General features: G+C 51.2%; 102 protein-coding genes, 1 tRNA gene, 1 other RNA gene, 1 pseudogene and 1 riboswitch (2 of these 106 running past the window's edge). Of the genes and pseudogenes, 45 read left to right on the forward strand and 60 right to left on the reverse strand.

What is annotated here, in order from left to right; genetic code table 11:
* The 3 genes in view from rbbA to OGX98_RS02255 are tightly spaced (at most 59 nt apart) and all read right to left on the reverse strand, a layout consistent with a single transcriptional unit that may run on beyond the window.
* Positions 1–312, reverse strand: partial view of a ribosome-associated ATPase/putative transporter RbbA gene (gene rbbA, locus OGX98_RS02245; protein WP_048222982.1) — the start only. The gene continues 2,436 nt to the left of window position 1, outside the view; the window shows 312 of its 2,748 coding nt (coding positions 1–312); it begins with the start codon at positions 310–312; its stop codon lies off the left edge, out of view.
* Positions 309–1,376 (reverse strand): HlyD family secretion protein, encoded by a 1,068-nt coding sequence (locus tag OGX98_RS02250; protein ID WP_048222983.1) that lies wholly within the window; start codon positions 1,374–1,376, stop codon positions 309–311. Before OGX98_RS02250 ends, rbbA begins: the two co-directional genes overlap by 4 nt.
* A gap of 59 nt (positions 1,377–1,435) precedes the next feature.
* The gene (locus OGX98_RS02255; protein ID WP_286594765.1) at positions 1,436–1,576 is read right to left on the reverse strand and encodes a hypothetical protein; all 141 of its coding nucleotides are present in this window, start codon (positions 1,574–1,576) and stop codon (positions 1,436–1,438) included.
* 211 nt (positions 1,577–1,787) lie between these two features.
* Positions 1,788–1,971: riboswitch (M-box (ykoK) riboswitch) on the forward strand.
* Between the two features lie 55 nt (positions 1,972–2,026).
* Here OGX98_RS02255 and OGX98_RS02260 point away from each other — a divergent pair.
* Entirely contained in the window at positions 2,027–3,040 is a 1,014-nt protein-coding gene (locus OGX98_RS02260; RefSeq protein ID WP_286594766.1) for a magnesium transporter, read from the forward strand.
* A 37-nt stretch (positions 3,041–3,077) separates the two neighbouring features.
* Here OGX98_RS02260 and OGX98_RS02265 read toward each other — a convergent pair whose 3' ends face one another.
* The gene (locus tag OGX98_RS02265; RefSeq protein WP_045448603.1) at positions 3,078–4,271 is read right to left on the reverse strand and encodes a BaiN/RdsA family NAD(P)/FAD-dependent oxidoreductase; all 1,194 of its coding nucleotides are present in this window, start codon (positions 4,269–4,271) and stop codon (positions 3,078–3,080) included.
* Positions 4,272–4,500: 229 nt separating this feature from the next.
* Here OGX98_RS02265 and pitA point away from each other — a divergent pair, with 229 nt between their 5' ends.
* Complete coding sequence (pitA, locus tag OGX98_RS02270) at positions 4,501–6,000, forward strand: inorganic phosphate transporter PitA (RefSeq protein ID WP_045448605.1); 1,500 nt, start codon at positions 4,501–4,503, stop codon at positions 5,998–6,000.
* A 72-nt stretch (positions 6,001–6,072) separates the two neighbouring features.
* Here the strand turns inward: pitA and uspB are convergent, their stop codons facing one another.
* Positions 6,073–6,408 (reverse strand): universal stress protein UspB, encoded by a 336-nt coding sequence (uspB, locus tag OGX98_RS02275; RefSeq protein ID WP_003023371.1) that lies wholly within the window; start codon positions 6,406–6,408, stop codon positions 6,073–6,075.
* A 393-nt stretch (positions 6,409–6,801) separates the two neighbouring features.
* Between uspB and uspA the strand changes: the two genes are divergently transcribed.
* Positions 6,802–7,239 carry a universal stress protein UspA gene (gene uspA, locus OGX98_RS02280; protein ID WP_003023368.1) on the forward strand — a complete coding sequence of 146 codons (438 nt, stop codon included), beginning with the start codon at positions 6,802–6,804 and terminating at the stop codon, positions 7,237–7,239.
* A 282-nt stretch (positions 7,240–7,521) separates the two neighbouring features.
* On the forward strand, positions 7,522–8,994 hold the full coding sequence (gene dtpB, locus OGX98_RS02285; RefSeq protein WP_286594767.1) for a dipeptide/tripeptide permease DtpB: 1,473 nt from the start codon (positions 7,522–7,524) through the stop codon (positions 8,992–8,994).
* Positions 8,995–9,081: 87 nt separating this feature from the next.
* Here dtpB and OGX98_RS02290 read toward each other — a convergent pair whose 3' ends face one another.
* Positions 9,082–9,585 (reverse strand): RrF2 family transcriptional regulator, encoded by a 504-nt coding sequence (locus tag OGX98_RS02290; RefSeq protein ID WP_048222991.1) that lies wholly within the window; start codon positions 9,583–9,585, stop codon positions 9,082–9,084.
* A 230-nt stretch (positions 9,586–9,815) separates the two neighbouring features.
* On the opposite strand from OGX98_RS02290, the gene OGX98_RS02295 reads away from it, so the two are divergent.
* Positions 9,816–11,015, forward strand: a complete 1,200-nt coding sequence (locus OGX98_RS02295; RefSeq protein ID WP_286594770.1) for an NAD(P)/FAD-dependent oxidoreductase — start codon at positions 9,816–9,818, stop codon at positions 11,013–11,015.
* Between the two features lie 50 nt (positions 11,016–11,065).
* Here OGX98_RS02295 and rsmJ read toward each other — a convergent pair whose 3' ends face one another.
* Positions 11,066–11,827, reverse strand: coding sequence for a 16S rRNA (guanine(1516)-N(2))-methyltransferase RsmJ (gene rsmJ, locus OGX98_RS02300; RefSeq protein WP_048222997.1), 762 nt, complete (start codon positions 11,825–11,827; stop codon positions 11,066–11,068).
* A complete protein-coding gene (gene prlC / locus OGX98_RS02305) occupies positions 11,828–13,870 on the reverse strand; it encodes an oligopeptidase A (RefSeq protein WP_286594771.1) in 2,043 nt (680 codons plus the stop codon).
* Between the two features lie 295 nt (positions 13,871–14,165).
* Here prlC and OGX98_RS02310 point away from each other — a divergent pair, with 295 nt between their 5' ends.
* Positions 14,166–15,008 carry a 23S rRNA (adenine(2030)-N(6))-methyltransferase RlmJ gene (locus tag OGX98_RS02310; RefSeq protein WP_045448618.1) on the forward strand — a complete coding sequence of 281 codons (843 nt, stop codon included), beginning with the start codon at positions 14,166–14,168 and terminating at the stop codon, positions 15,006–15,008.
* 104 nt (positions 15,009–15,112) lie between these two features.
* Entirely contained in the window at positions 15,113–16,465 is a 1,353-nt protein-coding gene (gorA, locus tag OGX98_RS02315) for a glutathione-disulfide reductase (protein WP_200011338.1), read from the forward strand.
* 139 nt (positions 16,466–16,604) lie between these two features.
* Here gorA and OGX98_RS02320 read toward each other — a convergent pair whose 3' ends face one another.
* Together OGX98_RS02320 and OGX98_RS02325 are read right to left on the reverse strand one after the other, a co-directional pair.
* Positions 16,605–17,162 carry a hypothetical protein gene (locus OGX98_RS02320; protein WP_136345375.1) on the reverse strand — a complete coding sequence of 186 codons (558 nt, stop codon included), beginning with the start codon at positions 17,160–17,162 and terminating at the stop codon, positions 16,605–16,607.
* Between the two features lie 510 nt (positions 17,163–17,672).
* Positions 17,673–19,067 carry a cytochrome-c peroxidase gene (locus tag OGX98_RS02325; protein ID WP_045448622.1) on the reverse strand — a complete coding sequence of 465 codons (1,395 nt, stop codon included), beginning with the start codon at positions 19,065–19,067 and terminating at the stop codon, positions 17,673–17,675.
* A gap of 425 nt (positions 19,068–19,492) precedes the next feature.
* On the opposite strand from OGX98_RS02325, the gene OGX98_RS02330 reads away from it, so the two are divergent.
* A complete protein-coding gene (locus tag OGX98_RS02330; protein ID WP_045448623.1) occupies positions 19,493–21,142 on the forward strand; it encodes an alpha,alpha-trehalase in 1,650 nt (549 codons plus the stop codon).
* A gap of 38 nt (positions 21,143–21,180) precedes the next feature.
* On the opposite strand, the gene OGX98_RS02335 is transcribed toward OGX98_RS02330, so the two are convergent.
* Positions 21,181–22,770, reverse strand: a complete 1,590-nt coding sequence (locus tag OGX98_RS02335) for an STY4199 family HEPN domain-containing protein (protein WP_286594772.1) — start codon at positions 22,768–22,770, stop codon at positions 21,181–21,183.
* 176 nt (positions 22,771–22,946) lie between these two features.
* Between OGX98_RS02335 and OGX98_RS02340 the strand changes: the two genes are divergently transcribed.
* Positions 22,947–23,486: a GNAT family N-acetyltransferase gene (locus OGX98_RS02340; RefSeq protein WP_286594773.1), complete on the forward strand. Its 540-nt coding sequence runs from the start codon at positions 22,947–22,949 to the stop codon at positions 23,484–23,486.
* Positions 23,487–23,576: 90 nt separating this feature from the next.
* On the forward strand, positions 23,577–23,948 hold the full coding sequence (locus tag OGX98_RS02345; RefSeq protein WP_048223012.1) for a glycoside hydrolase family protein: 372 nt from the start codon (positions 23,577–23,579) through the stop codon (positions 23,946–23,948).
* Here the strand turns inward: OGX98_RS02345 and OGX98_RS02350 are convergent.
* Both OGX98_RS02350 and OGX98_RS02355 read right to left on the reverse strand, forming a co-directional pair.
* Positions 23,945–24,547 (reverse strand): helix-turn-helix transcriptional regulator, encoded by a 603-nt coding sequence (locus OGX98_RS02350; protein ID WP_045448631.1) that lies wholly within the window; start codon positions 24,545–24,547, stop codon positions 23,945–23,947. The genes OGX98_RS02345 and OGX98_RS02350 overlap by 4 nt on opposite strands.
* Positions 24,548–24,916: 369 nt before the next feature.
* The gene (locus tag OGX98_RS02355; protein ID WP_045448633.1) at positions 24,917–25,675 is read right to left on the reverse strand and encodes an SDR family NAD(P)-dependent oxidoreductase; all 759 of its coding nucleotides are present in this window, start codon (positions 25,673–25,675) and stop codon (positions 24,917–24,919) included.
* 119 nt (positions 25,676–25,794) lie between these two features.
* On the opposite strand from OGX98_RS02355, the gene OGX98_RS02360 reads away from it, so the two are divergent.
* The 3 genes from OGX98_RS02360 (at position 25,795) to OGX98_RS02370 (ending at position 29,419) form a co-directional block, all read left to right on the forward strand.
* Positions 25,795–26,694, forward strand: a complete 900-nt coding sequence (locus OGX98_RS02360) for a LysR family transcriptional regulator (protein WP_045448635.1) — start codon at positions 25,795–25,797, stop codon at positions 26,692–26,694.
* 79 nt (positions 26,695–26,773) lie between these two features.
* Positions 26,774–27,775: an inner membrane protein YhjD gene (gene yhjD / locus OGX98_RS02365; protein WP_045448637.1), complete on the forward strand. Its 1,002-nt coding sequence runs from the start codon at positions 26,774–26,776 to the stop codon at positions 27,773–27,775.
* A gap of 321 nt (positions 27,776–28,096) precedes the next feature.
* Entirely contained in the window at positions 28,097–29,419 is a 1,323-nt protein-coding gene (locus OGX98_RS02370) for an MFS transporter (RefSeq protein WP_045448639.1), read from the forward strand.
* Between the two features lie 45 nt (positions 29,420–29,464).
* Here OGX98_RS02370 and OGX98_RS02375 read toward each other — a convergent pair whose 3' ends face one another.
* Complete coding sequence (locus OGX98_RS02375) at positions 29,465–31,525, reverse strand: AsmA family protein (protein WP_286594774.1); 2,061 nt, start codon at positions 31,523–31,525, stop codon at positions 29,465–29,467.
* A gap of 77 nt (positions 31,526–31,602) precedes the next feature.
* Positions 31,603–32,370 (reverse strand): cyclic-guanylate-specific phosphodiesterase, encoded by a 768-nt coding sequence (pdeH, locus tag OGX98_RS02380; RefSeq protein ID WP_286493061.1) that lies wholly within the window; start codon positions 32,368–32,370, stop codon positions 31,603–31,605.
* 230 nt (positions 32,371–32,600) lie between these two features.
* Between pdeH and kdgK the strand changes: the two genes are divergently transcribed.
* A complete protein-coding gene (gene kdgK, locus OGX98_RS02385; protein WP_045448645.1) occupies positions 32,601–33,530 on the forward strand; it encodes a 2-dehydro-3-deoxygluconokinase in 930 nt (309 codons plus the stop codon).
* A 54-nt stretch (positions 33,531–33,584) separates the two neighbouring features.
* Here kdgK and OGX98_RS02390 read toward each other — a convergent pair whose 3' ends face one another.
* The 4 genes from OGX98_RS02390 to OGX98_RS02405 all read right to left on the reverse strand — a co-directional run bounded on the left by OGX98_RS02390 (position 33,585) and on the right by OGX98_RS02405 (position 39,063).
* On the reverse strand, positions 33,585–35,078 hold the full coding sequence (locus OGX98_RS02390; RefSeq protein ID WP_045448650.1) for a M16 family metallopeptidase: 1,494 nt from the start codon (positions 35,076–35,078) through the stop codon (positions 33,585–33,587).
* A gap of 221 nt (positions 35,079–35,299) precedes the next feature.
* A complete protein-coding gene (dctA, locus tag OGX98_RS02395) occupies positions 35,300–36,586 on the reverse strand; it encodes a C4-dicarboxylate transporter DctC (RefSeq protein WP_045448651.1) in 1,287 nt (428 codons plus the stop codon).
* Positions 36,587–36,743: 157 nt separating this feature from the next.
* Positions 36,744–38,750, reverse strand: coding sequence for a biofilm formation regulator HmsP (gene hmsP / locus OGX98_RS02400; RefSeq protein WP_071829050.1), 2,007 nt, complete (start codon positions 38,748–38,750; stop codon positions 36,744–36,746).
* Between the two features lie 226 nt (positions 38,751–38,976).
* Positions 38,977–39,063, reverse strand: a complete 87-nt coding sequence (locus OGX98_RS02405) for a type I toxin-antitoxin system toxin Ldr family protein (protein ID WP_286594836.1) — start codon at positions 39,061–39,063, stop codon at positions 38,977–38,979.
* Between the two features lie 450 nt (positions 39,064–39,513).
* Between OGX98_RS02405 and megL the strand changes: the two genes are divergently transcribed.
* Positions 39,514–40,710 (forward strand): methionine gamma-lyase, encoded by a 1,197-nt coding sequence (megL, locus tag OGX98_RS02410; RefSeq protein WP_045448656.1) that lies wholly within the window; start codon positions 39,514–39,516, stop codon positions 40,708–40,710.
* A gap of 117 nt (positions 40,711–40,827) precedes the next feature.
* Positions 40,828–42,126, forward strand: coding sequence for an SLC5/6 family protein (locus tag OGX98_RS02415; RefSeq protein ID WP_045448658.1), 1,299 nt, complete (start codon positions 40,828–40,830; stop codon positions 42,124–42,126).
* A 33-nt stretch (positions 42,127–42,159) separates the two neighbouring features.
* On the opposite strand, the gene OGX98_RS02420 is transcribed toward OGX98_RS02415, so the two are convergent.
* The 12 genes from OGX98_RS02420 to OGX98_RS02475 form a co-directional block, all read right to left on the reverse strand.
* On the reverse strand, positions 42,160–43,362 hold the full coding sequence (locus OGX98_RS02420; RefSeq protein WP_045448660.1) for a sigma-54 interaction domain-containing protein: 1,203 nt from the start codon (positions 43,360–43,362) through the stop codon (positions 42,160–42,162).
* 176 nt (positions 43,363–43,538) lie between these two features.
* On the reverse strand, positions 43,539–44,543 hold the full coding sequence (dppF, locus tag OGX98_RS02425) for a dipeptide ABC transporter ATP-binding subunit DppF (RefSeq protein ID WP_045448662.1): 1,005 nt from the start codon (positions 44,541–44,543) through the stop codon (positions 43,539–43,541).
* The gene (gene dppD / locus OGX98_RS02430; protein ID WP_286594775.1) at positions 44,540–45,523 is read right to left on the reverse strand and encodes a dipeptide ABC transporter ATP-binding protein; all 984 of its coding nucleotides are present in this window, start codon (positions 45,521–45,523) and stop codon (positions 44,540–44,542) included. The genes dppF and dppD overlap by 4 nt, the downstream gene beginning before the upstream one ends.
* 10 nt (positions 45,524–45,533) lie before the next feature.
* Complete coding sequence (gene dppC, locus OGX98_RS02435) at positions 45,534–46,436, reverse strand: dipeptide ABC transporter permease DppC (protein ID WP_045448666.1); 903 nt, start codon at positions 46,434–46,436, stop codon at positions 45,534–45,536.
* Between the two features lie 9 nt (positions 46,437–46,445).
* The gene (dppB, locus tag OGX98_RS02440; RefSeq protein ID WP_045448668.1) at positions 46,446–47,465 is read right to left on the reverse strand and encodes a dipeptide ABC transporter permease DppB; all 1,020 of its coding nucleotides are present in this window, start codon (positions 47,463–47,465) and stop codon (positions 46,446–46,448) included.
* A 162-nt stretch (positions 47,466–47,627) separates the two neighbouring features.
* Positions 47,628–49,235, reverse strand: coding sequence for a dipeptide ABC transporter periplasmic-binding protein DppA (gene dppA / locus OGX98_RS02445; protein WP_045448670.1), 1,608 nt, complete (start codon positions 49,233–49,235; stop codon positions 47,628–47,630).
* The gene (locus OGX98_RS02450) at positions 49,150–49,386 is read right to left on the reverse strand and encodes a hypothetical protein (protein ID WP_162604169.1); all 237 of its coding nucleotides are present in this window, start codon (positions 49,384–49,386) and stop codon (positions 49,150–49,152) included. The genes dppA and OGX98_RS02450 overlap by 86 nt, the downstream gene beginning before the upstream one ends.
* 420 nt (positions 49,387–49,806) lie before the next feature.
* Positions 49,807–49,939, reverse strand: a non-coding RNA gene (locus OGX98_RS02455) — RtT sRNA.
* 32 nt (positions 49,940–49,971) lie between these two features.
* Positions 49,972–50,048, reverse strand: a tRNA-Pro gene (locus OGX98_RS02460).
* A 91-nt stretch (positions 50,049–50,139) separates the two neighbouring features.
* Positions 50,140–51,831 (reverse strand): kdo(2)-lipid A phosphoethanolamine 7''-transferase, encoded by a 1,692-nt coding sequence (eptB, locus tag OGX98_RS02465; RefSeq protein WP_286594776.1) that lies wholly within the window; start codon positions 51,829–51,831, stop codon positions 50,140–50,142.
* Positions 51,832–52,043: 212 nt separating this feature from the next.
* On the reverse strand, positions 52,044–53,246 hold the full coding sequence (locus OGX98_RS02470; RefSeq protein ID WP_286594777.1) for an L-lactate MFS transporter: 1,203 nt from the start codon (positions 53,244–53,246) through the stop codon (positions 52,044–52,046).
* Between the two features lie 250 nt (positions 53,247–53,496).
* A complete protein-coding gene (locus tag OGX98_RS02475) occupies positions 53,497–54,201 on the reverse strand; it encodes an autotransporter outer membrane beta-barrel domain-containing protein (protein WP_045448676.1) in 705 nt (234 codons plus the stop codon).
* 159 nt (positions 54,202–54,360) lie between these two features.
* On the opposite strand from OGX98_RS02475, the gene tag reads away from it, so the two are divergent.
* Together tag and OGX98_RS02485 are read left to right on the forward strand one after the other, a co-directional pair.
* The gene (gene tag / locus OGX98_RS02480; RefSeq protein WP_045448677.1) at positions 54,361–54,924 is read left to right on the forward strand and encodes a DNA-3-methyladenine glycosylase I; all 564 of its coding nucleotides are present in this window, start codon (positions 54,361–54,363) and stop codon (positions 54,922–54,924) included.
* Positions 54,921–55,361: an N-acetyltransferase gene (locus OGX98_RS02485; protein ID WP_045448678.1), complete on the forward strand. Its 441-nt coding sequence runs from the start codon at positions 54,921–54,923 to the stop codon at positions 55,359–55,361. Before tag ends, OGX98_RS02485 begins: the two co-directional genes overlap by 4 nt.
* On the opposite strand, the gene OGX98_RS02490 is transcribed toward OGX98_RS02485, so the two are convergent.
* Positions 55,330–57,663 (reverse strand): molybdopterin guanine dinucleotide-containing S/N-oxide reductase, encoded by a 2,334-nt coding sequence (locus OGX98_RS02490; protein ID WP_286594778.1) that lies wholly within the window; start codon positions 57,661–57,663, stop codon positions 55,330–55,332. The two genes, OGX98_RS02485 and OGX98_RS02490, sit on opposite strands and share 32 nt — an antisense overlap.
* A gap of 161 nt (positions 57,664–57,824) precedes the next feature.
* On the opposite strand from OGX98_RS02490, the gene OGX98_RS02495 reads away from it, so the two are divergent.
* From OGX98_RS02495 to ghrB, 6 genes are all read left to right on the forward strand, one after another.
* On the forward strand, positions 57,825–58,487 hold the full coding sequence (locus OGX98_RS02495; RefSeq protein ID WP_045448680.1) for an OmpA family lipoprotein: 663 nt from the start codon (positions 57,825–57,827) through the stop codon (positions 58,485–58,487).
* A 112-nt stretch (positions 58,488–58,599) separates the two neighbouring features.
* Positions 58,600–59,616 carry a LacI family DNA-binding transcriptional regulator gene (locus OGX98_RS02500; RefSeq protein WP_048223036.1) on the forward strand — a complete coding sequence of 339 codons (1,017 nt, stop codon included), beginning with the start codon at positions 58,600–58,602 and terminating at the stop codon, positions 59,614–59,616.
* A 100-nt stretch (positions 59,617–59,716) separates the two neighbouring features.
* A complete protein-coding gene (locus tag OGX98_RS02505; protein ID WP_284097061.1) occupies positions 59,717–60,466 on the forward strand; it encodes a sugar phosphate isomerase/epimerase family protein in 750 nt (249 codons plus the stop codon).
* A gap of 3 nt (positions 60,467–60,469) precedes the next feature.
* The gene (locus OGX98_RS02510) at positions 60,470–61,408 is read left to right on the forward strand and encodes a sugar kinase (protein WP_286594779.1); all 939 of its coding nucleotides are present in this window, start codon (positions 60,470–60,472) and stop codon (positions 61,406–61,408) included.
* A 64-nt stretch (positions 61,409–61,472) separates the two neighbouring features.
* Positions 61,473–62,759, forward strand: a complete 1,287-nt coding sequence (locus OGX98_RS02515; protein ID WP_048223045.1) for an MFS transporter — start codon at positions 61,473–61,475, stop codon at positions 62,757–62,759.
* A 22-nt stretch (positions 62,760–62,781) separates the two neighbouring features.
* Complete coding sequence (ghrB, locus tag OGX98_RS02520) at positions 62,782–63,756, forward strand: glyoxylate/hydroxypyruvate reductase GhrB (protein WP_286594780.1); 975 nt, start codon at positions 62,782–62,784, stop codon at positions 63,754–63,756.
* Positions 63,757–63,844: 88 nt separating this feature from the next.
* On the opposite strand, the gene OGX98_RS02525 is transcribed toward ghrB, so the two are convergent.
* Complete coding sequence (locus tag OGX98_RS02525) at positions 63,845–64,555, reverse strand: DUF3053 domain-containing protein (protein ID WP_045448690.1); 711 nt, start codon at positions 64,553–64,555, stop codon at positions 63,845–63,847.
* A 378-nt stretch (positions 64,556–64,933) separates the two neighbouring features.
* Between OGX98_RS02525 and OGX98_RS02530 the strand changes: the two genes are divergently transcribed.
* The 3 genes from OGX98_RS02530 (at position 64,934) to cueP (ending at position 66,444) form a co-directional block, all read left to right on the forward strand.
* A complete protein-coding gene (locus OGX98_RS02530; RefSeq protein WP_045448692.1) occupies positions 64,934–65,224 on the forward strand; it encodes an HTH-type transcriptional regulator in 291 nt (96 codons plus the stop codon).
* A 281-nt stretch (positions 65,225–65,505) separates the two neighbouring features.
* Positions 65,506–65,718 carry a transcription antiterminator/RNA stability regulator CspE gene (cspE, locus tag OGX98_RS02535; RefSeq protein ID WP_000014594.1) on the forward strand — a complete coding sequence of 71 codons (213 nt, stop codon included), beginning with the start codon at positions 65,506–65,508 and terminating at the stop codon, positions 65,716–65,718.
* 186 nt (positions 65,719–65,904) lie between these two features.
* Positions 65,905–66,444 (forward strand): copper-binding periplasmic metallochaperone CueP, encoded by a 540-nt coding sequence (gene cueP / locus OGX98_RS02540; RefSeq protein ID WP_286594781.1) that lies wholly within the window; start codon positions 65,905–65,907, stop codon positions 66,442–66,444.
* 66 nt (positions 66,445–66,510) lie between these two features.
* On the opposite strand, the gene glyS is transcribed toward cueP, so the two are convergent.
* From glyS to OGX98_RS02555, 3 genes are all read right to left on the reverse strand, one after another.
* Entirely contained in the window at positions 66,511–68,580 is a 2,070-nt protein-coding gene (gene glyS, locus OGX98_RS02545) for a glycine--tRNA ligase subunit beta (protein WP_045448701.1), read from the reverse strand.
* A gap of 9 nt (positions 68,581–68,589) precedes the next feature.
* Positions 68,590–69,501: a glycine--tRNA ligase subunit alpha gene (gene glyQ / locus OGX98_RS02550; protein ID WP_001168551.1), complete on the reverse strand. Its 912-nt coding sequence runs from the start codon at positions 69,499–69,501 to the stop codon at positions 68,590–68,592.
* 95 nt (positions 69,502–69,596) lie between these two features.
* The gene (locus OGX98_RS02555; protein WP_045448705.1) at positions 69,597–69,908 is read right to left on the reverse strand and encodes a YsaB family lipoprotein; all 312 of its coding nucleotides are present in this window, start codon (positions 69,906–69,908) and stop codon (positions 69,597–69,599) included.
* A gap of 177 nt (positions 69,909–70,085) precedes the next feature.
* Between OGX98_RS02555 and OGX98_RS02560 the strand changes: the two genes are divergently transcribed.
* Positions 70,086–71,081, forward strand: coding sequence for an acyltransferase (locus OGX98_RS02560; protein ID WP_045449826.1), 996 nt, complete (start codon positions 70,086–70,088; stop codon positions 71,079–71,081).
* Here the strand turns inward: OGX98_RS02560 and yiaB are convergent.
* The 3 genes from yiaB to xylA form a co-directional block, all read right to left on the reverse strand.
* Positions 71,078–71,443 (reverse strand): inner membrane protein YiaB, encoded by a 366-nt coding sequence (gene yiaB, locus OGX98_RS02565; protein WP_045448707.1) that lies wholly within the window; start codon positions 71,441–71,443, stop codon positions 71,078–71,080. The two genes, OGX98_RS02560 and yiaB, sit on opposite strands and share 4 nt — an antisense overlap.
* 168 nt (positions 71,444–71,611) lie before the next feature.
* Positions 71,612–73,066, reverse strand: coding sequence for a xylulokinase (xylB, locus tag OGX98_RS02570; protein WP_286594782.1), 1,455 nt, complete (start codon positions 73,064–73,066; stop codon positions 71,612–71,614).
* 72 nt (positions 73,067–73,138) lie between these two features.
* Positions 73,139–74,461 (reverse strand): xylose isomerase, encoded by a 1,323-nt coding sequence (gene xylA / locus OGX98_RS02575; protein ID WP_045448712.1) that lies wholly within the window; start codon positions 74,459–74,461, stop codon positions 73,139–73,141.
* A 364-nt stretch (positions 74,462–74,825) separates the two neighbouring features.
* Between xylA and xylF the strand changes: the two genes are divergently transcribed.
* From xylF to xylR, 4 genes are all read left to right on the forward strand, one after another.
* Positions 74,826–75,818, forward strand: a complete 993-nt coding sequence (gene xylF, locus OGX98_RS02580) for a D-xylose ABC transporter substrate-binding protein (protein ID WP_045448714.1) — start codon at positions 74,826–74,828, stop codon at positions 75,816–75,818.
* Between the two features lie 109 nt (positions 75,819–75,927).
* Positions 75,928–77,469: a xylose ABC transporter ATP-binding protein gene (locus tag OGX98_RS02585; protein WP_048223063.1), complete on the forward strand. Its 1,542-nt coding sequence runs from the start codon at positions 75,928–75,930 to the stop codon at positions 77,467–77,469.
* A complete protein-coding gene (gene xylH / locus OGX98_RS02590) occupies positions 77,447–78,628 on the forward strand; it encodes a xylose ABC transporter permease XylH (RefSeq protein WP_284097067.1) in 1,182 nt (393 codons plus the stop codon). The genes OGX98_RS02585 and xylH overlap by 23 nt, the downstream gene beginning before the upstream one ends.
* A gap of 80 nt (positions 78,629–78,708) precedes the next feature.
* Positions 78,709–79,887 (forward strand): D-xylose utilization transcriptional activator XylR, encoded by a 1,179-nt coding sequence (gene xylR, locus OGX98_RS02595; RefSeq protein ID WP_045448719.1) that lies wholly within the window; start codon positions 78,709–78,711, stop codon positions 79,885–79,887.
* Positions 79,888–79,956: 69 nt separating this feature from the next.
* Here the strand turns inward: xylR and OGX98_RS02600 are convergent, their stop codons facing one another.
* Positions 79,957–80,781 carry a protein bax gene (locus OGX98_RS02600; protein ID WP_045448721.1) on the reverse strand — a complete coding sequence of 275 codons (825 nt, stop codon included), beginning with the start codon at positions 80,779–80,781 and terminating at the stop codon, positions 79,957–79,959.
* Positions 80,782–81,097: 316 nt separating this feature from the next.
* Between OGX98_RS02600 and malS the strand changes: the two genes are divergently transcribed.
* Entirely contained in the window at positions 81,098–83,128 is a 2,031-nt protein-coding gene (malS, locus tag OGX98_RS02605; RefSeq protein ID WP_286594783.1) for an alpha-amylase, read from the forward strand.
* Between the two features lie 176 nt (positions 83,129–83,304).
* Positions 83,305–84,555 (forward strand): valine--pyruvate transaminase, encoded by a 1,251-nt coding sequence (avtA, locus tag OGX98_RS02610; protein ID WP_353622274.1) that lies wholly within the window; start codon positions 83,305–83,307, stop codon positions 84,553–84,555.
* A gap of 36 nt (positions 84,556–84,591) precedes the next feature.
* Here avtA and OGX98_RS02615 read toward each other — a convergent pair whose 3' ends face one another.
* Positions 84,592–85,065 carry a 4Fe-4S binding protein gene (locus OGX98_RS02615; protein ID WP_286594785.1) on the reverse strand — a complete coding sequence of 158 codons (474 nt, stop codon included), beginning with the start codon at positions 85,063–85,065 and terminating at the stop codon, positions 84,592–84,594.
* Between the two features lie 208 nt (positions 85,066–85,273).
* Here OGX98_RS02615 and OGX98_RS02620 point away from each other — a divergent pair.
* A pseudogene (locus OGX98_RS02620) lies at positions 85,274–85,348 on the forward strand (class II aldolase/adducin family protein); the annotation flags it as partial.
* Between the two features lie 114 nt (positions 85,349–85,462).
* Here OGX98_RS02620 and OGX98_RS02625 read toward each other — a convergent pair.
* Positions 85,463–86,203, reverse strand: a complete 741-nt coding sequence (locus OGX98_RS02625; RefSeq protein ID WP_045448744.1) for a MipA/OmpV family protein — start codon at positions 86,201–86,203, stop codon at positions 85,463–85,465.
* A 121-nt stretch (positions 86,204–86,324) separates the two neighbouring features.
* Here OGX98_RS02625 and OGX98_RS02630 point away from each other — a divergent pair, with 121 nt between their 5' ends.
* The gene (locus OGX98_RS02630) at positions 86,325–87,278 is read left to right on the forward strand and encodes a LysR family transcriptional regulator (protein WP_045448746.1); all 954 of its coding nucleotides are present in this window, start codon (positions 86,325–86,327) and stop codon (positions 87,276–87,278) included.
* Positions 87,279–87,307: 29 nt separating this feature from the next.
* Here OGX98_RS02630 and OGX98_RS02635 read toward each other — a convergent pair whose 3' ends face one another.
* The 12 genes from OGX98_RS02635 to OGX98_RS02690 form a co-directional block, all read right to left on the reverse strand.
* On the reverse strand, positions 87,308–88,444 hold the full coding sequence (locus OGX98_RS02635; protein WP_045448747.1) for an HlyD family secretion protein: 1,137 nt from the start codon (positions 88,442–88,444) through the stop codon (positions 87,308–87,310).
* Positions 88,445–88,449: 5 nt separating this feature from the next.
* Positions 88,450–88,773 (reverse strand): DUF3302 domain-containing protein, encoded by a 324-nt coding sequence (locus OGX98_RS02640; RefSeq protein ID WP_045448749.1) that lies wholly within the window; start codon positions 88,771–88,773, stop codon positions 88,450–88,452.
* Positions 88,774–88,993: 220 nt separating this feature from the next.
* Positions 88,994–90,532 carry an aldehyde dehydrogenase AldB gene (aldB, locus tag OGX98_RS02645; protein WP_045448751.1) on the reverse strand — a complete coding sequence of 513 codons (1,539 nt, stop codon included), beginning with the start codon at positions 90,530–90,532 and terminating at the stop codon, positions 88,994–88,996.
* 102 nt (positions 90,533–90,634) lie between these two features.
* Positions 90,635–92,482 (reverse strand): selenocysteine-specific translation elongation factor, encoded by a 1,848-nt coding sequence (selB, locus tag OGX98_RS02650; protein WP_286594786.1) that lies wholly within the window; start codon positions 92,480–92,482, stop codon positions 90,635–90,637.
* Positions 92,479–93,870 carry an L-seryl-tRNA(Sec) selenium transferase gene (gene selA, locus OGX98_RS02655; protein WP_284097070.1) on the reverse strand — a complete coding sequence of 464 codons (1,392 nt, stop codon included), beginning with the start codon at positions 93,868–93,870 and terminating at the stop codon, positions 92,479–92,481. Before selA ends, selB begins: the two co-directional genes overlap by 4 nt.
* A 201-nt stretch (positions 93,871–94,071) precedes the next feature.
* The gene (locus tag OGX98_RS02660) at positions 94,072–94,680 is read right to left on the reverse strand and encodes a glutathione S-transferase (RefSeq protein WP_045448754.1); all 609 of its coding nucleotides are present in this window, start codon (positions 94,678–94,680) and stop codon (positions 94,072–94,074) included.
* A gap of 84 nt (positions 94,681–94,764) precedes the next feature.
* The gene (locus OGX98_RS02665) at positions 94,765–95,052 is read right to left on the reverse strand and encodes a DUF202 domain-containing protein (protein ID WP_052369295.1); all 288 of its coding nucleotides are present in this window, start codon (positions 95,050–95,052) and stop codon (positions 94,765–94,767) included.
* Positions 95,043–95,423 (reverse strand): YidH family protein, encoded by a 381-nt coding sequence (locus tag OGX98_RS02670; RefSeq protein WP_045448756.1) that lies wholly within the window; start codon positions 95,421–95,423, stop codon positions 95,043–95,045. Before OGX98_RS02670 ends, OGX98_RS02665 begins: the two co-directional genes overlap by 10 nt.
* A complete protein-coding gene (locus OGX98_RS02675) occupies positions 95,407–96,288 on the reverse strand; it encodes a MurR/RpiR family transcriptional regulator (protein WP_045448758.1) in 882 nt (293 codons plus the stop codon). The genes OGX98_RS02670 and OGX98_RS02675 overlap by 17 nt, the downstream gene beginning before the upstream one ends.
* Before the next feature lie 45 nt (positions 96,289–96,333).
* Complete coding sequence (locus tag OGX98_RS02680; RefSeq protein WP_075261818.1) at positions 96,334–97,197, reverse strand: aldose epimerase family protein; 864 nt, start codon at positions 97,195–97,197, stop codon at positions 96,334–96,336.
* A gap of 10 nt (positions 97,198–97,207) precedes the next feature.
* On the reverse strand, positions 97,208–98,935 hold the full coding sequence (locus tag OGX98_RS02685) for a sulfatase (protein WP_045448762.1): 1,728 nt from the start codon (positions 98,933–98,935) through the stop codon (positions 97,208–97,210).
* Positions 98,936–98,948: 13 nt separating this feature from the next.
* Complete coding sequence (locus OGX98_RS02690) at positions 98,949–100,487, reverse strand: PTS transporter subunit EIIC (protein WP_045448763.1); 1,539 nt, start codon at positions 100,485–100,487, stop codon at positions 98,949–98,951.
* 156 nt (positions 100,488–100,643) lie between these two features.
* Here OGX98_RS02690 and OGX98_RS02695 point away from each other — a divergent pair, with 156 nt between their 5' ends.
* Positions 100,644–101,861: an anaerobic sulfatase maturase gene (locus OGX98_RS02695; RefSeq protein ID WP_286493039.1), complete on the forward strand. Its 1,218-nt coding sequence runs from the start codon at positions 100,644–100,646 to the stop codon at positions 101,859–101,861.
* Positions 101,862–101,865: 4 nt separating this feature from the next.
* Here OGX98_RS02695 and OGX98_RS02700 read toward each other — a convergent pair whose 3' ends face one another.
* Both OGX98_RS02700 and OGX98_RS02705 read right to left on the reverse strand, forming a co-directional pair.
* Positions 101,866–103,002 (reverse strand): HlyD family secretion protein, encoded by a 1,137-nt coding sequence (locus tag OGX98_RS02700; protein ID WP_045448766.1) that lies wholly within the window; start codon positions 103,000–103,002, stop codon positions 101,866–101,868.
* A 2-nt stretch (positions 103,003–103,004) separates the two neighbouring features.
* The gene (locus OGX98_RS02705; RefSeq protein ID WP_045448768.1) at positions 103,005–103,367 is read right to left on the reverse strand and encodes a DUF3302 domain-containing protein; all 363 of its coding nucleotides are present in this window, start codon (positions 103,365–103,367) and stop codon (positions 103,005–103,007) included.
* Between the two features lie 531 nt (positions 103,368–103,898).
* Between OGX98_RS02705 and mtlA the strand changes: the two genes are divergently transcribed.
* The 3 genes from mtlA to mtlR all read left to right on the forward strand — a co-directional run bounded on the left by mtlA (position 103,899) and on the right by mtlR (position 107,691).
* Positions 103,899–105,812 (forward strand): PTS mannitol transporter subunit IICBA, encoded by a 1,914-nt coding sequence (gene mtlA / locus OGX98_RS02710; RefSeq protein ID WP_048223087.1) that lies wholly within the window; start codon positions 103,899–103,901, stop codon positions 105,810–105,812.
* A 143-nt stretch (positions 105,813–105,955) separates the two neighbouring features.
* Complete coding sequence (gene mtlD, locus OGX98_RS02715; RefSeq protein WP_045448771.1) at positions 105,956–107,104, forward strand: mannitol-1-phosphate 5-dehydrogenase; 1,149 nt, start codon at positions 105,956–105,958, stop codon at positions 107,102–107,104.
* Entirely contained in the window at positions 107,101–107,691 is a 591-nt protein-coding gene (mtlR, locus tag OGX98_RS02720; RefSeq protein ID WP_045448772.1) for a mannitol operon repressor MtlR, read from the forward strand. Before mtlD ends, mtlR begins: the two co-directional genes overlap by 4 nt.
* 11 nt (positions 107,692–107,702) lie before the next feature.
* Here mtlR and OGX98_RS02725 read toward each other — a convergent pair whose 3' ends face one another.
* Positions 107,703–107,909, reverse strand: a complete 207-nt coding sequence (locus tag OGX98_RS02725; RefSeq protein ID WP_045448774.1) for a hypothetical protein — start codon at positions 107,907–107,909, stop codon at positions 107,703–107,705.
* A 291-nt stretch (positions 107,910–108,200) separates the two neighbouring features.
* On the opposite strand from OGX98_RS02725, the gene OGX98_RS02730 reads away from it, so the two are divergent.
* The 5 genes from OGX98_RS02730 to trmL all read left to right on the forward strand — a co-directional run bounded on the left by OGX98_RS02730 (position 108,201) and on the right by trmL (position 112,948).
* Entirely contained in the window at positions 108,201–108,563 is a 363-nt protein-coding gene (locus OGX98_RS02730) for a YibL family ribosome-associated protein (RefSeq protein ID WP_048223092.1), read from the forward strand.
* A 259-nt stretch (positions 108,564–108,822) separates the two neighbouring features.
* Complete coding sequence (gene lldP, locus OGX98_RS02735; RefSeq protein WP_045448778.1) at positions 108,823–110,478, forward strand: L-lactate permease; 1,656 nt, start codon at positions 108,823–108,825, stop codon at positions 110,476–110,478.
* Complete coding sequence (lldR, locus tag OGX98_RS02740; RefSeq protein WP_045448779.1) at positions 110,475–111,251, forward strand: transcriptional regulator LldR; 777 nt, start codon at positions 110,475–110,477, stop codon at positions 111,249–111,251. Before lldP ends, lldR begins: the two co-directional genes overlap by 4 nt.
* A complete protein-coding gene (gene lldD, locus OGX98_RS02745) occupies positions 111,248–112,435 on the forward strand; it encodes an FMN-dependent L-lactate dehydrogenase LldD (RefSeq protein ID WP_045448781.1) in 1,188 nt (395 codons plus the stop codon). The genes lldR and lldD overlap by 4 nt, the downstream gene beginning before the upstream one ends.
* 39 nt (positions 112,436–112,474) lie before the next feature.
* On the forward strand, positions 112,475–112,948 hold the full coding sequence (gene trmL / locus OGX98_RS02750; RefSeq protein WP_045448782.1) for a tRNA (uridine(34)/cytosine(34)/5-carboxymethylaminomethyluridine(34)-2'-O)-methyltransferase TrmL: 474 nt from the start codon (positions 112,475–112,477) through the stop codon (positions 112,946–112,948).
* A gap of 170 nt (positions 112,949–113,118) precedes the next feature.
* On the opposite strand, the gene cysE is transcribed toward trmL, so the two are convergent.
* The 3 genes from cysE to secB all read right to left on the reverse strand — a co-directional run.
* Positions 113,119–113,940, reverse strand: a complete 822-nt coding sequence (cysE, locus tag OGX98_RS02755; RefSeq protein WP_045448784.1) for a serine O-acetyltransferase — start codon at positions 113,938–113,940, stop codon at positions 113,119–113,121.
* 78 nt (positions 113,941–114,018) lie between these two features.
* Entirely contained in the window at positions 114,019–115,038 is a 1,020-nt protein-coding gene (gpsA, locus tag OGX98_RS02760) for an NAD(P)H-dependent glycerol-3-phosphate dehydrogenase (RefSeq protein ID WP_045448786.1), read from the reverse strand.
* A protein-coding gene (gene secB, locus OGX98_RS02765; RefSeq protein ID WP_003024155.1) for a protein-export chaperone SecB crosses the window boundary here: on the reverse strand, positions 115,038–115,343 show its 3' portion. 162 nt of this gene lie beyond the right edge of the window; only the last 306 of its 468 coding nucleotides appear in the window; its start codon lies off the right edge, out of view — the gene reads right to left on this strand; its stop codon occupies positions 115,038–115,040. Before secB ends, gpsA begins: the two co-directional genes overlap by 1 nt.

A 115,343-nucleotide genomic window follows, 5' to 3' on the forward strand; every position in this document is an offset into this window, starting at 1 on the left:
CAGCGTGTGGTACAAGTTTTTCCCCAACCCCTGAGGCATCCAGGCTATGCGCGGGCAGACATCGCGGCGGTGCTTCGGGTCACGCATGTCGCCGCCCAGCACCATCACGTTGCCGCGCTCAATAACCCGAGCGCCGGAGATGAGGGACAGTAAGCTCGACTTACCCACACCGTCCGGGCCAATCAACCCCACCATGCAGCGGGCGGGGATATCCAGCGTGATATTGTTCAGCGCTACCGTTGCCCCGTAATGCTGACTCACGCCGTCAAGGTGCGCCACGGGAGGAACGGGAACCAGCGCCAGTTGCGTCATTGCGGTAACCTCACCACCAGATCATCCGGCCAGGCACGACTTTCATCAAGACGTACCCAGGCCATGCCCGGCAGCCCGGTTTTGACGTATTCCAGATGCTGCTGTAACAGCTCCGGTGGGATGCGGGCTTTTACACGAAACATGAGTTTCAGCCGTTCATCGCTGGTTTCGACCGTTTTTGGCGTAAATTGCGCCACGCTGGCAACAAAGCTGATGGTTGCCGGAATACGCAGATCGGGCGCGGCATCCAGTACCAGACGCGCTTCACCACCAATTTTTAGCAGACCAGCCTGTTCAGTAGGCAGGAAAAACGTCATGTAAACATCGCTGAGATCGACCATATTCAGCACCCGCCCACCGGCTGAAAGCACTTCACCCGGTTCAGCTACGCGGTACTGCACGCGACCATCGCGCGGAGCCTTAAGCTCGCTATCATCGATATCTGCCGCAATCCGTCGTTCGGTTGCCTGCGCAGCTTCAACACGAGTTTGCGCCTGAATAATGCTGGTGCGGGCTGCTTCAATAGCCGCTTTCGCCGCAGAGACCTGTGCCTTTGATGATTCCAGCGCAGCCCGCGCGCTTTCGGCAGCGGCACGATCGTCATCCAGTTGTTGCTCAGATACCGCTCCACGTTGTGACAGCGAACGGGAACGAATATGACGTTTAGAGACCGACTGCAGTTCCGCCTCGCGCTGCTTTACTACCGACTGCGCGGCGCGCATTTCACTTTGCCGCTGTTCCAGCAACGCGCGCGCCGCCGCAACGGCACTTTCTGCCTCTTTGATTTGCGCGACCGCTTCCAGCCGCTGCTCGTGTAGCACGCGGGTATCCATTTTCGCCAGCACCTCGCCCTGGCGAACGAACTGCCCTTCCGACACGAGGATCGTGTCAATACGCCCGGCAATCTTAGTGGCTATATCTACTTCGGTAGCTTCAATTCTGCCATTACTGGCAGCAAATCCTTCCGGTACTCCCGCCGGACGTAGCATCCACCATACTATCGCGGCGGCCACCACCAGGAGGCCTGCCCCCCACCACACCAGATGACGCTTAATTTTATCCATATTCGACCCGCTATAATCCCTGTTACCAAACGATGCGTGTCACAAAGACCACTGAACAGCTATTCAGCGGGAGATTCCATCCGGGATGAGAAGGAATGAAAAGTAAAGGCCAGACGGTGGACAGGCGTCACGACAACGCTCACCGCAAAGGAAGTGAATGACGAAGATGCTGTGAAATCGGGTAGTAATGTTGTCATCATCAGCGTTCCTGGCCGGAAATGAAACACGCATACTCATAACTGCTATCTATTGAATACTAACACCTGGATTCGATATGTCTATTCGGTTGTAGTTTCCAGTTATGCCCTACCGCGCTCCGACTCAGAAATTATTCCGTATATCAACGATTGATAAACAAACGTAACTATAAACATAATCAATAATTAGACATCCCTATAATAGCGGCTCATTTACCGATCTCGTTATGGCGAGGCTCCTGCACAAATATAAGTTACCGCCCTGCTGGTATCGAGAGAGACCACTCAGGGAAATACAGGCATCCATCGAATCAAGGTGTTGCCAAGGTAACTTCTGACGATCTCACCATCGGACAGATACGTTGTTCAGTGCTAAAACCAGGACGTAGGGATCTGCCTGTGCTAATCCTGTCTTGTTCGCCCCTATGAGAGCTTTTTATAGGGAATTACACCATGTCATCTATGCAACTCTGCGCCGCCCATCTTCCTGAGCCGGATTTTAATGGCGATGCCATCGCGCAATATATGCGTACCGATTTTATTACCCTGCCGGATCATCTCAGCGTGAACGGTGCCCGCGAATACTTTGTCTCACAGCTCACGACGGATGATATTCCTGGTCAGGTTTTTGTGGTTGCAGGGAAAGCGCTACGCGGGGTGTTATCCGTCAAGCGCCTGCTGCAGGAAAAAGATACGTCGCTGAACATCAACCATATTATGGACAGCTGTCTGTTCCATGTTAAGCCTGATGATGAACGGGCAATGGTCGTTGCCGAGCTAGCCGAGCGTGAACTCGATCTGGTTGCTGTAGTTGAGAAAGGCGATCTGGTCGGCTGTCTGATGGAAAAAGAGATAGCCCATCTACAGGAGGATGATGTTACCGAAGACGTACAGCTTCAGGGAGCGACACTGCCGCTGGAGAAACCCTATCTGGAAATTAGTCCGTGGACATTGTGGAAAAAACGTTCGGTCTGGCTCCTGCTGCTGTTTGTCGCGGAAGCCTACACAAGTAGTGTAATTCAGCACTTCGAAGAGGCGCTGGAATCAGCGATCGCGCTGGCCTTTTTTATTCCGTTGCTAATTGGTACCGGCGGAAACAGCGGTACACAGATCACTTCGACGCTGGTACGTTCAATGGCGCTGGGAGAAGTGCGGCTACGGGATATGGGCCGGGTGATCCGCAAAGAGGTTTCAACTTCCTTGCTGATCGCCCTGACACTAGGTCTGGCAGGCTGCGTACGCGCCTGGATGATGGGCATCGGCATGGAAATCACACTGATCGTCAGCCTGACACTGGTCTGCATTACGCTGTGGAGCGCCGTGGTGTCATCAGTGATCCCAATGTTGCTCAAGCGTATTGGCATTGACCCGGCCGTCGTATCCGCGCCGTTTATCGCCACGCTTATCGACGGTACCGGGTTGATTATCTACTTTAAAATTGCCCAGTATTTTCTTGGCCTGAACTAATATAGCGCCCGGTAACTCAGGTTATCGGGCATCACATTCACGCAGACGCCAAATCCTGCGCACACGCCCAGGCGCTCGACCATGCCCACTGGAAGTTATACCCGCCCAGCCAACCAGTGACGTCCATCACTTCACCGATAAAATAGAGACCTGGTACTTTACGCGCTTCCATCGTACGTGATGACAGCTCATTGGTATCCACGCCGCCCAGCGTGACTTCCGCCGTACGATACCCTTCTGTGCCGTTTGGCTGCACGCGCCATTCGGTCAGGGTTTCCACCAGTGCCTGCTGATCGCGCACGTTAAGCTGTTTCAGCGTCACATCCGGAAGTTGCCCTAACTGCTGCAAACACTCGACCAGACGTTTGGGCAACTGCATCGCCAGTGTGTTCTTCAGGCTCTGATTAGGGTGTGCGCTACGCTGTTCGTCGAGGAAAGCCTCAAGGTCTACATCGGGCAACAAATTAATGCTGACAAATTCACCTGGCTGCCAGAAACTGGAAATCTGTAAAACCGCCGGACCTGAAAGGCCACGGTGCGTAAAGAGCAGGTTTTCACGAAACACAGTGCCGTCTTCAGCGGTGATAACGGAAGGTACAGACACGCCAGAGAGCACCTGAAGCTGCTCCAACAGCGGCTTGTGCAGCGTAAAAGGCACCAAACCTGCACGCGTCGGCAGCACGTTCAGACCGAACTGTTCAGCAATTTTATAACCAAACGGCGAAGCGCCAAGACCCGGCATGGATAGCCCTCCGCTCGCAATAACCAGCTTTTTCGCACTGACCGTCATGCCGTTCAGCAAAATCTGGAAGCCGTCATCATCACGCGCTACGCTCAGGACTTCGCTACGTAACCGCATTGTAACGTTACCTTTTTCGCATTCTGTCACCAGCATATCGACAATTTGCTGAGCAGAGTCGTCGCAGAACAACTGACCGAGCGTTTTTTCATGCCAGGCAATGCCGTGTTTGCCGACCAGATCGATAAAATCCCATTGCGTATAGCGAGCCAGCGCTGATTTGCAAAAATGCGGGTTTTGACTCAAATAAGCCGCCGGCTCCACATAAAGATTGGTAAAGTTACAGCGCCCCCCGCCAGACATGAGGATCTTGCGCCCAGGCTTTTTACCATTATCAATCAGCAGTACGCGACTACCTGCTTGTCCTGCCTGCGCGGCACAGAACATACCCGCTGCGCCAGCGCCTATAATAACGGTATCAAACCTTTCCACGTTGCGATCCTCTCTAAAAAGCGGGCGTGAATTGTAAAGATTCCTCAGTGGTCGCACCAGCACCAAACTATCAATAATAGGTATTTATCTGAATTCTATAGGATAATTCTTTAGTGGTGTAAAACAAAGCAGGAGATATATCAAAAAAACTCTATATTTCACTTTGCCCGCGCCGCCAAAGTCACTGATAATGCGCCGCGTTCATGTCCTCAAAATGGCGTAACGTCCTATGCTACATTTGTTTGCTGGCCTGGATTTACATACCGGGCTTTTACTATTGCTTGCTCTGGCTTTTGTGCTGTTCTACGAAGCAATTAACGGCTTCCATGACACAGCAAATGCTGTCGCAACCGTGATCTATACCCGTGCAATGCGTTCGCAATTGGCGGTTATCATGGCTGCGGTATTCAACTTCTTTGGTGTTTTGCTGGGTGGTCTCAGCGTAGCTTATGCCATCGTGCATATGCTGCCAACGGATCTGCTGCTCAACATGGGTTCCTCACATGGCCTCGCCATGGTGTTCTCTATGCTACTGGCGGCAATTATCTGGAACCTCGGTACCTGGTACTTTGGTTTGCCAGCATCCAGCTCCCACACGCTGATTGGCGCGATCATCGGTATTGGTTTAACCAATGCGCTGATGAACGGCACTTCGGTGGTGGACGCACTTAACATCCCGAAAGTTATCGGTATCTTTGCCTCGCTTATCGTCTCGCCGATTGTCGGCCTGGTGGTTGCAGGCGGCCTCATTTTCATTCTGCGTCGTTACTGGAGCGGTACTAAAAAACGTGCTCGTATCCACCTGACACCAGCGGAACGTGAAAAGAAAGACGGTAAGAAAAAACCACCTTTCTGGACGCGTATCGCACTGATCCTCTCTGCTATCGGCGTGGCGTTCTCTCATGGCGCGAACGACGGACAGAAAGGCATTGGTCTGGTGATGCTGGTACTGATTGGCGTAGCGCCTGCAGGTTTCGTAGTGAATATGAACGCCTCCGGTTACGAAATTACTCGTACCCGCGATGCTATCAATAACGTCGAAACCTTCTTCCAGCAGCGTCCTGATCTGCTGAAGCAAGCCACTGGCGTAGATCAGCTCATTCCGTCGCCGGAAGCTGGCGTGCCAACGCAAGCTAACGAGTTCCATTGCCACCCGGCAAATACCATCAACGCGCTTGAGCGTGCAAAAGGTATGCTGGCGAATCTGGAAACTTACGACAAGTTAAGCGTTGAGCAGCGCGGACAACTGCGCCGCATTATGCTGTGCATCTCCGATACCACCGATAAAGTGGTTAAGCTGCCTGGCGTAAGCGCTGACGACCAGCGTCTGCTGAAGAAACTGAAAACCGACATGCTGAGCACCATCGAGTATGCGCCTATCTGGATCATTATGGCCGTTGCTCTGGCTCTGGGCTGCGGTACGATGATTGGCTGGCGTCGTGTGGCGACCACTATCGGTGAGAAAATTGGTAAGAAAGGCATGACCTATGCTCAGGGGATGTCGGCGCAGATGACCGCCGCTGTCTCTATCGGTCTCGCCAGTTATACCGGTATGCCTGTTTCCACCACCCACGTTCTCTCCTCTTCTGTTGCGGGTACGATGGTTGTTGACGGTGGCGGCTTACAGCGTAAAACAGTGACCAGCATTCTGATGGCCTGGGTCTTTACCCTGCCTGCAGCGATTATTCTTTCTGGGGTGCTGTACTGGCTCTCCCTGAAGCTTATCTAAGCGAATGCACAGTAAAAAAGCGGGCCAGGAAACTGACCCGCTTTTTTTATATCTGCCGTAGAGTGACGTGGCTTAGTGCCAGATTATCAACGCAACCATACTGATTAATACCAGGCCGCATAACGCGCTGGTGAGAATGAACTGACCGCGAACCCGCTCACAGCGGCGTATAAATTCATCATCATGATGATCACGGTAGCGCTGCGCGTAGATATACCACACCAGCCGCATCTGCTTATTGGGTTGCCCATGCGAGGTAAAAAAGCCGCCTCCATCTACATACTGGTAGAGCAATGGATCGCAACCACGAAGTACGACTAACAGTGCGCGCAGCGAAGAAAAATAGCGCGCCATATTAACAATGCAAACGACACATAAAGCCCAGAATAATGCAATGGTGCTTATCATATCCCCTCCCCGGCGACCCGCCCACGGAACTCCTCTCCGGGGCTACCGCTACCCGATACCCTGCCAAACCATTCAGTGAAGAGTGCTACCGAAACCGCTCGTGTTTGTATCTCGTATCCGAAGGCCTCTCTAGATAGTGTAGGAGATTAGTTAATTTTTTTGCCAGAAGGTTAATCACTATCAATGCAATTAGCTGAAAAATTTGTTTAACTAATTGGCAATCAAGGCGGATTGACGGATTATCCCGGTCGCTATAATGTAAGGATAGTCCTTAAATGGTACGTCTTTACGACTGGGCTAGCCCCGCGCACAACGTTCGCAGGACGCGGATGACGCGGCGGCAAATGAACGCCAGAAGGCTAGTCATCGACAACTTATGGAAGGAGTAACACTATGGCTTATAAACACATTCTTATCGCGGTTGATCTTTCTCCGGAAAGTAAAGTTCTGGTTGAAAAAGCGGTCTCTATGGCGCGGCCTTACAATGCAAAAGTCTCCCTTATCCACGTTGACGTAAACTATTCCGATCTGTACACCGGGTTAATCGACGTGAATCTGGGTGATATGCAGAAACGTATTTCTGAAGAAACTCATCACGCGTTAACCGAGCTGTCCACCAATGCTGGCTACCCTATCACCGAAACCCTGAGCGGTAGCGGCGACCTGGGTCAGGTTCTGGTTGATGCCATTAAAAAATACGACATGGACCTGGTCGTTTGTGGTCATCACCAGGATTTCTGGAGCAAGCTGATGTCCTCCGCACGTCAACTGATCAACACCGTTCACGTCGACATGTTGATTGTTCCGCTGCGTGACGACGAAGAAGCATAAAATGCTTGCCGCCGGGAAGTAACCCGGCCTGCTGCAAACATTTACGCCTGTAAGCGCCCGCCTCTGCGGGCGTTTTTGTTTTTATCCCTTCGGCACTTATCAGTACATCAACCCAACAAATAAATCATAATTAGTGTGATCAACTAATTGGATCGAAAACTATCTCTATAATAATCTACTCTCGCGGCTAATCTCCGCAGTCTATAACAAAATAAGACTTTTTCGGCGCGTTTTAGCATACGCGTTCATACTTTTCGGGATGGCTTTGAAAGGCGAAGGAATATGAATACAAGTGCACCTACGGGCTTGCTGCAGCAACCTCGTCCGTTCTTCATGATCTTTTTTGTAGAATTATGGGAACGATTTGGCTATTACGGCGTTCAGGGCATCCTGGCGGTTTTTTTTGTTAAGCAACTCGGGTTCTCCCAGGAACAGGCGTTTATCACCTTCGGTGCGTTTGCCGCATTGGTGTATGGCCTAATCTCCATTGGCGGCTATGTCGGCGACCACCTGTTAGGGACAAAACGCACGCTGGTTCTTGGTGCTATTGTGCTGGCAATTGGCTACTTCATGACCGGGATGTCACTACTCAAACCCGATCTGATCTTTATCGCGCTGGGTACTATTGCCGTAGGCAACGGGCTGTTTAAAGCTAACCCGGCAAGTTTGCTGTCAAAATGCTATCCACCAAAAGATGCCCGACTGGACGGCGCCTTCACCCTGTTTTATATGTCGATTAACATCGGTTCGTTGCTGTCGCTGTCGCTGGCACCGGTAATTGCCGATAAGTTTGGTTACGCCGTTACCTATAACCTGTGTGGTGCCGGACTTATCGTCGCGCTGCTGGTCTACTTTGCCTGCCGCGGGATGGTGAAAGACATTGGTTCTGAGCCAGACCATAAGCCGCTGGTATTCCGCAACCTGCTCTATGTGCTGGCCTGTACAGTGGTAATGGTGTTTATCTGCGCGTGGCTGATGCACAACGTTAAAATCGCTAACCTGGTACTGATCGTTCTGTCGATTGTTGTGACTATTATCTTCTTCCGCCAGGCATTCAAACTGGATAAAACCGGACGCAACAAGATGTTTGTGGCCTTTATTCTGATGTTGGAAGCGGTGGTGTTCTACGTTCTGTATGCGCAGATGCCGACGTCACTGAACTTCTTTGCCATCAATAACGTACACCACGAAATCCTGGGATTCGCCATCAACCCGGTTAGCTTCCAGGCGCTGAACCCGTTCTGGGTCGTTCTTGCCAGCCCGGTACTGGCAGCGATTTATACCCGTCTGGGTAACAAAGGCAAAGACCTGACCATGCCGATGAAGTTTACTCTCGGTATGTTCTTGTGCTCACTGGGATTCCTGACCGCCGCCGCCGCCGGCATGTGGTTTGCTGATGCACAGGGCCTGACATCGCCGTGGTTTATCGTACTGGTGTACCTGTTCCAGAGCCTGGGTGAGTTGCTGATTAGCGCCCTGGGACTGGCAATGGTCGCCGCACTGGTGCCGCAGCATCTGATGGGCTTTATTCTTGGGATGTGGTTCCTGACGCAGGCAGCAGCCTTCCTGATGGGGGGTTACGTTGCGACGTTCACCGCAGTACCGGAAAACATCACCGACCCGTTACAGACATTACCTATCTACACCAACGTGTTCAGTAATATCGGTCTGGTAACGCTGGCAGTCACAGTGGTGATGGCGATTATGGTGCCGTGGTTGAACCGGATGATTAATACGCCAAGCACCGAACAATAATACTCAGTGCCGGATGGCGGCTATCGCTTGATCCGGCCTGTATTCAACATGCCCGATACACCTTTCGCTATCGGGCATTTCCAACCGTTATCCTTTGCGCGCGTCAATCCACTCCTGCACTTCAATGACAAAAGTGTCCGGCGCTTTGCGGTACATCTTGCGGGCCAAATCCAGAATTGTGTGCTGGCCGAGCGCTTCTTCCATCCGCTGCTGAGCCATATCCATCACTGAACGCACACCGCAGATCCCTTCACATGCCCACTCTGGCGGTTGCTCGTCAAATACCGCCAGTCTTTGGCGTATTTCACGGCATTCAAAAATGCGCTTATCGCCATCAATCGCGTTTACCACATCCAGCACCGTAATATGTTCAGCTGGTTTGGCGAGCTGAAAACCGCCGCCCTTACCCTCGATACTGCGCACCAGGCCCGCTTTCGACAGACGGGTAAATATCTTGGCCAGATAGTCATACGGCACACTTTGCAATTCAGCAATTTCCCGAACGCTCATATCCCGCGCGTCGCCTCTACTGTCGACCATACACATCAGGCTATGAATGCCGTACTCAACCCCGGAACTGTAGAATGCCATTATCTTATCTCAGCCAAAATTAATCTGAGTTATTGTAGCTTTTTCAACTGAATCTTGCCATAGACCGCGTACACACGCGCTGAAACTAAAAAATAAATAACATAAATATCAAATGAATAGTTGCATTTAAGTACCTTGTCCCCTTCATATTTTGCAAATCGCATTGCATTTAATAACTACGACCAATAAAATCCGAGTAAATAAATCGTGATGACCAGTGAGAAAACCGAATGCGTAAACAAATTCTGATCGTAGGCGCCGGCTTTGCCGGTATGTGGGCAGCGCTGAGTGCCGCGCGCCTGGCAGATAAACACCAGCAATCCATTGATATAACAGTTATTGCACCCCAGCCAGAGCTGCGTATTCGCCCCCGTTTTTATGAAAACAACGTCCAGACGCTGGTCGCACCTCTGCAACCGCTGTTTGACGTAACTGGCGTAAAATTCCTCAGCGGCACAGTATCTCAGTTGCTTGTGCAATCAAAAGAGGTGAGCTGGACAGATGCGGCTGGCAACACGCAACTGCTCGGCTACGACCGATTGATTCTGGCAAGTGGCAGCCAGGTAAACCGTTCAATGGTCGCTGGAGCGGCTCAGCACGCTTTTGACCTCGACCAGCTGGAAAGCGCAGCCGTACTGGAGCAACACCTGAATGATCTGGCACATCAGCCAGAAAGTGAGGCACGCAATACCGTAGTAGTGTGCGGCGGCGGTTTTACCGGCATCGAAATGGCGCTGGAGTTACCTGGCCGTCTGCGAGAAATTCTTGGTGCTGATGCTAAGACCAGAGTTGTCGTAGTTGAACGAGGCGCACAACCAGGCGCACGCTGGAGCAAAGCGTTGCGCGATGTGATTGCTGAAGCCTCCGCTGAGCTGGGTGTAGAGTGGCTGGTAAATGCAGAAGTCGAAAGTGTGGATGCTTCTGGTGTCACACTGAAAGACGGGCAAACTATCGGTTCACACACCGTTATCTGGACGGTCGGTGTGCAGGCAAACGGTTTGACGGCGCAAATTGACGCCCCGCGCGATCGCCAGGGTCGTCTGCACGTAAATGCAAATTTGCAGGTGGTGGGACATGACGATATTTATGCCACTGGCGATGTGGCGTACGCCGCCACCGATGACAAAGGCAATCATGCCTTAATGACCTGTCAGCATGCCATTCTGCTGGGCAAATTTGCCGGTAACAATGCCGCAGCAAGCCTGCTCGACGTGCCGCCGCTGCCGTACCGCCAGGAAAACTACGTCACCTGCCTGGATCTTGGCGCATGGGGTGCGGTGTATACCGAAGGTTGGGATCAGCAAGTGAAACTGACCCGCGCAGAGGCGAAGAAGTTAAAACTGTCGATCGTCAGCGAGCTGATTTATCCGCCGAAGGCTGATAAAGCGGTCGCGTTTGAGATAGCCGATCCGCTGGCACCGTTTGTGTAATCGGAATTGCCGGATGCGGCTAACAACCTTATCCGGCCTCTACACGCTACTTAACCATGAATTGACGGCGTTCCGGCGTAAATATCAAACCGGTGTCCTTTGGTCACCACTGCGTTGGGAGTTGCGATATCTGCAAGCGGTGGGGCGTAATCCGGGCGCTTCACCACCACGCGTTTGGTGGCAAGCTGGCGAGCAGGCTCCAGCAGGCCATCAGCGTCTAAATCCGGGCCCACCAGCGACTGAAACACGCGCATCTCTTTTTTGACCAGCGCGCTTTTCTGCTTATGCGGGAACATCGGGTCAAGATACACCACCTGTGGACGTGGAGTGATATCGGTTAGCGCCGTCAGACTGGATGCGTGGATCAACTGCAACCGTTCCTGCAGCCATGGACCAATCTCAGCATCGGCATAGCCACGCGTCAGACCATCGTCGAGCAGCGCCGCAACAACCGGATTGCGCTCCAGCATCCGCACACGACAGCCAACAGATGCCAGCACAAAAGCATCACGTCCCAGCCCCGCCGTGGCATCCACCACATCCGGCAAATAATCACCTTTAATGCCGACCGCCTTTGCCACCGCTTCGCCGCGTCCCCCGCCAAATTTGCGCCGATGGGCCATCGCCCCACCGACAAAATCCACGAAGATGCCGCCAAGTTTTGGCTCATCACGTTTGCGCAGCTCCAGATGCGACGTCGTCATCACCAGCGCCATCAGATTGTCTTCATCCTGCTCCAGTCCCCAGCGGGTAGCCAGAACAGATAAGGCGCCGTTTCCGGCGCCCGTCTCATCAATTAAGCAGATCTTCACTTACGCTTTAATACCATAGTGTTCAAGCATCGCATCCAGCTCCGGCTCGCGGCCACGGAAGCGTTTGAACAGCTCCATCGGTTCTTCAGAGCCGCCACGAGTCAGAATATTATCGAGGAACGACTGACCGGTTTCACGGTTGAAGATCCCCTCCTCTTCAAAACGAGAGAAAGCATCTGCTGCCAGCACGTCTGCCCACAGATAGCTGTAGTAGCCCGCCGCATAACCACCCGCGAAAATATGACTGAAGGCGTGCGGGAAACGACCCCAGGCAGGCCCCGGAACAACGGCAACCTGCTTTTTGATCTCTGCCAGGGTTTCGAGAATTTTCGCCCCTTGCTGCGGATTAAACTCGGCGTGCAGGCGGAAATCGAACAAACCGAACTCCAGTTGGCGCAGAATGAACAACGCTGCCTGGTAGTTTTTCGCCGCCAGCATTTTATCCAGCAGCTCTTTCGGCAGCGGTTCGCCGGTTTCATAATGGCCGGAGATAAACGCCAGCGCTTCCGGCTCCCAGCACCAGTTTTCCATAAACTGGCTCGGCAGTTCGACCGCATCCCACGGCACACCGTTAATACCGGAAACACCTGCGGTTTCGATGCGGGTCAGCATATGGTGCAAGCCGTGACCGAACTCGTGGAACAGGGTAATCACTTCATCGTGAGTAAACAGCGCCGGTTTGCCATTAACCGGACGGTTGAAGTTACAGGTCAGGTAAGCGACCGGTTTTTGCAGCGTGCCGTCGGTTTTACGCATCTGGCCAACGCAGTCGTCCATCCACGCCCCGCCACGTTTGTTTTCACGCGCGTAGAGATCAAGATAGAAGCTGCCGCGTAGCTCATTGTTTTCGTCATACAGTTCAAAGAAGCGCACTTCCGGATGCCAAACATCGACGTCTGTGCGCTCTTTAGCGGTAATGCCGTAAATGCGCTTAACCACCTCGAACAGGCCGTTAACGGCTTTGTTTTCCGGGAAGTACGGGCGCAGTTGCTCATCGCTGATGCTGTAAAGGTGCTGCTTTTGCTTCTCGCTGTAGTACGCGATATCCCACGGTTGCAGCTCATCAACGCCAAATTCAGCTTTGGCAAAAGCACGCAACTGGGCCAGCTCTTTTTCACCCTGGGGACGCGCGCGTTTCGCGAGATCTGTCAGGAAGTCGAGCACCTGCTGCGGGTTTTCCGCCATTTTGGTGGCGAGTGATTTATAGGCGTAGCTGTCAAAACCCAACAGTTGAGCCAACTCGTGACGCAACGCGAGGATCTCTTCCATGATCGGGCTGTTGTCCCATTTACCCGCATTTGGCCCCTGGTCAGAAGCGCGGGTTACATAGGCGCGGTACATCTCTTCGCGCAACCCCTGGTTGTCACAGTAGGTCATCACCGGCAGGTAGCTCGGGATATCCAGCGTCAGCAAATATCCTTCCTGCTCTTTGGCTTCTGCCTGCGCTTTCGCGGCAGCCAGCGCACTTTCAGGCATTCCTGCCAGCGCTGTTTCGTCGGTAACAAGTTTCGTCCAGCCCATGGTGGCGTCGAGAACGTTGTTGCTGTACTGGTTGCCCAACTCAGACAGACGCGTGGCTATTTCGCCATAACGCTGCTGTTTTTCCTTCGGTAAACCGATACCAGAAAGCTCGAAATCACGCAGCGCGTTATCGACAGCTTTTTTCTGTGCAGAATTCAGAGAGGCGTAATGAGCGCCATCTCGCAAATCACGGTACGCTTTGTACAGACCTTCGTGTTGCCCAACCCAGGTGCTGTATTCGGACAACAGTGGTAGCGTCTGTTCGTAGGCTTCACGCAGTTCCGGGCTGTTTTTCACCGAGTTCAGATGGCTTACCGGAGAGAAGATACGCCCCAGTACATCGTCCACTTCCGCCAGTTTTTGGCAGAGATTTTCCCAGGTGTACGGTGCACCCTGCGCAACCACTCGCTCAACGTTTTCACGGCAATCATTCAGTGCCTTAGTCACTGCAGGCACAACATGCTCAGGCTGAATTTTGGAAAACGGCGGCAGTTCGAAGGGCGTCAGTAATGGATTTGTCATATGCACAGTCCTGGTTAAAAAAAGGAAACGAAACGCTCAGGCGTTTTCGCGGGATGACGACGCCAAAGCATCTTATCCGACCTACAGGTATCACCATTTGTAGACCGGATAAGGCGTCAGCCGCCTTCCGGCGCGTAATACTCAGTAGAATGGGGTTAAGTGTAGAGGATTTCAATGCCGGGCGTGGCGGAAAAACGCCCGCTGGCGCTTAGCGATCGGGCCTGCGGGTAATCTGTACCGTTCTACTGTAAACTGTGGCAAATCGTTTATTATATTACCTGGAATACGTTTACCCATGCTCAGTTATCGCCATAGCTATCACGCTGGCAACCACGCCGACGTCCTTAAACACACGGTTCAGAGTCTGATCATCGAGTCACTCAAAGAGAAAGAAAAACCGTTTCTCTATCTGGACACCCATGCTGGCGCTGGCCGTTATCAGCTGAGCGGTGAACATGCCGAGCGTACCGGCGAGTATCTGGAAGGCATCGCCCGTATCTGGCAACAGGACTCCCTCCCGGCTGAACTCGAACCCTATATTTCCGTCGTGCAACATTTCAACCGTAGCGGTCAGTTGCGCTATTACCCAGGATCTCCGCTGATTGCCCGCCAGTTGCTGCGCGAACAAGACAGCCTGCAATTAACTGAACTGCACCCGAGTGATTTTCCGCTGCTGCGCTCCGAATTCCAGAAAGACGAGCGTGCCCGCGTAGCCAAAGCTGACGGCTACCAGCAGTTAAAGGCAAAATTACCGCCGGTGTCCCGTCGCGGGTTGATCCTTATCGATCCACCGTACGAAATTAAAACCGACTATCAGGCCGTGGTTACCGGCATCAATGAAGGCTATAAGCGTTTCGCAACCGGCACCTATGCACTGTGGTATCCAGTGGTCCTGCGCCAGCAAATCAAGCGTATGGTGCACGATCTGGAAGCCACCGGCATCCGCCGCATCCTGCAGATTGAACTGGCGGTTCTCCCGGACAGCGATCGGCGCGGTATGACGGCTTCCGGCATGATTGTGATTAACCCGCCGTGGAAGCTGGAGCAGCAGATGAACAGCGTGCTACCGTGGCTGCACAGCAAACTGGTTCCGGCAGGAACCGGGCATACTTCGGTAAGCTGGATCGTGCCGGAGTAATCGCAGCCATCGGTGGAACCTTTCGATTTCAGGTATACAATCGCGAATATTTTGGCGGATGGCGAAACGCTTCTCCGCCCTACAATGAACATGAAGGAGCGGTCATGACCAAACACTATGATTACATCGCTATCGGCGGCGGCAGCGGCGGAATTGCCTCCATTAACCGCGCGGCAATGTACGGCCAAAAATGCGCATTGATTGAAGCCAAAGAACTGGGCGGCACCTGCGTCAACGTTGGCTGTGTACCGAAGAAAGTGATGTGGCATGCTGCTCAAATCCGGGAAGCGATCCATATGTATGGCCCGGACTACGGTTTCGATACCACCATCAACAAATTCGACTGGGACAAACTGATCGCCAGCCGCACCGCTTATATCGACCGTATTCACACCTCTTACGACAACGTGCTGGGTAAAAATAACGTTGATGTGATCAAAGGCTTCGCCCGCTTCGTTGATGCTAAAACCATTGAAGTAAACGGTGAAACCATCACTGCCGACCATATTTTGATTGCAACCGGTGGTCGCCCGAGCCACCCGAATATTCCCGGTGTGGAATACGGCATTGATTCAGATGGCTTCTTTGAACTGCCAGCCCTGCCGAAGCGCGTTGCGGTTGTCGGTGCGGGTTACATCGCCGTTGAGCTGGCTGGCGTGATTAACGGCCTGGGTGCAGAAACACACCTGTTCGTGCGTAAACATGCGCCGTTGCGCAGTTTTGACCCGATGATTGTTGAAACCCTGGTTGAAGTGATGAACGCCGAAGGCCCGACTCTGCATACGCATGCCATCCCGAAAGCAGTGGTTAAAAACGCAGACGGCAGCCTGACCCTGGAGCTAGAAGATGGTCGCAGCGAAACTGTGGATTGTCTGATTTGGGCAATCGGTCGCGAACCGGCAACCGATAATTTAAACCTGGCGGCAACGGGCGTGAAAACCAATGAAAAAGGTTATATCGTCGTTGATAAATTCCAGAATACTAACGTAAAAGGCATTTACGCTGTCGGTGATAACACGGGTGCCGTTGAACTGACACCTGTTGCCGTTGCCGCAGGTCGCCGTCTGTCCGAACGTCTGTTTAACAACAAACCGGACGAACATCTGGACTACAGCAACATCCCGACCGTGGTCTTCAGCCACCCGCCGATTGGTACTGTAGGCTTGACCGAACAGCAGGCTCGCGAACAGCATGGCGATGACCAGGTAAAAGTGTATAAATCATCGTTTACCGCGATGTACACCGCGGTGACAACTCATCGTCAGCCGTGCCGTATGAAGCTGGTTTGTGTAGGGCCGGAAGAGAAGATTGTCGGTATCCACGGCATCGGCTTTGGTATGGATGAAATGTTGCAGGGCTTCGCGGTCGCACTGAAAATGGGCGCAACCAAGAAAGACTTCGACAATACCGTTGCAATACACCCGACCGCAGCGGAAGAGTTTGTCACGATGCGTTAATATTGAAAACGCAGCTATACATGTTCTCAGATCCGGAAAACTGGTTGTAAAAGGCCAGTTTTCCTTACTGAATAGTGTGTATATGTAAGCCCCCAGAATAATTGGGCCATTCACATTTGAAAGATCCATTTTCCGTCAGTCATGACAAGGCGATATGACTGGCCGCAATGTATTCTGAAAGAAATAAAGTGTGAATGCTTACGTTCTCGATGCCTACAGTTTTAATAAGAGCCCGGTGATGACTGTGAGCGGCCTGGTGTGAAATACTACGTGCTCTAACCCAGCGCATATAACGCTCCAGCCCCGCCGCAGCCATGCTCATACGCGCACGACCTGACAGCGTAGTATTTTCCGGGCAACTCCTGCTGAAATATCTGGCAACCTGCGCCGATCGCTCACGAAAACTTTTCGCTGATATTCTGGCGGGCCAGAAACAGGGCAACAATTTCGTTCCACTGCGGTAACGCAAACCGGGCAGAAAAAAAATAAGGTTGCAGTTCGTCTGCTTCAAATAACAGCACAGACGGCGATGCAACACCCTGTTCCGGACGAAAATATAGCAATCGCCACTATTGATCCCTGGGTTCTGATTTAGCAGTTCCTCAGGAGAAACAATGATTGCTTGCTGATGCTTTATTAACGCAGCAGCACCAAGCGCGAAATACTGATTATCTGAAATAATATATACAGCCTTCATTTTGAACATCCTATAAAAAAGCCGTCAACTACAGACTTGAGAACTATTTCGCAACTACCGTAATCTGGTAACGATAAAAAATTATAAGTAATAAAAATGAAACGCTTTTATATATTACAGGATATCTTCCACCCCAAATATAAGCTATATAATAATCAGATCATGGTATAAAAAGACAACAAATAACAATTTATAAACAAATACATATAATCCGACGTAGCGGTATTTTTTCTTATTTCTGTACGTCTTCATCGTTTAAAATAAGTGTTACAAATAATTCGGGGCCGAGAGTATTGAAGATGAACCGAAAAATATACAGTTTTATTGATGTATGAGATGGTAGGCTTGTTGAAGTGTCGTCGAGTTGGCAGTCGCCAGAGATGAATTCGTTCCCCTACTGACCGTCGAATAGTAACAGTGACATGCGTCGGCGTTACGCTTACCAGGCCTAAAAGTCACGGCAATCAGTAGGCCGGATAGGGCATCAGCCGCCATCCGGCATTGTATTGACTACTTACTCTGCATATACGGCGTATAAACCCCGTTAAGGCTTTCAAGGAACGCAACGATATCGTCGATATCTTCCTGCGGGAGTTCTTTGCCAACCTGATAGCGCAGCATCAGTTTGACAGCACCATCGAGCGTTGGAACATCACCCCGGTGGAAATAAGGTGCCGTCAGTGCAACGTTACGCAATCCCGGTACTTTCTGGCGCAGTTTGTCACGTAATTCATTGGTAACATTCATACGGCCAATATCAGCGGCTGTCACTTCACCGAAATTAAAGTCCTTTTTCAAACCCAATGGTTCAAATGAACGTCCACCCAGAATAATACCGCCATGACAGGTCGCGCACTTGTTATCCTTAAACAACTGATAACCATGCTTTTGCTGGGCAGTTAACGCCGCTTCATCACCGCGTAGCCACTTATCGAATGGCGAATTTGGCGTAATCAGCGTTTTCTCAAACTCAGCAATGGCATCGGTAATATTATCGCCGCTGAATCCCTGGGGGTAGACCGCGGTAAACTCTTGTTTCAGCAGCGGATCTTTATCCAGTTTCTGGATAATTTCATCCCAGGATTTCGATGCCATTTCAATCGGGTTCAACGGTGGACCGCCCGCCTGAGCCTGCAATGTCGGCGCACGACCATCCCAGAATTGTTCAACGTTAAAGACCGAGTTAAATACCGTCGGCGCATTAATAGGACCGACTGCACCACCCACACCAATTGACGTTTTTCTGCCATCCACGCCGCCCGCATTCAGGGCATGGCAGTGGGCACAAGAGATCGTACTGTCTCCGGATATACGCGGATCATGATAAAGCGTAAATCCAAGGGCCACTTTTTGGGCGTCAGTCGGGATGCTTTCCGGTATCGGCTGAACAGGTTCATTACGATGTTGAGGTGCGGTATCACGACTGGCGTAGTACTGCTCACGTTGTTTCGCGATCCAGCCAAGGATCTCTTCGCGCTCCGCATCACTCACCTTACCGGCCCAGTGCAGCGCGGTGTAGCGCGTCGGCGGCATGGTGTCATACTGCATTACCCATTCGATTTTATTCAGATCGCTTTGAGAGACAGGTTTATCCGCGACCAGCGCAGCACGAACAGCTTCAAGATTGAAAGATTTATATCCCAGTTGGATGTCGTAATTCATCAACTGTTTAGCGACAGGAAAAGAAGAATAAAAAGGCAATTCTGCCGAAGGCGTGTGGCAATAATCGCATCCTTTTTCGCGTAAAAAACCTAAAACTTTATTATTGGCTTCCAGTGTAGAGGCCTGAACATCAGCCTGTTTACTTCGTTGATTATCGTGGTACCACACATAACCGGATAATCCAAAATAACCGATCACGATGCCTGCTATAGCAATCGCGGTAAGACGGGTAATGATTTTCATTATTTTACCCTCACCGTTGTGAGTTATTGTGACCCAGAAAATTAAAATAATTAATGCGCAGTCTTTGTCAGACCTGACCATCATAGGAAATGAGGGGGATATTATTTTGATAAGTATCAATCAATTACATGGAGCAGAACTATCAATAGAATAGCCTGTGCCTATTATAAGCAGGAGCCACTACGTATTTCTGTTCACATATCGTTGCAATCGAATGTTCCGAAAATGAAATATATCCATTTTCGCATAATTAAAAATTACCCATTGTTATCATTGAGATACATTTATTCATTGATTCCTGAAAACCATAAAAGTGTGATTGAGCGCACGCTTTATCCATCAAATACCGAAGCGAATGTCTACGCTTAACAGACAGCCGGGCAATAGCCTTACCCTTTCCACATCCACCGGAGGTCTTTCTCATTATGCTCAACCAGAAACTATCCCACGCCCCTTCAGAAGAACTCACGATCGATGTCGATCTGCTTTATGAAATGGATCCGTGCGAGTTAAAGCTGGATGAAATGATTGAGGCAGAGCCCGAGCCAGAGATGATTGAAGGGCTACCCGCCTCTGATGCCCTGACGCCAGCCGATCGCTACCTTGAACTGTTTGAGCACGTCCAGTCGTCAAAACTGTTTGCCGACAGTAAAACATTCCCCGACTGCGCGCCCAAAATGGATCCGCTGGATATTCTTATCCGCTATCGCAAAGTCAGACGACATCGTGACTTTGATCTGAAACGCTTCGTCGAGAACCATTTCTGGCTACCGGAAACGCCCTCCAGTGAATACGTTTCCGACCCGGATAGCTCGCTGAAAGAGCATATCGACCAACTGTGGCCAGTACTAACGCGCGAGCCGCAGGATCACATTCCCTGGTCTTCGCTGCTGGCGTTGCCACAGTCGTATATTGTGCCAGGCGGACGGTTTAGCGAAACCTACTATTGGGACTCCTACTTCACCATGCTGGGCCTGGCGGAGAGCGGCCGGGAAGATCTTCTGAAGTGTATGGCGGATAACTTTGCCTGGTTGATTGAAAACTATGGCCACATCCCAAACGGTAATCGCACTTACTATCTGAGTCGCTCTCAACCGCCGGTATTTGCGCTGATGGTGGAATTGTTTGAAGAGGATGGCGTGCGCGGTGCGCGTCGTTACCTGGATCACCTAAAAATGGAGTATGCGTTCTGGATGGATGGTGCCGACTCCCTGGTACTAAACCAGGCCTACCGCCACGTCATCAGAATGCCGGACGGTTCATTGCTCAACCGTTACTGGGACGATCGCGATACTCCTCGCGATGAATCCTGGCTCGAAGACGTAGAGACCGCCAAACATTCAGGTCGTCCCCCCAATGAGGTCTACCGAGATCTGCGTGCTGGCGCTGCCTCCGGTTGGGATTACTCCTCACGCTGGCTTCGCGATGCAGGTCGCCTTGCCAGTATACGCACCACCCAGTTCATCCCTATTGACCTGAACGCATTCCTGTACAAGCTGGAAAGTACCATTGCCAATATTTCCGCGCTAAAAGGCGATCGAGAAACCGAAGCGTTGTTCCGACAAAAAGCGGGTGACCGCCGTACCGCCGTGAACCGCTATTTGTGGGACGATGAAAATGGCTGTTATCGTGATTACGACTGGCGCCGCGAACAAATGGCTCTCTTTTCTGCAGCCAGTATTGTGCCACTGTATGTAGGTATGGCGACCCATGAGCAAGCCGACCGACTCGCCAACGCAGTGCGTAGCCGCCTGCTAACACCCGGTGGAATTATGGCGACGGAATATGAAACCGGCGAGCAGTGGGATAAACCTAATGGCTGGGCGCCGTTGCAGTGGATGGCAATTCAGGGGTTCAAACTGTATGGTGATGACCACCTGGGGGATGAAATCGCCCGCAACTGGCTGAAAACAGTTAATATTTTTTACCAGGAGCATCACAAACTCATCGAGAAATACCACATCGCGGACGGCACGCCGCGAGAAGGCGGCGGCGGGGAATATCCGTTACAGGATGGCTTTGGCTGGACCAATGGCGTGGTCCGTCGCTTAATCGGCCTGTATGGGGAACCATAATCGCCTGACTGCCTGATAATGCAATACTTGTCAGGCAGTTAGTTAATCGCATCATAAAGCGCTGCGTGAATTTTCTGCCATTTTTTGTTCTCTGCGCTTGGCTCTGCGGCCACACGCAACTGAGCTTGTTCGGCGTTATATTGTTGACGTGCGACAACGTCCGGTACCGAGCAAAAACTTTTTAAATAGCTTTTATGCAGCGACGTTAAGGATGCTCCATTCGACATTGCGTGGCTTAGCGTACTCATAAACTGCTGACAAGGTTTAGCCTCATCCATCTGCGAGGGATAACGTAACAGCAGTTTCAGCACATCGGTATTGCCTGTCGAGAACGCCTGCTCCGTCCATGCCAGTTTCCAGTCCATACCGCCCTGCAAAAACAGTGACGTGACGCGAGTATCGTTGCGATCGATGGCAGCCCGCATATTGAATGAATCCCAGGAGATCCCCATTCGGGTCACCGTTTCCCGGGCGGAAGGCGCATCACGCCGCGGTTCTTCCTGCACAATTTCAACGGACTTCCCGGCGGACGCAAGCGGAGCAGGTGTACTGAAGAGCCAGAATGCCCCCAGCGATATCACCAGCACCATCACACCAACAGCAACCCACAGCATGCCCGAAATGAGCTGTTCACGTTCTTCTGCCGTACGCTTTGCCCGTTTATCCGGCGGATCGATACTGTCGGCGATTTCCTGTTTATCTCCCCCGGCCTGCTCATCTTTTTGCCTTGCCGTTTCCCAGAACTGGCGGACGAGGTCCTCATCTGATTCCAGATACGACGAGGGATTAGTACGGATACGCCGCTCTTCAAACGCCCGCTGCACAGGGTGCGTAATTTGCCCGTACTGGTGATTTAACAGCATCAATTGTACTGATGTCAGCGGCTGCTGAGCGATAACGCGGTTTCGTGCCTGACGGCAGTCATCCAGAAACATACGCAGCGTTAAGCGCGGTTCGACAAACAGTGTGAGCACCGAAGTATCATTAAAAATCTGGGTAAAGTGACGAACAAACAGCTTCTTATCAACAACCATCAGCGCCAGTTCGCTAAACATCATACCGTCCAGCGCATCACGCCCTTCACCCAGCTTTAGCCAGCGGCGCAGACGATCGGCGCCAAAATGCTGTTTCAGGAAACTGTTTAGCGGGTGTTGATCCGGCCATACCCGGGCGACGAGGGATTTTAGCGTTAACTCTATTGCACGTAGCTGGCGCTGGGCCTTTACCTGTGCGTCCTGACTCCCTGTGTCAAACTCGGTTTGATAGTTCAGCAGCGGCTGCTGCTGGCGCAAATGTTCCAGGGAGGCCACAAAGCGCAGCGCAGAAATCAGCTGATTTTCACTGACATCCTGACCACTTTCATACTGAGGCACATTCTGTTGAAGATGGCGCAATCGCAGGGTGAACTGGCTCAGTTGCGCATCATTCATCTGAAGCCGTCTGGCCACAACCCCCCAACCGCCTAAATTCAGCCGGGCCTGATCGAGTTGCTCCAGAAACCAGCGTGGATCCTTGCCCTCAGCGACGTGTACGCCTAACAGCAGTAAGATTTCCACCGATGCCTGGCGGATGATCCCCAAACAGTGTTCAAATGGCGTACATGTCGCCTGTAACGCGCTATTGGTCATTATCATCCCTAAAAGAGCCGCGAAAATGCGACTTCACAATGTATTTATTTATCTTTTTATAAAGCGGCACTCCACAGATGTGTGCCGTTGTAGACTAAAACATATTCATATACCAAATAGATACGTTTTACAGTGATAACCGCGTAATCGTTGAAAATTATTCAGGAGATAAGCCTGTGCCGGTATTAAAAACATCACGTCTTACCTGTCGCCCACTGGATCAAGGCGATTGGGCGTTCTTTTTAAAATTACAGCAAAACCCTGATGTGATGCGATTTGTCTCCGACGCACGCACTGAAGAATATGTGCTGACGGTATTCAACTCACGCTTACCCGAGTGGTCTCCAGGAAGCCCACACTGGCTATGTCTGGTGGTTTGCGACAACGACACAGGGTTACCGCTTGGCGTCACTGGATATATTCATGAAAACAATGAATGTGCCGAAGTCGGTTTTTTGTTCGCGCCAGAAGCACAAGGTAAAGGATATGGCACAGAATCCCTGCGTGCCATCTGCGACTTCGCGTTTACAATTGGAGGCCTACGCCGGTTGACGGCCTGCGTCACCGCAGGCAACCATGCTTCACGACATGTGCTGGAAAAGGTGGGATTCATTCATGAAGGCACGCTACGCGAAAGTTACTGGCTGCATCAAACCTGGCATGACGACTGGATTTTCGGCTTGTTAAAGCGTGAATACCTCTCACCAATGCCATAAGGCGTTTTACTGAAAAAACCGGCTGAATGGCAACTACTATAGCGAGCAGTTCTCTTTAGAATGATGATCTTTACATGAAGAGAGATCGGTATGCAGCTCCATTCAGCACATTTTACGCCGACCTGTATCGCATTTATTAAACAATGGCAGGGTCTGTCACTGGAAAAGTATCAGGACAAAAAGGGTATATGGGTCATTGGTTACGGGCATGAAATCACTGCAGATGAAAACTTCGATAAACCTATTTCAGTCATGCAGGCAGATAAACTGCTGCTCGATGATTTGTATGCCTGCGAGGCATTAATACGGACGAAGTTGCCACAACTTAACGATCTGTTTCAGCAGGAAGCGCTTATTGCGTGGATACTCAGCATTGGGATGAAGCAATTTTGTACTTCAGAAATGGGGTCGCTCATCTTTCACAGCCAGACACTTTCTGACTGTGAAATAAGTACCCGTTAGTATGATTCGTTTAACATCATTGCTGCCTGAGTACGGTTTTTTACCTCCAGCCGCTGATAAAGCGATTCAAGATGTGCTTTTACCGTCCCGGTACTGATATTTAACGCCCGACCAATTTGTTTATTAGATTCTCCGGCTGCCAGCATAGTCAGGATCTCTCGCTGACGTGCGCTTAACGCTTTTATATTCTGGTTACCGTTCTCTGATACCGCTAAGTAATCTCTGGGTAAAAACATCATACCCATCGCTACACTGTTGATCGCCAGCGTGAACGTTTCCGCGTCAGAATCGCGCGGGACAACCGCCAGTACGTTTAACTGAGTGACTTCCTGCAGCCATTTTTTTCGGCAATCTGTTGCCGTTATCAACACTTTTACCGCCGAAAATAGCTCCGCTATTCGCTGCAGTATTCCACGGCAGAATTCGCCATCAAGATCGCCGTCAAGCATCACCAGCGCATCAGGATTTTCTTCCAGTTTTCGCCAAAGGTCATCTGCCTGACTGACACCCTGAACATCCACTCCTGGAATACGTTGTTGTAAACTTACATTCATTCCATGAATAAATATTGACTGCCTGTCAAACATTATTACCTGCATTATTTCTCTCCGTCCAAATAAGATATTAGCCTTAACACGCGAAGGGTATTACCTACGGGGTAAAATAAGAACTCACCATTTGGCAGAGGCCATTCTACCGATGACAGGATAGGAAAGAAGCAGAAATTATAAATAGTTACAGCTCACAAAAAAGGATTACATAAAGCGTTTAAAATTACGTCAAAGCTTAAGGAACTTCTTATTTTTAGCGTTCAAAAATACCTTTGCAAATATTAATTTCCAAGAGTCTATAACGTTGGCTAAAAATAAGGAACCACGGATGATCGGAGAATATGTTACAAAACACAATATAGCATTAAGTGCTTACTCAGCAGGTACCGCGACCTACTGAATAAGCACCCTGCAGATTTACAGGAACATCCCGCCAGATACCTCGATACGCTGCGCTGTCATCCAGGCCAGGTCATCGCTGAGTAGTGCAGCAATGGCATCACCAATATCATCCGGTAATCCGACACGCCCCAGCGCCGTTTGCGAGGCGATATAGGCATTCAGCTGTGCATTGTCCCGTACGTTCCCACCGCTAAAATCAGTTTCTATCGCCCCTGGCGCAATAATATTTGCAGTAATCCCGCGCTCACCTAGCTCTTTGGCCTGGTAACGGGTTAACACTTCCATCGCCCCTTTCATGGCAGCATATGCACTGTAGCCTGGCAGGGCAAAACGCGATAATCCGGTCGAGACATTGAGGATCCTGCCCCCCTTTTTCATCAGCGGTAGAAGGCTCTGCGTCAGGAAAAAAGGCCCCTTAAAATGTATGTTCAAAAGTTGGTCAAATTGCGCTTCGGTGAATGCCGAATACGGCGCGTTAATGCCGATCCCGGCATTGTTCAATAAATAATCAAACCCATCGCTTTGCCACTGCGTCTGTAATGCTTCCTGCATCTGTTCAACAAACAGAGGGAAAGCGGAAATATCTCCGACATTCAACGACAATGCTGCTGCTTTGCCACCAGATTGCCTGATTTCATGCACAACCTGCTGCGCTTCTTTTTCATTGCTGTTCCACGTCAGAATAATACCAATTCCTTTGTTCGCCAGCTTCAGCGCCGCGTTTTTACCGAGTCCACGACCGCCACCGGTCACCAATGCGATACGTTGCGTCATAAAAAACCTCATTTCAGGTGTTGTGAAGATTGAGACAGAGCTTATTAGGTGTTAAAAAAACAATAAATATCGCTGATTACGCATTACTGTTTCATCCAGAACAACAATAAGGTATGGCAATGGATAAAATTCACGCAATGCAGTTGTTCATCCGCGTCGCAGAACTGGAAAGCTTTTCTCGCGCAGCGGAAACGCTCGGACTCCCTAAAGGTAGCGTATCGCGCCAGATACAGGCCCTGGAAAACTCGCTGGGTACGCAGCTTCTTCACCGCACCACCCGACGCGTACAGCTTACCCAGGACGGTATGATCTATTACGAACGTGCTAAAGATCTGCTGAGCAATCTGGATGAACTGGACGGGTTATTTCATCACGATCCGGCCAGCATCAGCGGTAAGCTGCGGGTTGATATGCCGGTTGGCGTCGCAAAGAATCTGGTAATACCCCGCCTGCCGGATTTTTTACATCAATACCCAGGTCTTGAAATTGAACTGAGCAGCAGCGATCGCCTGGTAGATTTGATTCGTGAAGGTTTCGACTGTGTGGTGCGTGTTGGTACGTTAAAAGATTCCGGGCTAATTGCTCGCCCGCTGGGAAAACTAACGCAGGTTAACTGTGCCAGCCAACAATATCTGGCCCGTTTTGGCTATCCGGAAAGTCTGGAAGATTTGGCTTCACATGCGGTGGTGCATTACTCAGTGAATTTAGGCTCGCGTTCACAGGGTTTCGAGGTGGCGACAGAAAACGGCACAGAATGGGTGAAAACCGGCGGCATGCTGACGGTGAATAGCACCGAAACATACCATGCGGCATGCCTTGCCGGGTTAGGCATTATTCAGGTACCACGCATAGGTGTACGTGAGGCATTACGCGCCGGAACGCTGGTCGAAGTGTTGCCGCAGTATCGCCCAGAGCCTATGCCGGTTTCTTTATTGTATCCGCACCGTCGCAATCTCTCCCGTCGGGTACATCTGTTTATGGAATGGTTAACCGGCGTGATGAAAGACTATGTGGATTAGTCTGTTAGACCGATTTTCGGGATTCGGGCTTGAGCAGGCTATAATGACTTGAGTGCACAAAATAAGGACTACCGACCGGATGACGCAGGAACACGATGCAAAACACCCTACGCATACACAAGAACCAACTCCCACAACGCCTGAGAGCAACGCGAAGGCGAACCAGGCTCTGAAAACGGCCATAACCCTGGCGGAAAAGGTCCAGCGCCAACCTGTTATCGCCCACCTCATCCGCGCCACGGAGCGTTTTAATGACCGAATGGGGAATCAGTTTGGCGCAGCCATCACCTATTTCTCGTTCCTGTCGATGATTCCCATCCTGATGGTGTCGTTTGCCGCTGCCGGTTTTATTCTCGCGTCACATCCCACGTTGTTGCAGGATATCTTCAATAAAATCCTGATGAACGTCAGCGATCCTACCCTTGCGTCCACGCTGAAAAACACCATCAATACCGCCGTTCAACAACGTACCACCGTCGGTTTGGTGGGGCTTGGGATCGCGCTCTATTCCGGTATTAACTGGATGGGAAATCTACGTGAAGCTATTCGCGCCCAGTCGCGGGATGTCTGGGAGCGCACACCGCAGGATCAGGAAAAAATCTGGATAAAATACCTGCGCGATTTTGTCTCATTGATTGGTTTGCTGATTGCGCTGATCGTTACCCTCTCCATTACGTCCATCGCCGGTTCCGCTCAGCAGATGATTATCTCTGCACTTTATCTCGACGGTATCGAATGGCTGAAGCCAGCCTGGCGACTGATCGGCCTGGCCATCTCAATTTTTGCCAACTATTTGTTGTTCTTCTGGATATTCTGGCGATTGCCGCGCCACCGTCCGCGTAAGAGAGCGCTTATTCGCGGCACATTTATTGCGGCGCTTGGGTTTGAAGCGATTAAAATTATTATGACGTATATGCTGCCGTCGCTGGTGCAATCACCATCAGGTGCGGCGTTTGGCTCCGTGCTAGGGCTGATGGCATTCTTCTATTTCTTCGCCCGCCTGACCTTATTCTGCGCGGCCTGGATAGCAACAGCTGAATACAAAGATGACCCGCGCATGCCGGGGAAAACTCACCGCTAATTCTCATCCCAACAGCGGATTCGTGAGCCGCCTCCGGCTTACGTTCCGCAAGGATCTGTAGGCCAGATAAGTTACCTGTATCGTCATCCGGTACTCTTTTCAGAATATAAATCCAGTACGTAACTTTTATTTAACCAAAAACCAGTTTTATTATCCAAGTTTTAAATTATGTGAAGCATTTCATGGAAGAGAAATCTTCAGCCTAAAAATTATCCCCTTTTTGACATATTTTTGACCAGACTCAACGCTTGTTACAGATTGAAATGTCTCTTTTGCTGTGCGTAATATGACCTTTCGTTCGACCAAAAATAAGAAAATATTATGCAAGCAACAGCCACAACGCTCGACAATGAACAGGAACACACGCCGGTCAACTCGCGCAATAAAGTCGTCGTCGCCTCACTTATTGGCACTGCCATTGAGTTCTTTGACTTCTATATATACGCGACCGCTGCAGTGATCGTGTTCCCCCATATCTTCTTCCCGCAGGGCGACCCAGCAGCGGCAACGCTTCAGTCTCTCGCGACCTTTGCCATCGCCTTTGTCGCACGGCCAATTGGTTCTGCCGTGTTCGGACATTTCGGTGACCGCGTAGGGCGCAAAGTGACACTGGTTGCGTCACTGCTCACCATGGGGATTTCTACGGTCGTCATTGGTCTGCTGCCGGGTTATGAAACTATCGGTATTTTTGCACCACTACTGCTGGCACTGGCACGTTTTGGTCAGGGTTTGGGACTTGGTGGCGAATGGGGCGGCGCAGCGTTGCTGGCAACGGAAAACGCCCCTCCGCGTAAACGCGCGTTGTACGGCTCGTTCCCACAGCTGGGCGCACCTATCGGCTTCTTCTTTGCCAACGGCACGTTCCTGTTGCTCTCCTGGCTGCTTACCGATGAGCAGTTTATGAGCTGGGGCTGGCGCATACCGTTTATCTTTTCTGCTGTGCTGGTGATCATCGGCCTGTACGTTCGTGTTTCGCTGCATGAGTCGCCAGTTTTCGCTAAAGTGGCTGCGGCGAAAAAGCAGGTTAAAATCCCGCTGGGTACCTTGCTGACAAAACATGTACGCGTAACGATCCTCGGTACGTTTATCATGCTGGCAACCTATACACTGTTCTATATCATGACCGTCTATTCAATGACGTTCAGTACCGCAGCTGCCCCGGTGGGTCTAGGCTTGCCGCGTAATGAAGTGTTGTGGATGTTGATGATGGCGGTGATTGGCTTTGGCGTAATGGTTCCCGTGGCGGGACTGTTGGCCGACGCGTTTGGTCGTCGCAAGAGTATGCTTATCATCACGACGCTTATCATTTTGTTCGCGCTGTTCGCCTTTAAACCGTTGCTGGGTTCCGGCAATCCGGCGCTGGTGTTCGCTTTCTTGTTGCTGGGGTTAAGCCTGATGGGGCTGACATTCGGCCCGATGGGCGCGCTGCTACCAGAGCTCTTCCCGACCGAGGTCCGCTACACTGGCGCATCATTTTCGTATAACGTTTCGTCAATCCTTGGTGCTTCCGTTGCTCCGTATATTGCCGCCTGGTTGCAGGGAAACTATGGTCTGCCAGCGGTCGGCATTTACCTGGCGTCAATGGCGACATTAACGCTGATAGCACTGTTGTTAACCCACGAAACACGCCACCAGTCGTTATAATTTGCTTGCCGGATAGCGGTGCTATCCGGCAATTCTCTTCTGCAATCACTTCTTCATCTGCGACAAAATAGTTCTGCACTGGTTGGCCTCACCTTCAGAGGGTGAAATCAGCGCCAGCAGGGCAGCCGCAGGTGTGACTAAGGTTGCCAGCGCTGCGGCAACCGCGCCACGCGCAATCAGCGGCCCGGCTTTCACCCCGGCCTGTGGATCCTTGAATGTCCCGCGAACATACAGCGGTGAACGCAGGGTGATAATACGGATACCTTTACTCTCGGGATCAATGGTTAAATCCAGCTGTTCAGAGGCAAAGCTCGCGGTTCCGGTCACATTGATGACCGCATTTTCGGTATCGAACGCAAAAATCTGCGGACGCGCAACACCATTGACGATATCCAGATTCGCCGCCGCACAGTTCACCCGGACCTCGTCATCACCGAATATCTGCCCGACGATATAGTTACCCAGATTCAGTCCAACAATTTCCATCAGATTTCGACTGATAAGACCATCATTCATCAGCAGCTTCAGATTGCCATTACTGTTACCAAGCAGTGCCGCCACTGAATTCCCGCTACCGCTAAATCTGGCGTCTCCGTTCATTTCGCCCAACGTTTTCTGCATCAGTTCCACATCCGGCATTAGCTCTTTCAGCTTCAGGCGGCGAGCCTGTATATCCGCACTTCCTTGCATCGGCTTTTTATTCCCTTGCAAATGGATACTTGAAACAATGCTGCCCCCCGCCAGACCAAATTTCAGCGGCTGCAACCGCAAGTCGGCATTTTTCAGGATGATATGAGTGGAGAGATCGCTGATGGGCAGGCTACTGCCGTGCTCAATACGTCGTCCTTTAAAACGCACGTCAGCGTCCATCACGCTCCATTTATCGGTTTCGAAACGGTCGTATGGCAACACTTTACCCGCAGGCTGAACGCTTTTTTCACCTTTGCGTTGTTCAGATTTTTTCGCCCGCTCCGCACCTTTCCCGGAGTCCACGCCAATCAGTGGTCCCAAATCAGCTAACCGCAACTGGCGCGACTCAACATCGCCTTCCAGCTTCGGACGCGGCTTACCAGTGGTATAGGCGAGCGTACCGTGAATATCGCTGTCGCCAATGCGGCCATTAAAATCACGATAATTAAAAACTGAAGATTTGCCGGTATCGATTTTTGCCACCAAGCGCCCGTCAGTTTCAAATGGTGGGGTGTCCGGCAGAAGTACCCCCGTCAAATCGTACAAATCCCCTAATGAATCACCTGAGAATTTAAGCTGGAGATCCACGCCCCCCATCTTCATCGGATCCTTCACCGTTCCTGTAAATGCCACACGCGTGTTATCCGAACGGAAATCGGCCTGTACCGGGAAAGGCGTACCTTCCCCCCGTAATGCCAGCATTCCACCTATTTTCCCTGTCCCGGTTAGCGGTTCGCCGTTATATCGCCCTTGCGCTTTCAGACCAAAAACGTAGTCTCCGACGCTGGCGCTACTCTCTTTGCTTTTCGTTCCGGTCACTTCACTAAAGGGAAGCGGCTTGCCCAACGGATCGACCAGAATTTCAATCTCAGAGCGAGTCACCTTATCGTTGATGGCTATGCGCCCCTGATCGAACAGAATGTTATCCAGACGAAAAGACCAGGCAGACGGCGAAGTATTGGGTTCGCGATTGTCATCTCCCGCCAGGGTAAAGGTCCAGTTGTTGTTTTTCTCCGACAGGCGGATAAGTCGTGCATCCGGTTTCACCAGCTTGATCCACGGTAGCCAGACGGTTTTCGTCAACAAAGCCAATGGGGCAAGCGTCGCTTCAACACGGGGAAGATGTACCATCGTGACATCAGGAATATCTGGCGGGTTGCCGAGGATGATATCTTCAGCATGAACATGCGGCCACGGAATCCAGCTTCGCCAGCCGGTCTCCTGCTTCTGGCGCTCCCAAACAACGCCTAAATCCCCCCGAATGGCGAATGGTCGGTTAAGTTCAGTAGAGACTTTCTGGTTGATGGTCGGTTTGAGCCGGTTCCAGTCAAATGTCGCAATCACCATGATGAGTACGACGATCAACAACAAGAAAACCCCTGATACTATGGCGGTTATTTTGCCTGCTTTCGTCATATATTACGTCCTCGTTTCCATCCTTGCCTGTCCTAAAGATAGTCCAGCAGGGCAAAAGGAGACACGCTACGACTATATCAAAGCGACAAGATCACCTCTTCAAGGGTATCCAGTGGGACCGGGCGAGAGAGGAAATAGCCCTGTGCGGCGAAAGCCGGTGAGTTTTGCACATCACGCCACTCTTCCAGCGTTTCTACACCTTCGACGATCACGCCACGGCAATAGCGGTTCATTAACTGTAATAACAGCGTGAACAGGTTCCGACCTTCCGGCGTCTGGCGCAGCATAACAAACAGGTCCCGCGCCACTTTAATGTAGTCATAACTGACTTCGCTGAGGGCCGAAAAATTCGCCATTCCGGTACCAAAATCATCCAGCCAGAGTGGCCCGAACTCGCACATAGAGGCGAAAGACGATCCCTTCGGCAGGCGAATATGCTCCACCAGCTCGAATCGCAGCCAGGGCAGGCATTCGATGATTTTCAGTATTTCAGCATCCTGGCGCATCGCAATTAACGTCGGTCCATCAACATTCACTGACGCCAGCAGACCGTGGGCCCTGAAAAATTCGCCTTTTAACTGCAACTGGTGAAGCTGCTCTTTCACCACGTCAACCCGGTGTCGAACGGCCACTTCAGCAAAATAACGATCCGGCGCAATACGGTGGGAAGGGTTATCAGGATGGCTCACGACAGTCAGCAGCTCAACGGCCATCAGTCGCCCATTGGTCTGGTAAATCGGCTGATAGGTGTAAGCACGCTCGCACTGCAGCCAATAGCGTCGCTCAAGCAAGCTTTCGATACTCGCATCAGGCGTAATTAGCTGCTGGGTAACCTGCTTTATCATCTGAGGTGTCCTGTAAATAAGAGTGTGACTGACCGGACTCGTCAAAGGTTATCGGCGCTCGGGCGCAGAACTTTACGTTCAGCGCGACGCAAAATAAAAAACTAAGCGGCAAAAATCACACAGAACACGTGCTGGCTCAAAAAATTAATGGAACGATGTTTTAATATAGTTGACCACATACTACCCACAGCGCACACTAACGCTAATTTTTTTCAGAGCAGGTTACGACTATGTCCAGAAAGATTGCCGTGATTGGCGAATGCATGATTGAGCTGTCACAGAAAGGTGCTGATGTTCAGCGCGGATTCGGTGGCGACACGTTGAATACATCCGTTTATATCGCCCGTCAGGTCGATTCTGCGGCACTTTCCGTACACTATGTGACGGCGCTGGGCACTGACAGTTTCAGCCAACAAATGCTGGAATCCTGGCACAGCGAAAACGTCGATACCTCTTTAACGCAGCGTATGGAAAATCGCCTCCCAGGTCTCTATTACATTGAGACAGACAACACCGGTGAACGCACCTTCTATTACTGGCGTAATGAAGCTGCGGCAAAATTCTGGCTGGAGAGTGAACAGTCTGCCGCCATTTGCGAAGAACTGGCCACATTCGACTACCTGTATCTGAGTGGAATAAGCCTGGCGATATTAAGCCCATCCAGCCGTGAGAAGCTGCTATCGCTGCTCCGCGAATGCCGCGCCAACGGTGGAAAAGTCATATTTGACAACAACTACCGTCCACGTCTGTGGAGCAGTAAAGAAGAGACACAGCAGGTGTATCAGCAGATGCTGGAATGCACCAATATCGCGTTCCTGACGCTGGATGATGAAGACGCATTGTGGGGCGAAAAACCCGTTACCGAGGTGATTGCCCGCACTCACGCAGCTGGTGTGCAGGAAGTGGTTGTGAAGCGTGGCGCAGACTCTTGCCTGGTTTCCATCGCTGGCGAAGAACTCATTGATGTACCGGCTGTAAAATTACCGAAAGAGAAGGTCATTGATACCACGGCTGCAGGAGACTCCTTCAGCGCAGGATATCTGGCAGTACGCTTAACCGGTGGCGATGCCGCAGAAGCCGCCAAACGCGGCCACCTGACAGCAAGCACTGTTATTCAGCATCGTGGGGCGATTATTCCACGCGACGCAATGCCACAATAGAATGTCACACTAGTTTTATTCCCCCTCTCCCGACCGGGAGAGGGAAATTCCTGCTTATTGCACCGGCGGAATATCCGTCACTTCAGGATGAGCCTCATCCGTTTCGACAGCAGTCGCCGCGGTTGTCACAGGTGCCATGATTTGATCCCACGTAGCCTGCAAGTCCTTCATATTGAATTCAGGTTCACCTTTCGGCTGGAGCAGAATTAACGCCATCTCTTGCGATAATTGCTGGCGCAGGTTCTGGTTCAACATTTCGACGGTCAGGCCGTTGAGGAAGTTCTGGCGTAAACGCTGGTACTGCTCTGGCGCGATATCCACTACCTGATTTTGCAGCGAACGCAGGCGCTGGCTGATCAAAATATCGGTATCGGTACGACCATAGGTGGCAAACAGTTTCTGCAGCTCCAGATTCTTTTGCGCCACCAGCGCATTGAACTCTTCTTCCGGTAGACCTTTATCACGCACTTTCGCCAGTTCACGCGCGACCATGCCCAAATTCGCGTTCAGTTTATCGTTCGGAGACTCAACGTTAATGGCGCACTGCGCGCGCAGGAACAGAACCCGACAGTCAAAACCAAGGCCGATATCTTTCGCGTTGTTTTTGGTTAGCGTTTGCTGAATATGCCAGAACAGCGCCTCACGGGCTAAATCAGCACGCCAGTAGCGCAACAGCGCGGAGGATTCGCGGATAGGCTGCCACGGTGTATCCCACATGATGGAAAGGCGATCCTGACGCACTGCATCGGTCATAATGCTAACCGCTTCGGCACGCAGTGGAGAGAGCGTAGGTACTGGTGCCGGCGTTTCGCGTTTTCCTTTTAACTCACCAAAGGTTTTATTGATTTGCTCAGCCACGCTGCGCGCATCAACGTTACCGACGATAATCAGCGTCATGGCATCCGGGGTATACCATTTCTGATAGAACGACTGAATTTTCGCCGCATCAATTGGTGTTTTCAGCGGATCGGCGGGATCATGTCCCAACAGCGTCGATCCCTTCAGACGATAACGCCACCACCCTTCTTTGGTATCCATAGGCCAGGTCGCAACCATATCTTCGCTATTCAGCGCATGATTGACCGTTTCAGGCGTGATGGTCAGCTTGCCGGAAATGTTCGCCAGATAAGACAACGACTCTTTCAGCAGGTCATTGCGGCTGTTAGGCAAACTGAGGTTATACAGTGTGGAATCATAGGAAACGATAACGGGCGGCATGGGACGTTTTGGATCGAACCCCTGCTGCCACAATGAACGGGCTTGCGCGGCATCCAGACCACCGCTTTGCGTCAGCGCAATGCGAGGGATCGCATGGCTGAAACCACTCTGTTGCGTACTTTCGGTGAGTGAACCGGTATTAACCAGCAGGCGAACCTCTATGCGGTCGCTGGGACGCTGGGGCGTGGCGAGAACTTGCCACTGTAAGCCATTTGCCAGCGTGCCCTGTTGCCACGCCGGGTCAGGCTGGAGCGCATCTGCCTGCACATAGCCGGCAGAGGCCATCATCAGCAAGCCGCCCGCTAAAAGTCGAATTTTTGTGCCCTGCATGTGAACCCCTGATCAACAATCCTGGTAATAAAAAGACAGTCCTGAAAGGACTCTCTGAATATGACGTTAAAAACACTTCGTGTTAGACCGCGAGAACATAAAAATGTCACGGAAGAAGTGAAAAAATCCCAAAGCCATCGTATTGATGAATTCGGGCACAGGGGTCAATTATGCGCAGGAGCCCGTAGCCCTACAAGGGACTACGGGCATAAGTGACGAGATTAAGAGGATAATTCGTGCGTTTTGCCATCCGGCGCACGATTATTCAGCACATCATCCAGCTTTTTGTGGTCCAGTTCTTTCACCCATTTAGCAACGACAACCGTTGCCACACCGTTACCAACCAGGTTGGTCAGCGCGCGGGCTTCAGACATGAATCGGTCAATACCAAGAATCAACGCCAGACCGGCAACCGGCAAATGACCCACGGCGGAGATAGTCGCAGCCAGAACAATAAAGCCGCTTCCGGTAACACCCGCAGCCCCTTTCGAGGAGAGCAGCAGCACCACCAGCAGAGTTATCTGATGGAAGATATCCATATGACTGTTCGTTGCCTGCGCGATAAATACCGCCGCCATCGTCAGATAGATCGACGTACCATCAAGGTTAAACGAGTAGCCTGTAGGGATAACCAGTCCGACCACCGACTTCCGACAGCCCAGCTTTTCCATCTTATCGAGCATACGCGGCAGCGCCGACTCGGAAGAAGATGTGCCCAGAACGATCAACAGTTCTTCACGGATATAGCGGATGAACTTGAAGATGCTAAAGCCGGTTGCACGGGCAATCGATCCCAGCACCACCACCACAAACAGAATACAGGTGATGTAGAAGCAGATAATCAGCTGACCCAACTGTACCAGCGTTCCGACGCCATATTTACCGATGGTAAAGGCCATGGCACCGAAAGCACCGATTGGCGCCAGGCGCATGATCATGTTGATGATGCCGAAAATGACCTGCGAGAAGCTTTCAATTACGTTGAAAATCATCTGGCCTTTGCTGCCCAGACGATGCAGAGCAAAACCAAACATTACCGCAAACAGCAATACCTGCAGGATGTTGCCACTGGCGAACGCCCCAATGACGCTACCCGGGATAATATCCATCAGGAAGCCCACAATCCCCTGGTCTTTTGCCTGTTCAGCGTAAATCGCTACTGCTTTAGCATCCAGCGTCGCCGGATCGACGTTCATCCCGGCACCAGGTTGCACCACGTTGACGATGATAAGACCGATGATCAGTGCAATTGTACTGACCACTTCAAAATAAAGCAGTGCAACCGCACCGGTGCGGCCTACTGCTTTCATACTTTCCATACCTGCAATGCCGGTGACGACAGTACAGAAGATGACAGGTGCGATGACCATCTTAATAAGCTTAACGAACGCGTCGCCAAGCGGTTTCATTTGGGCGCCTAATTCAGGGTAGTAATGGCCAAGGAGAATACCAATGGCAATTGCTGTCAGGACCTGAAAGTAAAGGCTTTTGAAGATAGAGGTTTTCATAGGGTGTCCTTAAAGTAAAAACCACAGGTCTTGTAAGGTTTTATTTAACCTGCGGCCTTAAAGTAACACCCACACAACATCACAGAAATGTACAAAGATCATAATTGATACAAAAATGTTAAAAAATTTGAGCTGGCTCGCACAAGCGCTACCTTTTTTAACTTTTGTAATCAGGCCATTCCTTCGTTAAATAACGTTCTTCGAAGATATCTGCCGGAACCGGACGGGCAAACAAGAATCCCTGGGCCACTTCCACTCCCGCCTGCGATAACCACTCTCGCTGCGCTTCGGTTTCGACACCTTCGGCGATCATCTGCAAATCGAGGCTGTGGGCCAACTGAATAATTGCAGTGATCATGCTGCTGTCTTCCGGTAATCCTTCAACAAACATCTTATCGATTTTGAGCACATCTACCGGCAGCGACTTCATGTGTTGCAGCTGTCGAAGCCCCGCATAGCCCATGCCAAAGTCATCCAACGCGATACGTACACCCGCATTACGCAGTGGGCGCAAAATAGCCACAGCGGCGTTCGGATCATCGATATGTCGGCTTTCGGTCACTTCCAGAATCAATGTGCCTGGCTTAATACGATAGCGGTTTAGCAGTTCCAGCAGGTCAGACACCATGCTCGGGTGCATCAGTTGCAACGCCGAAAGATTCACCGACAGCGGCAACATCAGGCCGCGCTCCTGCCAGGCGGAAAGCTGGCGACAGGACTCTTCAAGTATCCAGTAGCCGACCGTTATCATCAGACCGCAGGATTCAATCCTGTCGATTAACCCTTCCGGCAGCTCCCAGCTTCCGTCCGGTTGTTGGATCCGCAATAACGCTTCTGCACTCAACATCTTACCGCTGGATATCTCTACCTGTGGCTGTATCCAAAGCGCAAACTGCTGATTATCCAGTGCGGTGAGAATGTCATTCTCTTCCGTTAAACGCTGCTGTGCTTCTTCCATTTGCTGCGGGTCAAAGAACTGAATTTGGTTTTTACCTCTGCGACGCGAGGTTAATGCTGCCGAGAGTGCGCGACTGTATAGCTGTTCAGCACTCAAGTCACCGTAATACATCGCCACTCCAATGTTGCAGTTTGGACGTAGCTGAATGCTTTGAATAGGCAGCCGCTCATTCATGATAGTGAGTACTTGCTGACCTAATGTAATCGCATGCCAGGGTTCCTTCACACCGTGTGCAATAATGGCAAAGTCATAGCCACTCACCTGGGTCAGCACCATTCTGGGCGCCAGCACCGATTTCAGTTTCTCGACCAGCGTTAGCAACAGGATCTCCCGCTGGGTTTCGGTCAATACACCCGCGGTATCACGCAGGGTCTCACAGGTGACAATCATTAGCGCCGTGGTTTGCTGGCGGGTAACGACCTGCTCCAGTAGCCCCATCAGAAAGGTCTTGTTGGGTAGATCAGAAACCGGGAACCGCATCGAATGGTCGTTTTGTTCTTCAGTGTAGCGCTGCACCATCTGCTGATTCAGGTTATAGCTGCGCACCAGCATGCCAATCTCATCATCCTGATGCAGGCGTGGTAACGCCAGTTGGTAGCCAATCAGCTGCTGTTGAGGAATATCGTTCAACTCGCGAGCAATTTTGCGTAACGGATGCACAATCAAACGGTTAATGCACCAGGAGATTGCCACCGTCAATATTAAGGACAAAAGTAAGTAAATGGTCACTAACGTTGAGAGCGTGCTCATAACGAATTTGTACATGCGATACGAATCCGCCTGCAGAACCAGATACGCCAGAGGCTGCGGGTTGGCGGAGCGCTCAAGAGAATAGACCGGCAATGAAATCTGTACCGGCAGTTCAAACAGGCGAGTCACCATCACCGGGACAGGGCGTTCGGGAATAAAGCTCATCCGTAATGCCTGAAACTGATTAGGCAGGACAACATCAGCGCGGCTGACCACGCCCGCGGGCTGAATTCGGCTTAAAATCGTTTCCGCTTCGGGGATATCCGCTTTCAGAATAGAGGCCGACAGAGGTTCACGGACGGAGCGAGCGATGCTTTCAAGTTGCGTAGCCGTGTTGTAGCGATTCTGCTGTACCAGATGAAACAGCAAAACGGTGCAAAAAATAAAAACAAACACCATGACAACGGCCGCAACCATCGCCATCTGCTTAATTGTTAACGAGCGACTGACACGCAAACTGACTCTCCACGGATAGACGAAACTGCCGTCAGAGTATACCCGATCGTAGCCGTATTAAGAGAGGCGCTATCTGAAAACTTCCCCGCACGCATTATCGCAGCAGGTTAGCCACATAGCGATGGAACTTACCTGCAATAAAGACGAAAAAGACCGCAAGGTTTATCCCTGCGGCCTGGTCCGGGCGTATATTGCCATTACAGCAGGCTGACGCCCATAAGCCCTGTCACTTCCTGTTACGCAGCCAGTTCACAATCAGACTGGCAGTAATGCCAGCGATGACCGGAGCAACCAGATCGTGCCAGAAGGCAATGCCTAACTACGCGAGCGTCATATAACCGCCTGTATTGCAATGGCAACTTTTCGCGGCTATTCTTGAATTGTCTGGATTCAAGTTAGCCCCCGTTATGTTGCCGGTTTATACCAAACAACGTGCGGGGGTTTTCTCTTTCCAGCAACCTATGCCGCCAGGGATCAAGCCCCCGCAACATTGCGCCTCACCGGACGAGTCAGGCTTGCCGCGGATTCTACGTCAACAATTACGGCCTATCACCCCACCATAACTCAGTCTGCGTGAAGCTTCGCAATCAGACTTGTACGCGCACATCCTTCATGGCTGGAAAGTTTTTTGCCAGATGGCAACTTTCCTGACAGCTTACTAAACAGCGATTTATCTAATGCATTGATATCCATAGGTTCATTTTATGGCACAGCGATTGCTATTTGAGTGTGAGCTGTTCTGTTCCGAATTAAAGGAGATATCATGTCTGACTGTCGTACTTACGGATTCAATACTCAGATCGTTCACGCGGGGCAACAACCCGATCCTTCCACTGGCGCGCTTAGTACGCCTATTTTCCAGACTTCAACGTTTGTTTTTGACAGCGCCGAACAAGGTGCCGCCCGCTTTGCGCTCGAGGAGTCCGGGTACATTTATACCCGTTTGGGTAACCCCACCACCGACGCGCTGGAGAAAAAGTTGGCGGTACTGGAAAAAGGCGACGCCGCATTGGCAACCGCATCCGGTATCTCAGCCATCACAACGTCACTGCTGACCCTGTGCCAGCAGGGCGATCATATCGTTTCCGCCAGTGCAATTTACGGCTGTACTCATGCTTTTCTGTCCCACAGCATGCCGAAGTTCGGTATTAACGTGAGCTTCGTTGACGCCGCAAAACCCGATGAAATCCGTGCTGCCATGCGCCCGGAAACTAAAGTGGTATATATCGAAACGCCAGCCAACCCAACGCTCTCACTGGTCGATATTGAAACGGTGGCTGGCATAGCCCATCAACAAGGTGCATTGCTGGTCGTGGATAACACCTTTATGTCGCCATACTGTCAGCAGCCTCTGCAGTTAGGTGCCGACATCGTGGTGCACAGTGTGACCAAATATATCAACGGTCACGGAGACGTGATTGGCGGCATCATTGTTGGCAAGCAGGATTTTATCGACCAGGCACGATTCGTCGGGCTGAAGGATATCACCGGCGGCTGTATGAGCCCCTTCAACGCCTGGCTGACGCTGCGTGGTGTTAAAACGCTGGGCATTCGTATGGAACGCCACTGTGAAAACGCGTTAAAAATTGCTCGCTTCCTGGAAGGTCATCCGTCTATTACCCGAGTTTATTATCCTGGCCTGCCTTCACACCCGCAGTATGAGCTGGGTAAACGCCAGATGAGTCTGCCGGGAGGAATTATCAGCTTCGAAATCGCCGGAGGCCTGGAGGCTGGCAGACGGATGATCAATTCTGTAGAATTGTGCCTCCTCGCGGTCAGTCTCGGTGATACCGAAACCCTCATTCAGCACCCAGCGTCTATGACACATTCGCCCGTTGCGCCAGAGGAACGGCTTAAAGCAGGTATTACCGACGGACTTATCCGTCTTTCTGTAGGTCTTGAAGATCCAGAAGATATTATTAACGACCTTGAACACGCCATCAGAAAGGCAACATTCTGACCATTACGACCTGAACCGACGCCGCTCGGTTCAGGTCGTTGAGAATCAAGGCACAACAGCCTGGTTATACGCACAATCCTTTTTCAGGGAGAGTGAGTATTTTGGGCAGGGGGTTCTATGCAGGACAACACATTACAATTAAGCAACAATACAGCAACCGCCGTACCATTCTCACAAAAAATACCGTTCACGAAATACGATTTTGGCTGGGTGCTACTCTGCATCGGCATGGCAATTGGTGCCGGAACGGTACTGATGCCAGTACAAATTGGCCTGACAGGTATTTGGGTATTTATTGTCGCATTTATTATTGCCTACCCAGCAACCTATATTGTGCAGGATATTTATTTAAAAACATTATCAGAAAGCGAAACCTGCAATGACTACACCGATATTATTAGTCATTACCTGGGAAAAAACTGGGGAGTGTTTCTCGGTGTCATTTATTTCCTGATGATTATCCATGGTATATTTATATATTCATTATCCGTTGTTTTTGACAGCGCTTCATATATAAAAACCTTCGGGCTGACTGATGCCGATCTTTCACAATCGATCATCTATAAAGTAGCTATTTTTGCTGTACTGGTTGCTATTGCCTCCGGTGGGGAGAAGCTGCTATTCAAAATCTCCGGTCCAATGGTAGTGGTGAAAGTGGGTATCATCGTTGTGTTTGGTTTTGCGATGGTTCCACACTGGAATTTTAGCAATATCAGTGCGTTCCCAGAGGCGTCAGTGTTCTTTCGTGACGTACTGCTGACCATCCCATTCTGCTTCTTTTCGGCGGTGTTTATTCAGGTGCTGAACCCAATGAACATCGCCTACCGCAAACGGGTGTCTGACAGAATACTGGCTACACGCATGGCCATTCGCACCCATCGAATCAGTTACATTACGCTGATTGCGGTGATCCTGTTCTTCTCGTTTTCATTTACCTTTTCCATTAGCCATGAAGAAGCTGTATCGGCCTTCGAGCAGAATATTTCTGCGTTGGCACTGGCGGCTCAGGTTATTCCAGGACAAATCATCCATATTACCTCAACGGTATTAAATATCTTTGCCGTGTTGACTGCATTCTTCGGTATTTATCTGGGGTTCCATGAAGCGATTAAGGGCATTATTCTTAACGTACTGGGGCGCGTAATCGACGTTGAGAAAATTAACCCGCTGGTGCTAACTCTGGGTATTTGCGCGTTTATCGTAACAACACTGGTTATTTGGGTGTCATTCCGCGTGTCGGTGTTGGTATTCTTCCAGATGGGCAGCCCACTTTACGGTATCGTTTCGTGCATTATTCCGTTTTTCCTGATCTATAAAGTGACGCAACTGGAAAAACTACGCGGGCTGAAAACCTGGCTTATCCTCCTGTACGGAATTTTGCTGTGTCTGTCACCGCTATTGAAACTGATTGAATAGTCCGCATTGTGCGCCGTCAAATCCTGGCGGCGCTTAACTCACACTCTCCAGTTGATAGCTGCGGATTTTATTCAGTACCGTGGTATGAGATACCCCCAACGCTTTGGCAATATGCCGCGACGAAACATTTTCTTCAACCATCTGCTCGATTAGCTGACGCTCAGCGTACTGAACTTGCTCTTTAAAAGGGCGCTCGGCATGGACCTGCTTAGCCGATGGCATATTTGTCATCCCCAAATCCTCTCTGGTAATAACATCGGATTCCGCCATCAGCATCAGACGAATAATAGTGTTTTCCAGCTCGCGAACGTTTCCCGGCCAGGCGTGATGATGCAATGCCTCAAAACAGGCTTTATCCAGAATCAGACGTCGCTGGAATTCCTTTGCGTATTTCTGCACAAAATGGCGAATAAGTTGGCTGATATCCTGCGGGCGCTCCCGTAAAGGAGGAATGGTGAGGGAAAGCACGTTAATACGATAATAAAGATCGGCCCGTAGCAGGCGTTGTTCGACCATTTCCTCCAGATTTGCGTTGGTTGCCACAATAATGCGCACATTTACTGGAATAATTTGTGCCCCACCAACGCGACGTATCCCACCATCCTGAAGAACACGCAGCAATTTAGCCTGTAAACTCAACGGCATTTCACCAAATTCATCCAGAAACAGGGTGCCTTTATCAGCCATTTCAAACAGCCCCTTTTTACCTTTGCAGTCAGCACCGCTGAAGGCCCCTCTTTCATAGCCGAAGAATTCACTTTCCATCAGCGCCTCTGGTAACGCTGAGCAGTTAACGGGAATAAACGGGTAAAAGCGCCGATGCCCGGAATTATGGATAGCCCGGGCCAGCAGCTCTTTTCCGGTACCGGTTTCACCCCGGATTAAAACGGTATATTTGCTATCCGCGATTCTGATCGCCTTTTCAATCAGCAACTGCATGCTCTGGCTGCTGCAAATAATGTCTGAAAAATAACGCGGGCGAGTCAGATCCGGTGACGATAGCCCTGCAATCTCTTCAGAAAGCCAGGCAACGTTAATAATATCAGTACGCTGGTTTAAACGAGATTCAACGCCAGAAATATCCTGCAGTTGACGACACCACGACTTAATCAGGATCCTGCCCGTCGTCACTTTCATTGAAATGATATTAATGTCACAGAAAGAGAACTCCTTAAGAACGTCCTCAACCATAGACAGGCGGTCAATTGTTTTAATATCCCAGCGTATCGTAACCACATTTGCTCCAAATAGTTAGCAACTGCGAAGTAGATATTTCTGTGATGCTTACAGTACTGAACACATTCTAGCCGACACGGCAGAATGTTCTGCCAATAACCTCACACTGTGGGGATAAAAACAAAGATATAAAAAACCGGAGCACAAGGCTCCGGTTATCAGGTCATAACCCACGTTTATTGCTGTGGGTTCTCATCCTGGTCGACGGCAAAGCATGCCACCAACTGACCACCATAGTCTTTAAGCTGGGGTTGTAGCTGAGTACAAGGACCAAAACGACGGCGGCAACGGGCATTAAACGCGCAGCCCGGCGGTGGGTTCAATGGGCTTGGCAGCTCGCCGGTCAGCTTAATACGCTCCCGGCGGTCATCCGGGTTCAGCCGTGGCGTCGCGGAGAGCAAAGCCTGCGTATAAGGATGACGCGGATTATTGAAGATTTGATCCTTGGTTCCTTTCTCCACACAGCGGCCGAGGTACATCACCATGACTTCATCGGCAATATGTTCCACTACCGACAAATCGTGGGAGATAAAGACATAGGACAGCCCCAGATCCTGCTGCAGATCCATCATCAGATTCAGTACCTGTGCGCGTACGGATACGTCGAGCGCGGAAACAGGTTCATCGGCAATCACCACGTCCGGATCAAGCATCAGACCACGGGCAATCGCGATGCGCTGACGTTGACCGCCGGAGAACATATGCGGGTAGCGGTCATAGTGCTCAGTTTTGAGACCCACTTTCGCCATCATCGCCAGCGCTTTTTCACGACGCTGTTCTTTGCTGAGCGAGGTGTTGATCAGCAACGGCTCCTCCAGAATCTGCCCCACTTTTTTACGCGGATTCAGAGAACCGTACGGGTTCTGGAACACAATCTGGATTTTCTGTCGACGCAGTTTTTGCGCCTGCGGGTCGTGTTTAAGCAGATCCTGTCCCTGGTAATACAGCTCACCGCCGGTTGGAACTTCAATCATCGTCAGCAGGCGACCGAGCGTCGATTTCCCACAGCCTGACTCTCCGACCACTGCCAGCGTTTTACCGCGTTCAAGGGTGAAAGACACACCGTCCAGCGCTTTCACCAGGCGCTCCGGAGCGAACATGCCCTTCTTCACCGGATAATGTTTTTTCAGGTCAATTGCCTGCAACAATGGTTGTTGCGAGGTGGCATCATGCGTACTCATAGCCCAAGCCTCCCGGCATCATCGAGTGGGTAATGGCATTTAGACTGGCGACCGTCGCCCAATATGTTCAGCTCCGGTTCAACGCTACGGCACTTATCCGTTGCATACGGGCAGCGCGGGTTCAGCAGACAGCCGTTCGGACGATCGTATTTACCCGGAACCACGCCCGACAGCGATGCCAGACGCGCTTTATCCTGGGCAAACTCCGGTAGCGCACGCAACAATGCCTGAGTGTACGGATGCCGAGGAGCGCGGAAAATATCGTGCGCAGCCCCGGTTTCCACCACCTGGCCGGCATACATCACAATGATTTTGTGCGCCGACTCAGCCACCAGCGCCAGATCGTGAGTAATCAACACCAGTGCCATATTTTCTTTCTGCTGTAGCTCCAGCAGCAACTCAATGATTTGCGCCTGGATGGTTACATCCAGCGCCGTTGTCGGTTCATCGGCAATCAGCAACTTCGGACGGCAGGCAATCGCCATCGCGATCATCACACGCTGGCTCATACCACCGGAAAGCTGGTGCGGATAAACATCCAGACGCGAGGCGGGATCGGGGATGCCCACCAGCGTCAGCAGGTCAATCGCCCGCTGAATGCGGGTTTTCTTGTTACCACCCTGATGTACCTTTATGGCTTCCATAATCTGGTAGCCAACGGTATAGCATGGGTTCAGGCTGGTCATCGGATCCTGGAAGATCATCGCCACTTCTGCGCCCACCAACTGACGGCGCTCTTTCTCAGAGATACGCTTCAGGTCGCGACCGTTAAACTCCAGCGCCTCAGCCATTACGCGGCCAGGGTAGTCAATCAGCCCCATAATCGCCAGCGAGCTGACGGATTTACCCGAGCCGGATTCCCCCACAATGCCAACCACTTCACCCTGGTTTACACTGTAGCTAATGCGGTCTACAGCGCGGAATTCGGAACCCACATCGCCGAAGTGCACTGATAATTTATCTACATTTAATAACGCCATCTCGAACCTCTTACTGCTTCAGTTTGGGATCGAGCGCGTCACGCAGACCGTCACCCATCAGGTTAAATGCCAGCACCGTCAGCAGGATCGCCAGACCCGGGAAGGTCACGACCCACCATGCACTTTGCGCGAACTGCAACACGTCGGAGAGCATGGTGCCCCACTCCGGCGTCGGCGGTTGCGCACCCATGCCAAGGAAGCCAAGCGCGGCCATATCGAGAATGGCGTTAGAGAAGCCGAGCGACGCCTGAACAATCAGCGGCGCAAGACAGTTAGGAAGAATATTAACGAACATCTGGCGCATCGCTCCGGCCCCCGCCACACGGGAAGCGGTAACATAGTCGCGGTTGACTTCCACCAGTACGGCGGCGCGCGTCAGACGCACATAGTGTGGCAATGCCACAAACGTCAGCGCCAGCGCGGCGTTACCGATAGACGGACCAAATACCGCTACCAGCACCAACGCCAGTAACAGGCTCGGCAGCGCCAGCATGATATCCACTACGCGCATGATGATGTTATCAACAATACCGCCGAAGTAGCCCGCAACCAGCCCCAGGACCACTCCCATCATCAAGGAGAGTACTACCACCAGACAGCCGACCAGCAGCGACAGACGAGCACCGTACATCAGGCGAGACAACACATCGCGCCCTACGTCATCCGTACCAAACAAATGCGCCATCGTACCGCCTTCCTGCCATGCAGGCGGAGCCAGCAGCGTATCGCGGAACTGATCAGCCGGGTTGTACGGCGCGAGGACGTTTGCAAAGACCGCAATCAGGATCATCACAACAACGTATACCAACCCAACAACCGCACCTTTGTTGCGTTTGAAATAGTGCCAGAACTCCTGCAACGGGGTCATGGGCACCGGTGCAGTAATAACTTTATTTTCAGTAACCTGTGACATGATGGCCCCTTACTTCTTATGCCGAATACGCGGGTTCACCACGCCGTACAGCAGGTCTACCAGCAGGTTGACGAGAATAATCATCGTCGCCACCAGCAATACGCCGCCCTGCACAACCGGATAATCGCGGCGTTGCAACGCATCAATCAGCCAGCGCCCCAGACCCGGCCACGAAAATATGGTTTCGGTCAGGATTGCCCCTGCCAGCAGCGTACCGACCTGCAGGCCGATAACGGTCACGACGGGCAGCATGGCATTGCGCAGCGCATGAATGATGATTACACGCATCCGCGTCAAACCTTTGGCGCGAGCAGTGCGAATATAATCTTCACCCAACACCTCCAGCATTGACGAACGGGTCATACGCACTATCACCGCCAGCGGAATTGTCCCCAGCACCATCGCAGGCAGGATCATATGCACCACGGCATCAATGAAGTTGCCCTCTTCACCCCAGATGGCGGTGTCGATCAGCATGAAACCGGTGAGTGGATTGGAATCATCAAGGAACACCATGTCGCTTACCCGCCCGGAAACAGGCGTCAGATTCCACTGCACGGAGACCAGCATGATCAGCATCATGCCCCACCAGAAGATAGGCATGGAGTAACCGGTCAGCGCCAGGCCAACTGCGGTATGGTCGAAAATGGAACCACGCTTAACAGCAGCGAGTACACCGACTGGAATTCCCACTGCGGTAGCAAAAATCATGGCGCAGACGCCTAACTCCAGCGTCGCTTTAAAGCGAGGCACAAACTCTTCCCACACCGGTAAACGGCTTTTCAGTGAGATACCCAAATCGCCATGCATCACCCCCCAAATATAATGGAGGTATTGTTGCCACATCGGCTTATCCAGACCGAGTTCAGCTAAGAGTTGAGCATGGCGCTCAGGGGAGATACCACGTTCACCTGCCATGATCATCACCGGATCACCGGGGATCATATGGACGAAGGCAAAGGTGAGAAGAGTGATACCGATAAACGTGGGGATGACGAGTCCCAAACGTCGGAGAATGAACTGCAACATAACCCGGATTCTCTCTAATGACGTGCAGCCTGGTGACAGCACGTCTGTATTGCTCACAAATCTTATCTCCCCCTCAAGCGAGAAGGAGATAAAGCATTACTGCCAGATCGCGTTACGCGGGTCCGACTTAACGGTACGTAACGCGGCCTGGCTTGCTTTTAATTATTCGACAGAGACATTTTCGAAGTGGTGTTTGCCTAATGGATCAACCACATAGCCTTTGACTTCTTTACGCACCGGCTCATATACGGTGGAGTGAGCGATAATCAGTGCCGGAGCCTGGTCATGCATCACCACCTGGGCCTGTTTGTAGAGTTCAATACGCTTATTGTGATCGTCGGTCGCACGCGCCGGCTGAATCAAATCTTCAAACGGCTTGTAGCACCAGCGAGAGTAGTTGGAACCATCTTTCGCTGCTGCACAGCTGAACAGCGTAGCGAAGAAGTTATCCGGATCCCCGTTGTCGCCGGTCCAGCCCATCATAACGGCCTGGTGCTCACCAGATTTGGCGCGCTTGAGGTACTCGCCCCACTCGTAGGTGACAATCTTGGCCTGAACGCCAATTTTCGCCCAGTCAGCCTGGATCATCTCAGCCATACGGCGTGCGTTCGGGTTGTACGGACGCTGTACCGGCATTGCCCACAGCTCAACAGTGAAGCCTTTGTCCTGACCCGCTTCTTTCAGCAGCGCTTTGGCTTTCTCTGGATCGTAGCTGTAGTCTTTAACGTCATCGTTGTAGCCCCACATAGTTGGTGGGATCAGGTTTTTCGCAGCAACACCTGCACCCTGATAAACGGCTTTGATGATTGCTTCTTTGTTCACCGCGTAGGTCAGCGCCTGACGGACTTTCACGTCATCAAACGGTTTCTTCTCGGTGTTGAAAGAGAGATAGCCAACGTTCAGACCCGCCTGCTCCATCAGATTGATGTTTTTATCCTGCTTCATACGTGCGATATCAGCCGGATTCGGGTATGGCATTACCTGGCACTCATTCTTCTGCAGTTTGGCATAACGCACAGAAGCGTCAGGCGTAATGGAGAAGACCAGACGGTCGATCTGCGGTTTGGTGCCCCAGTAGCCTTCGAATGCTTTATACAGAATACGGGAGTCTTTCTGGTACTGCTGCAGCTGGAACGGACCGGTACCGATTGGGTTCAGATCCACTTTCTCCGGGGAGCCCGCTTTCAGCATGTTGTCAGCATATTCTTTGGAAAGAATAGAGGCGAAGTCCATAGCCAGGTCCGCAAGGAACGGCGCTTCAGGACGCGTCAGCACGAACTGAACGGTTTTATCGTCAACTTTCTTCACTTCGCTTATCAGGTCTGGCAGGCCCATTCCTTCGAAGTATTCATAGCTGCCGCCAGACACTTTATGGTACGGGTTCTGAGCATTTTTCTGACGATCGAAAGAGAACACCACGTCATCGGCGTTAAAATCACGCGTTGGTTTAAATTCTTTATTGTCCTGCCACTTCACACCCTGACGCAGGTGGAAGGTATATGTTTTACCGTCTTCGCTGATTTCCCACTTCTCAGCAAGGCCCGGAATAACTTCAGTCGTACCAGTTTTGAATTCAACCAGGCGGTTATAAATCGGCACTGAGCTGGCGTCATAAGTGGTACCAGAGGTGAAAAGCTGTGGGTTAAAGCCTTCAGGAGATCCTTCTGAACAATAAACCAGAGTTTTAGCCTGTACGCTTGCTGCGACGGTCATAGCCACCAGGCTCAGACCAAGCTTCAGCATCCCTGACTTCTTCAAGGAAATACTCATTCTTCTGCTCCAAATGTGATGTTTGTTGTTTTACCCTTTGCAGTGGGTTTGCACCGCCTGGCCTTTTTTGTTTTTTACCCGGCCGGGTCGGCGTTAAGAGGATAGGGATTCCGTTCACATAAGCGACTGAGTTGCAGTGCGGATTCTCCATGAAATGCCCCTCATGCCCTACAATCTGTCAACAGAATGTGAAAACGTCAATACAGGTAACCGTGATTTACACCAAGGGTGAGAATTCGCAAACAAAGATTAAAAAAAGTGCAGACTGATATTTTCAGCAGGGAAATTTGTGCTACGCGCACTATGCCAGAATAAATATCTTCATATTTAGCAACATTTGGTGATTAACATTTATGCAGATTATGAAAAATTTCTAAATTAATGCTGCATATCTGAGCGATTAATACCATGAACGTTAAAACGCACAGCGGAAAATGCTAGGTTCAGCCATAAGTAACGCAAAAAAAGATTCAAGCTAATATAAAAAAAGACAATGGAATATGTCACAGAATCGTTAACTGTCAGTGGGAAGTGGTGCACAATTTTTGCAGATGAAATGAAGGTAAGTTATTAGTCGGTGATAGAGGACTACTCGCCACTTCGTGCCTCGCCCTGCGGGCCGTTGCTGTTGCAACGTTCTCTCGCGCTGCTCGAGTCGAACCTCTTGCCCCCGGAGGTTCTCATCCTCACGGCTACAAATGCAAAAAACCCTGCTCGTTGAGCAGGGTTTTAAATTTGGTCGGTGATAGAGGATTCGAACCTCCGACCCCTTCGTCCCGAACGAAGTGCGCTACCAGGCTGCGCCAATCACCGAATGCGGGGCGCATCTTACTGCGCAGGTGCGCGCCCGTCAATCCCTACGTCACAAAATGGCATTCGATCGGCGAGAAAGTCAGCAGCCCCGTTACTGAGCCGTAGCCTTCTGTTCGTCCGGGATACGACACCAGTTATTGTTCTCGTTAATACCACCATTTGGCGAGGTATAACCAAGGCAACCTAAAATGGTGTCATACAGTTCCACATGGCGACGCGGCACCTTCATATCGGCCTCTTGCTTCAGGTGGGCAAACGCCTTCGCATGCTCGGGATCTTCCAGATACTTGTCAGACATCCACACCAGCATGGGAACGCGGAACTGCTCTGGCGGAGCCATTTTACGCGGCGTACCGTGCAAATGCTCACGCTCGTTAATCGACTCACCGTGATCCGCGGCGTAGAACACTATCGCTTTCTTATCTCGCAACTGGTCATACACTTTGGTAATAAAGTGATCAACATAGGTCACCGAGTTATCAAACGAGTTGATCATCTGCGCCTTCGAGCAGCCGCTATCAACATCGACACACTCTGGCTTCCATTGGGCATAATCGCGGGTGTAGCGCTGCGTGTAGTTAAAGTGCGATCCTTTGGTATGCAGAATAATCAGATGCTTGCCATTATCATCCTGCTTTAAGGATTGCTGCATCTCATCAATCAGCAGCATATCGTCAACCGTTTTGCCACGGTTCCGTGGTTCAGCGCCAATCTGCTCACGATAGGCGATGTTTTCCGCCATCGTATTGCTGTAGAACCACATCTCACTTTGCATCGCGTAAAGATCGGTACTAAACCCTAACTGACTGAGAACGGAAAAGATGTTTTGTTCTTTCAGAGTACGCTGCGGGTTATCGTCTGCCCCACCCTCACGTACGAACATACAGCGCAGTGAAAGCTTGGTTGCGGTATCACACGAATAGCCACGGAATGCCGCGAGGTTTTTTTCCTGAGCCAGTCTTGGGGTGGTATTTCGCTCGTAACCAAAAATACCCATGTGATCCCAGCGCGTCGTTTCACCGATAATAAAGACGACATAAGTATCATCGATATTCTTTGGTGCAACGTAGGTAAACTTCTTCGCCGGATTCATCAACGATTTGTTATCTGAAGACTCATCAACCTGTGCCCAGGCATACAATCCAAGCGCGGAAAGCCAGTTTGAAGGCAGATAGGAGTTCGCCACTACGCCGCCGTAGCTGGGTAAATCAATTCCCGTTTCGCGTTCAACTGTTTTCTGCTGCATACCAAGCAGACGAATCGGTGCCCACACCATCAGGCCAGCCAGCACGACCACGGCCACGCTACGCCACCTTTGTCCTGGCGTACGGACCTGTTTTAACAGGGTGTAACGACAGCGATTACTCCAGATCAGGAGCAAAGGAAAAACGCTGACAGAAACCAGCCAGGCGATGAAATGCCAGCCCACAACTTCCTTCGATAAATCAATATCTGTGGTTATTACCGAGGCAATAATGCCGTAACCAATCACCACATTCAGGAAGGTCATGTAATAGCTTGCACCTGCAGAGCAAAGCACTACAAAGGTGGCCAGTACACGCCAGACGCGTCGACCAAATAAAGAGAGAATACGAAGTAAAAAGAAGGTCGCCAGCACCGCGCCAGCTAATTCAACGACCGCAGAGATTCCTTTCCAGGCGGTAAATTCCTGCGCAAAGCTGCCGAATCGGCGATAAAAAACTGCGCAGTTCATAAACAGACCGATATAGAGCGCAAGCAAGAAGCTAAGCTTTTGCTGCGTCATCGACTTAATATATCTCATGCAAAAAAAACCTGGAAATCGGGATAAAAACACCCTGTGCAACGGTCAATCAGACCAGACAGGTGAAAGATGCGACAACAGCAGAGATGAAATGTCTACAAGCGCGGGTAAGTAGACCACAGGAGGGAGCAAAAGTGCTTATGGAGAATGCAAACAGCGCACATATTTTTGTAAATATATGCGCCGTGTATTAATCAGACGACTAAATAAGATTAGGCGTGCGCCTCGGTAAATACGCTTCGCTGTGGCTGACGAATGGTGGTAGACAGCGCCAGTGAGATGATAAGCAGCGCGAAGATAACACAGAAGGTCACATAGAAGCCGCCAAACAGCGAGGCGATGATTGAACCGCAAATGCCGCCGATCCCAAAGCCAAGGTAGATAACACCATAGTTTTTCGCCAGATTATTCAGGCCGAAGAACTCACTTACCAGTGACGGGAACACGGTAATGGTGCCACCAAAGTTAAACGCCACACAGGCAATCGCTGCAAAAAAGGTCGTGCTATTAAGCGGAGCGAAAAGCAGTGCCGCCATACCGACCAGAGAAACAACCTGACCAATGGTGATAACACGAATACGGGAAATTTTGTCAGACAGAATACCCAGCACCAGACGACCTGACAGGTTAGCGATAGAAATCACCGTTACCGCATTGGCCGCCGTCGCCACATCCATATGCGCCAGGCTTTGTGCGATATCTTTCGCCACACCAATCACATACAGACCACTCATACACGCTGTCAGGAACATCACTGCCAACATCCAGTACTGTGGTTTACGCATGGACTGTGCCAGGGTGTAGTCGTTCTCAACAACGCCATTTACTGACTTCACTTCCTGATTTGGTGCATCTTTCATCAGCGTGGAACCAAAGACAATCATCACCAACGCAATTGCACCCCAGATGATGAACGTTTTTTCCAGTCCAACGGTGGCCAGCAAATGGGTGTCGATAAATTTAAACCCGAGGCTGCCCAGACCATAAGAGCCGATAGCAAAGGCGGAAATCAGCCCTTTACGCTCAGGGAACCATTTTACGCAGTTAGAAAGCGTTAACAGATATCCAGCGCCGTCCGCCAGGCCGACCAATACCCCTGCGCTCAGCCACAACATAATCAGGCTGTCTGAGTGTGCCGTTAAGAAAAAGCCCACGCCCAGCAGGATACCGGATGCCATGGTGACGCGTTTCACGCCAAAACGTTCCTGAAGTTTACCGGCGACAGAAGAAGAAATCGCCAGGCCCAGGCTCAGCAAGCCAAAGGAAAATGCGACCTGGCTGACAGGCGCATCCAGCTTAGAGGAGAGCGCGCCATTAAACAGGCTCCAGGTATAAACAGAACCTAAGGCAAATTGGGTAATGATAGTGCCGATAAGTGTTAGCCAGCGGGTACGCTGATAATCAGAAGTTTTCATGGCAGTCTTCCTGCATAAACAAAAGGGAAATTCTCTGCTGACAACCATAACGAAGTGCAGTTTATGCAGGGAGAAAAAGGCATGAGATGCCATCAGGACGGAATGAAATGCCTGGATTGCGGAATGAATGACTAGACAAAAAGTCGGGGGACTGAGTTTTCTCGCATGAGTTAGTACACACTATCGCTGGAAGGCGTGCGATTATTGATCTAAATATGTAAAAAAGTTGTTTTGGTTACGCATCATCTGGTTAAAATTTGGCACTCACCCCCATGGTGTACATATAGTCACTATTATTTGTACTTTTTTCCGCCTGAGAGAGCGCTGCATAAGCAGCCATGTGCGGGTTGAGCAGCATATCTGCCCCCACGGTGACATCCAGCCAGTTACCGTCCTGGCTCGCTGCCGTCATACGGCTGAGGCCAGACTGCGCCTTCCAGATATTCTCGCCAAACTGCTGGTTATAGCTGATTTGCGCCCACGGTCTAACATCGCCAAACTGCGAATCTACCCGCCAGCCAACTGTACTCACGCTGGCATGCCACAGCGGATCGATTTGTGTCACAGAGGTCGCGCTGTCACCAAACTCGTTATAGGTAGAGGTTGTTGAACCGTCATAATGCAGGGCAGCAACCGGACCAGTAGTTACCTGCCTGGCCAGGGGAAAATTCCAGCCCATGCTCATACCGCTGGTTGCATCCAGAGTCTTTTGGTCCGCCATATTCATCACCGGTCCTGCTACGTTCTGAGTGGAGCGAATGCGCTCTTCCAGTACGTCGTTATAACGCGGTTGGTGATCGCTGTCCCATGTATAACGTTCAGCCGTATGACCTGACATAGCATCAACGATATATTCTTGTTGCCAGCCATATGCGGTATTGGTGGACAATGCACATACTACGACGCTCACCAGAAAGCTTAACCTCTGGCGACCACTACTGTTTCTTATAATCATCAACGCGACTCCAGAAAAGAGCCGAATTCGGCGATATTATTGTCATTGTGTGAAGGATATCGGGCACATCAGGCCCTGTATTAAATATTGTCTTTTTAGCTGGCGCGTCAAGGCGGGCCGAATGAATTTTTTACGCCAGTAAAAACAGCGAGGAAGAATATGCAGCGTTGCGGCTGGGTCAGTCAGGATCCACTTTACATTGCCTATCACGACAAGGAATGGGGCGTCCCCGAAAACGATAGCAAAAAGCTGTTCGAGATGATCTGTCTGGAGGGACAGCAGGCCGGATTGTCGTGGATCACCGTATTGAAGAAGCGGGAAAACTATCGCCACGCTTTTCACCACTTCGAGCCAGCAACCGTTGCAGCAATGACCGAAGATGACGTAGAAAGGCTGGTAATGGATGCCGGCATTATTCGCCATCGCGGAAAAATTCAGGCCATTATTGGCAACGCGCGTGCATACCTGGCGATGGAGAAAAACGGTGAACCCTTTAACGAGTTCGTCTGGTCATTCGTCAATAATCAACCGCAGGTGACGCGCGCCGCCAGTCTGAGCGAAATTCCCACCTCCACTCCTGCGTCTGACGCACTCTCTAAGGCATTAAAAAAACGCGGGTTCAAGTTTGTTGGCACCACTATTTGTTACTCCTTTATGCAGGCCTGCGGCCTGGTTAACGACCATGTCACCGGTTGTATTTGTTACCCGGGAGGATCTACATGATTCGCGAATCAAAGGCTGACGATCTTGCACCGATTCTGGCGCTATGGATGGAAAGCACTATTTATGCCCACCCCTTTATCGATGAACGCTACTGGCGCGAAAGTGAGTCCGTTGTACGCGATGTCTATTTGCCAGCCGCACAAACCTGGGTATGGGAGGAAAACGGTGTGCTAAAAGGCTTCGCCAGCGTGATTGAAGAACGCTTTTTGGGCGCACTGTTTGTTGAGCCTGCCGCCATCAGAAGTGGGATCGGCAAAGCGCTGGTGCAGTATGTGCAACAGCGCTTTTCATTACTCAGCCTGGAGGTCTACCAGAAGAATCAATCTGCGGTGAATTTCTACCATGCGCTGGGTTTTCGAATAGAAGACAGCGCATGGCAGGAAGAGACTCACCATCCAACATGGATTATGAGCTGGCAGGCGGATCAAACGCCGTAAGCGCAAGCGCAGGCCCGCTGTACTTTTCGAGCCACGCCAGCGCGGTATTACCCGCGCAGCCGTTCCCCAGCTTTGAGCTGGGGAGATCTTTGGTCAGTACATTCACCGCACCATTTTTACAGATCCCCCCGGCAGACAGATCTAAATCAGGCCAGGCACCTTCGTGAATACAAATGACTCCAGCTTTAATGCCTTCAGTCACCACCGCACCGGCCAGAATATGGCCGCGATGATTCCACACTCTGACCGTATCGCCATCCACGATGCCACGCGCTTGCGCATCCTGTGGGTGAATTGTCACTGGCTCCCGATCTGCTACCGCATACTTCTCACGTAGCGCACTGTAATTCAGCTGGCTGTGCAAACGGTGTGCCGGATGGGCTGAAAGCACCTGCAACTGGTCGGGTTCAGCATTCCCGAACCATTCATCCGGCTCCAGCCACATAGGGTGTCCCAAACAATCTGCATAGCCGTAACCCGCAATCTTCTGCGAGTAAATTTCGATCTTTCCGCTCTCCGTTTTCAATGGATACTTATGCGGGTCTCGGCGAAAATCGGCAAAACGGATAAACTGCGCATTGGCTGATTCTTCCGGCATTTCGATGAGTGTATTTCCCTGCCAGAATTCGGTGAATGGTGGCAACGTCACCTGCTGGCTGACACCGCGTTGCCCGGCAATGTTGTAAAAAGTCTCCAGCCACTCCAGCTCGCTTTTGCCTTCCGTAAACCGTTCGTAACCGCCTTGCTCCCAGCGCTCGCTCAGTTCGGCAAAAACATCAAAATCATTGCGTGCTTCATCACGCGGCGCAACAACCTGTTTCATCGGCACCAGATGCTGATTGCTGTAATCCCCGGTCATGGTTAAATCGTTGCGCTCAAAAGAGGTCGTTGCGGGTAATACAATATCGGCGTGCCTGGCTGCCGCAGTCCAGAAACACTCCGAGATAACCACCAGCTCTGGCTTTTGCCAGGCACGGATCAGGCGATTCGTGTCCTGGTGATGGGTGAAGTTTGCTCCGCCCGCCCACCAGAGAAAACGGATGTCGGGAAAATGTCTGTCCATACCGTTGTGCTGATAGAAACCTCCGGGGTTCTCCAGCGCTTCGACAATACGCGCCACCGGAATTTTATCCACCGCATCGGTGCCGCCTTTTACGCTCCCCTGCATCGAGGCCAGGACAGCAGCGCGACGTGTCGGATTACCGCCATTAGCAAAATGGTACGAGAGGCCAAACCCTCCGCCAGGAGTGCCAATTTGGCCGAGCATGGCGGCAAGTGTGACAATCATCCAGTGCTTTTGCTCACCATACTGCTGGCGTTGCATACCCCATCCAGCCATCAACATAGTGGTATTTTGGTGAAATATTTCGGCAAGTTCGCGTATTTTCACCGCCTGAATTCCACAAATATCCGCTGCCCACTCTGCTGTTTTGGCCATATCATCGGTTTTCCCCAGTAGATAATCAGCAAACCGTTCATAACCGGTAGTACAGCGAGCCAGGAAGGCCTCGTCATGCCAGCCGTTCTCCACCAGCGTATGCGCAATCCCCAGCATCAGCGCAACGTCGGTCCCCATATGTGGGGCTATCCATTCCATCTTGTCACCGAAGAAATCGACGCTTTCCGATCGCATAGGATCAATGCAGATCAACCGCTTGCCGCTGTTTCGCAATGCCTCAAAGTACGCCAGCCCTTGTTCGTCAGAGGCATTCCAGGCAATCTTCAGAGTGTTGAGCGGATTAGCGCTCCATAACACCACCACATCGCTGTGTTCCAGCACCACCGGCCAGCTGGTCTGCTGCTGGTAAACTTCGTTTCCACCCACCACATACGGCATGATGGCCTGTGCAGCCCCGGTAGAGTAATCCCCCAGATGCCCGGTATACCCCCCTGCCAGCGCCATGTAACGCTGCAACAAAGTTGATGCTTTGTGTAACACACCGTTTGAACGCCAGCCATACGAGCCGGCAAAAATCGAAGCAGGTCCGTAGCTCTCACGGATGCGTTTATGCTGCGTATGAATAAGATTCAGCGCGTCATCCCAGCTTACGCGGACAAACTCATCCTGCCCACGCACGCCCAGCGGAGCCTCTGGCGAGGCGAGAAACCCTTTACGTACCATAGGAAAACGCACCCGCGTTTTGCTGTGTACCTGATCGCACACAACGGTTTGCAAAGAGTTGGGGTGGGATGTGGGCAGTGCGCCACGGGAGGAGAACACGGTATCGCCATCTGTCTCCACGAGAATGGGTCCCCAGTGTGCGGCGGTTAATACCGAGTAACGTGCGGGTGAATTAGCCAAGATGGCACTCCTGAATGCGATGTGACGGGGATATTTATTATGCCGTTCAATGTTACTTACAAATTTCAGAGTCTTCCCTGGAATTTTCTTCATGTTCACACGTCATAATCATCCGCCACGGTCGCTGTGGTAAAGAAGAAAAAAGTCATTAAGGAATTGAGATGAAGAAACGTGTATTTGTGATTGCTGCCATCGTGAGCGGCGCCCTGGCAGTTTCTGGCTGCACAACAAACCCATATACCGGTGAGCGCGAAGCGGGTAAATCCGGCATGGGTGCGGGCATTGGTTCGCTTGTTGGCGCTGGCATTGGCGCGCTCTCCTCGTCGAAGAAAGATCGCGGCAAAGGCGCGCTGATTGGTGCAGCAGCAGGCGCTGCTGTTGGTGGTGGCATTGGTTATTACATGGATGTGCAGGAAGCGAAACTACGCGAAAAAATGCAGGGAACTGGCGTAAGCGTGACGCGCAGTGGCGATAACATCATTCTGAATATGCCAAATAACGTCACCTTCGACAGCAGTAGCGCCAACCTGAAACCAGCAGGGGCAAACACCCTTACCGGCGTGGCAATGGTGCTGAAAGAGTACAATAAAACCGCAGTAAACGTATTAGGCTTTACTGACAGCACCGGCAGCCAGGATCTGAATATGCGCCTGTCACAACAGCGTGCTGACTCCGTAGCCAGTGCCCTGATCACTCAGGGTGTGGAAGCAAACCGTATTCGCACCCGTGGTATGGGCCCGGCGAACCCGATCGCCAGCAACAGCACCGCCGAAGGCAAAGCACAGAACCGTCGTGTAGAGATCACCTTAAGCCCAATCCAGTAAACGTATGCGCCGGGTGGAGGCTCCGCCTTGCCCGGCCTACGTCCGGCAGGAAGCACTTGCCATCGTCAATTTTCGCGTTAAGGTGTTCTCACTTTCTGGCGAGGGAACCTTAATGGCAAAATCAGCACGCCCAACCATCAGCGATGTGGCAAAAGCCGCTAAAACGGGTAAGACCAGCATTTCACGTTACCTTAACGGTGAGAAACATCTGCTATCCGACGCGCTGTTGGCCCGTATTGAACAAGCCATTGCCGATCTCGACTATCGCCCCAGCCTGATGGCGCGAGGTCTGAAACATGGCCGTACCCGTCTGATCGGACTGATTATCGCCGATATTACCAATCCCTACTCCGTTAATGTCCTGAGCGGTATTGAAGCGGCCTGTCGCGAAAAAGGTTTTACCCCTCTGGTCTGTAACACCAACAACGAAGTGGATCAGGAACTGCATTATCTCGACCTGCTGCGAAGCTACCAGGTTGAAGGAATTGTGGTGAATGCTGTAGGCATGCGTGAAGAGGGGTTAAACCGCCTGCAACAGTCCGCACTACCGATGGTGCTAATTGACCGTAAAATCCCTGATTTCGCCTGCGACATGGTCGGGCTCGATAACACTCAGGCAGCAACGGTCGCCACTGAGCACCTGGTCGAACAAGGTTTTGAAGCTATTCTGTTTCTCAGCGAACCTTTAGGCATGGTTAATACTCGCCGCGAGCGCCTGAGTGCCTTTCGCGCGACGCTGGCACAATACCCTGGCGTCATCGCAGAAAATGCCGAAGTCCCGTTGGCGGAAAATATGCAACTGGATGACACGCTGCGCCAGTTTCACCAACAACATCGGGGAATGCGCAAAGCTGTTATCTCAGCCAACGGCGCCCTCACGCTACAGGTTGCCCGCGCACTGAAGCGGATTGGCCTCAATTGGGGCAGCGACATCGGCCTGCTCGGTTTTGATGAGCTGGAATGGGCCGAGCTGGCAGGCGTGGGCATTACTACTTTGAAACAGCCGACGTGGCAGATTGGTTATACCGCCGTAGAGCAGGTTGTGCGCCGGATTAATGGTGGATCCGATGCCATTCAGGAGCAGGTTTTCTCCGGTGAACTGATCGTTCGCGGCTCCACCGCCCGCTAAATTTCCTTCGTGATGGTGATCATAAATTCGGCATCATGCCCTTTTCTTTGGAACCGGTTCCATTTAGCGTTATAGCAAGAGCGATAGTTTTGGAGTTTCCATGAACAGAAAAATTATGGTGGTCACCGCCGCCTACGGCTATGACCAGGTACGCGCAGCCGGTGGGCAAACCGCGATATTGCCCGTCATTGCCGAAGCTGGCGCGGACGGCGTCGAAATTCGCCGCGAAATGTTGACCAACACCGAGCTCAACACGCTGTCAACCATGGCGTCAGCTATTGAAATTTTTGGTCTGCTGGCCTGCTACTCCGCACCAGAGCCGCTGTTCCTTGAAGATGGTAGTCTCAATCCCCGGATCCCATCACTGCTTCAGGAAGCACAGGTCCTGCAGGCTCTGTGGTTAAAAGTATCCCTCGGACATTTTTCCCATACAGATCAGTTCGACACATTGCGTAACTGGCTGGATACCAGTGGTATGGAGCTGGTCGTCGAAAATGATCAAACACCTTGTGGCCGCCTGCAACCAATGCAGCGTTTTAACGAAGCCTGCCAGACCCTGAACCTGCCGGTAACTCTGACCTTCGATATGGGCAACTGGTTGTGGGTAGGCGACACCCCGGAAGAAGCAGCGCAACAGCTGGCATCTGCCGTGGGATATATCCATGTGAAAGCCGCCACACCACATCACGACAGCTATCGTGCTGTGCCGCCTGATGAAGCAGACTCACGCTGGATGACGCTGCTAAACAAACTGCCCACAGATGTGCCGCGCGGCATTGAGTTTCCCCTGGAAGGGCAAAATTTGGCGGCGGTAACCCGTCACTACGTCGATCTGTTACGCAAGGAGTAACGCATGAAAAATTCACTGGATGTCGTCACCATTGGTGAAGCGATGGCGATGTTTGTCGCCACGCAAACGGGTGATTTGGCGGACGTAGAGCAGTTTATCAAGCGCGTAGCGGGCGCTGAACTCAATGTGGCAACCGGCCTTGCCCGCCTGGGCCTGAAGGTCGGCTGGGTGAGTCGCGTGGGTAACGACAGTTTTGGTCGTTTTATTCTTAAGTCGCTGGCGAAAGAAGGGATTGATGCGCAGGGAGTTACCCAGGACGGGCGCTACGCAACCGGCTTTCAGTTAAAATCTAAAGCCGAAAATGGAACCGATCCCATTGTGGAGTATTTCCGCAAAGGCTCCGCCGCCAGCCACCTCAGTGTTGAGGATTATCACGATGGATACTTCTCCAGCGCGCGTCATCTGCACCTGAGCGGCGTTGCAGCAGCACTGTCAGCAAGTTCATATGCGCTGCTGTCTCATACTGCCCGCACCATGAAAACGATGGGTAAGACAATCTCATTTGACCCGAACCTACGCCCGGTGCTGTGGAAAAGCGAAACAGAAATGGTGGAGAAACTCAATCGATTAGCCTTTCAGGCTGACTGGGTTCTACCGGGGTTAAAAGAGGGCATGATTTTAACCGGGCAACAGACCCCTGAAGGCATCGCAGACTTTTATCTGCGCCACGGCGTCAAGGCAGTGATCATCAAAACCGGGGCCGATGGCGCCTGGTATAAAGCCGCCAATGGCGAGCACGGTAGTGTCGCGCCAGTGAGAGTCGACAACGTAGTCGACACCGTTGGCGCGGGCGATGGTTTTGCCGTGGGTGTAATCAGTGCACTACTGGAAGGACGCTCTCTGCATCAGGCAGTAACCCGAGGCAACAAAATTGGTGCACTGGCCATTCAGGTTCAGGGCGACAGCGAAGGCTTACCCACACATGAACAATTAGGGGAATAAACCCCCGACCCTCTCTGTACCCTACATGCAGAGGCGGCATAACAGCATAACCAGAGGGCAATCTATGAATAGCTCAACAAATGCAGCAAAACGCTGGTGGTACATCATGCCGATCGTGTTTATCACGTACAGTCTGGCGTACCTTGATCGCGCGAACTTCAGCTTCGCATCCGCCGCCGGAATCAACGAAGATCTCGGCATTACCAAAGGGATTTCCTCCCTGCTGGGTGCCCTGTTTTTCCTCGGTTATTTCTTCTTCCAGATCCCTGGAGCGATTTACGCCGAGCGCCGTAGCGTACGAAAACTGATTTTTATCTGCCTGATCCTGTGGGGAGCCTGCGCGTCACTGACCGGTATGGTCAGTAACATCCCCATGCTCGCTGCCATTCGCTTCATTCTTGGCGTTGTTGAAGCCGCGGTCATGCCCGCGATGCTGATTTATATCAGTAACTGGTTTACGAAGTCCGAACGTTCACGCGCCAATACCTTCCTGATCCTCGGCAATCCGGTAACCGTCCTGTGGATGTCCGTTGTTTCCGGTTATCTGATTCAAGCGCTGGGCTGGCGTGAAATGTTCATCATTGAGGGCTTCCCGGCCATCATCTGGGCGTTTTGCTGGTGGGTGCTGGTAAAAGACAAACCTTCACAGGTGGGCTGGTTGTCGGAATCCGAGAAAGCGGCGCTGCAGGCCCAACTGGAAAAAGAGCAGCAGGGTATTAAAGCCGTACGTAATTACAGTGAAGCTTTCCGCTCACGTAACGTGATCTTGTTGTGCCTGCAGTATTTTACCTGGAGTATTGGCGTCTACGGCTTCGTCCTGTGGCTCCCGTCCATCATCCGTAGTGGTGGCGCAAATTTAGGTATGGTGGAGGTCGGTTGGCTTTCATCAGTACCTTATCTGGCAGCAACGGCAGCGATGATTCTGGTCTCATGGGCTTCAGATAAACTGCAAAACCGTAAACTGTTTGTCTGGCCGCTGTTACTGATCGCCGCTTTCGCCTTTATCGGCTCCTGGGCCGTTGGTGCTGACCACTTCTGGGTTTCATACACCTTGTTGGTGATTGCAGGTGCGGCAATGTACGCTCCTTACGGTCCCTTCTTCGCCATCATTCCAGAAATGCTGCCTCGTAACGTTGCCGGGGGAGCAATGGCACTGATTAACAGCATGGGCGCATTAGGCTCATTCTTTGGTTCCTGGTTTGTCGGCTACCTCAATGGCACCACCGGCAGCCCTTCCGCCTCATACATTTTTATGGGGGTAGCGCTTTTTGCCTCAGTATGGCTAACTCTGATTGTCAGACCAAGTTCTGCTAATAATCAGCAACTTCCAACTGGCGCGCACCACGCTTAAACACTAACTTACGGAGATTCGTATGAAGCCGTCCATTATTCTCTACAAAGCGTTACCTGACGATTTGCTGCAATGCCTGGAAGAGCATTTTACTGTGACTCAGGTGCCCAACTTGCGCCCGGAAACAGTAACACAGCACGCACAGGCCTTTGCCAGCGCGGAGGGACTGTTAGGCTCAAGTGAAACCGTCAATACCGCCCTGCTGGAGAAAATGCCCAAACTGCGTGCGACATCAACAATCTCCGTCGGCTATGACAATTTTGACGTCGATGCTCTCAACACACATAAGGTGCTGTTGATGCACACGCCAACAGTGCTGACAGAAACCGTCGCTGATACGGTGATGGCGCTGGTGCTAAGCACAGCCCGCCGCGTGGTTGAAGTAGCTGAACGAGTGAAAGTCGGTGAATGGACCAAAAGTATTGGCCCAGATTGGTTTGGCACCGATGTGCACCACAAAACGCTGGGGATTGTCGGCATGGGCCGCATTGGGCTGGCTCTGGCGCAACGTGCTCATTTCGGTTTTGGCATGCCGATTCTCTACAACGCGCGACGCCACCATAAGGAAGCAGAAGAGCGCTTCAACGCGCGTTACTGCGATCTGGACACACTGCTGCAGGAGTCTGACTTTGTCTGCCTGATTCTGCCGTTAACAGAAGAAACGCATCACCTGTTTAGTACAGAGCAGTTTGCCAAAATGAAGTCCTCCGCCATTTTCATCAATGCGGGTCGTGGTCCGGTCGTGGATGAAACCGCGCTGATTGCTGCTCTAAAAAACGGGGAGATTCATGCGGCAGGTCTGGATGTGTTTGAGCAGGAACCGCTGTCGGTAGACTCACCGCTGCTGTCAATGCCAAACGTAGTGGCAGTACCGCATATTGGCTCAGCAACCCATGAAACACGCTATAACATGGCGGCCTGTGCGGTAGATAACTTAATCGATGCGCTACAAGGAAAGGTCGAGAAAAACTGCGTGAACCCGCAGATTTTGGGGTAAAAAATACCGGGTTGCGTTAACGCATACCCGGCATTTTGTATATAGCTGTAGGCCGGACAAGGCGAAGCCGCCATCCGGCATACTGCCATTACTGGGCTGCACTCACCGCAGCAGTCCAGGCTTGAGTAAAGGCCTGGTGCTGAGAAGCCAGCGGGCCAATCAGCGTATTGTACTGACTTGCCTGTTGTGATGTTGGGAACTGGATACCGTTCGCAACAAAGCTCACCTGCGTATCCTGTTGCGCCACAAAATCACCTACCTGTACCAACTGCTGCGTGAAGATTTGCGCGGCAGGTATCAGCGGCTGTAACGCCTCAGCAGGCGCGGTTACCACTTTGTTGTAGACCTGATCAAAAACAGGCTTCAGGTCGTCGCTCTGCTTCAACGCACCGTGTGCAGCATCGGCCTGGAGTTTCGCGTTCTGCAACTGCTGTCCTAACACACCCAGCGCACCATTTGCCTGACGTAGCGGTTCACGCTGAGTCACATAATCCTGAGGAACACGAATTGCATTGACGCTATCAACAACCGGACGCAGACCGGAGTCCATCGCCTGATTTACCTGCTGCGAATAGCCGTAAAGAATCGCGTAATCGGACACAAACGGGCCAAACTGTTTTTTCTGATCGGCGGTAAGCGTCGGTAAACGCTCCCCACTACGCATTGCAGTATTCTGCAGAAAATCGATAAACGCTTTACGCTGATCGCCTTCTTTATCAAAACACCCACTCAGGCCAACTACCATTAAGAGCGCCAAAACAGGCGCAAACCAGCGAGAGCAGGACTTACCTGTCGCCATTTTAATACTCCTTTCACCCAAAAATGCGCACAACGACACCCGCGTGCCTGACGATGACAAGGATAGTCCAGGTCAGCCCCGCAAGATACCCTTTCCACATAATCTTGTAAGGGAAAATCCCCCTCCCCATCGTCCTTCCTTTACTAACCAATGTTCCATTCCTCGCACGGTGTAATTTTTTAGTAATCTTTACAATTGGAATCCGTTGTCTGGAGATCCCGACCGTTATCAAATCGTTAGCAAACTACAGGTTGCCCCATGCGAGACGCTGAAACGAATCCATAACCAGAACCTTCAGCCCGCCTTCATTTTTTACGACTATTCTTAATGAGCTTTGATCAAATTCACGATCCCGTTGTGTGATTTTAGGAGTTCTCAATGGAATACAAAGATCCTATGTTTGAACTGCTGAGCAGTCTGGAACAGATTGTTTTTAAAGATGTATCGCAGACGGTAACCCTGACGCAAAAATCCAACCCTTTCACCGAATTTGAACAGCTACGACGAGGGACTGGATTAAAAACAGATGATTTTGCCCGTGTAATGGGCGTTACGGTCGCGATGGTTCATGAGTGGGAGTCTAAACGCGTAAAGCCTTCCAGCACTGAATTGAAATTGATGCGCCTGATACAGGCGGACCCAAGATTAAGTAAGCAGTTGATGGATTAGAACATTTTTCACATTTGATTTAAGAACGGCCCTGAAAAAGGGCCGTTTTCTCGCCGTCGCTATCCACAAAAAAGAAAATAGTAGTTGCATCCCTATGCGTAAAATGAGTTAATGCACTCAACGGTTTGACGTACAGACCATTAAAGCAGTTTAGTAAGGCAAGTCCCTTCAAGAGTTATCGTTGATACCCTTCGTAGTGAGCATTTCCTTTACTGTTAAAAAATCTGTAAAGCACGCCATATCGCCGAAAGGCACACTTATTTTTTAAAAGGTAATACACTATGTCCGGTAAAATGACTGGTATCGTAAAATGGTTCAACGCTGACAAAGGTTTCGGCTTCATCACTCCTGACGATGGCTCTAAAGACGTGTTCGTACACTTCTCTGCTATCCAGAACGATGGCTACAAATCCCTGGACGAAGGTCAGAAAGTTTCCTTCACCATCGAAAGCGGCGCTAAAGGCCCGGCAGCTGGCAACGTAACCAGCCTGTAAGCTTAAAAAAGCTCAGAATTCAAGATCCCTGCCAAATGGCGGGGATTTTTTTATTTGCACGTTGCGATAAATCCCTCTCCTCTCTTCTTTGCATTACTTTACCCACTACACCTTTGACCTTTCCCTAAGGGCAAGCTTTATAGTACGTCGGCATGTATTCCACAATTTTCACAAGGAATTGAAGCTATGTCGAAATCCTCACTGCTGCTGCTTTTGGGTTTATTCACAGCCAGTAACGTATTTGCAGCAACCCCAGAGTCAACCTTTCTGGCGCAACATGGGCTTAGCGGGAAATCCGTCGAACAAATGGTAGAAACCATTGAGCAGTCGCCTCAGAGTCGTCCATTACCCTACTCTGCTTCCGTTACCAGTACGGCTCTTAAGCTGTCTTCCGGTGAGCAGGTTTATACACTGCCGCTCGGCGATAAATTCTACCTGTCCTTTGCCCCTTATGAATGGCAAACGCACCCCTGCTTTAACCACAGTCTCTCTGGCTGCCAGGGCGAAATGCCTGAGAAGACTTTTGATGTCAAAGTGACGGATAACAAAGGTGATGTTGTCGTACAAAAAGAGATGAAAAGCGGCCGTAATGGATTTATCGGCGTATGGCTACCGCGCAATATAGAAGGCACGATCGAAGTGAGTTATAACGGTAAAAGTGCGGCTCATTCCATTAAGACGATGAATGATAGCCAGACCTGCCTGACAGAATTGCAACTGCGCTGATAGCATAAAAAATGCCGGATAGCGCAATTTTGCTTATCCGGCATTTTCTAAGTCATTTCACGACAATTACTGCAGCAGTGAAATATCCGCCACGCGCAGGAACAGCTCGCGCAGTTTTTCGAGCATAGAGAGACGGTTGATACGCAGCTCTTTATCCTCGACGTTCACCATCACTTTCTCGAAGAAAGCATCCACAGGCTCACGCAGTTCAGCCAGCTCAACCAGCGCTTCCTGATAGCGGCCTTCAGCGAAGAACGGCTCGAGCTTGTCACGCAGCACGACAACCTGCATCGCCAGCGCAATCTCTTCCGGCTCTTTCAGCGTTGACGCATTCACGCGGTCATTCAGCTTCTCTTCTGACTTCGCCAGAATGTTCGATACACGTTTGTTGGCAGCAGCCAGCGCAGATGCAGCTTCCAGCGTACGGAAGTGCGAAACCGCCTTCATGCGTGCGTCGAAATCAGCCGGACGAGTCGGACGACGCGCCAGCACAGCCTGAATGGTATCAACGCTGTAACCTTCATCCTGATACCAGGCGCGGAAGCGGCCGAGCATAAAGTCGATAACGTCATCAACCACATTAGCGTTAGTCAGCTTATCACCGTACAGACGAACCGCTTCTTCGGTCAGCGTTTGCAGATCCAAAGTCAGGTTTTTCTCAACAATGATACGCAGTACGCCCAGCGCAGCACGACGCAGTGCAAACGGGTCTTTGTCACCTTTCGGATGCTGGCCGATACCGAAGATACCCGCCAGGGTGTCCATCTTATCGGCAATCGCTACCGCACAGGCAACCGGGTTGGACGGCAACTCATCGCCGGCAAAGCGAGGCTGATACTGTTCGTTCAGCGCCACAGCAACATCTTCCGCTTCGCCATCATGACGTGCGTAGTGCATGCCCATCACGCCCTGAGTGTCAGTGAACTCGAAGACCATGTTGGTCATCAGGTCACATTTTGACAGCAGGCCCGCACGGGTCGCATGATTAACATCAGCGCCAATCTGACCGGCAATCCAGCCCGCCAGCGCCTGAATACGATCGGTCTTATCACGCAACGTACCCAGTTGCTGTTGGAACAGCACGGTTTGCAGGCGCGGCAAATGGTCTTCCAGACGTTTTTTGCGGTCGGTATTGAAGAAGAACTCGGCGTCAGCAAGACGCGGGCGAACCACTTTCTCATTACCGGAGATGATTTGCTGTGGATCTTTAGACTCGATATTGGCGACGAAGATAAAGTTCGGCAGCAGTTTGCCGTCGTTCGCATATACCGGGAAGTACTTCTGGTCACCTTTCATGGTGTGGACCAGCGCTTCAGAAGGTACGGCGAGGAATTTTTCTTCAAATTTTGCCGTCAGCACCACTGGCCATTCAACCAGAGAGGCGACTTCTTCCAGCAGACTTTCGCTCAGATCGGCGTTACCACCAATCTTACGCGCCGCTTCTTCGGCATCGGCTTTAATTTTTGCCTTACGCTCGGCGTAATCGGCAATCACTTTACCGCGCTGACGCAGGATTTCAGGATACTGATCGGCATTGTCGATGGTGAATTCCGGCTCGCCCATAAAGCGGTGGCCACGAATCACGCGATCGGACTGAATACCCAGGATCGTTGCCGGAATAACTTTGTCGCCCAACAGCAAGGTCACAGTGTGAACCGGACGCACAAAGTGAACATCAGACGCACCCCAACGCATCAGTTTCGGGATCGGCAGCTTAGCCAGCGAGGTGGCGATCATGTCAGGCAGCAGCGTTTCAGCACTTTCGCCTTTCACATGCGCACGATACAGCAACCACTCACCTTTATCAGTGGTCAGGCGTTCAGCCTGATCAACAGTGATGCCGCAACCACGCGCCCAACCCTCTGCCGCTTTGCTCGGATTACCGCTGGCATCAAATGCCTGGGCAATTGCCGGACCGCGTTTTTCAACTTCGCGGTCAGGTTGAGACTCAGCCAGAGCGGCTACCTTCAGCGCCAGACGACGCGGGGCGGCAAACCACTCAACATTGCCGTGCGCGAGGCCGGCGTTATCCAGCTCCGCGGTAAAGTTCGCAGCAAAGGACTCTGCCAGGCTGCGCAGTGCTTTTGGTGGCAGCTCTTCAGTGCCGATTTCCACCAGAAAAGTTTTCTCAGACATGGCCGCCTCTTATTTGTCTTTGTTGCACATCGGGAAGCCAAGGGCTTCACGGGAAGCGTAGTAAGCTTCTGCCACTGCTTTAGTCAGGGTGCGAATGCGCAAAATATAGCGCTGACGCTCGGTGACGGAGATGGCTTTACGCGCATCCAGCAGGTTGAAGCTATGGGCGGCTTTCAGAATACGCTCGTAGGCAGGCAGCGGCAGCGGATTTTCCAGTGCCAGCAACTGCTGAGCTTCTTTCTCGTACTGCTCGAAGCAGGTAAACAGGAAATCCACATCGGCGTATTCGAAGTTGTAGGTGGATTGCTCCACTTCGTTCTGATGGAACACGTCGCCGTAAGTGGTTTTACCCAGCGGGCCGTCGCTCCAGACCAGGTCGTAAACGCTGTCTACGCCCTGAATGTACATGGCCAGACGTTCCAGACCGTAGGTAATTTCCCCGGTCACCGGCTTGCATTCCAGACCACCCACCTGCTGGAAGTAGGTGAACTGCGTGACTTCCATGCCGTTCAGCCACACTTCCCAACCCAGACCCCAGGCACCCAGCGTTGGGTTTTCCCAGTTATCTTCCACGAAACGAATGTCGTGAATGGTCGGGTCCATACCCAGCTCCTTCAGAGAGCCCAGGTACAGTTCCTGAATATTGTCCGGTGACGGCTTAATGACGACCTGGAACTGATAGTAGTGCTGTAAGCGGTTCGGGTTTTCGCCGTAGCGACCGTCGGTCGGACGACGAGAAGGCTGCACATAAGCAGTTGCCATCGGCTCCGGCCCCAGCGCGCGCAGGCAGGTCATTGGGTGAGAAGTCCCCGCGCCGACTTCCATGTCCAATGGTTGAACAATGGTGCAGCCCTGGCGAGCCCAGTAATCCTGTAAGGTCAGGATCAAGCCCTGGAAGGTCCTGGTATCAAACTTTTGCATATTATTTCGTGCTGGATACGTGTGGATTTAAAGGAAGCGGTCAGTATACCCGCTGGCTGCAAGATATACAGTACGAAACGGGAAAAAGGGGGCACTTAGCGCATGGAAAGGTGCAAAAACTGCCCGTCTGCATCAAATGAGCAGACAAAACTCTCTTTACGGAAGGTAGAACCGCGCATCTCATAGCTACCCTGGAATTGTTCAAAGCCGGTAACATCAATTTTCTGGGTCGCAGTGTTATAGCGTTCGGCAGCCTCATTTTTGCACAATGATTCCATATCCAGCGAACGCGTAGGAGTGACTTTGACCTTTTGCGCCTTCTGTTCGGCCGCGGACGATTGAGGGTCGGCGCATCCTGCCAACAGGAAGGTTGTCACCATCACAGGAAAGAAATACTTCATCATCATTTTATTACCGCCTGTTTTGCTGGTCAGTCTTATTATTATTTATGTCTGAAACTCGATTCCTATTGTGAGAATCTCCTCGGACCACCACAAGCTTTAGCGTAAGAACTCGGATTATTCCAGTGAGACACGCCGACAAAATGCCAGTCAGATTATTTTTAAATGGAAACAGAGGAACTGATGCAGCCCAAAATTTTCTGGATTGATAACCTGCGAGGGATTGCCTGTTTAATGGTAGTTATGATTCATACCACTACCTGGTATATCACTAATGCGCAAATCGTCAGCCCAGTAAACTGGGATCTTGCCAATGTGCTAAATTCAGCCTCACGCGTCAGCGTACCGTTGTTTTTTATGATCTCGGGTTATCTCTTTTTTGGCGAGCGAAGTGCTCAGCCACGACATTTTGTGCGTATCGCACTCTGCATTCTGTTTTACAGCTCCGTAGCACTGGCCTACATCCTGTTATTTACCTCAATCAATGCCAGGCTATCGCTAATAAATCTGTTGCAGAAACCGGTTTTCTATCACCTGTGGTTTTTCTTCGCCATCGCCGTCATCTATCTGGTATCACCACTGATTCAGGTAAAGAATATCAGCGGGAAAACGCTGCTGGCGCTAATGGTTGTACTTGGTGTCATTGCCAATCCCAACACCGTATCGCAAAAAATCGGCGGTTTTGAGTGGCTGCCCATCAACTTATACATCAACGGCGATACGTTCTATTACATCCTGTACGGCATGCTGGGGCGGGCAATTGGCATAATGGAGACGCAAAAACGCGCATTAACCTGGCTCAGTGCGTTACTGTGTCTCGTTAGCGTGGTTATTATTTCTCGGGGGACGTTGCATGAACTCCACTGGCGAGGCAATTTTGCCGATACCTGGTATCTCTATTGCGGTCCAATGGTATTTATTTGCGCTATATCACTGCTGACACTAATCAAAAATACGCTCGGCACGCGCACCATACCGGTACTTGGCCTTATTTCTCGCCATTCACTGGGTATTTATGGCTTCCATGCGCTGATCATTCATGCATTGCGCACGAATGGGATCGAGTTTAAAGCGTGGCCCCCGCTGGACATGCTGTGGATTTTTAGCGCCACCCTGGCAGGTAGCTTGCTGCTTTCCATACTGTTGCAACGAATAGATACGCGCAGACTGGTGAGTTAAGTCTCATCAGGTTGATCTTTTTTCAACGGACGCAACAGCAGGATCTGTCCCAGTAAACCCATTACGAATGCCGCCGGATACAGCCCCATTTCGACAGGTAATAACGGGGCATTCCATATTCCTACCAACAGTAATCCTGTTGTTATCAATGCCACCATCTGACATACAGAGGAAAAGCGTTCATCATTCTGATTAAGATTTTTAGCATGATGATAAGCATACGTAACGAACATCCCCGTCACCAACACACCCAAAAAATACCCTTTTCCGCTCAACAGTGGGCATGCCCGCCATAAACCAACAATGTAAATAAGTGCGCCAGAAAGGAATAACATCCATGACCACAACCTCAAAGTCTTCATTGGGATCTCCTTATCCATCAGGGATGATGATATGAAGTACCCAAAGGAGATCACACAGGAAATAGTGCCAACGCTGAGATTTAAGAATTAATTCATACTCAATTTCTATTGTTTTGATTTAGTCATACAGAAGATTTATCCCCCTCTACTGAGCAGAGAGGGATAAGGTCAGGACATTAGCGGTAGCAATTGCTGGTAGATACGACGGAAGGTTTCGCGACGTTGCTGAAAGAGAGCATGGCGCTCTGCGTCAGGGTAATGCGCCTGCTCCAGCACAAGCTGAGGCAGTAAATCAGATAATGGCTTCCGGGGGTTTATTGCAATTTGCGCCAAACGTGCCGCCCCCAAAGCAGGGCCGACATCGCCACCGGTACGGTAATCCAGTTGCAATCCACTGATATCAGACAGCATCTGTCGCCAGTATTCACTGCGCGCCCCACCACCAATCAACGTAATGCTGGCCGGTTTAACGCCGCAGGCATGCACCACATCCATCCCGTCTGCCAACGCAAAACCGACCCCTTCCAGAACAACTTGAGCCAGTTCAGCCGGACCATGTTGATGGGTCAAACCAAAAAACACGCCCTTCGCCTGCGGGTTGTTGTGCGGCGTACGTTCACCGGACAGATAGGGTAAAAACCAGACAGGACCGGCGTTGTCATCCGCCTGTTGCGCCGCGCTAATCAGTGCCGGAACGTTAGCCAGCCCGGTTAATTTCACCGCCCAGTCAAGGCAGGACGCCGCGCTGAGCATAACCGACATCAGGTGCCAGCGCTCAGGTAAGGCGTGGCAAAAACTGTGCACCGCGCTTTCTGGTTTGCTGAGGAACCCATCACTGACCGCAAAATAGACACCAGATGTACCCAGCGAGAGCATCGCCTGACCAGCATTCATCATGCCTACGCCAACCGCTCCCGCCGCGTTGTCACCACCGCCAGCAACGACCGGGACTTCCGACATTCCCCATGATTGGGCAACAGCAGGCAACAGTGTCCCGGTAATTTCGCTACCTTCATACAAAGCAGGCATATGCTCACGGGTCAGACTACATGCTTCCAGCATGACATCACTCCAGTCACGCTTCGCCACATCCAGCCACATCGTACCCGCCGCATCAGACATATCGCTGGCAAAATCACCGGTCATGCGCAGACGCAGATAATCTTTCGGTAACAGGACTTTCTCAGTCTGGCGGAAAATCTCCGGCTCATGGCGTTGAACCCACAGCAGTTTTGGCGCAGTAAAACCAGGCATCATCAGATTGCCCGTGATCTTACGGGACTGCGGAATCAGATTTTCCAGCATCACGCACTCTTCAGCGCAGCGTCCGTCATTCCACAAAATTGCCGGGCGTAATACCTTCTGTTGCTTATCAAGTAGTGTCGCACCGTGCATTTGTCCGGCAATCCCTAGCGCCTTCACTCCTCTGAGTGAATGTTGCTGAGACAGCGCTTTTACGGCGCGATCCGTTGCCAGCCACCACTGTTCAGGATCCTGCTCCGACCATAACGGATGAGGACGTGAGACCGTGAGCTTCTCCGCTTGTGAGGCCACCACATCACCCTGCTCGTTCAGCAGGATTACCTTTACGCCTGATGTACCAAGATCTATCCCGATATACATAGGGTATCTTTCCTTAAAGAAATGCCCGGTAGCGCAAAGCTATCCGGGCTTACGCACGCTCTCAGAGGCCTGTTATTTGTCGAACAAATACTGGTTTACCAGATTTTCCAGCAGTTCCTGATGACCGCTTTGGTGCACTGGTGCCAGGTTATGTTGTTCAGCGTACTGCGCAATTTCCGTTAACGTCATCTGACCTTTCAGAATTTGCTGGCCCAGCTCACTATTCCAACCGGCATAGCGTTTTGCCACTCGCTGATCCAGACCACCGTCTTCAATCATACGGGCCGCGACTTTCAGCGACAGCGCCATGGTATCCATAGCACCAATATGCCCATAGAACAGATCGTATTTATCGGTGCTCTGGCGACGTACTTTGGCATCAAAGTTCAGACCGCCGGTGGTGAAGCCACCTGCTTTCAGGATTTCGTACATCACCAGCGCATTCTCTTCCACGCTGTTCGGGAACTGGTCAGTATCCCAGCCCAGTTGCGCGTCACCGCGGTTTGCATCGACAGAGCCAAACAGACCCAGGGCGATAGCGGTGGCGATCTCATGATGGAATGAGTGACCCGCCAGTGTGGCGTGGTTTGCTTCGATATTCAGTTTGATCTCTTTTTCCAGACCGAACTGCTTCAGGAAGCCATAAACAGTCGCAGCATCGTAATCGTACTGGTGTTTTGTTGGTTCCTGCGGCTTCGGTTCGATCAGCAGCGTCCCCTGAAAACCAGTTTTGTGTTTGTGCTCCACCACCAGTTGCATAAAGCGTCCAATCTGCTCGCGTTCCTGACGCAGATCGGTATTCAGCAGCGTTTCATAACCTTCACGACCGCCCCACAGGACATAGTTCTCGCCGCCTAATTTATGCGTGGCATCCATGGCCGTCACGACCTGCGTGGCCGCCCAACTGAAAACTTCCGGGTCCGGATTAGTGGCCGCGCCTGCGCCGTAACGCGGGTTAGTAAAGCAGTTTGCCGTACCCCACAGCAGTTTTACACCGCTCTGTTCCTGTTTTTCCGCCAGAACATCAACCATCTGGGCAAAGTTGTTTTTATACTCTTTCAGCGAGGCACCTTCAGGTGAGACGTCAACATCGTGGAAACAGTAGTAAGGCACGTTCAGTTTGTGGAAAAACTCAAATGCCACATCCGCTTTCCGCTTCGCTAATTCCAGCGCTTCACCAGGCTGTTGCCACGGGCGATTAAACGCGCCAACGCCAAACATATCTGCACCATTCCAGCAAAAGGTATGCCAGTAGCAGGCCGCAAATCGCAAATGATCTTCCATGCGCTTACCCAACACAATTTCATCTGGGTTGTAGTGACGGAATGCTAATGGATTGGTTGATTTAGTGCCTTCATAACGAACACGATCAAGCTGGTCAAAATAGGCTTGCATAATGAGCTCCATAATCAGGTAATGCGGCGGGTGATTGATAATGTCGTAATATTGGGCACTCCCCACATATTGCTCAATTATGTTATTTCACACTGCTATTGAGATAATTCACAAGTGTGCGCCACTTCTCAAAATAAAAACCTTCAATTAAAAAAACGTTACTTATCAAAGATAAATGTAATCATGCTGGTCAATCATTTAAAATAAGATCCCGGTCATAAATTAGAAAATAAACCAAAAAACGTAACTGGAAGATAAAAATCTATAATTGCCTTCTGTGCATTACCTGTTAAAAATCTGCTACGTCTTACGCTGTGATTGTTACTTTTACTGTTGTCTATCCCCTACAAAAGGCATCACGATTATGAAGATGAAAAATATTTTACTCACTGTCTGTACCTCTCTTTTACTCACCAGCGTCGCAGGTCATGCCAAAGAAGTTAAAATCGGTATGGCAATTGATGATCTCCGTCTGGAACGCTGGCAGAAAGACCGCGATATTTTCGTCAGCAAAGCTGAATCTCTCGGGGCGAAAGTATTTGTGCAATCGGCGAATGGTAATGAAGAAACCCAAATGTCGCAGATTGAAAACATGATCAACCGAGGCGTTGATGTCCTTGTGATAATCCCTTACAACGGCCAGGTATTAAGTAACGTTATCAAAGAAGCAAAACAAGAAGGGATAAAAGTACTGGCTTACGATCGCATGATCAATGATGCCGATATCGACTTTTATATCTCTTTTGATAATGAAAAGGTCGGAGAATTACAGGCTCAATCATTAGTCAATATCGTACCACAAGGAAATTATTTTCTGATGGGCGGTTCACCAGTCGATAATAATGCGAAACTGTTCCGTGCCGGACAAATGAAAGTATTAAAACCGTATATCGACAGCGGAAAAATTAAGGTTGTGGGCGATCAGTGGGTTGACGGTTGGTTACCTGAAAATGCCTTAAAGATTATGGAAAATGCGTTAACCGCCAACAATAACAAAATTGATGCAGTGGTTGCCTCAAATGACGCAACGGCTGGCGGTGCGATCCAGGCGCTGAGCGCACAAGGGTTATCAGGAAAAGTCGCTATTTCCGGACAGGATGCAGACCTTGCAGGTATCAAACGCATCGTTGCTGGAACACAAACGATGACAGTTTATAAACCCATTACTCTGCTCGCTAATACTGCCGCAGAGATCGCAGTCGAACTCGGAAATGACCAACAGCCAAAAGCTGATTCCACGCTGAATAATGGCCTGAAAGATGTTCCTTCCCGGCTACTAACGCCAATTGACGTGAACAAAGACAATATTAACGAGACAGTCATCAAAGACGGATTCCACAAGAAAAGCGATCTATAAGCGTTATGCCCTCTGCAAAATCGGAGGGCAACAAACGTGGTTTCAAAATAGCCACGGGTATACGTGAACGTCCACGCAGGGTTCTCTTATTGGCTTATGTGGAGCAGTTATGCCATATCTTCTTGAAATGAAAAACATTACCAAGACATTCGGCGTAGTGAAGGCTGTTGATAACGTTAGCCTCAGGGTCAATGCTGGCGAAATCGTTTCACTATGCGGTGAAAATGGTTCAGGTAAATCGACATTAATGAAAGTGCTGTGTGGTATTTATCCACATGGAACCTACGAAGGCGATATCATTTTTTCCGGCGAAACCATAAGGGCCAGCCATATTCGTGATACCGAACGCAAGGGTATTGCAATTATTCACCAGGAATTAGCACTGGTTAAAGATCTGACCGTTCTGGAAAATATCTTCCTAGGCAGCGAAATCACCCTTAACGGTGTTCTTGATTACGACATGATGACGCTACGCTGCCAAAAATTACTCGCTCAGGTCAGTTTGTCTATCTCACCAGATACGCGCGTGGGCGATTTAGGTTTAGGCCAACAACAGTTGGTTGAAATTGCTAAGGCGCTGAATAAGCAAGTTCGGTTGCTTATTCTGGATGAACCTACCGCCTCGCTCACCGAGCAAGAAACCGCAATACTGCTGAATATCATACGTGACCTGCAGCAGCATGATATTGCCTGCATTTACATTTCACACAAACTGAATGAGGTTAAAGCCATATCAAATACCATTTGCGTTATTCGCGATGGTCAACACATCGGCACGCGCGATGCCACCAGCATGAGTGAAGACGATATTATCACCATGATGGTAGGCCGTGAGCTCACTGCGCTTTATCCCAGCGAGCCTCATACGGCGGGAGAAGAGATTTTACGGGTTGAACACCTGACCGCCTGGCATCCCGTAAATCGTCATATAAAGCGCGTCAACGATATTTCTTTCTCACTCAAGCGTGGTGAAATTTTGGGCATTGCCGGGCTGGTCGGCGCCGGACGCACCGAAGCCGTACAGTGTCTGTTTGGCGTCTGGCCGGGTCGCTGGGAAGGTAAGATATTTATCGAAGGCACTCAGGTGAATATCCGTAATTGCCAGCAAGCGATTGCTCAAGGTATTGCCATGGTGCCCGAAGACAGAAAAAGAGATGGCATTGTTCCGGTGATGGCGGTGGGAAAAAATATCACGCTGGCTGCGCTCGATAAATTTACCGGGGGTATGAGCCATCTTGATGATGCCGCAGAACAAAAATGTATTCTGGAATCTCTTCAACAGCTCAAAGTGAAAACATCATCTCCCGACCTTGCGATCGGGCGTCTGAGCGGAGGTAACCAACAAAAAGCGATACTCGCCCGTTGCCTCCTGCTAAATCCCCGAATCCTCATTCTTGATGAACCCACCAGGGGAATTGATATCGGCGCCAAATATGAGATCTACAAACTGATCAATCAGCTCGTTCAGGAAGGGATCGCCGTGATTGTCATCTCTTCTGAATTACCTGAAGTTCTCGGACTGAGCGATCGCATCCTGGTGATGCATGAAGGAAAACTGAAAGCTAACCTGGTAAATCATAACCTGACTCAGGAGCAGGTGATGGAAGCCGCATTAAGGAGCGAACATCATGTCGAAAAACAATCCGTCTGAAGCGAAACTTTCAGCCCCACAGGCAAGCGGTTTCCCCGCAATTAAATCGCTTAACTTACAAGTCTTCGTCATGATTGCGGCAATCATCGTGATTATGCTGTTCTTCACCTGGACCACGGATGGTGCTTACCTGAGCGCACGTAACGTCTCTAACCTGCTGAGACAGACCGCGATTACCGGCATTCTTGCCGTTGGTATGGTGTTCGTGATTATTTCCGCCGAAATCGACCTTTCAGTTGGCTCAATGATGGGGTTGCTGGGCGGTGTAGCGGCGATCTGTGACGTCTGGTTAGGCTGGCCGCTACCACTGACTGTGATCGTCACGCTGGTTCTGGGCTTACTCCTCGGTGCATGGAATGGATGGTGGGTAGCCTACCGCAAGGTACCGTCGTTTATTGTTACCCTCGCGGGTATGCTGGCGTTCCGCGGTATTCTTATTGGGATAACCAACGGGACAACGGTATCACCCACCAGCGCTGCAATGTCTCAGATTGGTCAGAGCTACTTGTCCGATGGCACAGGCTTTATCATCGGCGCTCTCGGTTTAATGGCGTTTATTGGCTGGCAGTGGCGCGGGCGTATGCGTCGTCAGGCTTTAGGTCTTGAATCTCCCGCATCAACGTCGGTTGTGGGTCGCCAGGCATTAACCGCCATTATCGTATTAGGGGCAATCTGGCTATTGAATGATTATCGCGGTGTCCCTACTCCCGTGCTACTGCTGACGTTGCTGTTGCTCGGGGGGATGTTTATGGCAACACGAACCGCATTTGGTCGGCGGATCTACGCGATTGGTGGCAACCTGGAAGCCGCCCGCCTTTCCGGCATCAACGTTGAGCGCACCAAACTGGCCGTCTTTGCCATTAACGGTTTGATGGTTGCCATTGCCGGGTTAATTCTTAGCTCGCGACTTGGTGCAGGCTCTCCTTCTGCCGGAAACATTGCCGAGCTGGACGCCATTGCCGCATGTGTGATTGGAGGAACCAGCCTGGCGGGAGGGATCGGAAGTGTTGCCGGTGCCGTCATGGGCGCATTTATTATGGCATCTCTGGATAATGGAATGAGTATGATGGATGTTCCCACCTTCTGGCAGTATATAGTGAAAGGGGCGATTTTATTGCTGGCGGTATGGATGGATTCAGCAACTAAACGCCGCGCCTGAATTTAAGAGGTGGGTGAGTCGCAATGCCGGTTAATGCAACCGGCATTGTCTTTTCTACATGATTCAGCAGGAAAAGAACCATGTTTGATAAACGTCATCGCATCACGCTGTTATTTAATGCCAATAAAGCTTACGACCGCCAGGTTGTTGAGGGTGTGGGCGAGTATTTACAAGCATCACAATCAGAGTGGGATATCTTTATTGAGGAAGATTTTCGTGCTCGCATTGATAACATCAAAGAGTGGTTAGGGGATGGCGTCATCGCCGACTACGACGACGATGACATCGCGCAACTGCTTGCTGACGTCGACGTTCCCATTATCGGTGTCGGCGGCTCCTACCATCTTCCTGAGCATTATCCACCAGTCCATTACATCGCCACCGATAACCATGCTCTGGTAGAAAGCGCCTTTCTGCACCTGAAAGAAAAAGGGATTAACCGCTTTGCGTTCTATGGCCTCCCCGCCTCCAGCGGCAAGCGCTGGGCCGCAGAACGTGAATATGCGTTTTGCCAGTTGGTTGCAGAAGAGAAATACCGTGGCGTAGTGTATCAGGGCCTGGAAACCGCACCTGAATACTGGCAGCACGCTCAAAACCGGCTGGCGGACTGGCTACAAACCCTGCCGCCACATACCGGTATTATTGCCGTCACAGATGCGCGTGCTCGACATGTTCTACAGGCCTGCGAGCATCTGCACATCCCGGTACCAGAAAAGCTGTGTGTCATTGGTATTGATAACGAAGAACTGACCCGCTATCTGTCGCGGGTGGCATTGTCATCTGTTGCGCAGGGGGCAAGACAAATGGGGTATCAGGCAGCCAAACTACTGCACCGACTGCTGGCTAACGAAGAGATGCCTTTACAGCGCATCCTGGTCCCTCCCGTGCGCGTTGTTGAGCGTCAGTCTACAGACTATCGATCCCTCACCGACCCTGCTGTCATCCAGGCCATGCATTACATTCGCAATCATGCCTGTAAAGGAATCAAGGTTGATCAGGTGCTGGACTCTGTTGGGATTTCGCGTTCGAATCTGGAGAAGCGGTTTAAAGAGGAGGTTGGAGAGACCATTCATGCCGTGATCCACGCTGAAAAGCTGGAAAAAGCACGCAGTCTGTTAATTTCCACTACATTATCAATAAACGAGATTTCGCAGATGTGCGGCTATCCGTCCTTGCAGTACTTCTATTCTGTCTTCAAGAAGGAGTACGACACAACGCCGAAAGAGTACCGCGATCGATACAGTGAGGTATTGTTGTAGTCGTGCCAGAGGAGGCTGAGCTTAACAGGTCTACGCATTCACCACGCAGGCCTGTTAAAGCAAAGCTGCTTACATATGCGCAGCGATTAAGCGCTGATTATCCTGGTACATAGCGAACAGATAGTTATTGTAGCTTTGCCCTTTAGTGGAATAACCCTTCAGCTTATGGATCATCGCGGTTGCCGTAACTTCCTGATCGGCTTTACGCAACTGAGCGCGAGATTTACGGAAGGAAGAGTAAGCAGGATGCGTATTCAGGTTAATGACATAGGCATTTACCGACTCTTTCACCGATTCAAACTGTGAGTAACCTTTCACCTTACCCGGTGCATTATTACAACGACCTTTGCCGCATTTCATGCCAAACAGGTTGTTATTGCTACGTGCCAGCTTAGACGTTCCCCAGCCACTTTCTGCTGCGGCCATCGTTGCCACCATGCTGGTTGGGATAATGTCTACACGCTCAAGCAGCGTATTCCACGGAATTTTACGCGTGTTACCAGACCAGTTCACCTTGTAACGTTTGGCGATATCTTTCATACGCGCACGTTCAGTCGGCGACCAGCGATTCTGGTACTGCTTTGAAATCAGCCAGTTACGTTCAGCAGTAATGGCAGCATTTTGACTGGTAATAAAAGGCATAACCGTCCGGAGAAACGCTTTTTTTCTAGGTGTTCCGGAAGGGTATTTTCGCAAATCAGGAAGTGAACTGCTCTTTGCACTATTGCGAGAATACTCTTGTTTACTGCTTACCTGTTTAATACTTGTCTTGGTTATGTGGGACTTCTGACTCGTTGTCGTCGTGTGCGTCTTTGCCAGCACCTCACCCGAAAATGCAATGGTGAGTAACATGAGAATCATTGCCCCATATCGTCGAATGGGAGTCAATATCATTAGGTCTCCTGGTCGGATTTATACATTCCAACACCTTATATTTTTCACAAAAATGAGAGATGAATCTCAAATCATATCAAAAATAGCCGTCAAGAGCACCCAAAGGAATAGTCCAATTCTGAAACTATGTCACGCACTAGCGGTTAAGATTGTCATTAATTCGAAGAAAATGTGGTGGTTATCGCAAAATACGTGCGTTTTTTGCACTTGATCGCTCACCCTCACTACTCATCCTGGCGGAATGCGCTCAAGGGATGAGTTTCTGGCCCCATTTCACTGGCAAACTGGCGAAAATCGCAGCATCAAGGACAGCATTATGAAAATGGCCGCCGTTGCGCTGGCACTCTTGCCCGGCATTACAATCGCCTCAACATGGACTGCTCAAGGCTTCCCTGTCTTCGAAACAGAAGGTACAGGTAAGTTTGTCAGCCATGCAGCGTTGACGAAGGGTACTCGTCCTTTAATCCTAAATTTTGACCAACAGTGCTGGCAGCCAGCCAATACCATAAAACTCAACCAGATGCTGTCACTGAAACCCTGTGAGGGCGCACCACCACAGTGGCGTTTATTCAAAGACGGCAATTACACGCTGGAAGTTGATACCCGTTCCGGAACACCGACGCTGATGCTCTCGGTAAAAAACGCTGCAGAACCCATCACCGCTCAGATTCAACAATGTCCAAAATGGAATGGTTCGCCGCTGACGCTGGACGTAAGCCAGACCTTTCCTGAAGACACCGTCGTACGCGATTACTACAGTCAGCAAACAGCTACCGTAAAAAACGGGCAGATTACATTGCAGCCTGCCGCAACCAGCAACGGCCTGTTACTGCTCGAGAGAGCAGAAACGAACGCACCCGCCGCATTCGACTGGCATAACGCCACGGTCTATTTCGTGCTGACGGATCGCTTTCAGAACGGCGACCCAACCAACGACTACAGCTACGGTCGCCATAAAGATGATATGCAGGAAATTGGGACGTTTCACGGTGGCGACTTACGCGGCCTCACCAGCAAACTGGAATATCTGCAACAGTTAGGGATCAATGCTCTATGGATCAGCGCACCATTTGAGCAAATCCACGGTTGGGTTGGTGGCGGCACAAAAGGAGATTTTCCCCACTACGCTTATCACGGCTATTACACCCAGGACTGGACCACACTTGACGCCAATATGGGCAACGAAGCAGATCTGCGCGCACTGGTGGATGGCGCACATCAACGCGGCATCCGTATTTTGTTCGATGTCGTCATGAACCACACCGGTTACGCTACGCTTGCGGATATGCAGGAATATCAATTTGGCGCATTGTACTTATCAGGTGATGAGCTAAAAAAAACGCTCGGGGAACGCTGGACGGACTGGAAGCCTGCCGCCGGGCAAAGCTGGCACAGCTTTAATGACTACATTAATTTCAGCGATAAAGCCGCATGGGAAAAATGGTGGGGGAAAAACTGGATCCGCACCGACATTGGCAACTACGACAACCCGGGTTTTGACGACCTGACCATGTCACTGGCCTTCCTGCCCGATCTTAAAACTGAATCCACCACACCTTCCGGCTTGCCGGTGTTCTACAAAAACAAACCAGACACTCGCGCCAAAGCTATCGCGGACTATACGCCACGGGATTATTTGACCCACTGGCTCAGTCAGTGGGTACGAGACTACGGTATTGACGGATTCCGGATCGATACTGCCAAACACGTCGAACTTCCCGCCTGGCAGCAACTGAAAACACAGGCCAGCGCAGCGTTGGTTGAATGGAAGCACGCTAACCCTGACAAAGCGCTGGATGATAAATCCTTCTGGATGACTGGCGAGGCATGGGGACACGGCGTCATGCAAAGTGATTATTACCGCCACGGCTTCGATGCAATGATTAATTTTGATTACCAGGAGCAGGCAGCCAAAGCTGTCGACTGCCTGGCCAATATGGATCTCACCTGGCAGCAGATGGCGGAAAAATTGCAGAATTTCAATGTACTCAGCTATCTTTCATCGCACGATACGCGTCTGTTTCGCGAAGGTGGGGATAAAGCCGCCGAGCTGTTGCTACTGGCTCCGGGGGCAGTACAACTCTTCTATGGTGACGAATCCGCCCGTCCTTTTGGACCAACCGGTTCTGATCCATTGCAAGGCACGCGCTCAGATATGAACTGGCAGGACATTAACGGGAAATCAGCCGCCAACGTCGCACACTGGCAGCGAATCAGTCAGTTCAGAGCCAGACATCCTGCCATCGGCGCAGGAAAACAAACCACGCTCACATTACAGCAGGGATATGGATTTATACGCGAACATGGCGACGATAAAGTGATGGTTGTTTGGGCAGGCCAGCCCTGATCCCACCGAGCTTCCCGTACCGGATAGTGCGGGAAGCCGGATGCAATATAAAAAACCAGCCATTCAAAAATCTGCAGCACAAAACATCAATTCGGACTTTGGGACCTGATTTGCACCCTGCCATAGGGAGCGTTATGGTTAGCCACTTTAATACTGAGTTCGACAGACCACCTGCTATGACATTCTCACTTTTTGGCGACAAATTTACCCGCCATTCAGGCATCACACGCCTGATGGAGGACCTCAACGACGGTTTACGTACCCCCGGCGCCATCATGCTCGGCGGCGGCAATCCGGCGCAAATCCCGGAGATGCAGGATTACTTCCAGACTCTGCTGGCAGAGATGCTGGAAAACGGCAAAGTCACTGATGCGCTTTGCAATTATGACGGTCCACAAGGTAAAACCGAGCTACTGTCTGAGCTGGCGAAACTGCTGCGCGAACAACTGGGCTGGGATATCGAACCACAAAATATTGCACTGACAAATGGCAGTCAGAGCGCGTTTTTCTACTTATTCAATCTCTTCGCAGGACGCCGCGCTGACGGAACCACCCGAAAAGTGTTATTCCCCCTGGCACCGGAATATATTGGCTACGCTGATTCAGGGCTGGAAGAGGAGCTCTTCGTGTCGGCACGGCCGAACATTGAGCTGTTACCGGAAGGCCAGTTCAAGTATCACGTTGATTTTGAACACCTGCACATTGGTGAAGAGACAGGCATGATTTGCGTGTCGCGTCCAACCAACCCCACTGGTAATGTGATCACTGACGAAGAGTTGATGAAACTGGATCGTCTGGCCAACCAGCACGGTATCCCGTTGGTGATTGATAACGCCTATGGCGTCCCGTTCCCCGGTATCATTTTTAGCGAAGCACGCCCGCTGTGGAACCCAAACATTGTGCTGTGCATGAGCCTTTCCAAGCTCGGCCTGCCAGGCTCCCGCTGCGGCATTATTATCGCTAATGAGAAAATCGTCACCGCCATCACCAATATGAACGGCATTATCAGCCTGGCGCCTGGCGGTATGGGACCGGCGATCATGTGCGAGATGATTAAGCGCAACGATCTGCTACGTCTGTCAGAGACCGTTATCAAGCCGTTTTATTATCAGCGCGTTCAGGAGACAATTGCGATCATTCGTCGCTATTTATCCGAAGATCGCTGCCTGATTCATAAACCAGAAGGGGCAATTTTCCTGTGGTTGTGGTTTAAGGATTTACCGATCTCCACCGAACTGCTGTATCAACGCCTCAAAGCGCGCGGTGTCCTGATGGTTCCCGGCGATTACTTCTTCCCGGGGTTGGATAAGCCCTGGCCACATACCCATCAGTGCATGCGGATGAACTACGTTCCGGATCCGGAAAAAACCGAGACTGGCGTGAAAATTCTGGCAGAAGAGATCGAACGCGCCTGGCTTGAAGGCTGACAGAAAACCCGACCGGAATACAGGTCGGGCTTCGCATTACAACGGCTGGGAACGCAGACGCTGCTGCTGAATCTTAGTGGCATCCATACACTGCAACGCGCTGGTTGGGCAGGCTTCAACACACGCCGGGCCAGCTTCACGATGCCAGCACAGATCGCATTTAATCGCCTGCACCCGTAACGTATGCGCGACAACATTCATCGCCCCGAACGGGCAGGCCAGCATGCAGCTTTTACAGCCGATACAACGTTCCTGTTCTACGAAGATATGCCCATGTTCGCGACGAATAGCGTGAGTTGGGCAGACATTGGCACAGGGAGCATCTTCACATTGATGACAGGCGACCGCAGTGGTAAATGCGTTGTCTTTAATGACCTGAATGCGTGGGACAAACGCGTCGGAGGAGATCGTCGCACAATCCTGGTTTTCCTGATGAGATACCACACAGGCAACTTCGCAGGTTCGACACCCAATACATTTCGCCGCATCAGCCATAATAAACCGGTTCATTGCCCTCTCCCTCTGCGTTAAAACCACAGAGTGCCAGAGAGCGCGCCCCGGCTGCCTTGATCAGACAGGGGAATCGGTTAAATTTTGTCAGGTGCCTGAACGACTATGGGTAAACGCCTAATCGCGAACGGTAAAGCCCATCGCTGAATAATCGATATAAGCGCGGGTAAGCAGAATACAGGTCCCGGCGGCGGTATTAGTGCATTAGCACGGGCCGTTTACCTGGGGTAAAAATGCTGCTGACGCCGTACATAACGCCGTGGTTCTTGAGGAATGCGCCTATTACAGACGCTGCAATCATATAGCTGTAATGATATGACGGATGGCGACTGTTAGTGCCATCCGTCAAAGCATCATGAAAAGATTACCCTCTTCCATGAGGGCAAACGGGTGAGAATCAGAAACGCCAGCTCACCCCTGACAGGAAAGTGAAGCTGTCGTCGCGATCGACCATTGGGCTATTCTTAATATCGTCTGGTAGCACGCTATAATTGGCGCTGGCCAGCAACGTCAGGTTTGTGGTTAACGCATATTTTGCGGACAGGCCGACATAAGGTGTCCAGCTATCGCCAGGGGAAAAGCTTGATAACCCGCTACGGCGAGATTCACTGCCAGACACGCCGTAGTAATATTCGTTGAAATTCTCGTCATAGTAGAGAACGCCAATGGCCGGGGTGAGCGTCAGTCTGTCCATCGGCATTTGGCGGAACAGAGACACTTCTCCAATCCAGCCATTGCTGTTGTCCAGAACATCCGCTGCAGCAGAAACTTTTACGCTGCCCCAATTCTCATGGTGATACCACGCAGCCCCTGCCATCGCAGTACTGTCGCGCTTGTCCAGTTGCTTCATAGCATGATCATCGTTATCAGCAGGATCAAACTCAAGCGGCATCCATGAGGCAGTAATGCTAAATTCATTACTTTTACTCTTGGACAGAATATAGCCTAACGTTGTTTGTCTAAAATAGAATGATTCACTTTCATAACTGACAAGCGGTACTGCGTGAACATTATCATTATATCCACGATAAGGAGATTCATTATATACAGCCCCACCGCCAATAGAAAATTCTGCGGCTGTTGCACTAGCCATAAAAGAAAAGGCAAATAGCGCCACAATATTGCGTTTAATTAACATGCCAACATTCCATTTTAAAATAAGCTACAAAGCGCCAGCATAATAATGCTTACAATTTCATCAGTGCAAGATTCATATTTATATAGTAATATATAAATTCATATATATATTGGGTTTGGCGATGAATAAATTACAACTCAAACACCGGGAGCTGAAGATTATCTCTGTCATTGCTGCCAGTGAAAATATCAGCCATGCAGCGACTGTTCTCGGCATCGCGCAAGCCAACGTCAGCAAGTATCTCGCTGAATTTGAATCAAAAGTTGGGTTAAAAGTATTTGATCGAACCACCCGACACCTGACCCTCACGCCTTTTGGCACAGCGCTACTCCCTTACATCAATGACATGTTGGACAGAAACGATCAGTTGAATAATTTCATTGCTGATTATAAGCATGAAAAACGTGGTCGGGTAACGGTATATGCGCCTACGGGGATTATTGCTTACTTATCGCAGCATGTTATTGCCAAAATACAGAATATCGGTGGTATTACTCTTTCTCTAAAAACATATAATCTGGAACGTAAAGCATTTTATGAGGGCGCCGAATTCCCTGATGACTGTGATATTTTAATAAGTTATGCACATCCTAAAGATGAATCACTGGTTGCCAGTTTCATTACTAAATATGCCGTCACGGCTTTTGCCAGCGAGGAATATCTCAAAAAACATCCTATTACCAGTCCTGAAGAGCTGGAGCATCACTCCTGTATTCTAATTGATTCAATGATGATTGATGATGCTAATATTTGGCGATTCACCTCAGCCGAAGGTAAAGAGATACAAGATTATCGCGTGACGGGAAATTACGTCTGCGACAATACGCAGTCAGCGCTGGCGCTGGCCCGTAACCATCTGGGTATTGTTTTTGCGCCGAATAAAAGTGTGCAAAAAGAAACGCAGTCCGGGTTGCTGGTCCCTTGCTTCTCTGAGCAACATAAATGGTGGCTGGATCTCGTGGCTATTTTCCGTAAGCGCGAATATCAACCCTGGCGCGTACAGTTTATTCTTGATGAGATGTTAAATGAGATACGCCAACAGCTTACTCAGGCGCAACAGCAGCAACCTGAGTAGGCAAAAATGGCAAGCAGAACAGCCTACGCTTAGTGGTCGAGATACAGGTAATGCACCCAACTGGTCATTCGTAACAGCACCTTACGCATCACTGACACGTGGGCAAAATGGTCAGAATAGACGGCTACCTGTGCATAAATACCATCAGGCAAAGCGTTTAAATCTTCATTTTCATTCAGATCTATCGTAGCAATAACGCCTTCAGAACCGGGGGTGGAGTTTAAGGATTGTAGCGTCCCATTTGACTGGTACGTACCACCCGGAACCGCAGGGCTAATCGCCGTCAACTTACCGCTAAATACCTTACCCGGCAGCGCATTAAACACCACTTCAGCTTCATCGCCCGGCTCCAGTCTCAGCAGCGAGTTTTGACGGAACTGGGCAATAATTTGCCGTTTTTGGTCTGGAATAAAGACCATTACCGGACGCATAGGCAGAGCTGCGGCATAGGTACCCGGTCGAATCAGCACCTGCGTGATATAACCATCGCTGGGCGCCCGTACCACAGTTTGCTCAAGGTTAAATTCGGCTTCTGCCAACTGGGCTTTCAGGCTGGCAATTTGTGAATGTTCCCCCAATACCATGCTGTCTAACTGACTCTGTATTTGCTGTTGCTCTGCGACGGATGATTTCACTGACGCTTCCTGCGCCAGATAGTTCTGCCGCGCCGCATCGATGTCGCGTTCAGAAAAAGGATTCACCTTCGCCTGGCTACCCTGCGCATAGCGCTGGTAATCTTTCGCCAGCTTGTCGCGCGTGGCTTTTGCCTGTTGCGTGTTAGCCTTCATTTCATCTAACTGCGCGGCAAGAGCCTGCTCTTTATGCTGTGCCGTCACAATATCAGCTTTCAGGCGGTCAACCCTCGCCTGATAGCGACCAGGGTTAAGTTTAAACAGGACCTCGCCTTTTTTGATTAGCGTATTCTTCTTATCCGTCACTTCTGTTACTACACCCGTTACCTGAGGCACTACGGGAATAGAAACCACTGCTTTTTGCGCCTTAAATGTATACGGATGGTTATAATTCATCAGTAATATAAGTCCGCAAACAATAAATATGCCGCCCAATGCTGCTGTTGGTACGGTCCATTTATTTACAGGGATTTTAAATATTTTAAATATCGACCATGCGCACGCCACATAGGTCAGAACGATCAGTAAATCCATCAATATTACTCCGCCGGGGAGGTCTTAACCTCGGCCAGTTTCTTTTCCAGATCGGCTACCCGTGCCTGAAGCTGGTTAAGGGAAGGATCAGCACTCTGCATACCCCACCCTCGCTCCGGGCGATAAAGCGTTGCCCAGATCCATAAAAATGGCCAAATAACATGCAAAGTAAACAAACTTACCCAGCCCGCAACATGTATTGCATCGGCATGAGGATGGTTACGTTTTTTTGCAATCAGATAGGGAATATCATGCAGAATAATAACCCCATAAAAAATAACCAGGAATACAAAAATAAGCACTCCTAATGCAAAATAATCAAGAAACATATTTGCCTCAGGGATTTAAATTAATAAATTTGTCTGCTATTTGTTTTAAACAATAGAGTTAAGAATAATAGATGAACGACCAGAACGTATGCAATTCTCTTATTTATATAACGATATATGGGTTTCTATATACTCTAAATATTTCGAGCTGCAGGAAGACGAAGAGCATAACGATATGCCCGGTATCGCTTAGCGATACCGGGCAATGATTGAGGGGAATTTAAAACAGTCCCAGCGGTTTATCAGAGTAGCTCACCAGCAGGCACTTGGTCTGCTGATAATGCTCCAGCATCATTTTGTGGGTCTCGCGTCCAATGCCCGATTGTTTATAGCCGCCGAACGCCGCATGTGCCGGGTAAGCATGATAGCAGTTGGTCCATACACGCCCCGCCTGGATACCACGCCCCATCTTATATGCCAGATTGCCGTTACGGCTCCAGACGCCAGCACCAAGTCCATACTGAGTATCGTTAGCGATTTCCAGCGCTTCCTCCATGGTTTTAAAGGTCGTGACAGCCAGCACCGGACCAAAGATCTCCTCCTGGAATACGCGCATATTGTTCTTACCGTACAGAATGGTCGGCTCGAGGTAATATCCCTCTTTTAACTCTCCATCCAGCTGCTTACGCCGCCCGCCGGTCAGCACATCAGCACCTTCTTTTTTACCAATATCGATATAGTTGAGGATGGTTTCCAGTTGACCATGCGAAACCTGCGCCCCCATCTGCGTTACGCTATCAAGCGGGTTACCGCTGCGGATACTCTCCACGCGGCGAATAGCACGCTCCATAAAACGCTCGTATATAGATTCCTGCACCAGCGCACGGCTCGGGCAGGTACACACTTCGCCCTGGTTAAAGGCAAACAGTGCAAAACCTTCCAGCGCTTTGTCAAAGAACGCATCTTCTTCATCCATCACGTCAGCAAAGAAGATATTGGGCGATTTGCCGCCCAGCTCCAGCGTAACAGGAATGATGTTTTGCGTTGCGTACTGCATGATCTGCTGACCCACTTCCGTTGAGCCGGTAAACGCCACTTTCGCAATGCGTTTTGACGTTGCCAGATACTCGCCAATTTCTCCACCAGCACCGTTGACCACGTTCACCACGCCTGGCGGCAGCAGATCACCGATCACTTCCATTAGCAGCAGTACGGACAGCGGTGTCAGGCGGGCAGGTTTCAGCACCACGCAGTTGCCTGCCGCCAGGGCAGGCGCCATTTTCCAGCTCGCCATCAACAGCGGAAAGTTCCACGGGATAATCTGCCCAACCACGCCCAGGGGTTCATGGAAGTGATACGCCACCGTATCGCTGTCGACTTCACTGATCCCCCCTTCCTGCGCACGAATGCAGGAGGCGAAATAGCGGAAATGGTCAATTGCCAGTGGTACATCAGCAGCACTGGTTTCGCGAATGGGTTTACCGTTGTCCCAGGTTTCTGCGGTCGCCAGCAGCTCGAGATTTTGCTCCATACGATCGGCTATTTTGAACAGAATCGCCGCACGATCCTGCACGGAGGTATGCGCCCATTTATCTTTTACTTTGTGCGCGGCATCCAGTGCCAGATCGATATCCTTCTTGCCGGAAGAGGCCACTTCGCACAGTAATTGCCCGGTTACCGGTGTCAGGTTCTGGTAATACTCACCGTCCGCAGGTGCGACCCAGTCGCCGCCGATAAAGTTATCGTATCGAGCTTTTAACTTCAGAGGGTAACCATACTCGCCGGGATAAATACGCGTTGAAGGGGGGTTATTAGTCATGACCATCTCCTTGCTGTAGGGGTACTACAAAGGTAGATGGGGCTGGCGAATTATTCGCCAGCCTTTTACTGCTTTACGACAGCGGTCACGGATTAAATGACATCAACTCTTTTCGGGGAATAGCAACGCATCCCGCAGTAAATGATCATTGCCCCGACGACGGGTAAAACCGATGCGGTCAAAATATTCCAGAATCTGGATAGCCAATTTACGTCCCACGTTAAGCCGATCGCGGAAATCGGCGGCGCACGTCGATCCTCTTTCCTGATCGAGTTCGCGGATCATATTAGCGAAGGCGACAATCCGATCGTTACGGTAATAGCGATCTTTAACGATCGCAGTAATGATGCCTTGCTGGGCTGCCTGTCGTAACGCCAAACGCATAGATTGCTCATCCGTGCCCGTCTCTTTCGCCAGATCCCGCACCCACCATGGTTCATCACCAAAAAGAGGTTCGACTTTTTGCCAGATCGCCTGCTGTTCATCGCTGAAACCAGCTTTATGATCCGGCAAATGCAGCCAACCATGATGGCTATGGATAGCACCGCTATCGCGCATTTTTTCAATCAGCAAAAGCACCAGCGCTTCGTCTTCCATCGGCAAGGCCATACGCCGCAGACGCTCACGCCCCGGTCCTGGCTCATCGCGATGCTGCTCATGGTACGTTGCCAGTGTATCGAGGATTTTGCGCTGCCAGCGTGCTGCAACAGGCGCATTCAGCAGACTGTAGCCGGCCTGAATAAAGCCATGCTGCTCAATCAACGGACGCATACCGTTGCCATTGAGTTGCCGCGCCCACGCGAAATCAGGAATATTCACCGCCCCGCGCGCCAGATGTATTGCCAGCGCGTCGCCGTCATCCTGCGCATTTTCCAGTGCTGACAGCCACTGCAGGTATTCCGGCTTACGCTTGCCCCGACGCGGCGGGTTGAGCGTTACCACGCGGGCTCCAGCTAACGTGGTACGCGCAGAAATGTCACGCAGCACCAGTCTGTCGTTATCAGCCAGCCACAGCGGAGTATCAAAAACCAGTTCCGCCAGCGTTCCTTCGAGCAGAGAAATCCGCCCGGTAACGTGGCTGGCCGCGTGATGAATGTGTAACGGTTGCCACTGCATTAGCGGGGCCGAATGTTCTAAGGAAACAATGACACGGGTAAAAGCCTCCGGCGGCGCATCAGAAAGCAGCCAGTCACCACGGTTGAGCTGTTCTTTTTCAGCATCTCCGACAATATTCAGCGCAATACGCTGACCAGCATGGGCATGCTCACAGGCCTGGTTCTGCGCATGCAGGCTACGCACGCGCATCGGTTTGTTAACGCCCGTCAGCCACAGCGAATCGCCCACATTGACTTCACCACTGAGCGCGGTACCTGTTACCACCAGGCCTGCACCTTTTACCGTAAAGGCACGGTCAATCGCCAGGCGGAAGCTGTGATTGCTGGCATGCTCGCGCGTAGGTAATTGCAGCAAATGGTCACGTAAGATATCAATCCCACGCCCTTCACTGGCGGCGGTCACAAAAAGTGCTGCATCCGCAAAACCATAGTTAGCCAGTGTTGTTTGGACCTCTGCACGCACCTCGTTAATACGCGCCTCATCCACGCGATCGGCTTTCGTCAGAGCCACAGTAAGCTGCGGATTACCCGTCAGTTGCAGGATCTGCAAATGCTCACGTGTTTGCGCCATCACGCCGTCATCGCAGGCAACCACCAGCAGAGCGTGGTCGATACCGCCGACCCCCGCCAGCATGTTGGACAGAAACTTTTCATGTCCGGGAACATCGATAAATCCAAGTACGCGTCCGTCAGGCTGCGGCCAGTAGGCATAGCCGAGATCGATGGTCATACCGCGCTTTTTTTCTTCTGGCAGGCGGTCGGCATTCACGCCGGTAATCGCCTGTAATAACGTCGTTTTTCCGTGGTCAACGTGTCCGGCGGTTGCAATAATCATTTCAGCATCATCTCCATAAACCGGGTCTCGTCTTCAAGACAGCGCAGATCCAGCCATAAGCGGCCATCATAAATCCGCCCAATGACCGGCACCGGTAGCTCGCGCCAGTGGGCGGCCAGCGCCTCAAGACGGCTACCGCGCCCGTCATGCGGGGTAAACGTTAATGCCGCACTGGGCAGCCGATCAACAGGTAGCGAGCCGCTGCCAATCTGCGACAAGCAAGGCATCACGTTCAGTGCGAACGTGTCGCCGTAATGTTCTTCCAGCCGCGCCTGTAATCGTTGTGCCTGAGCGCGGATGGCCTCTTCAGTACGGGTGAGCAAACGTAACGTCGGTAATTTCTCTGCCAGCACCTCCGGGTGCAGATAGAGCCGCAGCGTCGCTTCCAGTGCCGCCAGGGTCATTTTATCGGCCCGTAACGCGCGTTTCAGCGGATGGTGCTGTAATCGGGCAATCATCTCTTTCTTACCGACGATAATCCCCGCCTGTGGCCCGCCCAACAGCTTGTCGCCTGAGAAGCTGACCAGGCTTACGCCTGCGGCGATCAACTGCTGTGGCATTGGTTCCTTCGGCAAACCATACTGGCTGAGATCGACCAGCGAACCGCTGCCCAGATCCGCCACCACCGGAATATCCAGCTCCTGACCCATCACCGCCAGTTCCATCTCATCTACCGCTTTGGTAAAGCCTTCGATGCTGTAATTACTGGTATGCACTTTCATCAGCAGAGCTGTGTTTTCATTCACTGCCTGGCGATAATCACTGGCGTGGGTACGGTTGGTCGTGCCAACTTCACGCAACACACACCCAGCCTGGGACATGACATCCGGAATACGAAACGCACCGCCAATTTCCACCAGCTCACCGCGTGAAACCACCACCTCTTTGCCACTGGCGGTTGCGGCCAGCATTAACAACACCGCTGCCGCGTTGTTATTTACGATACAAGCGTCTTCCGCCCCGGTAATGCGACATAGCAAATCCGCCAGGGCACGATCACGATGTCCGCGCCCTGCACCGTCCAGATCGTATTCCAGTGTGACCGGCGTACGCATAGCCTGCACAACAGCATCAATCGCTTCTTCCGCCTGCGATGCACGCCCAAGGTTGGTGTGCAGCACTGTCCCCGTCAAGTTGATAACCGGACGCAGCGCGCTTTGCGATTCCCGTTCCAGCCGGGTGCAGGCCTCTTGCGCCCAGTCGTTGCACCATGCCGGAAGCGCTTGTGCATCGCGAATCGTTTCCCTGGCTTCGTCGAGCATATGGCGAAGCAGGTCAACCACCCGGGTGTGACCATGGGACTCACGCAAGGCTGAAAAGGCGCTATCGCGCAATAAACGATCGATAGCAGGAAGCTGGCTGTAAAGTGAACGCATGTCGGTTGTCATGAAAGGGCCTGGCTGTTGGTGGCCCTCTCCACCGTGGAGAGGGCTATCGATATAGGGAGGATTGTACCGTGACTTTACTCATGCGGACATACATACACAAAATCAATCAAGATGCGTCGAGGTGGCAAGAGAATGAATCCCCAGGGGCGAACGAACGTTGCCAACAAAGAGGCAGCTTGATGGATGAGATGTATATGCCTATCAAGCTTTCGGCGGCTCTGTGCGGGCAAAGCTTTCTCGCTGAAAGAGTGTTTCCACCAGTTTGACCAACCGCGGCCGGTCCACACACCAACCGGGTGCAATCCGACGAAAATTGAGATAGCCCACCGCGCAGGCAATGGCGATGGTTGCAAGGTTAACCGAGTCTGTTTTAAGCGTACCGTCTGCCAGATAACCTTCCAGCACATCCAGGCTGCGGGTAATTTTCTCGCGCTGGCGCAACAGTTCGGTTTCAGATTGCTGCGCACCAGGGCGGGCCTGTTCGCGAACAGAGACTAACCCAGCATCCATAACACCGTCAGCCAGTGCTTCAAGCTGACGAATCTTAAGTGCCGCCAGCGGTTCGCGCGGCAACATGGCGGGCGCAATATCCAGCAGCTCAATGTATTGCGCAATAATCGGGGAGTCGAACCAGAACTCTCCCTCATCGGTGACCAGCGCGGGTACTTTTCCTAACGGATTATATCGTGCTACGCCGTTTTCAGCGTTATAGGGGAGTTCGTTAACAAATTCGAAAGTGATGCCCTTTTCCAGCAACAGAATAGAAATTTTTCGCACAAAAGGGCTGGTGTAGCTGCCAATGAGTTTCATACCGTGTCCTTTTTGCCAACAAAAAAATAGACTGCGCCTCTGGTTGCCCATAAGCGAACAATTTGGGATACAGCCTAGTATGGCTCAGATGATTTCAAAAAGACGGCAAAGGAAGAGAAATCCCAATAACAGGCTACTTAATACGATTGAAAATGAGACATATAGCTTATTTTTACCGCGCTGATGTAACAGGATGATTGATGCGCAACTCATCAACAAAAAAGTCGCAATCGCATAAGGCCATTCACCAAAATGAAGCCATCCCCGCAGCGTTAATACGGCGGGTACCATCATTGAAAACGCGGTACGTCTCCAGGAAAGTGCCGTGCGTTCAGGCTGAAGTCCAGGATCGCGGTTGGCGCTTACCCCCACAGCATTATTCCCAGTAATACCGCCACAACAACAAGAAACAGAGACAACGCAAAGATAAAGCGGGTATAGCACAACTGGCTGTCCAGGCGCATAGCGTATTCATTATGCCGCCAGCGCCGCCACGCCAGACCACCAAGCAGGGCTCCGCCCATGACAAGAAATAATGCAAGGGAGTGGCGTAAACCAGGAGAGGAGAGCTGCGGAGAAAATTGATCAACGCCCACCGCACCCGCCATTAATGCCAGAGCGGTGCGGATCCAGGCAAGAAAAGTACGTTCATTGGCAAGTGTAAAACGATAATCGGGTTTTTTACCCGCCAGCCACCATTTACCAACAGGTTTTGGAGCAAAATCATTATCCTGAGGACTCACGTTTAATCCTTTCTTTTATCAACAACTCTTTAATCGACAATCCGGTCACTCCGCTATCCCGCAGGTTGTGACGCGTAATTTCGGTACATAAAAACTCGATAATAAACAACTGCGAAATACGCGTAGAAATTGAATCCCCTTGCATCGGCCCTGCTTCACCACTTGTCAGCCAGAATGTATTCGCCAGCTCGTTCAGCGGTGAGTGATGACTATGTGTTATCGCCAGGGTGTAAGCGCCCCTTTTTTGAGCCAGACGAAACGCATTGACTACTTCTGGCGTCTCTCCTGAATGGGAAAATGCGACCACCAGGTCGTCAGCCTTCAGATTGGCCAGCTTAAGGGTCATCGTGAAGCGATCGGTAAACGCTTCAGAGTCAATTCCCAGACGATTCATCTTGTCGCGCGCCTCCAGCGCTGCCAGTCCAGATGCGCCAAATCCAACGAACATCACGCGCCGGGCCGCTAAAAAGCGCTCAACAACGGGCTTCACCACTTTCATATCCAGCAGGTCAATCGTCTCCCGACTTGAAGTCTCAATCATCAAGGCGATTTTTTGTGCTACTTCGTTGCGCGAATCATCCAGAAAAATATCCGGTGAAGATGGCAATGACAGATCGCTTTCCGTCAGTAGTTCCCGCTTGAGATCAGCCTTCAGGTTCAGCAACCCGTCATAGCCCACTTTCTTACAAAAACGCACGATAGTCGCTTCACTGACGCCAATTTCCAGCGCCAGTTTCTTTACTGGTAGCTGCACGACCAGGCCCGGGTTTTGCAAAATATAACCGGCAATTTTTCCATCAGTATCCCCAAGGCTACCGAGGATATTCGCAAGATAAACGCGCACGTTTTTTTTATTCACACTCATTACGGGCTCTCCTGACCGCGAGATAAGTCAGGTAGTTTATCCCGCTTACCGTCCGCTGTCTGCCGGGAACCTGACCGAGAGCCAATGGCTATGCTGCTCTCCTGCATTCAGCCATTGAATGCCTCTCTTATGCGCTATTTGTCCGTCAAAACAGGGATCGTCCGTGGTGCCAGATAAGGGTTCCACGCACAATAAATTCGCGCCAGGTATGCCCCACAGGGCCAGCCATTGCTGGTTTCCAGCAAAGACTATCTGTTCAACGCCATCCGGCGAGCAAACCGCCCAATGGTTATCATCACTCTGCGAAAAATAGACGGCACCATGGTTAAAGCTCTCCGGCAGAAGCGGAAATGCCGCGATACCGGGGGCATTATCGCTAATCTGCAATGTCCTCTTCTGCGTAGCAAACGGCCCCGTGCACACTGAATTGAATCGCACCGTCCAACCTGGTTCACTCGCTACAGGCAGTGCAAATCCTGGATGCCAGCCAGAGGAATAGCCCCACGTTTCATCACTTGTATTGAATACCGACCATGTCACACGTATACCGTCGGATTCTAGATACCATCCAATACGAACCTGCCAGGAAAATGGCCACACCTCGCGTGTGCTGGCCGTATCATGAGCTTCAATCACCAGGTGAGTTGCATCCTGCTCCACGCAGTCAAATATCTGATAACGCAGAAAACCGTGTGCGGAGAGCGGAAAAAAGCGCTCTCCCTGCCATAGCCCATTATGGATAAGCTGGCCTACAACGGGGAAAAGCTGCGTCGCCGAGTTATTCCACACGTCTGGTTGCGGTTGCCATATCCAGTTGCGTTGGCCTTTGTTATCCCACAGCAAGCTAAGCTCCGCGCCGGTTGCCTGCACGGTCATACGAAAGCGGGCGTTTTCTAAATTCCATTCCACTTTCCCGTTCCTATGCCGTACGCAGTAATAAGCGCGTCTGGTAGACCATGGCGCGATGTTTATCACCGGTAAATAACTTATCGATTAATGCGAAAATATCAGCTTCATCAACACTGCACCCCACGGTCAGTTCCAATGCATCTTCGCTGCTGTTGCGGATCAAAAACGCCAATGCCTCTGCAACGCCAGGATGCGCACAGGCATACCCTGCGATCTGTTCATGTTGTCGTTGGATAAATTGCGCATCGCGCTCAGGCGTGAGTGGATCGAGTTCGAAGCGCGTATACAGTTCTGGCGGCGCATCATGCTGTTGCATCATGGGGATCAACGCGGCGGCATAGCGTTGAGATAAGGTTCCATCATTAAGTGGCTGAAACTGTCCCGGATCGTTTTTAACATCGAACAACTTATCGCCAAAGCGCCATGGATTAAGATAACCAAAGGTGGCGGGGATCTGCATCACCTGTACACCCTGGGTAAAATCGAAGCCCGGATGAATACGAATATCCTTTAGCTCATCAATTTTAAAAGGGCTATCAATACGCGTAGGCATCAACGTATATTCATACAGATTCGTTTTATTCTGCTCGCGCGGGCAGCGCATATAAACGTATTCACCATCGGTGATATTGATATGGCCACCAAAATAACCAAACAGCGCATAATCACGGATCGACTCATCACGTTCAATGGCCGGGCGCAGAGGTTTTCCTGTCATGGTTGCCGGGCGGGGAATATCAAAATATTCCAGTAACGTCGCCGGAATATCTATTGTCTGCGCCAGTGCGCTACGTCTGACACCCTGCGTTTTACTGCGCGGATCGCGGATAAAGAACGGCGTATTAGCGATTTCGTTATACACCGGCATGATATTTTTACCCCACCACTGGTGCTCCCCCAGCAGGAACCCATGGTCGGTACAGACGATAAATAGAGTGTCATCCCACAGATCCAGCGCCTTAAGTTTATCCATCACCTGACCAAGATAATCATCACACATGGTGATTAGCGCCTGATAAAACTTACGGACTTTCTGATCTTCTGACCCGCCAGGCGCTCCACAGTAATAGGGTACCCAGCCGTCGAATTCACCGGGTTTACAGCCATACTGCGCCAGGTACTTTTCAGGAACGAAGAACGGTTCGTGCGGATCAAAACACTCGATTTGTAAAAACCAGTTATCCTGGTGTTGGTTAGTTTCGAGAAACTCTATACCCGCGCTAATCGTGCGGTGGGTAAAATGTTCCTGCTGGGTAGGCATAGCAGCACGATTGATTAAATCCTGGGTCATACGTCCGGCACGACGACGAAGCGTCTCTTCATCCTCGTTGCCCTGCCAGTGGATTAGTGGCTTTTCAACCTGTCCTTTCCAGCAATCCCCCTCTTGCCCGCGAATAAACTCAAACGTGGAATAACGCGTATGATACGTCGCGCCACCGTCGCGCCAGTAGTGCTTATGGTCAGTAACCATATGTGTATGCACACCATTCTGACGCAACGATTGCATCGCCGAGAAATCAAAAGGTTCCAGCGGTCCCCAGCTACGATGCAGAAAATTATAGCGCCCGGTATGCAGCTCACGTCGTGCGGGCATGCAAGGCATGCTCCCTACGTAAAAGTTATCGAACTGGGCGGACTCCTGCGCCAGACGCGTAAAATTCGGCGTTATCGCATCACCGCCATAGGGCGCAAGGTGATTACGGGTTAGGGTGTCGAACATCAACATAACTGCTTTCATAAGACCGCTCTCTTTATGAACCGATAAATTCTTCAATTTCGTTTTTAATCAGCGTGACATGAGGTCCATAAACAACCTGTACGCCCTGACCGCGAATGAATGCGCCTTTACTGCCAAGCTGTTTGAAGTCATCCAGCCTCACCTTCTCCGGCTCATTTACAGTGATACGCAAACGAGTTGCACAGCAGTCCACATCGACAATATTGCTGCGACCGCCTAACGCCTCAACGATCCCGGCAGCACGTGCATCCGTTGCCACGTTCACGACCGGCGTTTCTTCGCTTTCATCTTCACGACCCGGCGTTTTCAATTGCCGCCATTGAATGATGAAACGGAAGGTAAAGTAATAGACGCTGAACATCACAACACCCAGCGGCAGCATGTAAACCCAATTGGTTTTGGCGTTCCCCTGCAACACCCCAAAAAGCAGGAAGTCCACCAGCCCACCGGAGAATGTCTGACCGACCGTAATCTCCAGGATATGCGTCAGCATGAATGCCACACCGGTTAAGACGATATGCACGGCGTAAAGCAGCGGTGCGCAGAACATAAATGCGAACTCGAGTGGTTCGGTAATCCCGGTCACGAATGCGGTCAATGCGGCAGAAAGCATCAAGCTGGCGACTTTCTTTTTGTTTTCCGGTTTTGCGCAGTGATAGATCGCCAACGCAGCACCCGGCAGACCAAACATGAAATCGGCAAAGCGTCCGGCCATAAAGCGTGAAACACCAATGTAGTACTGCGTTACCGAAGGATCGGCCAGTTGAGCGAAAAAGATATTCTGTGTGCCTTCGACGACATGGCCATTAACAACGGCTTCACCACCGACGCTCGTTAACCAAAATGGCATGTAGAAAAGATGATGTAACCCCAGAGGGATCAGGCATTTGAGGATCATGCCGTAAATTAACGTACCAAGATAACCGGTCTTTTCAACAAGAATGCCAAGGTGAGAAATCCCTGCCTGCACGTGCGGCCAGACCCAGAACAGCGCAACGCCAAGAAAGATGGCAAAGAACGACGTCATTATGGGGACAAAGCGCGAACCGCTAAAAAATGCCAGCATATTAGGTAGCTGAGTTTTTCCATACCGGCTATGTGTCCAGGAGGTTAGCAACCCACACATCACCCCACCAAGCACACCGGTTTGCAGCGTCGTGATCCCCAGAACACTCGCCTGCCCGGCAGCGGCGAGATTTTCTGTCGCCAATGTTCCCGTCAGCAACAACAGCGCATTGATTGCTTTATTCATCACCAGAAAGCAAAGGACTGCTGCCAGACCCGCGGTGCCTTTGTCACTGCGCGCCAGTCCCACGGCAATACCGACGGAAAATAGCAGTGATAAGTTATCAAACACGACACTACCGCAAAGTCGCATAACGGTAAAAATAGCCTGCACAATCTCATTGTTGAGGAAAGGGTAGGTCGAAATGGTCACTGGGTTGGTAAATACGCCGCCAAATCCCAGTAACAACCCCGCAGCGGGGAGAATGGCAATTGGCAACATAAACGACTTACCCAGATTCTGTGCTCCAGAAAATAATCTGCTCATACGAATCCCTGATACTGGCGAATGAAGTTTTAATTTCACGATTAACATGCTTTAATGAAATTATTGTTCCGATCATTCGTTCACTTTGTCAACATAAGACGTTGGAATAGTGACCTTGATCACCAAAAACTTTCTAACGCCTTGAGGGAGAACGCCATGAAACGTCCATTTCATTTAATGGCAAAACCTGTTAGTTATCAGTGCAATATTGCTTGCGACTACTGTTTTTATCTGGGGAAGGAACACGGGACATTGAAACCTGCTCACCAGCAGCGCCATATGGATGAGAAGACGCTGGAGCAGTACATCAAACAGTACATCAATGCTCATCCGGGTAACGAAATTGAGTTTACCTGGCAAGGAGGGGAGCCCACTCTGGCAGGGCTACCCTTTTATCAGCGTGTCGTTGAGCTTCAGCAGAAACACGCCTGCGGCAAGACCATCCGCAACAGTATCCAGACAAACGGTGTACTCATTAATGAAGTATGGGCTAACTTTCTGGCCCAAAACCGTTTTCTTGTTGGGTTGTCTATCGATGGACCCGCGTACTTACATGACCGCTACCGCAAAACACGCAGCCAGGACTCAGTATTTGAGAAGGTGATTAACGCTATGCGTGTGCTGACTCAATATGGCGTGGAAGTGAATGTACTGTGCGTAGTCAACAACGTCACAGCTGAACATCCTGTTGAAATCTATAATTTTTTGAGCCGCGATTTAGGGGCGACTTTTATTCAATTCATTCCGGCAGTAGAACAGTTACCCCTTGCACAACGCTACGGTGAACTACTGTATCCACAATCAATGGCTCAGCGTGCTGTCACTTCGTGGTCCGTTTCAGGTGAGCAATGGGGACGATTTATTATCCAGGTTTTCGATACCTGGGTACGAAGAGATGTCGGACGCGTCTTTATCCAGTTATTTGACAGCGCACTAGCCGCCTGGCTGGGTGAAAAACCTTCATTGTGCGTGATGCAATCGACCTGCGGATTCGGTCTGGTCGTGGAGCAAAATGGTGATGTCTACAGTTGCGATCACTACGTTTACCCTGAACACCGACTGGGCAATCTGCGACGCGATAATTTAGAAAAAATGGTGAACAGTAAGCAACAGCACAAATTTGGAATGGCAAAAGCACAAGTTGCTGCCCAATGTGAACGCTGTGAATGGCGTTTTGCCTGCCATGGGGGTTGCCCAAAACATCGGATTCATCCTTCAGGTAAACGCTGGCATAACCATTTGTGTGAGGGCTATCAAGCCATGTTCAGCCATATGGACCCGTATATGCAGTTTATGGCGGCGCAAATACGACGCCAGCAACCACCTGCAGCGGTAATGGATATAGCTGCAACTCTCAGCAACAAGACAACGTAATCACTCAATGATCCAAATAGAGGTAATGCATCCAGCTGGTCATACGTAGCAAAACTTTACGCATCACGGAGACATGCGCGAAGTGGTCGGAATAGACTGCCACCTGGGCATAAATACCATCCGGTAAAGCGTCTACTTCAGCATTTGGCTCCAGCTCAATTGTCGCCAGTACGCCATCGGTGCCCGGCACAACCGTTAAAGACTGTAACGCGCCTTGTGCCTGATAAGAGCCACCAGGAACAACCGGCAAAATGCTGGTTAGCTTGCCAGAGAATACCTGGCCAGGCAGAGCATTAAACACCACCTCCGCCTCATCGCCCGGTTCAAGACGTAGCAGTGAGTTTTGGCGGAATTGCGCCACTATTTGCCGTTTTTGTTCGGGAATAAACACCATTACCGGTCGCAGCGGCAGCGCGGCAGCATAGGTGCCAGGTCGGATAAGCACCTGCGTCACGTAACCATTACTGGGCGCACGAATAACGGTCTGATCCAGATTGTATTTCGCTTCTGTCAGTTGAGCCCGCAGGCTAACAATCTGCGACTGCTCACCGTTGACCATACTATCTAACTGACTTTGAATTTGTGCCTGTTCAGCGACAGAGCCTTTGACTAAGGCATCCTGAGCCAGAAAGTTTTGCCGGGCGTTGTCGATATCGCTTTCAGAGAACGGATTCACTCGCGCCTGGCTACCTTTCAGATAACGTTGGTAATCTTTGTACAGACGGTCACGTTCTGCAGAAACCTGGGTGGTATTGGCCTGCGCTTCGGCTAATTGCGCCTTCAAAGTCTCAATATTATGCGTTGCCGTCACCAGGTCAGCCTGTAATCTGTCGACGCGTGCCTGATAACGGACAGGATCGAGCTTAAAGAGCACCTCGCCTTTTTTAATCAACTGGTTATTTTTGTCTGTTACCTCGCTAACAATCCCAGTGACCTGCGGCGTAATGGGAATTGAGATAACGGCTTTCTGCGCGGTAAATGTGTACGGGTGGTTATAGTTCATTAATAAGATAAGTCCCGCGACAATAAACACCCCACCCAATGCTGCGGTAGCTAATGTCCACTGATTGACCGGAATTCGAAATATCTTAAATATCGCCCACGCGAACGCGACGTAGGTCAAAACAATCAACAGATCCATGATCAAATCTCCGGAAAGGTGGAGTCATCGGTTTTATTCGCCTCTGCCAGCTTTTTTTCCAGCAGAGTGATGCGCGCTGACAATGCGGCAATCTCAGGATCTGGCTCCTTTCCGGCCGGCGTGATGTGTGACTGCATTCCCCAACCCCGTTCAGGCTGGTAGAGCGTGGCCCATATCCACAGGAATGGCCAGATGACATGCAGCGTAAACAGACTCACCCATCCTGCGGTATGAATAGCGTCGGCATGTGGATGATTGCGCTTTTTCGCCATGTTATAGGGGATATCGTGGATAGCGATGATTCCGTAGAACAGAACCAGAAAAACGAAGATCAGCACGCCCAATGCAAAATAGTTTAGAAACATAGCTGCCCCGGATTCACGCTAATTAGAATTTTGTATGTGCTGGCAGCCGTACGCACCCTGGCTGATATTTTGAACATAACTGCAGATAGGCATTTCCGCCATATCACAAATAAAATATTTTTTCTGGTGAGAAATTGCTCTATTTTGCGGAAAAACAGGCCAGAGAAGAATCAGCTATAGATCACATTTGGATTTATTCAAATGAAAATATCTTGAGATCCAGATCACAAAAACTCAACAAACAGAGAAATGAAAAACGTGAACTAATTCACATTTAACCGCCTTTTTTAGCGAATTCTTGCACATCGATGTTTTTATGTACTGGCATTTTGTGATCATAGTCACATTAACTAATACCACACACCCTATATTTACGTGACGCGAATCACATAAAAGCCCGTCGACTGGACAGTTGAACGATTCAGTGCCAGATTTCGCAGTATCTACAGGGTCCGGCTACCTCCTGCCGCTACATTAACAAACCTCGGGCTTTCAGCCTGCGCGATAGCAAACATAAGAAGGGGTGTTTTTATGTCATCCGATTTTAAGATCAAAGTGCAAAGCTTTGGTCGATTCCTCAGCAACATGGTGATGCCAAATATCGGCGCGTTTATCGCGTGGGGTATTATCACCGCATTATTCATTCCGACAGGGTGGTTGCCGAACGAAACGCTGGCGAAGCTCGTCGGTCCAATGATCACCTATCTCCTGCCACTGCTGATTGGTTACACCGGCGGTAAACTGGTTGGCGGCGATCGTGGCGGCGTGGTCGGTGCTATCACCACTATGGGTGTTATCGTCGGTGCGGATATGCCGATGTTCCTCGGTGCAATGATCGCGGGCCCGTTGGGCGGCTGGGCAATCAAACACTTCGACGGCTGGGTAGACGGTAAGATCAAGTCCGGTTTTGAGATGCTGGTGAATAACTTCTCCGCTGGCATCATCGGTATGATCCTCGCCATTCTGGCATTCCTCGGCATTGGTCCATTGGTTGAAGCACTGTCCAAAATTCTGGCGGCAGGCGTTAACTTCATGGTTGTCCATGACATGCTGCCACTGGCGTCTATTTTTGTTGAACCGGCGAAAATCCTGTTCCTGAACAACGCCATCAACCACGGTATTTTCTCACCGCTGGGTATTCAGCAGTCCCATGAGATGGGCAAATCCATCTTCTTCCTGATTGAAGCAAACCCGGGTCCGGGTATGGGCGTCCTGCTGGCGTACATGTTCTTTGGTCGTGGCAGCGCTAAACAGTCTGCTGGCGGTGCGGCTATCATCCACTTCCTGGGCGGTATCCACGAAATTTACTTCCCGTACGTACTGATGAACCCGCGTCTGATTCTGGCTGTTATCCTCGGCGGTATGACTGGCGTCTTTACCCTGACTATCCTGGGTGGCGGTCTGGTTTCTCCGGCATCTCCTGGTTCTATCCTGGCCGTGCTGGCAATGACGCCGAAGGGCGCATACTTTGCCAACATCGCTGCAATCTGTGCGGCAATGGCGGTCTCCTTTGTGGTCTCAGCTATTCTGCTGAAAACCAGCAAAGTGAAAGAAGATGACGACATTGATGCAGCAACTCGCCGCATGCAGGACATGAAAGCGGAATCTAAAGGCGCATCTCCGCTGTCTGCTGGCGATGTCACCAACGACCTGAGCCACGTGCGTAAAATCATCGTAGCCTGTGATGCCGGTATGGGGTCCAGCGCGATGGGTGCCGGCGTACTGCGTAAGAAAGTACAGGATGCGGGTCTGTCGCAGATTTCCGTCACCAACAGTGCAATTAACAACCTGCCGCCGGATGTGGATCTGGTCATTACCCACCGTGACCTGACCGAACGCGCTATGCGCCAGGTTCCGCAGGCACAGCACATTTCACTGACCAACTTCCTCGACAGCGGTCTGTACAGCAGCCTGACCGAGCGTCTGGTGGCGGCACAGCGCCACAACGTCAACGAAGAGAAAGTACGTGGTCATCTGAAAGACAGCTTTGATGAGGGCGATAACAACCTGTTCAAACTGGGTGCGGAGAATATCTTCCTTGGCCGTAAAGCCACCAACAAAGAAGAAGCGATTCGCTTTGCCGGTGAGCAACTGGTAAAAGGCGGCTACGTTGAACCTGAGTATGTTGAAGCGATGCTGGACCGCGAAAAACTGACCCCAACCTACCTGGGTGAGTCCATCGCTGTACCGCACGGTACGGTTGAAGCTAAAGACCGCGTCCTGAAAACCGGTGTGGTGTTCTGCCAATACCCGGAAGGCGTACGCTTCGGTGAAGAAGAAGACGACATTGCTCGTCTGGTAATTGGTATCGCCGCTCGTAATAACGAGCACATTCAGGTCATTACCAGCCTGACCAACGCGCTGGATGATGAATCCGTGATCGAACGTCTGGCGCATACCACCAGCGTGGATGAAGTTCTGGCACTGCTGGCTGGTCGTAAGTAAGTCCCATGGCCCGATGGCGCTAGCGCTTATCGGGCCTGCGTCCCACTCTCTCCGATGGCGGGAGAAGGTTGGGGTGAGGGGGAACGTATCGCTGTCCCTCACCCCAGCCCTCTTGGGTAAAAACATTGATGAAGGTTAATACTATGAAAGCATTACATTTTGGCGCAGGTAATATCGGTCGTGGCTTTATCGGCAAACTGCTGGCTGACGCGGGGATACAACTGACGTTTGCGGATGTAAATCAGGTGGTCCTCGATGCCCTGAATGCCCGTCATAGCTATCAGGTTCATGTCGTCGGTGAAAACGAGCAGGTCGATACTGTTTCCGGCGTCAACGCCGTTAGCAGCATCGGCGATGATGTCGTGGAACTGATTGCCCACGTTGATTTAGTGACTACCGCCGTGGGTCCGGTGGTACTTGAGCGTATCGCTCCGGCCATCGCCAAAGGCCTGGTCAAACGTAAAGCCCAGGGTATTACCACCCCGCTGAATATCATTGCCTGTGAAAACATGGTGCGCGGAACCACGCAGTTGAAAGGTCATGTGATGAATGCGCTGGCAGATGCCGATAAAGCCTGGGTTGAAGAGCACGTCGGCTTTGTCGATTCCGCCGTAGACCGTATTGTTCCGCCTTCCGCTTCCGCAACCAACGATCCGCTGGAAGTCACCGTGGAAACCTTCAGTGAGTGGATTGTCGACAAAACGCAGTTCAAAGGCGAACTGCCGAATATCCCGGGAATGGAATTAACTGATAACCTGATGGCATTTGTCGAACGTAAACTCTTCACGCTGAACACCGGGCATGCTATAACCGCGTACCTCGGAAAATTGACCGGCCATCAGACCATTCGTGACGCGATTCTCGACGAGAAAATCCGCGCAGTGGTAAAAGGTGCGATGGAAGAGAGCGGCGCGGTGCTGATCAAACGCTATGGCTTTGATGCAGCAAAACATGCGGCATACATTCAGAAAATCCTCGGTCGTTTTGAAAACCCGTATCTGAAAGATGACGTTGAACGTGTTGGCCGTCAGCCACTGCGTAAACTGAGCGCTGGCGATCGTCTGATTAAGCCGCTGCTGGGCACAATGGAGTACGCTCTGCCGCACGTTAATCTGGTCAAGGGTATTGCTGCGGCGATGCACTATCGCAGTGAAGAGGACCCACAGGCGCAGGAACTGGCGACATTAATTGACGAAAAAGGGCCACAGGCCGCACTGGCGCAAGTGTCCGGGCTGGATGCCAACAGTGATGTGGTGGCGGAGGCGGTTAACGCATACATCGCGACCAAATGATAGAGAATCTGGCGCAGCTCAGCCTGCGCCCGAATAACAGATTGTCAGATATGCAGGCAATAATGGAACAAACGCAGGCCTTTGAAAATCGTGTGCTTGAGCGTCTGAATGCTGGCAAAACCGTACGCAGCTTCCTCATCACCGCCGTAGAATTACTCACCGAGGCGGTGAATATTCTGGTGCTCCAGGTATTTCGCAAAGACGACTATGCGGTGAAATACGCAGTAGAACCGTTACTCGACGGCGACGGTCCGCTGGGCGATCTTTCCGTCAGGTTGAAGCTTATCTACGGCCTGGGCGTACTCAGCCGCCCGGAGTATGAGGATGCAGAACTGCTCATGGCTCTACGTGAAGAGTTGAATCACGACGGCAATGAATATGCATTCACCGATGACGAAATCCTCGGACCGTTTGGTGAACTTCACTGCGTAACAGCACTTCCTCCACCGCCACAGTTTGATACCTCAGACTCGGGTTTGTACGCAATGCAAATCCAGCGCTACCAGCAGATGGTACGCTCAACCATGGTACTTTCCCTGACCGAGCTGATTTCTAAAATCAGCTTAAAAAAAGCTTTTCAGAAATAAGCGATGTCGATTTACTTTTCATCCTGCTGTGGCCGGTACAGCTGGCGATAGTACTCCAGACGCTGCAAATACAGCTGCACATTTTCCTGCGGGACTTCAGAAGGAACAACATTGCGCGGCGGTGTTTTATTCAGATACTCGCGAAAAGCCTGGCTTGACGCCATAAAATCGATGGTCTTATCAATAAGAATTGAAACGTTCTCGCCTAGTTTCGCCATAATGACCAATCCTCCATGTATTATCCGCATCCAGCCTGTGTGGCCGTTGATTTAAGTTTAGGATCAGAGAAAAGATTGTATTGAGGAAAACGTGCTTCGCGATAAACCCGCCAACAAAAGCGCCATCATTGATCTTATTACTTAAAATCCATTACCAATCAAACAACTAGTATTATTGTTAGCGATAAAATACTTGCGGCATTTGATTATTTATCTTCGATTAGTTGAGAATAATCCCGCTCTGCGCGCATACTATAGGATATTCATCCTATTTTTATCAGAAGCTATCCTATGAAAGAAGTCGAAAAAAACGAAATTAAACGTCTGAGCGATCGCCTGGATGCCATCCGCCACCAGCAGGCTGATCTCTCGCTGGTTGAAGCCGCCGACAAATACGCCGAGCTGGAAAAAGAGAAAGAAACGCTGGAAGCCGAGATCGCACGTCTGCGTGAAGTGCACGGTCAGAAGCTGAGCAAAGAAGCGCAAAAGCTGACGAAACTCCCGTTTCGCCGTGCTATCACCAAAAAAGAACAGGCAGACATGGGCAAGCTGAAGAAAAGCGTGCGCGGTCTGATCGTCGTACACCCGATGACAGAACTGGGCCGTGAAATGGGCCTGAAAGAGATGACAGGCTTTTCAAAGACCGAGTTTTGATAACAAACCGGGCAACATCCGCTTGCCCGGCCTTCCTTTCCTGCAAATTGGCCCTACCAATTCCAGCCAGTTCCGAAAACCACCTCACATTTCATTAAAATTAGCCTACAATACCGTTGCCAATAAATAACATTTGATTAACCATTCATTGTCATTATCCCTACACAACAATATTGGCAGGGCCACTTTTACACATAATGTGACCAGCAGATGAGCACAGACTCATCCCATTATGTCGGAGGCCCTCAGGAGACCTGCAATGAATCTCTGGCAACAGAACTACGACCCAGCCGGTAACATCTGGCTCTCAAGCTTGATCGCATCACTCCCGATCCTTTTCTTTTTCTTCGCGCTGATTAAGCTCAAGCTGAAAGGTTATGTCGCTGCATCGTGGACGGTGGTGATTGCCCTGTCGGTTGCCCTGCTGTTCTACAAAATGCCAGTCGATCACGCCCTGGCTTCGGTGGTGTACGGCTTCTTTTATGGCCTGTGGCCGATAGCCTGGATCATCATCGCGGCGGTATTTGTCTATAAAATCTCGGTCAAGACCGGGCAGTTCGACATCATCCGCTCCTCAATACTGTCGATTACACCTGACCAGCGCCTGCAAATGCTGATTGTCGGTTTCTCATTTGGTGCATTCCTCGAAGGAGCCGCAGGATTTGGCGCTCCGGTCGCAATAACCGCCGCGCTACTGGTAGGTCTGGGCTTTAACCCTTTGTATGCAGCAGGTTTATGCCTGATTGTGAACACCGCACCAGTCGCTTTTGGTGCGATGGGCATTCCGATTCTGGTCGCGGGTCAGGTTACCGGACTGGACAGTTTTGAGATCGGCCAGATGGTAGGCCGTCAGCTGCCATTCCTGACAATTATCGTACTGTTCTGGATTATGGCGATTATGGATGGATGGCGCGGGGTGAAAGAAACCTGGCCTGCAGTCATGGTCGCGGGCGGTTCCTTTGCCATCGCTCAGTACCTCAGCTCTAACTTCATCGGGCCGGAACTGCCGGATATCATCTCCTCTCTGGTATCGCTGGTCTGTCTGACGCTGTTCCTGAAACGCTGGCAACCTGTGCGCATCTTCCGCTTTGGCGATATGGGTGCTTCACAGGTCGATCAGACGCTGGCCCGCACCAACTACACTGCCGGACAAGTTGTCCGCGCGTGGTCGCCGTTCCTGTTCCTGACGGCAACAGTAACCCTCTGGAGCGTACCGCCGTTTAAAGCGCTATTTGCACCAGGCGGCGCAATGTACCACTGGGTAGTCAATATTCCGGTTCCGTTTCTCGACAAGCTGGTTGCCCGCATGCCGCCCGTGGTGCATGAAGCAACGGCCTATGCGGCGGTGTACAAGTTTGACTGGTTCTCGGCAACCGGCACCGCCATTCTGTTTGCCGCCTTGTTGTCTATCGTCTGGCTGAAAATGAAGCCGTCCGCCGCTCTCCAGACCTTTGGCAGTACGCTGAAAGATCTGGCGCTGCCAATCTACTCCATCGGTATGGTGCTGGCATTTGCGTTTATCTCTAACTACTCCGGGCTTTCTTCAACGCTGGCATTAGCGCTGGCGCACACAGGCAGCGCTTTCACCTTCTTCTCACCGTTCCTTGGCTGGCTGGGAGTATTCCTGACAGGTTCGGATACATCGTCAAACGCGCTGTTCGCGGCCCTGCAGGCAACAGCAGCCCAGCAAATTGGTGTCTCAGATGTTCTGATGGTGGCAGCAAATACCACCGGCGGCGTAACCGGAAAAATGATTTCTCCACAATCTATCGCCATTGCCTGTGCGGCTGTGGGACTGGTGGGGAAAGAGTCTGACCTGTTCCGCTTTACCGTGAAACACAGCCTGATTTTCACCTGTATGGTGGGTGTTATTACCACCCTTCAGGCTTATGTCTTAACCTGGATGATTCCATGATTGTGATGCCCAGACGCTTGTCAGACGAGGTTGCTTCTCGTGTGCGGGCGCTGATTGAAGAGCAAAGACTGGAAGCGGGCATGAAATTGCCCGCCGAGCGCCAACTGGCCGTACAGCTGGGTGTGTCGCGCAACTCACTGCGCGAAGCACTGGCAAAACTGGTGAGCGAAGGCGTACTGCTCAGCCGTCGTGGCGGCGGGACGTTTGTCCGCTGGCAGCATGAAGCCTGGTCTGAGCAAAATATTGTTCAGCCCCTGAAAAGTCTGATGGCGGACGATCCCGATTACAGTTTCGATATTCTGGAAGCCCGTCACGCCATCGAGGCCAGCACCGCCTGGCACGCCGCAATGCGTGCCACGGTCGCTGATAAAGAGAAAATCCGGCTCTGTTTTGAAGCAACGCAAAGTGAAGATCCGGATCTCGCTTCACAGGCAGACGTTCGCTTTCATCTCGCCATTGCTGAAGCCTCGCACAACGTGGTGCTGTTACAAACCATGCGCGGTTTCTTCGACGTCCTACAGTCTTCGGTGAAACAGAGTCGTCAGCGTATGTACCTCGTCCCCCCCGTATTTTCAAAACTTACGGAACAACATCTGGCGGTACTGGATGCCATTGTCGCCGGGGATGCCGACGGGGCACGCAAAGCGATGATGGCGCACCTCAGTTTTGTCCACACCACGATTAAACGATTTGATGAAGATCAGGCCCGCCAGGCGCGTATCACACGCCTGCCCGGTGACCATAATGAGATTAGCAGGGAGAACAACACATGATTATTTCAGCAGCCAGCGATTATCGCGCCGCAGCCCAACGCATTCTGCCCCCTTTCTTGTTCCACTACATTGACGGTGGTGCGTATGCGGAGCATACCCTGCGTCGTAACGTGGCAGATTTATCAGAGGTGGCGCTCCGCCAGCGCGTGCTGAAGAACATGGCAGACCTCAGTCTGGAAACTACCCTGTTCAACGAAAAACTGTCGATGCCGGTCGCTTTAGCGCCGGTTGGTTTGTGTGGCATGTATGCACGCCGGGGTGAAGTTCAGGCCGCCGCCGCTGCTGATGCCAAGGGTATTCCGTTTACCCTTTCGACGGTTTCCGTTTGCCCAATTGAAGAAGTCGCCCCGACCATTAAGCGTCCAATGTGGTTCCAGCTGTACGTCCTGCGCGACCGCGGTTTTATGCGTAACGCCCTGGAGCGCGCCAAAGCAGCGGGCTGCTCCACGTTGGTCTTTACCGTTGATATGCCTACCCCCGGCGCACGTTATCGTGATGCCCATTCTGGTATGAGCGGCCCGAATGCAGCAATGCGCCGCTACTGGCAGGCAGTAACTCATCCACAGTGGGCGTGGGATGTCGGCCTGAACGGCCGTCCGCATGATTTAGGCAATATCTCAGCCTATTTAGGTAAACCAACTGGCCTTGAAGATTATATCGGCTGGCTGGCGAATAACTTCGACCCTTCCATTTCCTGGAAAGACCTGGAGTGGATCCGTGAATTCTGGGATGGCCCGATGGTGATCAAAGGGATCCTCGATGCGGAGGACGCCCGCGACGCCGTGCGCTTTGGCGCGGATGGCATCGTCGTCTCTAACCACGGCGGCCGCCAGCTTGATGGCGTGCTGTCTTCTGCACGCGCGCTGCCCGCCATTGCCGACGCAGTAAAAGGCGATATCGCGATTCTGGCAGATAGCGGCATTCGTAACGGTCTGGACGTCGTGCGTATGATCGCACTGGGGGCCGACAGCGTTCTGCTGGGTCGCGCGTATCTGTACGCTCTGGCAACCCATGGCCAGGCGGGTGTGGCGAATCTGCTGAATCTGATTGAGAAAGAGATGAAGGTGGCGATGACGTTGACCGGCGCGAAATCGATCGGTGAAATCAGCAAAGACTCACTGGTGCAAGAGCTTAGTAAACTTCCGATGGCGCTGGCACCGCTTGCCCATGGGGACGCGGCGTAGTGAAAATGCTATGCTGCCCCCCGCAATTAAGGGGGCAGCATGCTTAACATCGTTTTATTCGAACCAGAAATTCCGCCGAATACCGGCAATATCATCCGCCTGTGTGCTAACACCGGGTTTCGTCTGCATATCATTGAGCCGATGGGTTTTACGTGGGACGACAAACGCCTGCGCCGCGCAGGGCTGGATTATCATGAGTTTACGGCGGTGGTTCGCCATCACGATTACGCCGCGTTTATCGAAGCCGAAAAACCGCAGCGCATGTTCGCCCTCACCACCAAAGGCACCCCAGCACATAGTGCTGTGAGCTATCAGGATGGTGATTATCTGATGTTTGGCCCGGAAACACGCGGCCTGCCAGCGACAATTCTGGACGCCCTGCCAGCCGAACAAAAAATCCGTATTCCAATGATGCCGGACAGTCGCAGTATGAACCTGTCAAATGCGGTATCGGTGGTGGTGTATGAGGCCTGGCGCCAGTTGGGCTATCCTGGAGCAATATTGCGAAGTTGATTTTGAAGGATGGCGGCTGGCGCCTTATCCGACCTACGAACGAATTTGCCATTTATTTTTCGAGCGTTATCGGCGCAGTCAGGTTGGACACGGACTGCGCGCAGCCACCGGAGCGTACACGCAGTACGTGAGGATGGCGAGCACAGCCCGGGTTCAAGATGAGCTCGAAATCAGATGCCGTCGCCGTACTCGAACGTATGGTGTATGCCATTGAAATGCTGATCCATATCCATAGATGGCTTATCACTGTCGGGTTTGCCGACAATCCGTGCTGGAACGCCTGCGGCGGTGGTGTGTGGCGGTACAGGCTGTAAGACGACAGAGCCTGCGCCAATCTTCGCGCCGCGTCCAACCTCTATGTTGCCGAGAATTTTCGCTCCCGCGCCAATCATCACGCCTTCACGAATTTTCGGATGGCGATCGCCCCCCGCTTTCCCCGTCCCGCCAAGCGTCACGGATTGCAGGATGGAAACATCGTTTTCAATTACCGCGGTTTCACCGACCACAATACCGGTAGCGTGATCGAGCATAATCCCGCGGCCAATTTTTGCCGCCGGGTGAATATCGACCTGGAAAGTGACTGACACCTGATTTTGCAGGAAGATCGCCAGCGCCTGTCGCCCCTGATGCCACAACCAGTGACCGATGCGGTAGGCCTGCAAAGCATGAAAGCCCTTCAGGTACAGAAGTGGGGTTGAGTATTTATCAACGGCCGGGTCACGAGTGCGCACAGCCTGAATATCGCAGGCCGCTGAAGCAATCATTTCTGGATCAGCCGCGTAAGCTTCTTCCACGACTTCGCGGATAGCAATCGCAGGCATTATTGGAGAAGCAAGTTTGTTCGCCAGCATATAACTCAGCGCACTGCCGAGGTTTTCATGCTTGAGCAGCGTGGCGTGGTAAAAACTGGCCAGCATTGGCTCACAGTCAGCCAGTGCCCGGGCTTCCGCTTTAATATTTTTCCAGACAATATCCAGTTCTTCACACGGCATTGCATACTCCAGAAGGTAGCAAAACGACCGACCCGTTCTATGCGGGTCGGGTCGTTATAGTAAAACAGATCCTGATAGCTAGTGGTTACTACGCTCGTCCTTGCGTGCACGACCTAATAACGTCAATGCTGCCTCGCGCGCGTTTTTTCCGCAATACAATACTTGATAAATTTCCTCGGTTATTGGCATTTCGACACCAAAACGGTGCGCCAATTCACGAACTTCTTTCGTATTACGGTAACCTTCAACCACCTGGCCAATCTTGTCCTGCGCGCCCTGCACATCCATACCCTGACCAAGCATCATGCCGAAACGACGGTTACGTGACTGGTTATCGGTACAGGTCAGCACCAGATCGCCTAAACCTGCCATTCCCATGAAGGTGGCAGGATCGGCCCCCAGCGCCACGCCAAGGCGCGACATCTCGGTGAGACCACGGGTAATCAATGCCGTACGCGCATTGGCGCCAAAACCGATGCCATCAGACATCCCCGCGCCAATCGCAATCACGTTTTTCACCGCGCCGCCAAGCTGAACACCAATGAAGTCCGGGTTGCTGTAGACACGGAAGCTTTTGCCACAGTGCAGCAATTGCTGCAGATCGTCAGCAAAGGTATCGTCCGTCGAAGCCAGAGAAATCGCGGTAGGCATACCCGCCGCCAGCTCTTTAGCAAACGTTGGGCCGGAAATGACCGCCAGCGGGATAGCATCCCCCAGCGCTTCACGCGCGACGTCCTGTAACAGGCGTCCCGTTTCCGCTTCCAGACCTTTTGTCGCCCAAACCAGGCGCGCATCAGAGCGCATCAGCGGTTTGATCTGTCGCAGCACTTCGCCAAAGACATGGCTCGGCACCACTACAAGAATATTACGGCTGGCTGCCAGCGCCGTGGCTAAATCACTTTCCAGGCGCAGCGTTTCAGGAAAAGGCACATCAGGGAGGAACGCGACGTTGCAACGATCGTGCTCAAGAGTCGCGATATGTTTGGGATCATGGCCCCACAGAACAACCTGATGGCCATTTCTTGCCAGGGTGATGGCAAGAGCGGTGCCGTACGAGCCGGCACCAATCACAGTCATTGAAGCATTACTTTGGTTCATCAGGCATCCTGATGTTCTTCAGTACCTTCACCAGCCTGCTGCTGCAAATAGTTCATGAACAGCGCATCGAAGTTGACCGGCGCAAGGTTCAGTTGCGGGAACGTACCGCGTGAAACCAGGCTGGTGATGCATTCGCGGGCATATGGGAACAGAATGTTCGGGCAGTATGCACCCAGGCAATGCGCCATCTGAGTCCCTTCAATACCACTGATGGAGAAGATACCGCCCTGCTGAACTTCGCACAGGAACGCAGTTTCTTCACCCAGAGAAGCCGTTACGGTGACACGCAGCACAACTTCATACAC

Source organism: Citrobacter sp. Cm046, assembly GCF_030333065.1.
Taxonomy (GTDB): domain Bacteria; phylum Pseudomonadota; class Gammaproteobacteria; order Enterobacterales; family Enterobacteriaceae; genus Citrobacter; species Citrobacter murliniae.

Bases quoted from the DNA above. Each gene is read 5' to 3' on its own strand.
- OGX98_RS02635 (WP_045448747.1), bottom strand. From the start codon at position 88,444: ATGGATTTACTGATCGTTCTGACCTATGTGGCGTGCGCATGGTCGATA.
- uspA (WP_003023368.1), top strand. From the start codon at position 6,802: ATGGCTTATAAACACATTCTTATCGCGGTTGATCTTTCTCCGGAAAGT.
- yhjD (WP_045448637.1), top strand. From the start codon at position 26,774: ATGACGCAGGAACACGATGCAAAACACCCTACGCATACACAAGAACCA.
- OGX98_RS02705 (WP_045448768.1), bottom strand. From the start codon at position 103,367: ATGTTTCTAAACTATTTTGCATTGGGCGTGCTGATCTTCGTTTTTCTG.
- OGX98_RS02500 (WP_048223036.1), top strand. From the start codon at position 58,600: ATGGCAAAATCAGCACGCCCAACCATCAGCGATGTGGCAAAAGCCGCT.
- OGX98_RS02625 (WP_045448744.1), bottom strand. From the start codon at position 86,203: ATGTTAATTAAACGCAATATTGTGGCGCTATTTGCCTTTTCTTTTATG.
- tag (WP_045448677.1), top strand. From the start codon at position 54,361: ATGCAGCGTTGCGGCTGGGTCAGTCAGGATCCACTTTACATTGCCTAT.
- aldB (WP_045448751.1), bottom strand. From the start codon at position 90,532: ATGACTAATAACCCCCCTTCAACGCGTATTTATCCCGGCGAGTATGGT.
- OGX98_RS02495 (WP_045448680.1), top strand. From the start codon at position 57,825: ATGAAGAAACGTGTATTTGTGATTGCTGCCATCGTGAGCGGCGCCCTG.
- OGX98_RS02515 (WP_048223045.1), top strand. From the start codon at position 61,473: ATGAATAGCTCAACAAATGCAGCAAAACGCTGGTGGTACATCATGCCG.
- OGX98_RS02250 (WP_048222983.1), bottom strand. From the start codon at position 1,376: ATGGATAAAATTAAGCGTCATCTGGTGTGGTGGGGGGCAGGCCTCCTG.
- OGX98_RS02730 (WP_048223092.1), top strand. From the start codon at position 108,201: ATGAAAGAAGTCGAAAAAAACGAAATTAAACGTCTGAGCGATCGCCTG.
- megL (WP_045448656.1), top strand. From the start codon at position 39,514: ATGTCTGACTGTCGTACTTACGGATTCAATACTCAGATCGTTCACGCG.
- OGX98_RS02725 (WP_045448774.1), bottom strand. From the start codon at position 107,909: ATGGCGAAACTAGGCGAGAACGTTTCAATTCTTATTGATAAGACCATC.
- xylB (WP_286594782.1), bottom strand. From the start codon at position 73,066: ATGTATATCGGGATAGATCTTGGTACATCAGGCGTAAAGGTAATCCTG.
- dppA (WP_045448670.1), bottom strand. From the start codon at position 49,235: ATGAGTATTTCCTTGAAGAAGTCAGGGATGCTGAAGCTTGGTCTGAGC.
- ghrB (WP_286594780.1), top strand. From the start codon at position 62,782: ATGAAGCCGTCCATTATTCTCTACAAAGCGTTACCTGACGATTTGCTG.
- OGX98_RS02555 (WP_045448705.1), bottom strand. From the start codon at position 69,908: ATGATGATGAAGTATTTCTTTCCTGTGATGGTGACAACCTTCCTGTTG.
- OGX98_RS02345 (WP_048223012.1), top strand. From the start codon at position 23,577: ATGCAGCTCCATTCAGCACATTTTACGCCGACCTGTATCGCATTTATT.
- dppC (WP_045448666.1), bottom strand. From the start codon at position 46,436: ATGTCACAGGTTACTGAAAATAAAGTTATTACTGCACCGGTGCCCATG.
- pdeH (WP_286493061.1), bottom strand. From the start codon at position 32,370: ATGATAAAGCAGGTTACCCAGCAGCTAATTACGCCTGATGCGAGTATC.
- dppD (WP_286594775.1), bottom strand. From the start codon at position 45,523: ATGGCGTTATTAAATGTAGATAAATTATCAGTGCACTTCGGCGATGTG.
- mtlA (WP_048223087.1), top strand. From the start codon at position 103,899: ATGTCATCCGATTTTAAGATCAAAGTGCAAAGCTTTGGTCGATTCCTC.
- lldP (WP_045448778.1), top strand. From the start codon at position 108,823: ATGAATCTCTGGCAACAGAACTACGACCCAGCCGGTAACATCTGGCTC.
- mtlD (WP_045448771.1), top strand. From the start codon at position 105,956: ATGAAAGCATTACATTTTGGCGCAGGTAATATCGGTCGTGGCTTTATC.
- cysE (WP_045448784.1), bottom strand. From the start codon at position 113,940: ATGCCGTGTGAAGAACTGGATATTGTCTGGAAAAATATTAAAGCGGAA.
- yiaB (WP_045448707.1), bottom strand. From the start codon at position 71,443: ATGAAGACTTTGAGGTTGTGGTCATGGATGTTATTCCTTTCTGGCGCA.
- OGX98_RS02600 (WP_045448721.1), bottom strand. From the start codon at position 80,781: ATGATATTGACTCCCATTCGACGATATGGGGCAATGATTCTCATGTTA.
- OGX98_RS02560 (WP_045449826.1), top strand. From the start codon at position 70,086: ATGCAGCCCAAAATTTTCTGGATTGATAACCTGCGAGGGATTGCCTGT.
- cspE (WP_000014594.1), top strand. From the start codon at position 65,506: ATGTCCGGTAAAATGACTGGTATCGTAAAATGGTTCAACGCTGACAAA.
- xylR (WP_045448719.1), top strand. From the start codon at position 78,709: ATGTTTGATAAACGTCATCGCATCACGCTGTTATTTAATGCCAATAAA.
- selA (WP_284097070.1), bottom strand. From the start codon at position 93,870: ATGACAACCGACATGCGTTCACTTTACAGCCAGCTTCCTGCTATCGAT.
- OGX98_RS02585 (WP_048223063.1), top strand. From the start codon at position 75,928: ATGCCATATCTTCTTGAAATGAAAAACATTACCAAGACATTCGGCGTA.
- OGX98_RS02630 (WP_045448746.1), top strand. From the start codon at position 86,325: ATGAATAAATTACAACTCAAACACCGGGAGCTGAAGATTATCTCTGTC.
- OGX98_RS02475 (WP_045448676.1), bottom strand. From the start codon at position 54,201: ATGATTATAAGAAACAGTAGTGGTCGCCAGAGGTTAAGCTTTCTGGTG.
- avtA (WP_353622274.1), top strand. From the start codon at position 83,305: ATGACATTCTCACTTTTTGGCGACAAATTTACCCGCCATTCAGGCATC.
- trmL (WP_045448782.1), top strand. From the start codon at position 112,475: ATGCTTAACATCGTTTTATTCGAACCAGAAATTCCGCCGAATACCGGC.
- OGX98_RS02390 (WP_045448650.1), bottom strand. From the start codon at position 35,078: ATGCAGGGCACAAAAATTCGACTTTTAGCGGGCGGCTTGCTGATGATG.
- OGX98_RS02525 (WP_045448690.1), bottom strand. From the start codon at position 64,555: ATGGCGACAGGTAAGTCCTGCTCTCGCTGGTTTGCGCCTGTTTTGGCG.
- OGX98_RS02615 (WP_286594785.1), bottom strand. From the start codon at position 85,065: ATGAACCGGTTTATTATGGCTGATGCGGCGAAATGTATTGGGTGTCGA.
- OGX98_RS02360 (WP_045448635.1), top strand. From the start codon at position 25,795: ATGGATAAAATTCACGCAATGCAGTTGTTCATCCGCGTCGCAGAACTG.
- OGX98_RS02255 (WP_286594765.1), bottom strand. From the start codon at position 1,576: ATGATGACAACATTACTACCCGATTTCACAGCATCTTCGTCATTCACT.
- malS (WP_286594783.1), top strand. From the start codon at position 81,098: ATGAAAATGGCCGCCGTTGCGCTGGCACTCTTGCCCGGCATTACAATC.
- uspB (WP_003023371.1), bottom strand. From the start codon at position 6,408: ATGATAAGCACCATTGCATTATTCTGGGCTTTATGTGTCGTTTGCATT.
- OGX98_RS02470 (WP_286594777.1), bottom strand. From the start codon at position 53,246: ATGAAAACTTCTGATTATCAGCGTACCCGCTGGCTAACACTTATCGGC.
- OGX98_RS02415 (WP_045448658.1), top strand. From the start codon at position 40,828: ATGCAGGACAACACATTACAATTAAGCAACAATACAGCAACCGCCGTA.
- xylH (WP_284097067.1), top strand. From the start codon at position 77,447: ATGTCGAAAAACAATCCGTCTGAAGCGAAACTTTCAGCCCCACAGGCA.
- OGX98_RS02450 (WP_162604169.1), bottom strand. From the start codon at position 49,386: ATGGAGAATCCGCACTGCAACTCAGTCGCTTATGTGAACGGAATCCCT.
- OGX98_RS02295 (WP_286594770.1), top strand. From the start codon at position 9,816: ATGCGTAAACAAATTCTGATCGTAGGCGCCGGCTTTGCCGGTATGTGG.
- OGX98_RS02330 (WP_045448623.1), top strand. From the start codon at position 19,493: ATGCTCAACCAGAAACTATCCCACGCCCCTTCAGAAGAACTCACGATC.
- glyS (WP_045448701.1), bottom strand. From the start codon at position 68,580: ATGTCTGAGAAAACTTTTCTGGTGGAAATCGGCACTGAAGAGCTGCCA.
- dppB (WP_045448668.1), bottom strand. From the start codon at position 47,465: ATGTTGCAGTTCATTCTCCGACGTTTGGGACTCGTCATCCCCACGTTT.
- OGX98_RS02355 (WP_045448633.1), bottom strand. From the start codon at position 25,675: ATGACGCAACGTATCGCATTGGTGACCGGTGGCGGTCGTGGACTCGGT.
- OGX98_RS02660 (WP_045448754.1), bottom strand. From the start codon at position 94,680: ATGAAACTCATTGGCAGCTACACCAGCCCTTTTGTGCGAAAAATTTCT.
- OGX98_RS02505 (WP_284097061.1), top strand. From the start codon at position 59,717: ATGAACAGAAAAATTATGGTGGTCACCGCCGCCTACGGCTATGACCAG.
- OGX98_RS02350 (WP_045448631.1), bottom strand. From the start codon at position 24,547: ATGCAGGTAATAATGTTTGACAGGCAGTCAATATTTATTCATGGAATG.
- xylF (WP_045448714.1), top strand. From the start codon at position 74,826: ATGAAGATGAAAAATATTTTACTCACTGTCTGTACCTCTCTTTTACTC.
- OGX98_RS02310 (WP_045448618.1), top strand. From the start codon at position 14,166: ATGCTCAGTTATCGCCATAGCTATCACGCTGGCAACCACGCCGACGTC.
- xylA (WP_045448712.1), bottom strand. From the start codon at position 74,461: ATGCAAGCCTATTTTGACCAGCTTGATCGTGTTCGTTATGAAGGCACT.
- eptB (WP_286594776.1), bottom strand. From the start codon at position 51,831: ATGAGATATATTAAGTCGATGACGCAGCAAAAGCTTAGCTTCTTGCTT.
- OGX98_RS02320 (WP_136345375.1), bottom strand. From the start codon at position 17,162: ATGAAGGCTGTATATATTATTTCAGATAATCAGTATTTCGCGCTTGGT.
- OGX98_RS02485 (WP_045448678.1), top strand. From the start codon at position 54,921: ATGATTCGCGAATCAAAGGCTGACGATCTTGCACCGATTCTGGCGCTA.
- dctA (WP_045448651.1), bottom strand. From the start codon at position 36,586: ATGAAAACCTCTATCTTCAAAAGCCTTTACTTTCAGGTCCTGACAGCA.
- OGX98_RS02640 (WP_045448749.1), bottom strand. From the start codon at position 88,773: ATGTTTCTTGATTATTTTGCATTAGGAGTGCTTATTTTTGTATTCCTG.
- dtpB (WP_286594767.1), top strand. From the start codon at position 7,522: ATGAATACAAGTGCACCTACGGGCTTGCTGCAGCAACCTCGTCCGTTC.
- gpsA (WP_045448786.1), bottom strand. From the start codon at position 115,038: ATGAACCAAAGTAATGCTTCAATGACTGTGATTGGTGCCGGCTCGTAC.
- OGX98_RS02325 (WP_045448622.1), bottom strand. From the start codon at position 19,067: ATGAAAATCATTACCCGTCTTACCGCGATTGCTATAGCAGGCATCGTG.
- OGX98_RS02375 (WP_286594774.1), bottom strand. From the start codon at position 31,525: ATGACGAAAGCAGGCAAAATAACCGCCATAGTATCAGGGGTTTTCTTG.
- OGX98_RS02700 (WP_045448766.1), bottom strand. From the start codon at position 103,002: ATGGATCTGTTGATTGTTTTGACCTACGTCGCGTTCGCGTGGGCGATA.
- lldR (WP_045448779.1), top strand. From the start codon at position 110,475: ATGATTGTGATGCCCAGACGCTTGTCAGACGAGGTTGCTTCTCGTGTG.
- OGX98_RS02370 (WP_045448639.1), top strand. From the start codon at position 28,097: ATGCAAGCAACAGCCACAACGCTCGACAATGAACAGGAACACACGCCG.
- prlC (WP_286594771.1), bottom strand. From the start codon at position 13,870: ATGACAAATCCATTACTGACGCCCTTCGAACTGCCGCCGTTTTCCAAA.
- lldD (WP_045448781.1), top strand. From the start codon at position 111,248: ATGATTATTTCAGCAGCCAGCGATTATCGCGCCGCAGCCCAACGCATT.
- gorA (WP_200011338.1), top strand. From the start codon at position 15,113: ATGACCAAACACTATGATTACATCGCTATCGGCGGCGGCAGCGGCGGA.
- mtlR (WP_045448772.1), top strand. From the start codon at position 107,101: ATGATAGAGAATCTGGCGCAGCTCAGCCTGCGCCCGAATAACAGATTG.
- glyQ (WP_001168551.1), bottom strand. From the start codon at position 69,501: ATGCAAAAGTTTGATACCAGGACCTTCCAGGGCTTGATCCTGACCTTA.
- dppF (WP_045448662.1), bottom strand. From the start codon at position 44,543: ATGAGTACGCATGATGCCACCTCGCAACAACCATTGTTGCAGGCAATT.
- OGX98_RS02510 (WP_286594779.1), top strand. From the start codon at position 60,470: ATGAAAAATTCACTGGATGTCGTCACCATTGGTGAAGCGATGGCGATG.
- OGX98_RS02685 (WP_045448762.1), bottom strand. From the start codon at position 98,935: ATGAAAGCAGTTATGTTGATGTTCGACACCCTAACCCGTAATCACCTT.
- OGX98_RS02290 (WP_048222991.1), bottom strand. From the start codon at position 9,585: ATGGCATTCTACAGTTCCGGGGTTGAGTACGGCATTCATAGCCTGATG.
- OGX98_RS02690 (WP_045448763.1), bottom strand. From the start codon at position 100,487: ATGAGCAGATTATTTTCTGGAGCACAGAATCTGGGTAAGTCGTTTATG.
- selB (WP_286594786.1), bottom strand. From the start codon at position 92,482: ATGATTATTGCAACCGCCGGACACGTTGACCACGGAAAAACGACGTTA.
- OGX98_RS02335 (WP_286594772.1), bottom strand. From the start codon at position 22,770: ATGACCAATAGCGCGTTACAGGCGACATGTACGCCATTTGAACACTGT.
- OGX98_RS02675 (WP_045448758.1), bottom strand. From the start codon at position 96,288: ATGAGTGTGAATAAAAAAAACGTGCGCGTTTATCTTGCGAATATCCTC.
- OGX98_RS02695 (WP_286493039.1), top strand. From the start codon at position 100,644: ATGAAACGTCCATTTCATTTAATGGCAAAACCTGTTAGTTATCAGTGC.
- pitA (WP_045448605.1), top strand. From the start codon at position 4,501: ATGCTACATTTGTTTGCTGGCCTGGATTTACATACCGGGCTTTTACTA.
- cueP (WP_286594781.1), top strand. From the start codon at position 65,905: ATGTCGAAATCCTCACTGCTGCTGCTTTTGGGTTTATTCACAGCCAGT.
- OGX98_RS02530 (WP_045448692.1), top strand. From the start codon at position 64,934: ATGGAATACAAAGATCCTATGTTTGAACTGCTGAGCAGTCTGGAACAG.
- OGX98_RS02260 (WP_286594766.1), top strand. From the start codon at position 2,027: ATGTCATCTATGCAACTCTGCGCCGCCCATCTTCCTGAGCCGGATTTT.
- kdgK (WP_045448645.1), top strand. From the start codon at position 32,601: ATGTCCAGAAAGATTGCCGTGATTGGCGAATGCATGATTGAGCTGTCA.